At 72.1% G+C, this 114,038-nt stretch carries 95 protein-coding genes, 3 tRNA genes and 1 pseudogene (1 of these 99 cut by a window edge); 38 read left to right on the forward strand and 61 right to left on the reverse strand.

Annotated features, from left to right (window positions below; genetic code table 11):
- The 3 genes from ACIQHQ_RS02665 to ACIQHQ_RS02675 form a co-directional block, all read right to left on the reverse strand.
- Positions 1–486: the 5' portion of a sulfatase-like hydrolase/transferase gene (locus ACIQHQ_RS02665; protein ID WP_402609349.1), read on the reverse strand. The gene continues 1,320 nt to the left of window position 1, outside the view; only the first 486 of its 1,806 coding nucleotides appear in the window; it begins with the start codon at positions 484–486; its stop codon lies beyond the left edge, outside the window.
- A 153-nt stretch (positions 487–639) separates the two neighbouring features.
- On the reverse strand, positions 640–2,577 hold the full coding sequence (locus ACIQHQ_RS02670) for a glycogen debranching N-terminal domain-containing protein (protein WP_402609351.1): 1,938 nt from the start codon (positions 2,575–2,577) through the stop codon (positions 640–642).
- Positions 2,574–4,040, reverse strand: coding sequence for an MGH1-like glycoside hydrolase domain-containing protein (locus tag ACIQHQ_RS02675; protein WP_402609353.1), 1,467 nt, complete (start codon positions 4,038–4,040; stop codon positions 2,574–2,576). Before ACIQHQ_RS02675 ends, ACIQHQ_RS02670 begins: the two co-directional genes overlap by 4 nt.
- A 120-nt stretch (positions 4,041–4,160) precedes the next feature.
- Here ACIQHQ_RS02675 and ACIQHQ_RS02680 point away from each other — a divergent pair, with 120 nt between their 5' ends.
- Positions 4,161–5,363: an ROK family protein gene (locus ACIQHQ_RS02680; protein ID WP_402609355.1), complete on the forward strand. Its 1,203-nt coding sequence runs from the start codon at positions 4,161–4,163 to the stop codon at positions 5,361–5,363.
- A gap of 406 nt (positions 5,364–5,769) precedes the next feature.
- Positions 5,770–8,517 (forward strand): pyruvate, phosphate dikinase, encoded by a 2,748-nt coding sequence (ppdK, locus tag ACIQHQ_RS02685; RefSeq protein ID WP_402609357.1) that lies wholly within the window; start codon positions 5,770–5,772, stop codon positions 8,515–8,517.
- A 143-nt stretch (positions 8,518–8,660) separates the two neighbouring features.
- On the opposite strand, the gene ACIQHQ_RS02690 is transcribed toward ppdK, so the two are convergent.
- The 3 genes from ACIQHQ_RS02690 to ACIQHQ_RS02700 form a co-directional block, all read right to left on the reverse strand.
- Positions 8,661–9,179, reverse strand: coding sequence for an NUDIX hydrolase (locus ACIQHQ_RS02690; protein ID WP_402609359.1), 519 nt, complete (start codon positions 9,177–9,179; stop codon positions 8,661–8,663).
- A gap of 92 nt (positions 9,180–9,271) precedes the next feature.
- On the reverse strand, positions 9,272–9,760 hold the full coding sequence (locus tag ACIQHQ_RS02695) for an excalibur calcium-binding domain-containing protein (RefSeq protein WP_402609361.1): 489 nt from the start codon (positions 9,758–9,760) through the stop codon (positions 9,272–9,274).
- A gap of 108 nt (positions 9,761–9,868) precedes the next feature.
- Positions 9,869–11,026, reverse strand: coding sequence for an alkaline phosphatase PhoX (locus ACIQHQ_RS02700; protein WP_402609363.1), 1,158 nt, complete (start codon positions 11,024–11,026; stop codon positions 9,869–9,871).
- A gap of 620 nt (positions 11,027–11,646) precedes the next feature.
- On the opposite strand from ACIQHQ_RS02700, the gene ACIQHQ_RS02705 reads away from it, so the two are divergent.
- A complete protein-coding gene (locus ACIQHQ_RS02705; RefSeq protein WP_402609365.1) occupies positions 11,647–11,841 on the forward strand; it encodes a hypothetical protein in 195 nt (64 codons plus the stop codon).
- 80 nt (positions 11,842–11,921) lie between these two features.
- Here the strand turns inward: ACIQHQ_RS02705 and ACIQHQ_RS02710 are convergent, their stop codons facing one another.
- Positions 11,922–12,350 (reverse strand): peptidase inhibitor family I36 protein, encoded by a 429-nt coding sequence (locus ACIQHQ_RS02710; RefSeq protein WP_402609367.1) that lies wholly within the window; start codon positions 12,348–12,350, stop codon positions 11,922–11,924.
- 234 nt (positions 12,351–12,584) lie between these two features.
- Between ACIQHQ_RS02710 and ACIQHQ_RS02715 the strand changes: the two genes are divergently transcribed.
- Positions 12,585–13,838 carry a helix-turn-helix domain-containing protein gene (locus tag ACIQHQ_RS02715; RefSeq protein WP_402609369.1) on the forward strand — a complete coding sequence of 418 codons (1,254 nt, stop codon included), beginning with the start codon at positions 12,585–12,587 and terminating at the stop codon, positions 13,836–13,838.
- Positions 13,839–13,904: 66 nt separating this feature from the next.
- On the opposite strand, the gene ACIQHQ_RS02720 is transcribed toward ACIQHQ_RS02715, so the two are convergent.
- The 4 genes from ACIQHQ_RS02720 to ACIQHQ_RS02735 form a co-directional block, all read right to left on the reverse strand.
- Positions 13,905–14,753 carry a maleylpyruvate isomerase family mycothiol-dependent enzyme gene (locus ACIQHQ_RS02720; RefSeq protein WP_402609371.1) on the reverse strand — a complete coding sequence of 283 codons (849 nt, stop codon included), beginning with the start codon at positions 14,751–14,753 and terminating at the stop codon, positions 13,905–13,907.
- A gap of 67 nt (positions 14,754–14,820) precedes the next feature.
- Complete coding sequence (gene nirD, locus ACIQHQ_RS02725; protein WP_402609373.1) at positions 14,821–15,171, reverse strand: nitrite reductase small subunit NirD; 351 nt, start codon at positions 15,169–15,171, stop codon at positions 14,821–14,823.
- Positions 15,168–17,777 carry a nitrite reductase large subunit NirB gene (gene nirB, locus ACIQHQ_RS02730; RefSeq protein WP_402609375.1) on the reverse strand — a complete coding sequence of 870 codons (2,610 nt, stop codon included), beginning with the start codon at positions 17,775–17,777 and terminating at the stop codon, positions 15,168–15,170. The genes nirD and nirB overlap by 4 nt, the downstream gene beginning before the upstream one ends.
- Positions 17,777–18,994, reverse strand: a complete 1,218-nt coding sequence (locus tag ACIQHQ_RS02735; RefSeq protein ID WP_402609377.1) for an NAD(P)/FAD-dependent oxidoreductase — start codon at positions 18,992–18,994, stop codon at positions 17,777–17,779. The genes nirB and ACIQHQ_RS02735 overlap by 1 nt, the downstream gene beginning before the upstream one ends.
- 173 nt (positions 18,995–19,167) lie before the next feature.
- On the opposite strand from ACIQHQ_RS02735, the gene ACIQHQ_RS02740 reads away from it, so the two are divergent.
- Positions 19,168–19,950, forward strand: coding sequence for a sulfite exporter TauE/SafE family protein (locus tag ACIQHQ_RS02740; protein WP_402609379.1), 783 nt, complete (start codon positions 19,168–19,170; stop codon positions 19,948–19,950).
- Here the strand turns inward: ACIQHQ_RS02740 and ACIQHQ_RS02745 are convergent.
- Complete coding sequence (locus ACIQHQ_RS02745) at positions 19,947–20,843, reverse strand: NAD(P)-dependent oxidoreductase (protein ID WP_402609381.1); 897 nt, start codon at positions 20,841–20,843, stop codon at positions 19,947–19,949. The two genes, ACIQHQ_RS02740 and ACIQHQ_RS02745, sit on opposite strands and share 4 nt — an antisense overlap.
- 103 nt (positions 20,844–20,946) lie before the next feature.
- Here ACIQHQ_RS02745 and ACIQHQ_RS02750 point away from each other — a divergent pair, with 103 nt between their 5' ends.
- Positions 20,947–21,339 (forward strand): winged helix-turn-helix transcriptional regulator, encoded by a 393-nt coding sequence (locus ACIQHQ_RS02750; protein ID WP_402609383.1) that lies wholly within the window; start codon positions 20,947–20,949, stop codon positions 21,337–21,339.
- On the opposite strand, the gene ACIQHQ_RS02755 is transcribed toward ACIQHQ_RS02750, so the two are convergent.
- Together ACIQHQ_RS02755 and ACIQHQ_RS02760 are read right to left on the reverse strand one after the other, a co-directional pair.
- The gene (locus ACIQHQ_RS02755; RefSeq protein ID WP_402609385.1) at positions 21,277–21,933 is read right to left on the reverse strand and encodes a class F sortase; all 657 of its coding nucleotides are present in this window, start codon (positions 21,931–21,933) and stop codon (positions 21,277–21,279) included. The genes ACIQHQ_RS02750 and ACIQHQ_RS02755 overlap by 63 nt on opposite strands.
- Before the next feature lie 131 nt (positions 21,934–22,064).
- Positions 22,065–22,586, reverse strand: a complete 522-nt coding sequence (locus tag ACIQHQ_RS02760) for a hypothetical protein (protein WP_402609387.1) — start codon at positions 22,584–22,586, stop codon at positions 22,065–22,067.
- 269 nt (positions 22,587–22,855) lie between these two features.
- Here ACIQHQ_RS02760 and ACIQHQ_RS02765 point away from each other — a divergent pair, with 269 nt between their 5' ends.
- Positions 22,856–23,470: an NADPH-dependent FMN reductase gene (locus ACIQHQ_RS02765; protein WP_402609389.1), complete on the forward strand. Its 615-nt coding sequence runs from the start codon at positions 22,856–22,858 to the stop codon at positions 23,468–23,470.
- Positions 23,471–23,593: 123 nt separating this feature from the next.
- On the opposite strand, the gene ACIQHQ_RS02770 is transcribed toward ACIQHQ_RS02765, so the two are convergent.
- Positions 23,594–24,010, reverse strand: coding sequence for a gamma-glutamylcyclotransferase family protein (locus tag ACIQHQ_RS02770; protein ID WP_402609391.1), 417 nt, complete (start codon positions 24,008–24,010; stop codon positions 23,594–23,596).
- Positions 24,011–24,148: 138 nt separating this feature from the next.
- Between ACIQHQ_RS02770 and ACIQHQ_RS02775 the strand changes: the two are divergent.
- A pseudogene (locus ACIQHQ_RS02775) lies at positions 24,149–24,574 on the forward strand (peptidase M4 family protein); the annotation flags it as partial.
- A 69-nt stretch (positions 24,575–24,643) separates the two neighbouring features.
- Here the strand turns inward: ACIQHQ_RS02775 and ACIQHQ_RS02780 are convergent.
- Complete coding sequence (locus ACIQHQ_RS02780) at positions 24,644–26,767, reverse strand: molybdopterin oxidoreductase family protein (RefSeq protein WP_402609393.1); 2,124 nt, start codon at positions 26,765–26,767, stop codon at positions 24,644–24,646.
- 393 nt (positions 26,768–27,160) lie between these two features.
- On the opposite strand from ACIQHQ_RS02780, the gene ACIQHQ_RS02785 reads away from it, so the two are divergent.
- Genes ACIQHQ_RS02785 through ACIQHQ_RS02795 form a run of 3 tightly spaced genes read left to right on the forward strand, consistent with a single transcriptional unit; the run spans position 27,161 to position 30,714 of the window.
- Positions 27,161–28,681, forward strand: coding sequence for an amino acid adenylation domain-containing protein (locus ACIQHQ_RS02785; protein ID WP_402609395.1), 1,521 nt, complete (start codon positions 27,161–27,163; stop codon positions 28,679–28,681).
- Positions 28,678–29,934 carry a hypothetical protein gene (locus ACIQHQ_RS02790; protein WP_402609397.1) on the forward strand — a complete coding sequence of 419 codons (1,257 nt, stop codon included), beginning with the start codon at positions 28,678–28,680 and terminating at the stop codon, positions 29,932–29,934. The genes ACIQHQ_RS02785 and ACIQHQ_RS02790 overlap by 4 nt, the downstream gene beginning before the upstream one ends.
- A gap of 12 nt (positions 29,935–29,946) precedes the next feature.
- On the forward strand, positions 29,947–30,714 hold the full coding sequence (locus tag ACIQHQ_RS02795; RefSeq protein WP_402609399.1) for an enoyl-CoA hydratase-related protein: 768 nt from the start codon (positions 29,947–29,949) through the stop codon (positions 30,712–30,714).
- Positions 30,715–30,725: 11 nt separating this feature from the next.
- Here ACIQHQ_RS02795 and ACIQHQ_RS02800 read toward each other — a convergent pair whose 3' ends face one another.
- Positions 30,726–31,424, reverse strand: a complete 699-nt coding sequence (locus ACIQHQ_RS02800; RefSeq protein ID WP_402609401.1) for a vancomycin high temperature exclusion protein — start codon at positions 31,422–31,424, stop codon at positions 30,726–30,728.
- 214 nt (positions 31,425–31,638) lie between these two features.
- Between ACIQHQ_RS02800 and ACIQHQ_RS02805 the strand changes: the two genes are divergently transcribed.
- The 5 genes from ACIQHQ_RS02805 to ACIQHQ_RS02825 all read left to right on the forward strand — a co-directional run bounded on the left by ACIQHQ_RS02805 (position 31,639) and on the right by ACIQHQ_RS02825 (position 39,022).
- Complete coding sequence (locus ACIQHQ_RS02805) at positions 31,639–32,409, forward strand: sirohydrochlorin chelatase (protein ID WP_402609403.1); 771 nt, start codon at positions 31,639–31,641, stop codon at positions 32,407–32,409.
- Positions 32,410–32,540: 131 nt separating this feature from the next.
- On the forward strand, positions 32,541–33,824 hold the full coding sequence (locus ACIQHQ_RS02810; RefSeq protein WP_402609405.1) for a deoxyguanosinetriphosphate triphosphohydrolase: 1,284 nt from the start codon (positions 32,541–32,543) through the stop codon (positions 33,822–33,824).
- Positions 33,825–33,983: 159 nt separating this feature from the next.
- Positions 33,984–35,249, forward strand: a complete 1,266-nt coding sequence (locus tag ACIQHQ_RS02815) for an NAD(P)/FAD-dependent oxidoreductase (protein ID WP_402609407.1) — start codon at positions 33,984–33,986, stop codon at positions 35,247–35,249.
- A 114-nt stretch (positions 35,250–35,363) separates the two neighbouring features.
- The gene (dnaG, locus tag ACIQHQ_RS02820) at positions 35,364–37,283 is read left to right on the forward strand and encodes a DNA primase (RefSeq protein ID WP_402609409.1); all 1,920 of its coding nucleotides are present in this window, start codon (positions 35,364–35,366) and stop codon (positions 37,281–37,283) included.
- Between the two features lie 440 nt (positions 37,284–37,723).
- Positions 37,724–39,022 carry an RNA polymerase sigma factor gene (locus tag ACIQHQ_RS02825; protein ID WP_402609412.1) on the forward strand — a complete coding sequence of 433 codons (1,299 nt, stop codon included), beginning with the start codon at positions 37,724–37,726 and terminating at the stop codon, positions 39,020–39,022.
- Positions 39,023–39,103: 81 nt separating this feature from the next.
- Here the strand turns inward: ACIQHQ_RS02825 and ACIQHQ_RS02830 are convergent, their stop codons facing one another.
- From ACIQHQ_RS02830 to ACIQHQ_RS02845, 4 genes are all read right to left on the reverse strand, one after another.
- Positions 39,104–41,032, reverse strand: coding sequence for an ABC transporter ATP-binding protein (locus tag ACIQHQ_RS02830; protein WP_402609414.1), 1,929 nt, complete (start codon positions 41,030–41,032; stop codon positions 39,104–39,106).
- On the reverse strand, positions 41,032–42,765 hold the full coding sequence (locus tag ACIQHQ_RS02835) for an ABC transporter ATP-binding protein (RefSeq protein WP_402609416.1): 1,734 nt from the start codon (positions 42,763–42,765) through the stop codon (positions 41,032–41,034). Before ACIQHQ_RS02835 ends, ACIQHQ_RS02830 begins: the two co-directional genes overlap by 1 nt.
- A gap of 119 nt (positions 42,766–42,884) precedes the next feature.
- Positions 42,885–44,333 carry an FGGY-family carbohydrate kinase gene (locus tag ACIQHQ_RS02840; protein ID WP_402609418.1) on the reverse strand — a complete coding sequence of 483 codons (1,449 nt, stop codon included), beginning with the start codon at positions 44,331–44,333 and terminating at the stop codon, positions 42,885–42,887.
- A gap of 147 nt (positions 44,334–44,480) precedes the next feature.
- Positions 44,481–44,786 (reverse strand): YtxH domain-containing protein, encoded by a 306-nt coding sequence (locus tag ACIQHQ_RS02845; RefSeq protein ID WP_402609420.1) that lies wholly within the window; start codon positions 44,784–44,786, stop codon positions 44,481–44,483.
- Between the two features lie 160 nt (positions 44,787–44,946).
- Between ACIQHQ_RS02845 and ACIQHQ_RS02850 the strand changes: the two genes are divergently transcribed.
- From ACIQHQ_RS02850 to ACIQHQ_RS02860, 3 genes are all read left to right on the forward strand, one after another.
- Positions 44,947–45,019: transfer RNA gene (locus ACIQHQ_RS02850), tRNA-Asn, on the forward strand.
- 5 nt (positions 45,020–45,024) lie between these two features.
- Positions 45,025–45,097 (forward strand) — tRNA-Asn (locus ACIQHQ_RS02855).
- Positions 45,098–45,287: 190 nt separating this feature from the next.
- A tRNA-Ile gene (locus tag ACIQHQ_RS02860) sits at positions 45,288–45,364 on the forward strand.
- 749 nt (positions 45,365–46,113) lie between these two features.
- On the opposite strand, the gene ACIQHQ_RS02865 is transcribed toward ACIQHQ_RS02860, so the two are convergent.
- Positions 46,114–47,583 carry an APC family permease gene (locus ACIQHQ_RS02865; RefSeq protein WP_402609422.1) on the reverse strand — a complete coding sequence of 490 codons (1,470 nt, stop codon included), beginning with the start codon at positions 47,581–47,583 and terminating at the stop codon, positions 46,114–46,116.
- Between the two features lie 76 nt (positions 47,584–47,659).
- Positions 47,660–48,394, reverse strand: a complete 735-nt coding sequence (locus ACIQHQ_RS02870) for a FadR/GntR family transcriptional regulator (RefSeq protein WP_402609424.1) — start codon at positions 48,392–48,394, stop codon at positions 47,660–47,662.
- Positions 48,395–49,079: 685 nt separating this feature from the next.
- Here ACIQHQ_RS02870 and ACIQHQ_RS02875 point away from each other — a divergent pair.
- The gene (locus tag ACIQHQ_RS02875; RefSeq protein WP_402609426.1) at positions 49,080–50,534 is read left to right on the forward strand and encodes an amino acid permease; all 1,455 of its coding nucleotides are present in this window, start codon (positions 49,080–49,082) and stop codon (positions 50,532–50,534) included.
- A gap of 416 nt (positions 50,535–50,950) precedes the next feature.
- Here the strand turns inward: ACIQHQ_RS02875 and ACIQHQ_RS02880 are convergent, their stop codons facing one another.
- The 8 genes from ACIQHQ_RS02880 to ACIQHQ_RS02915 all read right to left on the reverse strand — a co-directional run bounded on the left by ACIQHQ_RS02880 (position 50,951) and on the right by ACIQHQ_RS02915 (position 57,118).
- Positions 50,951–51,205, reverse strand: a complete 255-nt coding sequence (locus ACIQHQ_RS02880) for a Txe/YoeB family addiction module toxin (protein ID WP_402609428.1) — start codon at positions 51,203–51,205, stop codon at positions 50,951–50,953.
- On the reverse strand, positions 51,202–51,465 hold the full coding sequence (locus ACIQHQ_RS02885; RefSeq protein ID WP_402609430.1) for a type II toxin-antitoxin system Phd/YefM family antitoxin: 264 nt from the start codon (positions 51,463–51,465) through the stop codon (positions 51,202–51,204). Before ACIQHQ_RS02885 ends, ACIQHQ_RS02880 begins: the two co-directional genes overlap by 4 nt.
- A gap of 363 nt (positions 51,466–51,828) precedes the next feature.
- On the reverse strand, positions 51,829–53,718 hold the full coding sequence (gene uppS / locus ACIQHQ_RS02890) for a polyprenyl diphosphate synthase (protein ID WP_402609432.1): 1,890 nt from the start codon (positions 53,716–53,718) through the stop codon (positions 51,829–51,831).
- Between the two features lie 100 nt (positions 53,719–53,818).
- On the reverse strand, positions 53,819–54,784 hold the full coding sequence (locus tag ACIQHQ_RS02895) for a YihY/virulence factor BrkB family protein (RefSeq protein WP_402609434.1): 966 nt from the start codon (positions 54,782–54,784) through the stop codon (positions 53,819–53,821).
- 67 nt (positions 54,785–54,851) lie between these two features.
- The gene (locus ACIQHQ_RS02900; RefSeq protein ID WP_402609436.1) at positions 54,852–55,094 is read right to left on the reverse strand and encodes a DUF6411 family protein; all 243 of its coding nucleotides are present in this window, start codon (positions 55,092–55,094) and stop codon (positions 54,852–54,854) included.
- A 64-nt stretch (positions 55,095–55,158) separates the two neighbouring features.
- The gene (locus tag ACIQHQ_RS02905) at positions 55,159–55,308 is read right to left on the reverse strand and encodes a hypothetical protein (RefSeq protein ID WP_402609438.1); all 150 of its coding nucleotides are present in this window, start codon (positions 55,306–55,308) and stop codon (positions 55,159–55,161) included.
- Positions 55,305–56,084: a cytochrome c oxidase assembly protein gene (locus ACIQHQ_RS02910; protein WP_402609440.1), complete on the reverse strand. Its 780-nt coding sequence runs from the start codon at positions 56,082–56,084 to the stop codon at positions 55,305–55,307. Before ACIQHQ_RS02910 ends, ACIQHQ_RS02905 begins: the two co-directional genes overlap by 4 nt.
- Before the next feature lie 344 nt (positions 56,085–56,428).
- Entirely contained in the window at positions 56,429–57,118 is a 690-nt protein-coding gene (locus ACIQHQ_RS02915; RefSeq protein WP_402609442.1) for an ANTAR domain-containing protein, read from the reverse strand.
- A 188-nt stretch (positions 57,119–57,306) separates the two neighbouring features.
- Between ACIQHQ_RS02915 and ACIQHQ_RS02920 the strand changes: the two genes are divergently transcribed.
- Together ACIQHQ_RS02920 and ACIQHQ_RS02925 are read left to right on the forward strand one after the other, a co-directional pair.
- Positions 57,307–57,660, forward strand: coding sequence for an STAS domain-containing protein (locus ACIQHQ_RS02920; RefSeq protein WP_402609444.1), 354 nt, complete (start codon positions 57,307–57,309; stop codon positions 57,658–57,660).
- A 2-nt stretch (positions 57,661–57,662) separates the two neighbouring features.
- On the forward strand, positions 57,663–58,622 hold the full coding sequence (locus ACIQHQ_RS02925) for an anti-sigma factor RsbA family regulatory protein (protein WP_402610606.1): 960 nt from the start codon (positions 57,663–57,665) through the stop codon (positions 58,620–58,622).
- Positions 58,623–58,636: 14 nt separating this feature from the next.
- Here ACIQHQ_RS02925 and ACIQHQ_RS02930 read toward each other — a convergent pair whose 3' ends face one another.
- The 13 genes from ACIQHQ_RS02930 to ACIQHQ_RS02990 form a co-directional block, all read right to left on the reverse strand.
- Complete coding sequence (locus ACIQHQ_RS02930; RefSeq protein ID WP_402609445.1) at positions 58,637–59,674, reverse strand: rod shape-determining protein; 1,038 nt, start codon at positions 59,672–59,674, stop codon at positions 58,637–58,639.
- 1,026 nt (positions 59,675–60,700) lie between these two features.
- Positions 60,701–62,041, reverse strand: coding sequence for a carboxyl transferase domain-containing protein (locus ACIQHQ_RS02935; RefSeq protein WP_402609447.1), 1,341 nt, complete (start codon positions 62,039–62,041; stop codon positions 60,701–60,703).
- Complete coding sequence (locus ACIQHQ_RS02940; RefSeq protein ID WP_402609449.1) at positions 62,034–63,479, reverse strand: acyl-CoA synthetase; 1,446 nt, start codon at positions 63,477–63,479, stop codon at positions 62,034–62,036. The genes ACIQHQ_RS02935 and ACIQHQ_RS02940 overlap by 8 nt, the downstream gene beginning before the upstream one ends.
- 459 nt (positions 63,480–63,938) lie before the next feature.
- Positions 63,939–64,547 (reverse strand): hypothetical protein, encoded by a 609-nt coding sequence (locus tag ACIQHQ_RS02945; RefSeq protein ID WP_402609451.1) that lies wholly within the window; start codon positions 64,545–64,547, stop codon positions 63,939–63,941.
- On the reverse strand, positions 64,513–65,340 hold the full coding sequence (locus ACIQHQ_RS02950; protein ID WP_402609453.1) for an FkbM family methyltransferase: 828 nt from the start codon (positions 65,338–65,340) through the stop codon (positions 64,513–64,515). The genes ACIQHQ_RS02945 and ACIQHQ_RS02950 overlap by 35 nt, the downstream gene beginning before the upstream one ends.
- A complete protein-coding gene (locus ACIQHQ_RS02955; RefSeq protein ID WP_402609455.1) occupies positions 65,337–65,558 on the reverse strand; it encodes a Trm112 family protein in 222 nt (73 codons plus the stop codon). The genes ACIQHQ_RS02950 and ACIQHQ_RS02955 overlap by 4 nt, the downstream gene beginning before the upstream one ends.
- Positions 65,555–66,460, reverse strand: a complete 906-nt coding sequence (locus ACIQHQ_RS02960; RefSeq protein WP_402610607.1) for a hypothetical protein — start codon at positions 66,458–66,460, stop codon at positions 65,555–65,557. Before ACIQHQ_RS02960 ends, ACIQHQ_RS02955 begins: the two co-directional genes overlap by 4 nt.
- A 15-nt stretch (positions 66,461–66,475) precedes the next feature.
- Positions 66,476–67,219 (reverse strand): class I SAM-dependent methyltransferase, encoded by a 744-nt coding sequence (locus tag ACIQHQ_RS02965; RefSeq protein ID WP_402609457.1) that lies wholly within the window; start codon positions 67,217–67,219, stop codon positions 66,476–66,478.
- Positions 67,216–68,463 (reverse strand): condensation protein, encoded by a 1,248-nt coding sequence (locus ACIQHQ_RS02970; RefSeq protein ID WP_402609458.1) that lies wholly within the window; start codon positions 68,461–68,463, stop codon positions 67,216–67,218. Before ACIQHQ_RS02970 ends, ACIQHQ_RS02965 begins: the two co-directional genes overlap by 4 nt.
- A complete protein-coding gene (locus tag ACIQHQ_RS02975; protein WP_402609460.1) occupies positions 68,460–72,632 on the reverse strand; it encodes an alpha-(1->3)-arabinofuranosyltransferase family protein in 4,173 nt (1,390 codons plus the stop codon). The genes ACIQHQ_RS02970 and ACIQHQ_RS02975 overlap by 4 nt, the downstream gene beginning before the upstream one ends.
- The gene (locus tag ACIQHQ_RS02980) at positions 72,629–73,402 is read right to left on the reverse strand and encodes a class I SAM-dependent methyltransferase (RefSeq protein WP_402610608.1); all 774 of its coding nucleotides are present in this window, start codon (positions 73,400–73,402) and stop codon (positions 72,629–72,631) included. Before ACIQHQ_RS02980 ends, ACIQHQ_RS02975 begins: the two co-directional genes overlap by 4 nt.
- Before the next feature lie 8 nt (positions 73,403–73,410).
- Positions 73,411–74,562 (reverse strand): glycosyltransferase family 4 protein, encoded by a 1,152-nt coding sequence (locus tag ACIQHQ_RS02985; RefSeq protein WP_402609462.1) that lies wholly within the window; start codon positions 74,560–74,562, stop codon positions 73,411–73,413.
- Between the two features lie 217 nt (positions 74,563–74,779).
- Positions 74,780–75,775 (reverse strand): DUF3068 domain-containing protein, encoded by a 996-nt coding sequence (locus tag ACIQHQ_RS02990; RefSeq protein ID WP_402609463.1) that lies wholly within the window; start codon positions 75,773–75,775, stop codon positions 74,780–74,782.
- A 215-nt stretch (positions 75,776–75,990) separates the two neighbouring features.
- On the opposite strand from ACIQHQ_RS02990, the gene ACIQHQ_RS02995 reads away from it, so the two are divergent.
- Positions 75,991–76,143: a hypothetical protein gene (locus ACIQHQ_RS02995; protein ID WP_298572590.1), complete on the forward strand. Its 153-nt coding sequence runs from the start codon at positions 75,991–75,993 to the stop codon at positions 76,141–76,143.
- 2 nt (positions 76,144–76,145) lie between these two features.
- Complete coding sequence (locus ACIQHQ_RS03000; RefSeq protein WP_402609465.1) at positions 76,146–77,390, forward strand: helix-turn-helix domain-containing protein; 1,245 nt, start codon at positions 76,146–76,148, stop codon at positions 77,388–77,390.
- Positions 77,391–77,478: 88 nt separating this feature from the next.
- Here the strand turns inward: ACIQHQ_RS03000 and ACIQHQ_RS03005 are convergent, their stop codons facing one another.
- Positions 77,479–79,488, reverse strand: coding sequence for a TerD family protein (locus ACIQHQ_RS03005; protein ID WP_402609467.1), 2,010 nt, complete (start codon positions 79,486–79,488; stop codon positions 77,479–77,481).
- A gap of 225 nt (positions 79,489–79,713) precedes the next feature.
- On the opposite strand from ACIQHQ_RS03005, the gene ACIQHQ_RS03010 reads away from it, so the two are divergent.
- Both ACIQHQ_RS03010 and ACIQHQ_RS03015 read left to right on the forward strand, forming a co-directional pair.
- Entirely contained in the window at positions 79,714–80,487 is a 774-nt protein-coding gene (locus ACIQHQ_RS03010) for an IclR family transcriptional regulator (protein ID WP_402609469.1), read from the forward strand.
- Positions 80,484–81,332, forward strand: coding sequence for an SMP-30/gluconolactonase/LRE family protein (locus ACIQHQ_RS03015; protein WP_402609471.1), 849 nt, complete (start codon positions 80,484–80,486; stop codon positions 81,330–81,332). The genes ACIQHQ_RS03010 and ACIQHQ_RS03015 overlap by 4 nt, the downstream gene beginning before the upstream one ends.
- A gap of 89 nt (positions 81,333–81,421) precedes the next feature.
- Here ACIQHQ_RS03015 and ACIQHQ_RS03020 read toward each other — a convergent pair whose 3' ends face one another.
- The 3 genes from ACIQHQ_RS03020 to ACIQHQ_RS03030 all read right to left on the reverse strand — a co-directional run bounded on the left by ACIQHQ_RS03020 (position 81,422) and on the right by ACIQHQ_RS03030 (position 85,443).
- On the reverse strand, positions 81,422–82,822 hold the full coding sequence (locus ACIQHQ_RS03020) for an NAD(P)/FAD-dependent oxidoreductase (protein ID WP_402609473.1): 1,401 nt from the start codon (positions 82,820–82,822) through the stop codon (positions 81,422–81,424).
- Positions 82,823–83,605: 783 nt separating this feature from the next.
- Complete coding sequence (locus ACIQHQ_RS03025; RefSeq protein ID WP_402610609.1) at positions 83,606–84,820, reverse strand: MAB_1171c family putative transporter; 1,215 nt, start codon at positions 84,818–84,820, stop codon at positions 83,606–83,608.
- 11 nt (positions 84,821–84,831) lie between these two features.
- Positions 84,832–85,443, reverse strand: coding sequence for a toxin-antitoxin system, toxin component family protein (locus ACIQHQ_RS03030; RefSeq protein ID WP_402609475.1), 612 nt, complete (start codon positions 85,441–85,443; stop codon positions 84,832–84,834).
- A gap of 246 nt (positions 85,444–85,689) precedes the next feature.
- On the opposite strand from ACIQHQ_RS03030, the gene ACIQHQ_RS03035 reads away from it, so the two are divergent.
- From ACIQHQ_RS03035 to ACIQHQ_RS03050, 4 genes are all read left to right on the forward strand, one after another.
- A complete protein-coding gene (locus tag ACIQHQ_RS03035) occupies positions 85,690–87,039 on the forward strand; it encodes an extracellular solute-binding protein (protein ID WP_402609477.1) in 1,350 nt (449 codons plus the stop codon).
- Positions 87,036–87,974: a carbohydrate ABC transporter permease gene (locus ACIQHQ_RS03040; RefSeq protein WP_402609479.1), complete on the forward strand. Its 939-nt coding sequence runs from the start codon at positions 87,036–87,038 to the stop codon at positions 87,972–87,974. Before ACIQHQ_RS03035 ends, ACIQHQ_RS03040 begins: the two co-directional genes overlap by 4 nt.
- Positions 87,971–88,828 carry a carbohydrate ABC transporter permease gene (locus ACIQHQ_RS03045; protein WP_402609481.1) on the forward strand — a complete coding sequence of 286 codons (858 nt, stop codon included), beginning with the start codon at positions 87,971–87,973 and terminating at the stop codon, positions 88,826–88,828. Before ACIQHQ_RS03040 ends, ACIQHQ_RS03045 begins: the two co-directional genes overlap by 4 nt.
- A 695-nt stretch (positions 88,829–89,523) precedes the next feature.
- Positions 89,524–91,038: an alpha-N-arabinofuranosidase gene (locus ACIQHQ_RS03050; protein ID WP_402609483.1), complete on the forward strand. Its 1,515-nt coding sequence runs from the start codon at positions 89,524–89,526 to the stop codon at positions 91,036–91,038.
- A gap of 21 nt (positions 91,039–91,059) precedes the next feature.
- On the opposite strand, the gene ACIQHQ_RS03055 is transcribed toward ACIQHQ_RS03050, so the two are convergent.
- Complete coding sequence (locus ACIQHQ_RS03055; protein ID WP_402609485.1) at positions 91,060–94,032, reverse strand: beta-galactosidase; 2,973 nt, start codon at positions 94,030–94,032, stop codon at positions 91,060–91,062.
- 116 nt (positions 94,033–94,148) lie between these two features.
- Here ACIQHQ_RS03055 and ACIQHQ_RS03060 point away from each other — a divergent pair, with 116 nt between their 5' ends.
- The 3 genes from ACIQHQ_RS03060 (at position 94,149) to ACIQHQ_RS03070 (ending at position 96,010) form a co-directional block, all read left to right on the forward strand.
- Positions 94,149–94,607 (forward strand): RrF2 family transcriptional regulator, encoded by a 459-nt coding sequence (locus ACIQHQ_RS03060; protein WP_402609487.1) that lies wholly within the window; start codon positions 94,149–94,151, stop codon positions 94,605–94,607.
- A 295-nt stretch (positions 94,608–94,902) separates the two neighbouring features.
- Entirely contained in the window at positions 94,903–95,559 is a 657-nt protein-coding gene (locus tag ACIQHQ_RS03065) for a DUF4360 domain-containing protein (RefSeq protein ID WP_402609489.1), read from the forward strand.
- 217 nt (positions 95,560–95,776) lie between these two features.
- Positions 95,777–96,010: a hypothetical protein gene (locus tag ACIQHQ_RS03070; protein ID WP_402609491.1), complete on the forward strand. Its 234-nt coding sequence runs from the start codon at positions 95,777–95,779 to the stop codon at positions 96,008–96,010.
- Positions 96,011–96,121: 111 nt separating this feature from the next.
- Here ACIQHQ_RS03070 and ACIQHQ_RS03075 read toward each other — a convergent pair whose 3' ends face one another.
- A complete protein-coding gene (locus ACIQHQ_RS03075) occupies positions 96,122–96,898 on the reverse strand; it encodes an alpha/beta fold hydrolase (RefSeq protein ID WP_402610610.1) in 777 nt (258 codons plus the stop codon).
- 76 nt (positions 96,899–96,974) lie between these two features.
- Here ACIQHQ_RS03075 and ACIQHQ_RS03080 point away from each other — a divergent pair, with 76 nt between their 5' ends.
- Positions 96,975–97,523, forward strand: a complete 549-nt coding sequence (locus ACIQHQ_RS03080; RefSeq protein ID WP_402610611.1) for a YciI family protein — start codon at positions 96,975–96,977, stop codon at positions 97,521–97,523.
- A gap of 73 nt (positions 97,524–97,596) precedes the next feature.
- Positions 97,597–98,055 (forward strand): PPOX class F420-dependent oxidoreductase, encoded by a 459-nt coding sequence (locus ACIQHQ_RS03085; RefSeq protein WP_402609493.1) that lies wholly within the window; start codon positions 97,597–97,599, stop codon positions 98,053–98,055.
- Between the two features lie 25 nt (positions 98,056–98,080).
- Here ACIQHQ_RS03085 and ACIQHQ_RS03090 read toward each other — a convergent pair whose 3' ends face one another.
- A complete protein-coding gene (locus ACIQHQ_RS03090; protein ID WP_402609495.1) occupies positions 98,081–98,329 on the reverse strand; it encodes a hypothetical protein in 249 nt (82 codons plus the stop codon).
- Positions 98,330–98,568: 239 nt separating this feature from the next.
- Between ACIQHQ_RS03090 and ACIQHQ_RS03095 the strand changes: the two genes are divergently transcribed.
- Together ACIQHQ_RS03095 and ACIQHQ_RS03100 are read left to right on the forward strand one after the other, a co-directional pair.
- Positions 98,569–99,555: an arabinan endo-1,5-alpha-L-arabinosidase gene (locus tag ACIQHQ_RS03095; RefSeq protein WP_402609497.1), complete on the forward strand. Its 987-nt coding sequence runs from the start codon at positions 98,569–98,571 to the stop codon at positions 99,553–99,555.
- Entirely contained in the window at positions 99,537–100,973 is a 1,437-nt protein-coding gene (locus ACIQHQ_RS03100) for a family 43 glycosylhydrolase (RefSeq protein ID WP_402609499.1), read from the forward strand. The genes ACIQHQ_RS03095 and ACIQHQ_RS03100 overlap by 19 nt, the downstream gene beginning before the upstream one ends.
- A gap of 89 nt (positions 100,974–101,062) precedes the next feature.
- On the opposite strand, the gene ACIQHQ_RS03105 is transcribed toward ACIQHQ_RS03100, so the two are convergent.
- The 8 genes from ACIQHQ_RS03105 to ACIQHQ_RS03140 all read right to left on the reverse strand — a co-directional run bounded on the left by ACIQHQ_RS03105 (position 101,063) and on the right by ACIQHQ_RS03140 (position 111,634).
- On the reverse strand, positions 101,063–102,907 hold the full coding sequence (locus ACIQHQ_RS03105; RefSeq protein WP_402609501.1) for a pyridoxal phosphate-dependent aminotransferase: 1,845 nt from the start codon (positions 102,905–102,907) through the stop codon (positions 101,063–101,065).
- Positions 102,908–103,077: 170 nt separating this feature from the next.
- Positions 103,078–104,226 (reverse strand): aldose epimerase family protein, encoded by a 1,149-nt coding sequence (locus ACIQHQ_RS03110; protein ID WP_402609503.1) that lies wholly within the window; start codon positions 104,224–104,226, stop codon positions 103,078–103,080.
- Between the two features lie 57 nt (positions 104,227–104,283).
- Positions 104,284–105,528, reverse strand: coding sequence for a multiple monosaccharide ABC transporter permease (mmsB, locus tag ACIQHQ_RS03115; RefSeq protein ID WP_402609505.1), 1,245 nt, complete (start codon positions 105,526–105,528; stop codon positions 104,284–104,286).
- The gene (mmsA, locus tag ACIQHQ_RS03120) at positions 105,525–107,075 is read right to left on the reverse strand and encodes a multiple monosaccharide ABC transporter ATP-binding protein (protein ID WP_402609508.1); all 1,551 of its coding nucleotides are present in this window, start codon (positions 107,073–107,075) and stop codon (positions 105,525–105,527) included. The genes mmsB and mmsA overlap by 4 nt, the downstream gene beginning before the upstream one ends.
- Before the next feature lie 46 nt (positions 107,076–107,121).
- Complete coding sequence (gene chvE, locus ACIQHQ_RS03125) at positions 107,122–108,234, reverse strand: multiple monosaccharide ABC transporter substrate-binding protein (protein WP_402609510.1); 1,113 nt, start codon at positions 108,232–108,234, stop codon at positions 107,122–107,124.
- A gap of 139 nt (positions 108,235–108,373) precedes the next feature.
- A complete protein-coding gene (locus ACIQHQ_RS03130) occupies positions 108,374–109,342 on the reverse strand; it encodes a hypothetical protein (protein ID WP_402609512.1) in 969 nt (322 codons plus the stop codon).
- 127 nt (positions 109,343–109,469) lie between these two features.
- A complete protein-coding gene (locus tag ACIQHQ_RS03135) occupies positions 109,470–110,474 on the reverse strand; it encodes a zinc-binding dehydrogenase (protein ID WP_402609514.1) in 1,005 nt (334 codons plus the stop codon).
- Positions 110,471–111,634, reverse strand: coding sequence for a mandelate racemase/muconate lactonizing enzyme family protein (locus tag ACIQHQ_RS03140; protein ID WP_402609516.1), 1,164 nt, complete (start codon positions 111,632–111,634; stop codon positions 110,471–110,473). Before ACIQHQ_RS03140 ends, ACIQHQ_RS03135 begins: the two co-directional genes overlap by 4 nt.
- 269 nt (positions 111,635–111,903) lie before the next feature.
- Between ACIQHQ_RS03140 and ACIQHQ_RS03145 the strand changes: the two genes are divergently transcribed.
- A complete protein-coding gene (locus ACIQHQ_RS03145; protein ID WP_402609518.1) occupies positions 111,904–112,713 on the forward strand; it encodes a hypothetical protein in 810 nt (269 codons plus the stop codon).
- Positions 112,714–112,782: 69 nt separating this feature from the next.
- On the opposite strand, the gene ACIQHQ_RS03150 is transcribed toward ACIQHQ_RS03145, so the two are convergent.
- Positions 112,783–113,223 carry a DUF6086 family protein gene (locus tag ACIQHQ_RS03150; protein WP_402609520.1) on the reverse strand — a complete coding sequence of 147 codons (441 nt, stop codon included), beginning with the start codon at positions 113,221–113,223 and terminating at the stop codon, positions 112,783–112,785.
- Positions 113,224–113,548: 325 nt separating this feature from the next.
- Entirely contained in the window at positions 113,549–113,998 is a 450-nt protein-coding gene (locus tag ACIQHQ_RS03155) for a MarR family winged helix-turn-helix transcriptional regulator (RefSeq protein ID WP_402609522.1), read from the reverse strand.
- Between the last annotated feature and the right edge of the window lie 40 nt (positions 113,999–114,038).

The following is a 114,038-nucleotide window of genomic DNA, read 5'->3' on the forward strand; positions in this document are numbered from 1 at the left end:
CGCCTGGGCGTCGGGCAGCAGGTCCCAGTCGAGCGCGGCGTTGAAGCCCCGGCCCAGGTACTCGTTGAACCCCATGTCGAGCAGGTTCACCGTGGTCAGCGCGGTGAGGCCGAGCCCGTACAGCACCGCCGCGGCCAGCCGGGGCCGGCGCGGCAGCGCGAGCACGACGACGGCCCCGAGGACCGCCTCCGCCGGGATCCGCGCGAAGCTGACCGCTTCCAGCGCGGGGAGGGTGTTGGGCAGCAGCAGGGCCCCGAGGACCAGGACGGCGGCGAGGGCGGTGGTGGTCAGGCGGAGTGTGCGGGCCGCCCGGGGGTGACGGGTGCGCCAGTCCCGCAGACGGGAGAGGCGGCTCCCGGCGCCGGCGTCACTGCGCTCCACTTCCTCCGCGGCGGTCACGGCCTCCTCGTCGCGCTCCGGCCCGGGCCCGGCCCCGGACGTGCCGTCACCCGGCGACGACTGGTGGAAGCGCGTGAAGACAGGCACCCGGATGTCCTTCCCGTACGAAACCGGTGAGGGGGCGGACCCGGGTGGGGGGGCCGGGTCCGCCACCGTTCCGTACGGGGTGTCCACCGGGTCCGTTCAGCCTGCCGGGCCAGCACTCGGCAAACACCCGGCAAACGGCCGCCCAACCGGCCCTCAGACCACGCCGACCGCCGTGAGCAGCGCCAACGGGGCCGACGCCGACCGCGATTCCCGCACGCACGCGTGCGGGTACGGCACCGGCTCCGGGTGCGTGTCGCGGCCGTAGCCCGCGAGGACCTCCGGGAGCCGGTGGCCGGTCGCGCCCGCCGCGTCGACCAGGCCGTGGGCGATCGCGCGGGCCTTGTCGTGCAGCCCGTAGCGGGCCAGGCCCAGTGCGATCAGCGCGTTGTCGTGCGGCCAGACCGAGCCGCGGTGGTAGGAGAGCGGGTGGTACGCCGGCTGCCCGGCCGCGAGGGTGCGCACGCCCCAGCCGGAGAAGAAGTCCGGTTCGAGGAGCCGTCGGCCCACGAGTTCGCCGTACTCCTTGTCCAGCAGCCCCGACCACAGCAGGTGCCCGGCGTCCGAGGCCAGCGCGTCGACCTGACGGCCCCGGCCGTCCAGCGCGAGGGCCGGGAAGGAGTGCTCGGGCATCCAGAAGTCCCGCCGGAAACGCTCGCGCAGGTCACCGGCCGCCTGTTCCAGCAGGTGCGCGTACGTGGCGTCCTGCCACACCGTGCGGGCGAGCCCCGCCGTGCGCCGCAGGGCGTCGTAGGCGTAGCCCTGGGCGCCGGCGGCCGTCACCGGGCCGTGCGGGCGGGTGCCTTCGGCGGAGCAGATGGCGCCGGGGGAGTCCTTCCAGTTCTGGTTGGCGAGGCCGCCCTGGTCGGCGCGGTAGACGAGGTAGCCGCGCGAGGTGAGGCCGCCGTGGTCGAGCATCCAGGCGATGGCCGCGCGGGCCTGGGATTCGAGGCGCCGGGCCAGGGCGGTGTCCCCGGTGTGCTCGGTGTACGCGCCGAGCAGCACGAGGAAGAGCGGGGTGGCGTCGACCGAGCCGTAGTAGCGGCCGTAGGGGACCTGGCCGAAGTGGGCCAGTTCGCCGTGCCGCACCTCGTGCACGATCTTGCCGGGCTGGGCGATGCCGTCGGCACCGGTCCCGGTGGCCTGGGTCGCGGCGAGCGCGGGCAGGGTGGCGGCGGCCAGGCCCGGCCGGTAGGGCAGGGCGAACAGCGAGGTCAGCAGGGCGTCCCGGCCCAGCAGGGTCAGGAACCAGGGGGCGCCGGCCGCCGGGACGCGCAGGTCCTCGCCGTCCGGGCCGGTCGCCGGGACCAGCAGGGCGGCGAGGTCGGCGAGCCCCCTGGTGCAGGCCGCGGCCAGCTCGGGCCAGCCGCTGGGGACCACCACGTCCCGGACGAACTCACCTTCCCGAAGACGGAGTTGCTCCTGGGCGGCGGAGGGGGAGCGGGGTACGCGCAGGGCGCGCCGGTCGCCGTGCGGGCGGGCGATGATCCGCAGGGTCAGCTCGGTGGTGCCGTGCGGTTCCAGGTCGAGGTTCCACGCCAGGCGCCGCGCGCCGGTACCGGTCTCCTCCACGGCGTCCGGCCGGGGGTCGGCCGTCACGGTCGTGACGGAACACCATTCACCGCGCCGGTAGGTGAACTCCACGCCGTGGCCGAGCACGTGGCGTGAGCGGACGGCGCCGGCCTTCGTGTAGGTGCGGTGGTCGGAGCGCAGCTCGAACTGGTCGGTGAAGTCGGCGTCGGCGGTGACCGCGAGGTGGACCGTCGTCGGCACCGGGCGGTTGCTGGTGACGCGCAGCGACTCCACGAACGAGGAGTCTCCGACGGCCTGTTCGCGAAAGAGCGTGTACGCGGGCGGTTCGTCGCGGCCGCCGCGCGGGACGAGCACACAGCGTGCGGTGTCCCCGTCGGCCACCGGCGACAGTGTGTCGGGCACCGCCCCGTCGACGGTGAGCTGCCATCGGCTCAGATGCCGGGCGTCCCGTACGAACATGCCGTCCGGGGCGCTGCCGCCCCGGTAGCCGCTGATGTCGCCGCGGTCGCCGACGGCGGCGAACGTCCGGCCGTGCACGAGCAGATGATGCCGGTCCGTCATTCCCGGTCCCCTCCCTTGGTCGCCGTGAGGCCGTTCCTGCCCGGTGCGGGCCGGTCGTGCAGCAGGTCGAGCGTGAGCGCGGCGGTCCAGCCGAAGCCGGTGACACCGCAGGCCTGTGCCGTGTACGGGTCGACGTACTCCGCGAAGCCGGAGGCGCCGGCGGTGTGCAGCATGCCGGTGCGCAGGTCGTCGGCCCGGACCCGCTCGCCGTGCAGCCGCAGCCCGCGCTCCAGCAGCCAGTTGGTGTTGAACCAGGCCGGGCCGCGCCAGTAGCGGTGCGGGTCGAAGGCCTCGCCGAGCAGGTCGTAGCTCGGGACCATGCGGGTCGTGCCACCGAGCCCGAAGTGCGGGCCGCAGACCGTGCGGACCAGGGTGGCCACGATCTCGCGCGGCAGGGCCGGCAGCAGCAGGGGGATCAGCCCGGAGACCGAGCGCTCGGGGATCAGTTCCCCGGCGCGCACGTCCCGGCACAGGAACATCCCCGCCGCCGGCTCCCACAGCCGCTCCGTCAGGGCCGCCGTCAGACGCTCCGCGCGGGCCTGCCGGGCCGAGCCGGTGACCCCCAGCTCGTGGGCGATGTGGGCCAGGGCGTACTCGGAAACGACGAGCAGGGCGTTGAACGCCGGGTCCTCCACGGCGAACTCTCCCGCCCGTCTCCCACCACCGCCCTCAACCGTGGCCTTGCGGGCCGCCCCCCTGATTCCACCGTCGGCGTATCCGCGGTCCCGGTAGTCGGCCGCCAGCCGCACATACCGCCCGTAGTCCAGATCCGTCGGCCGGTCCTCGGGGGCGCCGTGGCCGAGGTCGGCACGGCGGAAGGAGCGGGCCGGGGCGGGAGTGACCCGGGACAGCGGACGGTCCCAGCAGGGGCTGTTGTCCATGCCCTGTTCCCAGGGGTGCACGACCGACACCAGTCCGCCTCCGCCGAGGTCGCGCCGGTGCAGGAGGTAACCGTGCCAGGCGGCCAGCCGGGGGTACAGCCGGGTGAGGAAGCCGCGCGCCCGGGACAGGCCCGGGTCGGCGAGGTGCACCAGCCACGCGGCCAGCGCGTGTACCGGTGGCTGCACGATCCCGGAGGTCTGTACGGTGCCCGGGGCGCCCGCGGAGCGCCCGGCGGCCGACGAGCGCCAGAAGTCGGGGCTCGGGAAGTAGGCGTCGTGGGGGACGGAGGGGTTGAAGACGATGTGCGGGACGCGCCCGTCCGCCCACTGGGCCGCCAGCAGCGTCTCCAGCTCCGTCTGGGCCCGTAACGGCGACAGGTGCCGCAGGCCGATCGCGATGAACGCGGAGTCCCACGACCACTGGTGCGGATACAGGCCGCGCGAGGGCACGGTGGACGTGCCCGTCCAGTTGCCCTCCAGGATTTGTGCGGCCCTGACCTGTAGGGAAGGCGGCGCGTCGGTTGGATCGTATGCGGTGTCGCGCCCCGCGGGACGCGTGGTGAGCTGGGCGATGCGATCCACTCGGGGCTCTCCCAAAGACGTACTCCTGACCGGGATCGGCAGGGGCTACCGTAGGGTTACGTCTATTTAACACGCAAAACCCAATATGTAATGCAGGATTGGGAAACACAAGGGGGGCGCATGACGGGACGCGTTCAGGCAAGCGCCGGCGATCTGCTTGAACTGGTGCGCAGTCGCCGCGCCGTGACCCGGGGTGCGCTGCAACAGGCGACCGGACTGTCCCGGGCCACCGTCGGGCAGCGGCTGGACCGGCTCTTCCGCGCGGGCTGGTTGCGCGAGGGCGCCGGCGGACCGGTGGACTCACCGCTGGGCGGGCGGCCTTCCATCACCCTGGAGTTCGATGACGAGCACGCGGTGGTCCTCGCCGCGGACCTCGACACCCGGCACGCGCGCGCGGCCGTGCTGTCCCTGAGCGGCGAGATCCTCGCCGAGCACTCCGGCACCCTGGCCGTCGAGGACGGGCCGGACGCGGTGCTCGGTGAACTCGGCGGCTGGTTCGCGGAGTTGGTGGAGAAGGCCGGGCGCGGGGCCGAGACGGTCTGCGGGGTCGGGCTGGCGGTGCCCGGCCCCGTCGACACCGAGGCCGGCCGGGTCGTCCAGCCGCCGATCATGCCCGGCTGGGACGGCTACGACATCAAGGGCCGACTGGCCCGGGCGCTCACCGAGCACGCGGGCACCGCCGGGGTGCCGGTGCTGGTGGACAACGACGCCAACCTCATGGCCTACGGCGAACAGCGCACCGGCTACCCGGACTGCTCGGCCTTCGTGCTGGTGAAGGTCTCCACCGGTATCGGCGCCGGGGTCGTGGTGGACGGCTCGGTGTTCCGGGGCGTCGACGGCGGTGCCGGCGACATCGGGCACATCCGGGTGCCGGAGGGTGCCGAGGCGCTGTGCCGGTGCGGTGCGTACGGCTGTCTGGCCGCCGTCGCGAGCGGTGGCGCGGTGGCGCGGCGGCTGGCGGAGGCCGGGGTGCCGGCGGCCTCCGGCTCGGACGTGCGGGATCTGCTGGCGTCCGGGCACCCCGACGCGGTCGGACTCGCCCGGGAAGCCGGGCGCCGGGTGGGGGACGTCCTCGCCACCGTCGTGACCCTGCTCAACCCCGGCGTCCTGATGATCGCCGGGGATCTGGCCGGAACTCCCTTCCTGACGGGCGTGCGCGAACTGCTGTACCAGCGGGCGCTGCCCCGCTCCACCGCGCACCTGGACGTCGTGACCGCGCGGCTGGGCGAGCGGGCCGCGCTGGTGGGAGCCGGTGCCATGGTCGTGGAACACCTCTACGCGCCCGAGCGGGCCGAGGAGCGGCTGCGCGCGCTCGGGGTGTGACGGCCGTGTTCCGGTCCGGGGACGCGTCCGCATGGTGAAATTCCGTCGGGTGTGGCAGCGTGATTCTCGCCACCCCTGATAAGGGTTGCGCTCAGATGAGCAGGTCGTGAGCGACTGCACTTCTCCAAAGGGTGGCACTGAGTGCCACCCTTTGATCGTTCATCGAGCGAAATCAAATGGGCGGAAACCCTGCTCACATGAGCGTCATGGAAGGGTCCGGGAGGTTCTTGTGTTCAAGAAGTGAAAGCATGCGCCCCTGATCGCTTGCCGCGCCTTGACTTTCGATCCGCTGGCGGACGAGTGGTTACAGGCGTATGACGCACAAGTGGACGTACCCAGACGCCTTTGATCTGGGTATGTTCCTCGCCGTCAGGGCAGCCACCGCGTCCTCGAGGAGTCGAGACCCGTGTCGGAAAACAAAGATCCCCAGGTAGCTGAGCACGGCACCAGCGTTGAGGGCGTGAAGTTCGTCTACGACTTCACCGAGGGCAACAAGGACCTCAAGGACCTCCTTGGTGGCAAGGGCGCGAACCTCGCGGAGATGACGAACCTGGGCCTTCCGGTCCCTCCCGGCTTCACGATCACCACCGAGGCCTGCAAGGTCTACCTGGAGAGCGGCGAGGAGCCGGCGGCACTGCGTGACGAGGTGAGTGCACACCTCGACGCGCTCGAGGCCCGCATGGGCAAGAAGCTCGGCCAGGCCGACGACCCGCTGCTGGTGTCGGTGCGCTCGGGCGCCAAGTTCTCCATGCCCGGCATGATGGACACCGTCCTCAACATCGGCCTCTCCGACAAGTCGGTGCAGGGCCTGGCCAAGCAGGCCGGCGACGACCGCTTCGCGTGGGACTCCTACCGCCGCCTCATCCAGATGTTCGGCAAGACCGTCCTGGGCGTCGACGGCGAGCTGTTCGAGGACGCGCTGGACGCGGCCAAGGCGGCCAAGAAGGTCACGGTCGACACCGAGCTGGAGGCCGCCGACCTCAAGAAGCTCGTCACCAAGTTCAAGAAGATCGTCAAGACCGAGGCCGGCCGGGACTTCCCGCAGGACCCGCGCGAGCAGATGGACCTCGCCATCCACGCGGTCTTCGACTCCTGGAACACCGACCGGGCCAAGCTCTACCGCCGCCAGGAGCGCATCCCGCACGACCTGGGCACGGCCGTCAACGTCTGCTCCATGGTCTTCGGCAACCTCGGCCCCGACTCCGGCACCGGCGTCGCCTTCACCCGCGACCCCGCCTCCGGCCACCAGGGCGTCTACGGCGACTACCTCCAGAACGCGCAGGGCGAGGACGTCGTCGCGGGCATCCGCAACACCGTGCCGCTCGCCGACCTGGAGTCGATCGACAAGAAGTCGTACGACCAGCTGATGCAGATCATGCAGACGCTGGAGAACCACTACAAGGATCTCTGCGACATCGAGTTCACCATCGAGCGCGGTGTGCTGTGGATGCTCCAGACCCGCGTCGGAAAGCGCACCGCGGGCGCGGCCTTCCGCATCGCCACCCAGCTGGTGGACCAGGGGCTGATCGACGAGGCCGAGGCACTCACCCGCGTCAACGGCGCCCAGCTCGCCCAGCTGATGTTCCCGCGTTTCGACGAGAGCGCGAAGGTCGCGACGGTCGGCCGGGGCATCGCGGCCTCCCCGGGCGCGGCCGTCGGCAAGGCCGTCTTCGACTCCTACACGGCCGTGAAGTGGTCCCGCTCGGGCGAGAAGGTCATCCTGATCCGCCGCGAGACCAACCCCGACGACCTGGACGGCATGATCGCCGCCGAGGGCATCCTGACCTCCCGCGGCGGCAAGACCTCCCACGCGGCCGTCGTGGCCCGCGGCATGGGCAAGACCTGTGTCTGCGGCGCCGAGGAGCTGGAGGTCGACACCAAGCGCCGCCGGATGACCGTGCCGGGCGGGCACGTCGTCGAGGAGGGCGACGTCGTCTCCATCGACGGCTCCTCGGGCAAGGTCTACCTCGGTGAGGTCCCGGTCGTGCCCTCCCCGGTCGTGGAGTACTTCGAGGGCCGGATGCACCCGGGTGCCGACGACGCCGACGAGCTGGTCGAGGCCGTCCACCGGATGATGGCCTTCGCCGACCGCAAGCGCCGCCTGCGGGTGCGCGCCAACGCCGACAACGCCGAGGACGCGCTGCGCGCCCGCCGTTTCGGCGCCCAGGGCATCGGCCTGTGCCGCACCGAGCACATGTTCCTCGGTGACCGGCGCGAGCTGGTGGAACGGCTGATCCTGGCCGACACGGATGCCGAGCGCGAGGAGTCCCTCAAGCAGCTGCTCCCGCTCCAGAAGCAGGACTTCGTCCAGCTCTTCGAGTCGATGGACGGCCTGCCGGTCACCGTCCGCCTCCTTGACCCGCCGCTGCACGAGTTCCTCCCGGACATCACCGAGCTGTCCGTCCGTGTCGCCCTCGCCGAGTCCCGCCAGGAGCCGCACGAGAACGAGCTGCGCCTCCTCCAGGCCGTCCACCGGCTGCACGAGCAGAACCCGATGCTGGGTCTGCGCGGAGTGCGCCTCGGCCTGGTCATCCCCGGCCTGTTCACCATGCAGGTCCGGGCCATCGCGGAGGCCGCGGCCGAGCGCAAGGCCGCCAAGGGTGACCCGCGCGCAGAGATCATGATCCCGCTCGTCGGCACGGTCCAGGAGCTCGAGATCGTGCGCGAGGAGGCCGACCAGGTCATCGCCGAGGTCGAGGCGGCCTCCGGCGCCCAGCTGAACCTGTCCATCGGCACGATGATCGAGCTGCCGCGCGCCGCGCTGACCGCCGGTCAGATCGCCGAGGCCGCGCAGTTCTTCTCCTTCGGCACGAACGACCTGACCCAGACGGTGTGGGGCTTCTCCCGGGACGACGTGGAGGCGAGCTTCTTCACCGCGTACCTGGAGAAGGGCATCTTCGGTGTCTCCCCGTTCGAGACGATCGACAAGGACGGCGTCGGATCCCTCGTGAAGCTGGCCGCCAAGGCCGGGCGCGAGACCCGCCCCGACCTCAAGCTCGGCGTCTGCGGCGAGCACGGCGGCGACCCCGAGTCGGTCCACTTCTTCCACGAGGTCGGACTCGACTACGTCTCCTGCTCCCCGTTCCGCATCCCGGTGGCCCGGCTGGAAGCGGGCCGGGCGGCGGTCCAGTCCCAGGGCAGCGACCACCGCTAGCCCGGACCACGGAACCCGGAGTCGTCGACGGTCCCCGACCCTCACCGATCGCGGCGGCTCCGGCGCACGAAGAAGAGCGGGGCGGCACCTTGTGCGGAGGTGCCGCCCCGCTCTCGCGCGTTCCGGCCAGGGCCTGAGGACCCTTACCGCGGCAGACCGTCGCGCAGGCACACGACGGTGCCGGTCCGGGCCGCGGTCAGCAGGGCGCCGAGGGTGGGCAGCCGGGTCGCCAGCGGGGTGGCTTCCAGGTCGGCGAGGGCGAAGAGGCCGTGGCGGTCGTGCTCCGAGCTGCGCCGGACGGGCTGCCCGGCCGGGAGCCGGCCGCCGTGGAAGTAGAAGTCGATCACCGGCCCGGTGCCCAGCACATCGGCCCGGTGGTCGTAGCCGATGAACCGCAGGTCCCCCCGGAGGGCGATGCCGGTCTCCTCGTGCAGCTCCCGGCGCGCGGCTCCGACGGGGTCCTCCCCGGGGTCGAGCATGCCGCCCGGCAGCCCCCATAGCCCCGCCGCGGGCTGCCCCGCGGCGTAGCGCAGCAGCAGGATCCGGTCCTCGGCGTCGAGCAGCAGGACGCAGGACGCGACGATGGTCTGGGGCAGTGTCTTGACCCACTCGGCGCGGGGCAGCACACGCGGCGCGTTCGGGGCGGGCACGGTCGTGTCCACGGTGGTGTTCCTTCCGTCGGCCGGGCAGCCCGGATCGAGCTGCCCGAACGGTGGAACGGCCGGACCCGCCGATGGTCACCGGCGCATCGGGCTCAGGTGTCGCACGCGACCCCGTCGTCGTCCCGGTCCAGGTGGGAGGCGTACCCGGGCTCGCCCCGGTGGATGGGGGCGGCGCCCGCGGCGCGCACGGCGCTGCAGTTGGCGTAGTACACGTCCCCGCCGCCCTCCGAGCCGCTGTCGTCGGCCCCGCCGCCCGCTGCCGGCTGTGCGGTGACCGTGGTGGTGACCTTGACGGTCTTCGTCGCGGTGACGGTGGGAGCGGGCTCCGGCTCCTTCGCGGGCGGCGTCGCGGTGGTGGTCGCCGTCGCGGTGACGGTGACGGTCGGCCGGGGCGCGGCGGACGCGGGCTTCGCGTCGTTCGTGGTCTGACCGCCGCCGGCGCCCACGCCCATACCGATGAACAGGGCCAGCCCGAGCGCGGGCAGCACGTAGCGCTTCCTGGCCCAGCGGGGCGCCGGTTCGCCGGGCGGGGGCGGTGCGGGGTACGGGGTGTTGTGCGGGCCGGTGTACGGATTGCTCATGGTCATCCCCCCAGGGCTGATGCGTGAGGGGATGACCGTAGAGCCGGGCGGCCCCGCGTGAGGGAGGGGTGACCAACTTGTGATGGTCACGTGAAGTCGGACGGGAGGCTACGAGCGGAACGGGCCCGTCACCTCGTACGTGATGCCGCCCGAGGACGAACCGCTCGTGCCTCGCTGGCTGGAGAAGTAGAGGCGGGTGCCGTCCGGGGAGAAGGCCGGGCCGGTGATCTCCGAGGCGGACTGGCCCTCGACGCGCAGGAAGGGGGCCACGACGTCGGCGGGGGTGATGACGCAGATCTCCATGGTGCCGCCGTCCTCGGCGACGAAGAGGTCGCCGGAGGCGGAGCCGGTGACGTTGTCCACGCCGGTGAGCGGGGCCGTGCCGCCGGTGACCAGGGAGTCGTCGTAGGCGAGTTCGATGGTCTGGGCGGCGGCGTCGTACCGCCAGACGCGGTTGTCGCCCTTGGTGGTGAACCAGCAGGTGTCGTCGGCGTAGTAGCAGCCCTCACCGCCGTTGAACCGCTTGGCGCCGGACACCTGATTGCGGGTGGCCGTCGCGCCGGAGGGGTCGGGGACCCGGGACCAGCTCACCGGGCCGCTGGTGCCGGTGCCCGCCACCATGACCTCCAGTGTGCCGGAGGACAGGTCGCCCCAGGTCGCCGGCCGGAAGCGGTAGAAGCAGCCGTCGGTGACGTCCTCCGTCAGATAGACGACCCGGCGGACCGGGTCGGCCGCGGCCGCCTCGTGCTTGAAGCGGCCCATCGCGTCCCGGCGCACCGCCGCCTTCGCACCCCACGGGTCCGTCTCGTAGACGTAGCCCCGGTCCACCTCCTCGCAGGACAGCCAGGTGTTCCACGGCGTCGTGCCGCCCGCGCAGTTCTGCCGGGTGTTCGACAGGATGCGGTACGCGCCCGTGATCGTCCCGGCCGACGAGAACCTCACCGCGCTCGCGCCGCCCGAGGGGTTGATCTCGGAGTTGGAGACGTAGATCCAGCCCGTGCCGTCGGCGTAACAGGCGCCGCCGTCCGGGGCGTTGTGCCAGGTGTACGACGTGCTCCCGACCCGTTGGCCGGACCGGGCGATGACCCGGCTCGTGAAGCCGCCGGGGAGTCTGATGCCGTTGGCGTCCGGGGAACCCAGCGGCCCGTAGGGGCCGGTGCCGGGCTGGGCCGGGGCCGCGTAGGCGGCCCCGCGCCACAGGGTTCCGCCCAGAGCGGCCGATGTGCCGCCGAGGACGGCCGCACGCAGGAGGCTACGACGTTCCACTCTCACTCCAAGAGATGCCGTACCGCCCCGCCGCCGGTCGACGGCAGGGTCGTGCGCAGGGGGAGGCGGAAAGGACGCTAAGGGGATGGGATTGACGGGACATGGACAACTCGTGGCCGGGGGACGGCATGCTGTGTGCCGCCTGTGCCCCACGGCCGTCACCGCTGCGCGGGCAGCGCCGGAACCCCCCGTCTGGTCCTCCTCGGACGGTCGCCGCCCGGCCCCGGGCCATCCTCGACCGCAGGCCGCGCGGACGGCAGCCGGCCACCACGTCCAGGCCACCGGTGGCCGCCGCGCGCAGGACCGCCTCGCCGCCACCGGCGTGCGCGAGACGCTGCACCAGGGCCAGACCCCCGTACCGCCCTCGGGCGCACCCGGGCGCGCCGGAAACGGTCGAAGGCGCGGGCCCGCCGCTCCTCCGACATGCCCGGGCCCTCGTCGGTGACGTGCAGGTCGACCCAGCGGGGGCGGCTCTGAGGGTCTCGCCGCCGCGCGCCGACCAGACCGTGCACCGGCGGGCTGTCGCGCAACGCCCGCCGGGGCGGGTCCTGCAGCCGCAGCTCGATCGTGACGGTGCTGCCCGCCGGGGACGCCCGCAAGGCGTTGGAGACAGGGGCGCGGTGCGTGCGGCGGGTCACCGCGCGGACCCGGGCGACCAGTTCCCGGAGACGGCGCCCCTGCCCAGGCGTGCGGTCACCGGGCCGACCGAGCAGGCGGGGGAACCGTCACCCTGGCCCGCGGCCGACGCCGAGTGGTTCCACCTCGACACACGGCCCCTCCCCGAGGAGCACGCGCGCTCGCCCCTCGTGGTCTGACCGACGCCCGGTGGGACATGCCGCGGTGGCGTGCGCACCCGAGCGGGCGTGCACGCCACCGCTTTCGTGCGGGGGCCGGATCAGCCGCAGCTGCCCGAGATCCACCGGTGGGAGCGGACCTTGTACGTACCGGCCAGGTTGCCGCCGTGCTGCTGGCGGGTGCAGCCGACCCGGTCGGAGTAGTCGGCGCCCCGGTAGTACGCGACGCCGCTGGAGCTGCTGGTGCCGGCGTTCCACACGGACTTCACGTTGCTCGTGGCGGCCCAGGAGCACCTGATGGCACCGTTCTGCCAGTCGGGGTCGGCCACGTCCCACGAGCACTTGCTGCCGGTGAAGTTGGAGCCGGTCCAGAAACAGACGTGCCCGGACGCGCAGTCCACCGCGGCGGGCGCGGCCGGGGCCGCCGACGCGGAGCTCGGCACGGCCAGGGCGGTGACGGCGGCGGCGCTGACGGTGAGAGCCGCGAGCAGGGAGTTCGTACGAGAGTGCCGGCGTACGGAAAGGCGCATGGGGCTGGTCTCCTCGGAGATCGTGGGACGGTGGAGCGGACGTCCCGACGCTGGCAAGGCACGTCCGGGCCGGGCAAGGACGAAGCGGCCGGCTGGGATGCGGGGACGGCGTCCCGGCGCTCGCCTGGCGCGTTCCGCAACCGTTGGGACGGCCATGGGACGCCTTTGCTGGCACAGTGTCGGCACAAGACGCCCGACCAGCGTCCTGTTGGGGATTCCGAGGGGGGAGAGGCTTTGTCCGCATGCCCAGAAACGGAGCGGTTCGCCGCGCTCCTGCGTTCGCTGAAGAGCCGGTCCGGGCTGAGTTACGAGGCCCTCGCCAGGAAGTCCGGGCTGGCCGGTTCGACGTTGCACCGTTACTGCCGCGGCACATCGGTGCCGCAGGACTACGGGAGCGTGCACCGGCTGGCCACGGTCTGCGGCGCGACCCCGGACGAACTGCGCACCTTGCACCGGCTGTGGGCGCTGGCGGACGCGGCGCGGGCGGCAGCGGCCGGTGCGGGGCAAGACGAGGAACACACGGCGCAGGACGAAACGGCGGTTGAAGACATGGGCCCGGCCACGGGCCTGAACGCCGGTCCGGCCACGGGCCTGAACGCCGGTCCGGCCACGGGCCTGAACGCCGGTCCGGCCACGGGCCTGAACGCCGGTCCGGCCACGGGCCCGAACGCCGGCCCGGCCACGGGCCCGAACGCCGGCCCGGCCGGGGAGCCTGGTGCGGTCCGGGCCGGGGAGCCGGACGCCGCGCCGCACCCCCGCCCCGCCGGATGGTCACGCCGACGCCGGTTGCGCACCTCCGTCGTCACGGCCGCGCTCATCGCCGCCGTCATCGTCTGCGCCTGGGCCCTGTCGAACGGCCGGTCACCCGCCGGCGGCGGACGGAGCACCGGCGAGGACCGGCTGTTGGTCTCGGCCAACTGCCCGCCCGTGATCGCGATGGGCGAGCACGACGGGTGCGTGCGCGAGGTGCAGCGCCTGCTGCACGCCAAGGGCGCGGACATCGACGTGGACGGAAACTTCGGGCCGCAGACCCTGCGCCGCGTCACGGCCTTCCAGGTGCTCGCCGGACTCCAGCCCAACGGAGTCGTCGGGGAGCCGACGAAGAAGGCGCTGTACACCTCGCGCGTCCGGATGGACGTGTGGTCGCCGCGGAAGGTGCGGCAGCGGGTCCGGGAGGTGTTCCCCGAGGTGCCGGACAAGGCGGTGGCCATCGCCGACTGCCAGTCCTTCCTCGACCCGCTGCACATCCTCCCCAACACCAACGGCACCCGGAACTGGGGACTGTTCCAGATCTCCGACGCCCGGCTGCGCGAGCTGGGCGGCACGCCGCGCGAGGCCCTGGACCCGGAGTGGAACATCCAGGCGGCCCGGAAGCTGTGGAGCCGGGACCGCGACTTCGGTGACTGGCCGCACTGCGAACGCGCCGCCGACGCGCCCCGCTCCCCGGCACCGACGCACTCGCCCACGGCGGCACGCACACAGCGCTGAGCGTCGTGCCCGGCGTCTGTGGGCTGGGGGTCGGTGATCGTCCCGGTCAGGAGACCGTGCCCGCGATCAGTACACGACGGACACGATCCGGCACACCGCCTCGGCCAGCCGGTGATCGCCCTCGATACCGGCCCGAGTGAGTGCGGCGGCCGGCTGGATGCCGCGCGTGCACAGCCGCCAGGCGGTCTCCGCGTCCAGCCGTACGGTCGCCGCCGGCCGGTCCTCGGACGCCTCGGCCAGGGACCAGCCGCCCGGCCCGGCGGTCACGGTCCACGCCGCCTCGACCACGCCGCCGACGGCCACCTCCACCTGCGTGCCGTCCGGCGCCTCGGTGTCGCGCAGGGTGTGCGGCAGAGCCCGCATGAAGGTGTCGAGGACCAAGGCCAGGGCCCGCGGTTCCGCGTCGGTGTCCAGCCCGGCCGCGAGGCGGATCTGCTGGCGGTGGGTCCAGTGCTCGGTGAACTCCCGGGCGCAGTCCAGCCACATCGGTGCCGGATCGGCCCCGGCCCAGGACACGCCCAGTGCCGGAGCGTCCAGGTCCACGCGTGCGAAGTGGTGGACCAGTTCGGTGCCGTTCCGTTCCAGGGCCTCGACGAGCGCGGCGGCGCCGACGCCCCGATGGCGCTCGACCCACTCCTGGTTGGCGCGGTGGACGAACGCCTCCAGGGTCTCGCCCGGCGCGAAGGGGGCCGGCGGCTCGCGGAGGCCGAGGCGCGCGCGGTAGTCGCCGAGAAGGTGGGCGGCGACGTCGTGCACGGTCCAGCCCGGGACGGCGATCCGCTCCCACTCCGCGGGGCGCAGCCCGCGCAGCAGACCCAGTAGTGCCTGAAGCTCCGGGCCGAACAACGGGCGGGCGTCGATCGGGGCACCGAGTCGGACAAGGCCGGCCTCGTCGTCGTTCGACTGCGTGACCATGGCCTCAGCCTGCCAGACGGGCACGGAAAACACCCCTCCGCGAGGAGGGGTGCTCTCAGGCGGCCGACTACGCGATCCGCACCTGGTACACCGTCACCCGGACCGTCTCGTCGTCCAGGCACTGGCCGGACGCCAGGTCGAAGCGCTGCTTGAGGAGGGGGGAGGCCACGAAGGGGCGGCCCTGGTGGGTGCCGGTGAGGCCCCGGGAGAGGACCGCCGCGCCGGTGAAGGGGTCGCGGTTGTCGATGGCGAACAGATCGCCGGAGCGGTCACGGAAGATCGCGGCCTGCCGGCCGTCCGGCAGCAGTGCGGCCACCCCGCGGCCCGGCAGCAGCGTGCTCAGGTCGCAAACCGTGAACCAGTCTCCGTCCAGGGCGATTTCGATCTTGAGGTCGGTGGTCTCGGGTGCCAGGGTCATCGCTGGGCGCTTCCTTCCAGTACGTCAGCGGCGGGTCGCATGCCGATGGACAGCAGCGGCAGGTCGGGCTTCATCTGGTCGCGCTCGGGCACGAAGGCGACAACCGGGTCCGGGGTGTCCGGGGCGTTCACGAAGGACACGAACCGGGCGAGCTTCTCGGGGTCGTTGACGGTCTCGGCCCACTCGTCGCGGTAGTGCGCGACATGCGCCCGCATCAGCTGCTCCAGCTCGTCGCAGATGCCGAGCGAGTCGTGCACGACGACGTCCCGCACGTGATCCAGGCCGCCGGGGATCCGCTCCAGCCAGGTGGAGGTGCGCTCCAGGCGGTCGGCCGTGCGGATGTAGAACATCAGGAACCGGTCGATCAGCCGCACCAGCTCGGCGTCCGACAGGTCCTGCGCGAGCAGATCCGCGTGGCGAGGGGTCGCGCCGCCGTTGCCGCCGACGTAGAGGTTCCAGCCGCTCGCGGTGGCGATCACGCCGAAGTCCTTCGACTGGGCCTCGGCGCACTCGCGCTGGCAGCCGGAGACCGCCGACTTCAGCTTGTGCGGGGAGCGCAGGCCCCGGTAGCGCAGCTCCAGGTCGATCGCCATCCGCACGGAGTCCTGGACGCCGTAGCGGCACCAGGTCTGGCCGACGCAGGACTTCACCGTGCGCAGCGACTTGCCGTAGGCGTGGCCGGACTCGAAGCCGGCGTCCACCAGCCTGGCCCAGATCAGCGGCAGCTGCTCGACGCGCGCGCCGAACATGTCGATGCGCTGACCGCCGGTGATCTTCGTGTAGAGGCCGAAGTCGCGGGCGATCTCGCCGATCACGATGAGCTTCTCCGGGGCGATCTCGCCGCCGGGGATCCGCGGCACGACCGAGTACGAGCCGTTCTTCTGCAGGTTGGCCAGGAAGTGGTCGTTGGTGTCCTGCAGCGCCGCCTGCTCGCCGTCCAGGACGTAGCCGCTCGCTCCGATCGTCGGGGCGAGGGAGGCGATGATCGAACCGACGGTCGGCTTGCAGGTCTCGCAGCCGTCACCGCCCCGGGCCTCCTCGCGGCCGTAGCGGTCCAGCAGGTCCTGGTAGCTCGTGATGCGCAGCGCGAGGACGATCTCGTAGAGCTCCTCACGGGTCTGCGAGAAGCAGCCGCACAGGCCCTTGTCGACCTCGACTCCGCTGGCCTCCAGCTCGGCGTTGACGAGCTGGCCGAGGACCTTGACGCAGGAGCCGCAGCCGGTGCCGGCCTTGGTGCACTTCTTCACCTCGGGCACGGTCGTGCACTGGTGGTCGGTGACCGCGCCGCGGATCGTGCCCTTGGAGACGTTGTGGCAGGAGCAGACGATCGCGTCGTCCGGCAGCGCGGACGGGCCGAGCTGGACGGACTCCCCGGCGCCGGCGGGCAGCACCAGCGACTCGGGCGAGACCGGCGGGACCGAGCCGGTGAACGCCTTCAGCGTGCCGTACGCCTCCGCGTCACCGACCAGGATGCCGCCCAGCAGCGTGCCGTCACGGCCGATGACCAGCTTCTTGTACAGGCCCGCCCGGGAGTCGGAGTAGACGACGTCCAGGCAGTCCTCGGCGGTGCCGTGCGCGTCACCGAAGGACGCCACGTCCACGCCGAGCAGCTTCAGCTTGGTGGACAGGTCGGCGCCGGTGAAGGACGCCTCGTCCGAGGCGATCGTGGCCGCCGCCGTCTCGGCCTGCTCGTAGCCGGGAGCGACCAGGCCGTACACCCGGCCGTCCGCCGCCAGCGCGCACTCGCCGATCGCGAAGACGTGCGGGTCGGAGACCGTACGGCACTGCTCGTCGACCGTGATGCCGCCGCGCTCGCCGACCGTCAGTCCGCAGTCGCGGGCCAGCTGGTCGCGGGGGCGCACACCGGCGGAGAACACCACCATGTCGGCGGCCAGTTCGGAGCCGTCGGAGAGCTTCATGCCGGTGACGGCGCCCTCGGAGTCGACCAGGATCTCCTGCGTGCCCACACCCGTGTGGACGCTCAGGCCCATCTCCTCGATGGTGCGCAGCAGCGCGGCACCGCCGCCGTCGTCCACCTGGACGGGCATCAGCCGGGGCGCGAACTCCACGATGTGGGAGGTGAGTCCGAGGCCCTTCAGCGCCCCCGCGGCCTCCAGCCCGAGCAGACCGCCACCGACCACGGCACCCACCCGGGCCTTGCTCTTGGCGTACTCCTCGATCGCGAGCAGGTCCTCGATCGTGCGGTAGACGAAACAGCCCTCGGCGTCCTTGCCCGGGACCGGCGGCACGAACGGGTACGAGCCGGTGGCCAGGACGAGCACGTCGTAGTCCACGACGAGACCGGAGCGCGCGGTGACCCTGCGGGCCTCACGGTCGACGGCGGTCGCCGGGTCGCCGATGTGCAGCTCGATGCCGTGGTCCTCGATGAACGCCAGATCCGTCATGGACAGGTCGTCCGGGGTCTTGCCCGAGAAGTACGAGGTCAGGGCGACGCGGTCGTAGGCCGGGCGCGGCTCCTCGCAGAGTACGACCACGCGGTGCGTGGCGGTCAGGCCGCGCTCGGCGAGCGCTTCGAGGAAGCGCTGGCCGACCATGCCGTGGCCGACGAGCACGATCGTGGGGTTCGCCCCCAGGGTGGCCGTCATCAGGAGCCTCCATCGTTGGTGAGCAGGTGGAGCAGAGGACCGCCGTCGGAGGGGAGCGGCTCTGCTCCCTCCCAGGCGCGGGCGAGCGCGCCGACGGTGCCGAGTTCGCCGACGAGGACCCCGCCGACCAGGCGGTCGTCGCGGACGACGACCTTGCGGTAGGTGCCGCGGGTGGCGTCGGCGAGCTGGACGACGTCGTCGCCCGGGAGCGCCTCGGTCTCGCCGAACGCGGCGAGGTCGAAGGGACTGTCGTGCCCCGTGAGCGTGAGCCGCGTCAGCGACCGCGTGCCGGTGTACCGGGCGGTCGTGTCACCGGCCAGCAGCGCGGCGAGCGCGTCGGCCTGTTCGAGCGCGGGAGTGGCGAGTCCGTAGAGCACGCCGGCGTGCTGGGCACAGTCGCCGACGGCGTGGATGTACGGGTCGGAGGTGCGCAGCTCGTCGTCGACGACCACGCCCTTGCGGACGTCGAGTCCCGCGGCCTGCGCGAGACCGGCCCGGGGGCGGACACCGCAGGCGACGACCACCAGATCGGCGTCGAGCGCGTAGCCGTCGGCCATCTCCACGGAGCGGACCGCGCCGCCGACGCAGCGCACGTCCCGCACGCGGCACTCGGTGTGCACCTCGACGCCCAGGTCGGTCAGGTGCCGCTTGACGAGCTTCGACGCGGACGGGTCGAGCTGGCGCTCCATCAGCCGTTCGGACTGCTGGGCGAGCACCACCTGGGCGCCGCGCAGGGCGAGCGCCCGGGCCGCGGAGACCCCGAGGAGCCCGCCGCCGACCACGACGGCCCTCGCCCCCGGCCGGACCGCCTTCGACAGGCCCAGGCAGTCGTCCATGGTGCGGAAGGCGTGGACACCCTCGGGCAGTTCGTGATTCTCGGTGAACAGCCCGCGCAGCGGCGGCAGTACGGGGTTGGATCCGGTCGCGAGGACGAGCCGGTCGTATGCGATCACCGTCCCGTCCGCGCAGGTGACGGTCCGCTGTGCGCGGTCGACACCGACGACCCGGCCACGCATGATCCGCGCCGGTGCCGGGAGGGCGATCACCTCGGGGCTGTACCGTCCGGCCAGCACCTCGGCGAGCAGCACCCGGTTGTAGGGCCGGTGCTCCTCCTCACCGATCAGCAGCGCGGGCGTGCCGAGCTCGCCGAGCCGCCGGGCGAGCCGTACGCCCGCGAGGCCGGTGCCGATCACCACCACACGCTCATTCGAGGTCATGTCCTCGACCTTGCGGTGCCGGTGTTACCCGGCAGCATCACCTCTGTTTCCCGCGGGGAACGCTGCCCTCAGCGAGGCGGGGCGGTGAGTGTGAGGGTTCCTGAAGTGCGGTGACGGCGGGCTGTGAGGTGCGTCGTACCGGCGTCGCGACGGCCTCGCATAGGGTCGCGATCATGCCCGACATATCGCTGACCGTGATCGTCCTGCTCTGCGTCGCGGCCCTCGCCGCCGGCTGGATCGACGCCGTGGTCGGCGGGGGCGGCCTCCTGCTGCTGCCGGTGCTGCTGCTCGGACTGCCGGCGAACACACCCGCCGCGCACGCGCTGGGCACCAACAAGGCCGTCGCCATCGTCGGAACCACGGGCGCGGCTGTGACATACGCCCGCAAGGCCCCTGTGGACGTCCGCACCGCCGTCCGCATCGGGCTGGCCGCCCTCGCCGGATCCTCCGCCGGGGCGTTCTTCGCGGCCGGCATGAGCACCGACGTCCTCAAGCCGGTGATCATGGTGGTGCTGCTGGGGGTCGCCGCCTTCGTGATCCTGAGGCCCGCCTTCGGCACGGCCCCCGCGACCGGACCGGCCACCCGGCGCCGGATCCTCGCCGCGATCGGCCTCGCCGGCCTCGGCATCGGCTTCTACGACGGTCTGATCGGCCCCGGCACCGGCACCTTCCTGGTCCTCGCGCTCACCGCCGTCCTCCACCTCGACCTCGTCACCGCCTCCGCCACCGCGAAGATCGTCAACTGCTGCACCAACGCGGGAGCGCTGGCCACCTTCGCCTGGCAGGGCGCGGTCCTGTGGCAACTGGCCGCCCTGATGGCCCTCTTCAACCTCGCGGGCGGCACCCTCGGCGCCCACACCGCCCTGAAGCGGGGCAGCGGTTTCGTCCGGATCGTGCTGCTGACGGTCGTCTTCGCCCTGGTGGCGAACATGGCGTACGAGCAGTGGCTGGCCTAGCGCTTACGCAGGTCCAGCAGTTCGACCATGCCCGTTTGGTCCTCGTCCCCGTGCCCCTGCGCGAGCCGGCGCTCCATCAGCTCCATGTACGGCGTCAGCAGTTCCGGGCTGACCCGCTGTTCCTCGGCCGTGCGCAGCAGGGTGGCGTTGCCCGCGACCTGCATCGCGAGGTTGGAGACGACGCCCTCGGTGTAATCGCCGCTCTCCAACCGGTCGGCGCTGTGGTGCGCGGCCGGGGCCATCGCGGTCAGCCAGTCGACGAGCAGCGGTGCGAAGTCCTTCGGGGCGATGTCCTCCTGGCCGATCAGGGCGAAGGCGTGGGTGATGCCCGCGAACATGCCGCTCATCGCGCTCAGCAGCGCCACGTCGTGCAGCGCGGCGAACCCCGGATCGGTCCCGACGTAGCGGGTGCCGGCCGGGACGGCGAGGGTGTCGCGGTGCTCCTCGAACAGCTCGGGGGAGCCGCTGTAGAAGACGTAGCCGCCGGAGTCCGGAACGCCGATCATCGGCGGAATGGCCATGATCCCCGCGTCCAGGAAACGCGCGCCGCGCGCCTCGGCCCAGGCGGCGCGCGCACGGCCCTGGGCCGGGGTGCCGGTGGTGAGGTTCACCAGGTCCCGCCCGGCCAGATCGGCGCCGTCGAGGGCCTCGCCCACGGAGGCGTCGTCGAGCAGGCAGACGATCACGAGGCGGTGCGCGGCCACCGCCTCCGCGGCGGTCCGGGCGACCGTGGCGCCCTCGGCGGCGAGGGGCTCGGCCCGGGCGGCGGTGCGGTTCCAGACGGTCACCTCGTGCCCGGCGGCCAGCCAGACGCGGGCCAGGGCGGTGCCCATGGCCCCGGTGCCGAGAAGAGCGACAGGGGTACGGGAGGAGTCAACTGGGGTGTCAGTCATGGCGTTTAGGCTCGTCGTGGGGAAGCGCCCGCTCAAGTACGTACTTCGAAGTGGGTGGTTACCCCGGGGGAAGGATGCAGGCAGCGGAAGGGGGCGGAGCGGCATGGGGACGACAGGGCGGCGGCCGGGGGCGTACGTGTGCGGGATCGACGCGGCGATGGACGTGATCGGCGGCAAGTGGAAGGTGCTGATCCTCTGGGCGCTGAACGAGCGGCCGTGCCGCTTCGGGGAACTGCGCCGCGAACTGCCGGGCGTCACCGAGAAGGTGCTCGCCTCGCACCTGCGGGAGATGGAGGCCGACGGCCTGGTGCACCGTGAGGCGTACGACGAGGTGCCGCCCCGCGTGGAGTACTCGCTGACACCGCGGGGCGTGTCCCTGAACGAGGCGCTGGAGCCGCTGGGGGCCTGGGGGAGGGCCAACGTCCTGGGAGCGTCACCGGCTGCCGGTCAGGTGCGCGAAGACGACGACGTTCCCCTGGTATCCGGTGCCGTGTGAGTAGCCGCCGCCGCAGGTGATGACCCGCAGCTCGGGACGGGGGGCGGCGCCGTAGACCGTCTCGTCGGGGAAGTCCTCCGCGGTGTACACCTCGACGGCGTCCACGGTGAACACCGCGACGCCGCCGTCCCGCCGGTCCACCTCGATCGTGCTGCCCCTTGCCAGGGCGCCGAGGCGGTAGAAGACGGCGGGCCCGTCGGCGTTGTCGACGTGGCCGGCGACGATCGCGGTGCCCCGCTCGCCGGGGGTGGTGCCGGCCTCGTACCAGCCGGCGAGGTTGTCGTCCGCGGCGGGCGGTACGCCGAGACTGCCGGTCCTCGTCAGGCCGAGGCCGGTCAGCGGGGCGTTCACCCGGATCGCCGGGATGCGGATGCGGCCGGGCGGCGAGGGTGGCAGCGCGGGCGCGGCGGGCCGCTCAGCGGTACGGCCGTCCAGCCCGGTCCGGGCCTGCGCGGCGGACGGCTGCGGCGGGGCGTGTGTCGCGGCGCCGTCGCGCAGCAGCCACGCCCCCGAGCACAGGGCGAACACCGTCACGGCCGCCATGGCGGCGTCGGCCGGGCTGCCGAACCTGATGCCGTGCGGGAACCTGCGCATAGCCGACCCACTTCCTGATCTCCCTCGATGGTCCGGGAGTGCCACCCCGTGCCCCCTCCGGGCCGCGAGGGGCGTCGGACCCGGAGGGGAGGGGACGTGCGGTACCGGCGACGGACAGCGGAGGGTGTCCGTCAGATCCCGTCACCTCTCGCCCGGCGATGCAGGAGCCAGGTACCGCCCGCGGCGGCGACGGCGAGAGCCGCCACACCGGCCGCGGTCCGCACGGGGTCGGGGCCCAGGGCGCCGCCGACCCCCGTCTTCACACTTCCCCGGGGATGCACCTGACCGCGCACCGACGTCAGCGTGACCACCAGGTCCCCGGTGATCCGCCGGCCACTGCCGGAACAGGTCGCGGTGATCTCGTACGTGCCCGGCTGCGCACTCGGCGGCACCCTGAACCGACCGGTCGCGTCCTGCCCGTGCGCGTCCGGCGCCAGGCTGAGGGAACCGGCCCCGACCGCGCCGGCGTCGCCCGTGGCCGGGCCGCCGTCGCCGCAGGCCGACGTGCGCACCGTGACCTGACCGCCGGGCACGACCGAGGCCGGGGACACCTCCAGGTCATCGGCGGACGCGCCGTGCGCGGGGGCCGCGGCGAGAGCCGCGGCGGCGACGGCGAACGCGGTGGCGGTCAGCGGCCGGGCGGTGCGTCGCATCGATGCTCCCTGGGCGGTTCGGTCGTGCGCCTGCCCTTCCGAGGTAACGGGCAGCGGCACGGCCGCGCTTGCTGAGGGAGCGTCAGAATTGGGGTGAATGGGTGTCGGGGGCTGCGGGGCCGGCCCGCGCTGGCGGTCGTTTCGGCAGGTCACGAGGGTTCGGTGGACGGGGTTGCGGAAAAGCGCGGGGAGCGCGTGTGAACGGGTGACACCGGATGCGCACGCCGGTGCTTGACCTCAAGTCTGGTTGAGGTACGAGGCTGAACCGCATGAACACAACCGCTACCGACTCAGCCGCCCGGCAGACCGCGACCGACCCGCTCCGACTGACCCTCGTCGTGGGCAGCAACCGGCACGGCCGCTTCGGCCCCGTCGTCGCCGACTGGCTCCTCGGCCGCATCCGGGACCGGGACGACCTGGTCGCCGAAGTCGTGGACGTCGCCGAGGCCACACTGCCGATGTCCCTCGAACCGACACCGGAGGCGACCGCCGCGCTGTCCCGCATCACCCCGAAACTGGCCCGCGCGGACGCCTTCGTGGTCCTCACCCCCGAGTACAACCACTCCTTCCCGGCGGGCCTGAAAAACCTCGTCGACTGGCACTTCACCGAGTGGCAGGCCAAGCCCGTCGCCCTCGTCTCCTACGGCGGACTGTCCGGCGGCCTGCGTGCCGCCGAGCACCTCCGTCAGGTCTTCGCCGAGCTCCACGCCGTGACCGTCCGCGACACCGTCTCCTTCCACAACGCCGGCGCCTCCTTCGACGACCGTGGCGTCCTGCGTGACCCGTCCGGCCCGAACGCGGCGGCGAAGGCCATGCTGGACCAACTGGTCTGGTGGGGACGGGCGTTGCGAGAGGCCCGAGACAGGCGACCGTACGGCGGCTGAGTCCGCTTCCGGTACGCCGGCCGCCGGCTCGCCTCTCTCGCACCCGAACGCGCGCACCCTCCGGCCCGCGTGCACGCGAAACGCGTGGCTCCACACCCGCGTGCACGCGAAACGCGCGCACCCTCACACCCGCGTCCGCCAGTCCCCGCTCGCGATCGTCTCCCCCCGGGCCCGCAGCCGCGTGGCCACGGCGGGCGCGGCCACGTACACCCAGGCCCGGACGGCCGCTCCGTCGGCCTCCCGTACGGCCCTCCGCTCGACGCGCACGTACAGACTGCGCGGATCGCCCGGCACGTACTCCTCCAGCCGGTCCAGCTCGGCGAGCAGCCCTTGGTACGCCTCGGGCAGCGCGGTGACCAGCTCGCCGCTGACCGGGCCGCCGCCCGGTTCCTCGACCGCGTACGGATAGCCCGGCCCCTGGTACAGCACCGCGTCCGCGAGCCGGGCCGGTTCCTCGGAACGGGTGCGGCCACGCAGCAGGAGGTCGTGATTGACCTCCCCCGGACGGAGGGTGCCGTAGACGAAGAAGGGCAGGGTCACAGGAACGATTCTGCACCCTCACACACCTGCACAGCGGGGCTATGGACATGCCATGCCGCGCCGCCTCGACTCGCGGTCGACATCAACGCCGCCCCCGGTCGACTCCACGCGACCGGGTGCGCCCGTACAAGGAGACCGATGAGTCGGATACGTCATGTCCGCGGTTCCCGTCTCGCCCTCGCCGGTGCGGCCGTCACCGGCACCACCGCCCTGCCGGCCGCCGTCCTCTCCCCGGCCGCCGGCGCGGCGGACCGGCCGACCGGGCCGGGCGCGATCGAGGACGCCGAGGCGGTGCTCGCGGACCGGGCCGGGGCCCTTGGCCTCACGTCCGCCCAGGAGACGCAGATCCGGGACGTCGTCGTCGACGAGGACGGCACCCGGCACGTCCGCCACGACCGCACCCACCACCGACTCCCCGTCCTCGGCGGCGACTTCGTGCTCCACCTGAACCCGGACGGCACCTACCGCGGCACGAGCCGTGCGACGAGGTCCGCCCTCTCCCTGGCGAGCGTCACCCTCAAGGTGACCGCCTCGAAGGCCGCCGACCTCGCGGCGAAGGACCTCTACGGCGGCGACAGCACGGAGCGGAAGGCGGTCGCGGCGGCCTGGAAGGCGGTCGCGGTGCGCTGACCCCTACCTCTCGACGGCCTCCAGCCGCACCGCGCACGCCTTGAACTCCGGCATCCGGGACGTCGGGTCGAGCGCCGGGTTGGTGAGGGTGTTGGCGCGGCCCTCGCCCGGCCAGTGGAAGGGCATGAAGACGGTGTCGGGCCGGATGGCGTTCGTGATCCTCGCGGGCGCCACGGCCCGGCCCCGCCGCGACACGACGGCGACCGGATCCCCCTCGGCCGCCCCCAGCCGCGCCGCCAGCCTCGGGTGCAGTTCCACGAACGGCCCGGGCGCGGCGGCGTTCAACTCCGCCACGCGCCGGGTCTGCGCCCCGGACTGGTACTGCGCCACGACCCGCCCGGTGGTGAGCAGCACGGGGTACTCGTCGTCCGGTTCCTCGGCGATCGGCCGGTGCGAGACGGGCACGAACCGCGCCCGGCCGTCCGGCGTGGCGAAGCGGTCGAGGAAGAGGCGGGGCGTGCCAGGGTGCGCGGCAGGGGTCTCGCGGGCGGGGTCGTCGCCCGCGTCCACCGCCTCCACGGCGGCCGGACACGGCCAGAACACCCCGTCCTCCTCGACCAGCCTCCGGTACGTGATCCCCGAGTAGTCGGCCGCCCCGCCCGCCGAGGCCCGGCGCAGTTCCTCGAAGACCTCCTCCGGATCCGTCGGGAAGCCCTTCTCCACGCCCAGGCGGGCGGCCAGTTCGTGGAGGACCTCCAGGTCACTGCGGACCCCGTCGGGCGGGGTGATCGCCCGCTGCCGCAGCAGGACCCTGCCCTCCAGGTTGGTCGTCGTGCCCGTCTCCTCGGCCCACTGGGTGACCGGCAGGACCACGTCCGCGAGCGCCGCCGTCTCCGACAGCACCACGTCGCAGACCGCCAGGAAGTCCAGCGACCTGATGCGCTCCTCGATGTGCGCGGCCCGCGGCGCCGACACCACCGGGTTGGACGCCATCAGCAGCAGCGACCGGATGTCGCCGCCCAGCGCGTCCAGCAGCTCGTACGCGCTGCGCCCCGGCCCGGGGAGGCTGTCCGGGTCGACACCCCACACCTCGGCGACATGCGCCCGCGCGGCCGGGTCGTCGAGCTTGCGGTAGCCCGGCAACTGGTCGGCCTTCTGCCCGTGTTCGCGCCCGCCCTGCCCGTTGCCCTGCCCGGTCAGGCAGCCGTACCCGGACAGCGGGCGGCCCGCCCGGCCGGTCGCCAGGCACAGGTTGATCCACGCGCCCACGGTGTCCGTGCCCTTGGACTGCTGCTCGGGCCCCCGGGCGGTGAGCACCATCGCCGACTCCGGCTCGCAGAACAGTCTCACCACCTCGCGGAGTTGGGGAACGGACACCCCCGTGATCCGCTCCACGTACTCCGGCCAGTGCGCCATCGCCGCCGCCCGCGCGTCCTCCCAGCCGGCCGTGCGCTCCCGCACGTACTCCTCGTCCACCCGCCCCTCGGCGATCACCAGGTGCAGCAGGCCCAGGGCGAGGGCCAGATCCGTGCCCGGCCGCGGCGCCAGGTGCAGGTCCGCCTGCTCGGCGGTCCTGGTGCGGCGCGGGTCGATCACGATGAGTGTCCCGCCGTTCTCCTTCAGCTCGGTGAGGAACCGCAGCGACGGCGGCATGGTCTCCGCGAGGTTCGACCCGACGAGGATCACGCAGCCGGACTTCGGGATGTCCTCCAGCGGGAAGGGCAGCCCCCGGTCGAGACCGAACGCCTTGATGCCGGCGGCCGCCGCCGACGACATGCAGAAACGCCCGTTGTAGTCGATCTGGGACGTGCCGAGCACGACCCGCGCGAACTTGCCGAGGGTGTACGCCTTCTCGTTCGTCAGCCCGCCCCCGCCGAACACCCCGACCGCGTCCGGCCCGTGCTCCGCGCGCGTGCGCCCCAGCCCCTCGGCGATCCGGTGCAGCGCCTGGTCCCAGGAGGCGGGCACCAGCGTGCCGCCCTCGTCGCGGACCAACGGGGAGGTCAGCCGGACGGTGCGGGCGAGCACCGCCGGAGCCGTACGGCCCTTGCCGCACAGCGCGCCCCGGTTCACCGGGAAATCCGCACGCTCGCTCACCTCGACGGTCCCGTCCGGCGCGGGCGTCAGGTTCATCCCGCACTGCAGGGCGCAGTACGGGCAGTGCGTGGGCGTCGCGGTGTTCTGCATGCCGTTCAGCGTGCGTCGGCCGTGTTACGCCCGGGACGGTTCCCTGTTACGCGGCCGGGACGGCAACCTCCCCGCCACCGCCCCGCCCGCGTGAGGCACGAGCCCGCCGCCCGGCGAGGCACAGGCCCGCCCTCCTTCAGGTCGTCGCCGACCGGCACGGACGTTGCCCGTGGGACGAGAAACAGCACATGTGGCTCATTGCGTTCCTTTCTTGGCCGGTCCGACCTAGTTGAGTGTTGAAGCAGCCGCACTACGCTCTCGCTACGCGCAGCGCTCGCACGACTCCGCACGGCGTTCGACACCCGGGCATGCCCACCGCTCACGGCTGCATCCACCCGCGGCACCGCCGCGGGTGGCAATCCGACCTCGAAACAGCCAGGAGGCCACCCGACCATGCCTCTGCGCCACTTGACCCCCCACGACCAGCGGCTCTTTGGGCAGTACGGCCGCGGTCCCACCGTCCCCGTGCCCGACCCGCTCCTGCACCACGCCGTCGCCCGGCACTCCACGGCCCGCCCGCACGCCGTGGCCGCCGAGCACCAGGGCGCCCGCATCACCTACGGCGAGCTCGACCGGTACGCCGGCGCCCTCGCCGCCCGGCTGGTCCGTGAGGGCGTCCGCCCCGGCGACCACGTCGGCCTGTTCGTCCGCCGCTCGATCCCGATGCTGGTCGGCCTGCTCGGCATCCTGAAGGCCGGCGCCGCCTACGTCCCGCAGGACATCGGCCTCGCGCCCCCGGCCCAGCTCACCCACGTCATCCGCACGGCCCGCACCCGGGTCGTCCTCACGGTCGCCGAACACGCCCCCCGCGTGCCGCTCCCGGACGGTCATCTGCTGCTCGCGCTCGACGAGCCGCTGCCGTACGCCCCGGCCCCGCGCGTCCGCGTCACCGGCGACGACGGCGCTTACGTGCTGTTCACCTCCGGCACCACCGGCCGCCCCAACGGAGTGAAGGTCACCCACCGCAACGTCGCCAACCTCCTGCTCACCGCCCCGGGCGGTCTCGGCGTCCGGCCCGGCGACCGCGTCGCCCAGCTCCTCAACATCGCCTTCGACATGGCCGCCTGGGAGATCCTCGGCTGCCTCACCCAGGGCGGCACGCTCGTCATCCGCGGCAGGGACCTCGCCGCGGCGGCCCGCACGGCGGACGTGCTCGTCGCGACCCCGACCGTGCTGTCCGGCCTCGACCCGGCCGCCTGCCCGCGGGTGCGCACGGTCGCCGTCGCGGGGGAGCCCTGCCCGCGCCCGCTGGCCGACCGGTGGGCCCGGCGGGCCGCCTTCTTCAACGGCTGCGGCCCCACGGAGACGACGATCGTCAACACCATGAGCCGCCACGACCCGTCCGCCCCGGTGCTCACCATCGGCCGCCCCACCCCCAACAACACGGTCTACGTCCTCGACGCCGACCGCCGTCCCCTGCCGATCGGCGAGGTGGGCGAGATGTGGGCCGGCGGCGACTGCGTCTCCGCCGGCTACCTCGGCGACGACACCCTCAACGCCGAGCGCTACGCCCCCGACCCGTTCCTCGGTGGCGGCCGCCGCATGTTCCGCACCCGCGACCTCGGCCGCTGGACCCCCGGCGGCGAGCTGGAGCACCTCGGCCGCACCGACGACCAGGTCAAGGTGCGCGGCTTCCGCGTCGAGCTGGACTCCGTCTCCTCGGTCCTGGAGTCGGCCGCCGGCTGCACCCGGGCCGTCACCCTGAAACGCGACGCCCGCACCCTGGTCTCCTTCGTCTGCCCGGCGGACGTCGACCCGGACGCGGCCCGCCGCGCGGTCGCGGACGCCCTGCCGTACTACTGCGTTCCCGAGCAGGTACTGCCGCTGGCCTTCCTCCCCGAGACCGACCGCGGCAAGGTCGACAAACAGGCGCTGCTGCACATGATCGAGGAGCGCGTGGCGGTGGCACCATGACCACGTCCCCGCCCCGGCCCCACCCGGCCACCGGCGCGCTCCCGCCGCTCCTGCCCGCTCCCCGCCGCCTGCTCAAGCACCCCCGCCTGATGCACTACAACCGCCTGGCGGCCCTGGTCCTGCTCGCCAACGCGCTCTTCGCGGCGACCGCTTGGCCGCTGGCCACGCCCACCCTCGGGCACGCGGCCCTCGCCAACCTCGCCCTGGCCGTCGTCGTACGCCAGCAGTACGTCATCAACCTGCTGTTCCGGCTCGCGACTTCGGCACCCACGAGCTGGCCGCTGCGGGTCCGCTGGACGCTGGGCAAGGTGTACCACTTCGGCGGACTGCACGTCGGCGGGGCACTGGCGGGCACGGCCTGGTTCCTGGCGCTGACGATCACGACGCCGAACGGCCCGCTCCTGGCCGTCGGCTGGACGCTGATCGCCCTCCTCGCACTCGTCATCGCCACCGCCCTGCCGCCCTTCCGCTCCCGCCACCACGACCACTTCGAGAAGATCCACCGTTTCGGCGGCTGGACGGCCCTGGGCCTGTTCTGGGCGCACACACTGCTGTCGTCACCGGGCCCCTGGGAGGTGGGCGTGCTCGCCGTGATCACCTTCAGCGTGGCCCTGCCCTGGCTGCGGCTGCGCAAGGTGGACGTCCACCTCGAACGCCCCTCCTCCCACGTGGTGCTGGCCCGCTTCGACCACGGCGAGACACCCTTCGCCGGTTCCTCCACCGCGATCAGCCGCAACCCGCTGAGGGAATGGCACTCCTTCGCCAACGTCCCCACCCCCGGCGAGTCCGGCTTCCGGCTCACGGTCTCCCGGGCCGGCGACTGGACCGGCTCCTTCATCGACGACCTGCCCGAGCGGGTGTGGGTCAAGGGCATCACCACGGCCGGCGTCGCCAACATCGAGGTCCTCTTCACGAAGGTGGTCTACGTCGCCACCGGCAGCGGCATCGGCCCCTGCCTGCCCCATCTGCTCGCCGCCCAGGTGCCCTCCCGGCTGGTCTGGGCGACCCGCGACCCGCGCGCGACCTACGGCGACGCCCTGGTCGACGAGATCCTCGCCGTCCAGCCGGACGCCCTGATCTGGGACACCTCCCGGCACGGCAAACCCGACATGGTGCGCCTCGCCCACGAGGCCCACCGGGAATTCGGCGCCGAAGCGGTCATCTGCATCTCCAACAAGAAGCTGACCTGGCAGGTGGTCCACGGCCTGGAACGGCGGGGCATCCCGGCGTACGGCGCGATCTGGGACTCGTAGAAAGGGATGTCGATGAACAACCTGAAGCTGGAGCGCGACGGCCGGGTGGTGACCGTACGTCTGCACCGCCCGCACGTACGCAACGCGCTCAGTTCGGAGCTGCTGTCCGAACTCCTCGACATCACACGCCCGCTGGACGCGGACCCCGAGGTCGGCTGCCTCGTCGTCACCGGCTCGGACACCGTCTTCGCGGCGGGCGCCGACATCAAGGAGATGGCCGGAAAGTCGGCCGTCGACATGGCGGCCGAGGACTACTTCGCCGCCTGGGAGGAGTTCGCGGACCTCCGCACCCCGAAGATCGCTGCCGTCAACGGCCATGCGCTCGGCGGCGGTTGCGAGCTGGCGATGATGTGCGATCTCGTCGTCGCGGGGGAGTCGGCCGTCTTCGGGCAGCCCGAGATCAAACTGGGCGTCATCCCCGGCATCGGCGGCACCCAGCGGCTGACCCGACTCGTCGGCCGGGCCAAGGCGATGGACCTGGTCCTCACCGGCCGCACCATGGACGCGCGGGAGGCTGGACGCTGCGGTCTCGTCTCCCGCGTGGTCCCGGACGACCGGGTCCTGCCCGAGGCCCTCGAAGCGGCGGCGGCGATCGCCTCCTACGGCAGCGCGGCGGTCAGGGCGGCCCGAGAGTGTGTCGACCGGGCCCTCGAAACCGGCCTGCGCGACGGTGTCCGCTTCGAACGCCGCGTCTTCCACGCCCTGTTCGCCACCGACGACCAGAAGGAGGGGATGACGGCGTTCCTGGAGAAGCGCCCCCCGCGCTTCCACGGACGCTGACGCCGGCCCGGTCAACCGAGAGGGCCTTCGGCTGTCGCCAAGGCCCTCTCCACCCCCGGCTCCCTGGGGCCGAGGAACCGGGGATCCGGCCGGAACACCGCGTCCACAGCGGCCTTCCCGGCGGCGAGGACCTCCCGGGCGCCCCCGTAGTACCAGGTCGCGTCGTGTACCGCGTCCACCCCGACCCCGTAGGAGGTGACCCCCGCCGCCTCGCACAGCGCCACCGCACGCCGGATGTGGAAGCCCTGGCTGATCAGCACGGCCTCGTCCACCCCGAAGATCTTCTTCGCGCGCACGCAGGAGTCCCAGGTGTCGAACCCGGCGTAGTCGCTGACGATGCGCCCGTCGGGCACCCCGTGCCGCGTCAGGTACACGCGCATCGCGTCCGGCTCGTCGTAGTCCTCACGGCTGTTGTCCCCGGTGACGAGCACCACCTCGACCCGCCCCGCCCGGTACAGCCTCGCCGCCGCGTCCAGCCGGTGCGCGAGATACGGCGAGGGCTCCCCGTCCCACAGTCCGGCGCCGAACACCACGGCCACATCGGTACGCGGCACGTCCGCCGCCGTGCGCAGCCGGTCACCCGCCACGGTGTACATCCACGTCGCCGGAAGCAGCGCGAGCACGCACCCGGCCATCACCGCCTGTACCAGCCTGCGCTGCCCCCGCCGCGTACGCGGCAGCCGCGGTCCCCGGAACGCCACACGACGCATCGGACGGTCCCTCCCCAGGTCGGCCTCTCGACAGTCAGGGACGTCCTCCCGGGCCGCCCGGTTCATCCGCGTCCGCGTGACCAGCTTCACTCGATTCAAGGAAACCGCAGGTGAAGCCACCTCACACACCCCCCGTCCCGCATCGTGAACCGCCGGAAAACACCCGTGACGCCCACGCAACGGGAAGGCAACGTGGCGCCGCGACCATCGGTGCATGCCCCGTCAGCTCAGCCTCGTCCCGCCGCCCGCCACGCGCCGCCCGGCCCCGCCCGCCCTCGTGGTCGTGGCCCACGGCAGCCGCGACCCCCGCGCGCTGAGCACCGTGAGCGCGCTCCTCGACCGCGTCCGGGCGCTGCGCCCCGACGTGCCGGTGCACCTGGGCCACATCGAACTCAACGCCCCCCTGCTCCCCGACACGCTCGCCGCCCTCGGTGACAGGGAGGCGGTCCTCGTCCCCCTCCTCCTCAGCCGCGGCTACCACGTCAAGCAGGACATCCCCGAGATGGCCGCGGCCTCCCCGGCCCGCACCCACCTCGCAGCACCGCTGGGTCCTCACACCCTGCTGGTCGACGCGCTCCAGGCCCGTCTGACGGAGGCCGGCTGGGGCACGACACCCCGCCGCACCAGCGCGGTGGTCCTCGCCGCGGCGGGCTCGCGCGACCCGCACGCGAAGACGGACACCGCCCGCACGGCCCACCTCCTGGCGGCCCGCCTCGGCGTCCCCGTCATCCCGGCCTACGCCTCCGCGGCGACCCCCACGGTCCCCACGGCCGTCCGCACCCTCCTCGCCCGCGGCCGCCACCACATAGCCCTGGCGTCCTACTTCACGGCCCCCGGCCGCTTCGCCACGGAGTGTGCCCGGAAGGCCCCCTGGATAGCGGCGGCCCCCCTGGGCACGCACCCGGCGATGGCCAAGCTCCTCCTCCACCGCTACGACGAGACGCTGGCGAGGCCGGCTGCCATGCCGGAACTGGCGTCGGCCTGAAGCCCGGGCGGCGTGGTTCCCCAGGGGCGCGGGGAACCGCGCGATCAGTCCTGACCGGCCCGCACCTGCCACACCACCGATCCCGGCACACGCTCAGGCGGACAGCACGCCCATGCCCGTACTGTCGACCCATGGCAGGCACCGCGACGAACCCCACGGCCTACGACCCGACGTCAGTCGACCGCTGGGCCCCGGAACCCGACAAACGCCCCGGCCGCACGGCCTTCCAGCGCGACCGGGCCAGGGTCCTGCACAGCGCCGCCCTGAGAAGACTGGCCGGCAAGACGCAAGTGGTGACGCCCGGCACCCTGGGCCCCGCCTGGGACGCCAGCCCCCGCACCCGCCTCACCCACTCCCTCGAATGCGCCCAGGTCGGCCGGGAGCTGGGCGCGGCCCTCGGCTGCGACCCGGACCTCGTGGAAGCCGCCTGCCTCTCGCACGACCTGGGCCACCCTCCCTTCGGGCACAACGGCGAACAGGCCCTCAACGAGTTCGCGGCCGACTGCGGCGGCTTCGAGGGCAACGCCCAGTCGCTCAGACTCCTCACCCGCATCGAGCCCAAACGGTTCACCCCGGAGGGCTCCGTCGGCCTCAACCTCACCCGCGCCGCCCTCGACGCCGCCACCAAGTACCCCTGGCCCCGCGGCGCCCACCCCACCGACCCGGCCTCCGGCAAGTTCGGCGTCTACGAGGACGACCGCCCGGTCTTCGACTGGCTCCGCAAGGACGCCCCCGGCACCCGCACCTGCTTCGAGGCGCAGGTCATGGACTGGTCCGACGACGTGGCCTACTCGGTGCACGACGTGGAGGACGGCCTGCACGCCGGCCACATCGACCCCAACTGCCTGCACGCCGACCCCGAACGCCGGGACGTCATCCAGGTCGCCCGGGGCCGGTACGTCCCCGCCGACACCGACCCCGCGGAACTCGCCGAGGCCCTGGACCGGCTCCTCGCCCAGGAGTGGTGGCCGCACGGCTACGACGGCACCGCCGTCGCCCAGGCCCGCCTCAAGGACGCCACCAGCCAGCTCATCGGCCGCTTCTGCCTCGCCGCCGAGACCGCGACCCGCACCGCGTACGGCGCCGGACGGCTCACCCGGTACGCCGCCGAACTGGTCGTCCCGCGCGAGACCCGCATGGAGTGCGCCGTCCTCAAGGCCGTCGCCGACCTCTACGTCATGCAGCGCGCCGAGCAGGAGCGGCTGCGCGCCGACCAGCGGATCATCGTCGCCGAGCTGGCCGAGGCGCTCACCGCCCGCGCCCCGGACGGCCTGGACCCGCAGTTCCGCTCCCTGTTCGGCCGGGCGGCGGACGACAGGGCGCGCAAGCGGGTGATCGTCGACCAGATCGCCTCCCTCACCGACCCCTCCGCCCGCTCGCTTCACGCCCGCCTGACGGGGCGGGGACGAGACTGACGCGGCGGGCGGGACGCGAGCACCCCCGAATGTGACCCTCCGTGGCCTGATCGGGTCACTCCCTCTTCCCGCATCACGCTCCGTGCGGGAGGCTCGCAAGTGGCGACACCCGCTGTGTTTTCTGGGGAGACACCCCCAGACCCCCGTAGGAGGCATCACGTGGTCGACGCGGATCAGACATTCGTCATCATCGGAGGCGGACTGGCCGGCGCCAAGGCGGCCGAGACGCTCCGCGCGGAGGGTTTCACCGGCCGCGTGATACTGATCTGCGACGAACGCGACCACCCCTACGAGCGCCCGCCCCTGTCCAAGGGCTACCTCCTCGGCAAGGAGGAACGCGACAGCGTCTTCGTGCACGAGCCCGCCTGGTACGCGGCCCACGACATCGAGCTGCACCTCGGCCAGACCGTCGACGCGATCGACCGGACGGCGAAGACGGTCCGCTTCGGCGAGGACGGCACCCTCGTCCGCTACGACAAGCTGCTCCTGGCGACCGGCGCCGAGCCCCGCCGCCTCGACGTCCCGGGCACGGACCTGGCGGGTGTGCACCACCTGCGCCGCCTCGCCCACGCCGAGCGCCTCAAGCACGTCCTGGCCAACCTCGGCCGGGACAACGGCCACCTCGTCATCGCCGGCGCCGGCTGGATCGGCCTGGAGGTCGCGGCGGCGGCCCGCGAGTACGGCGCGGAGGTCACGGTCGTCGAACACGGGCCGACCCCGTTGCACGGCGTGCTGGGCCCGGAGCTCGGCCAGCTCTTCGCCGAGCTGCACCGTGAGCACGGCGTGCGTTTCCACTTCGGCAGGCGGCTGACGGAGATCGTCGGCCAGGACGGCATGGTCCTCGCGGCCCGCACCGACGACGGTGAGGAACACCCGGCGCACGACGTGCTGGCCGCGATCGGCGCCGCCCCGCGGGTCGCTCTCGCGGAGGCGGCCGGGCTGGAGATCGCCGACCGGGCGCGGGGCGGTGGCGTCGTGGTCGACGAGCGGTTGCGCACCTCCGACCCCGACATCTACGCGGCCGGCGACGTGGCCTCCTTCCACCACGCCCTCTTCGGGGCCGGTCTGCGGGTGGAGCACTGGGCCAACGCGCTGAACGGCGGCCCGGCCGCCGCCCGCGCCATGCTGGACCGGGACGTGACGTACGACCGGGTGCCCTATTTCTTCTCCGACCAGTACGACCTGGGCATGGAGTACTCCGGCTGGGCGCCCGCGGGCAGCTACGACCAGGTGGTGATCCGCGGGGACGCCGGCAAGCGGGAGTTCATCGCGTTCTGGGTGAAGGAAGGCCGGGTGCTGGCCGGGATGAACGTGAACGTGTGGGACGTCACAGACAAGATCCAGCGCTTGATCCGTTCGAAAGCCCTGGTCGACGCCGAGGCGCTCGCCGACCCGCGCGTGCCGCTGGACGGCCTCGCCTCATAGCCGTCGGGAGTGCCGGTCCGCCCCGTGCCGCACATCCCGGGGGCAGCCCCCGCACCCCCGGCCGGAGAGCCGTCTCGCCCCAGGAGTGTCAGTTCGGCCCCGTAGAATCACCTCGTGGCAGGACGGATCAACGACGAGGACGTGAAGGCGGTACGGGACGCGGTCCCGATCGACGCCGTGGTGTCCGAGTACCTCCAGCTGCGCAACGCGGGCGGCGGAAACCTCAAGGGTCTGTGCCCGTTCCACGACGAGAAGTCCCCGTCCTTCCAGGTCAGCCCGAGCAAGGGGTTCTTCCACTGCTTCGGCTGCCAGGAGGGCGGCGACACCATCACGTTCGTGATGAAGATCGACCACCTCTCCTTCTCGGAGGCGGTCGAGCGCCTGGCCGGCCAGGCGGGCATCACCCTGCGCTACGAGGAGGGCGGCTACAACCCCTCCCACCAGCGCGGCGAGCGGATCCGACTGGTCGAGGCCCACAAGGTCGCCGCCGACTGGTACATGGAACAGCTCGCGACCAGCCCGGAGGCCGACACCGGCCGTCAGTTCCTCGCCGAGCGCGGCTTCGACCAGGCCGCCGCCCAGCACTTCTCCGTCGGCTACAGCCCCCAGGGCTGGGACCACCTCACCCGCTACCTGCGCGGCAAGGGCTTCACCGACAAGGAACTGATCCTCTCCGGCCTCTCCCAGGAGGGCCGGCGCGGCCCCATCGACCGCTTCCGCGGCCGCCTGATGTGGCCCATCCGCGACATCGGCGGCGACGTCGTCGGCTTCGGCGCCCGCAAGCTCCACGAGGCGGACAACGGCCCCAAGTACCTCAACACGCCCGACACGGCGATCTACAAGAAGTCCCAGGTCCTCTACGGCATCGACCTGGCGAAGAAGGACATCGCCAAGGCGTCCCGCGCGGTCGTCGTCGAGGGCTACACGGACGTCATGGCCTGTCACCTCGCCGGCGTCACGACCGCCATCGCCACCTGCGGCACCGCCTTCGGCGGCGACCACATCAAGATCCTCCGCCGGCTGCTGATGGACAACGGCTCGGCCCGGGTCATCTTCACCTTCGACGGCGACGCCGCCGGCCAGAAGGCGGCCCTGCGCGCCTTCGAGGACGACCAGAAGTTCGCCGCCGAGACGTACATCGCCATCGCCCCGGACGGCATGGACCCCTGCGACCTGCGCCTCGCCAAGGGCGACGAGGCCGTCGCCGACCTCGTCGAACCCCGCACCCCGCTCTTCGAGTTCGCCCTGCGCCAGATCGTCGGCCGCTACGATCTCGACACCCCGGCGGGCCGCGCGGCCGCACTGGACGAGGCCGCCCCGGTCGTCGCCCGCATCAAGAACAGCGGCGCCCAGCACGAGGTCGCCGTCCAGCTCGCCGGCATGCTCGGCATCCTCGACACCCAGTTCGTGGTCAAGCGTGTCGCCCAGCTGGCCCGCTGGGCCCGCGACCGCGGCGGCAAGGGGCCGGCCCCGGAGCGGCAGCACCAAGGGCAGCGGTACGCCGGCCCGCCCCAGCCGGCCGCCTCGCGCGGCCCGGCCCTGAACCTCCGCAACCCGGTCTTCGCCACCGAGCGGGAGCTCCTCAAACTCGCCCTCCAGCGCCCTGAGTTGGTCTCCCCGGCCTTCGACGCGTACGGCGTGGACGAGTTCACCGCCCCGCCCTACGCCGCCGTCCGACAGGCCATCCAGGACGCGGGCGGCGCCGAACCGGGCGTGGCCGACCCCCAGGACTACCTGGTCAAGGTCCGCGAGGCAGCCCCGGACGACACGGTCCGCGCGATGGTGACGGAGCTGGCCGTCGAGGCGATCATGCTGCACAAGGGCGTGAAGGGAGTCGACGAGGTGTACGCGGGCGCCCAGTTGGTGACCGTCCGCCGCCGGGCCGTCGAACGTCGCATCCGCGACATCACGGGCCGGCTCACCCGCCTCGGCGCCCAGGGCGACCCGGCCCAGCTGGCCGCCGTGCAGAACGAACTGTGGGTCCTCCAGCAGTACGACCAGACCCTCCGGGAACACGGCGCCGCCGCGCTCTGACCGCGGTCAGGGCTCGACCAGCTCCGGCGTCGCCGCGCGGACGACCGTGCCGCCGGGCGGTTCGACCGGCTCGGGCTCCTCGGGCAGCCGCTCGTCGAAGACGAAGTCCAACTGGACAGGGCCGAAGGGGCAGTCCGGGCGCGTTCCAGGGGGGGGCACCGTGCGCCGCCCGGGCACCCGTTCGCAGGTCCGGATCTCCTCGGCCACCGCGTCGCGCGCCGAGATCGCGGCCTCCCGCCCCCGGGCATCGGCCGGCTCCTGTGGGCGCCTCCGGGGCCCCGGCCGGCATCCGGTCCGTCCGGCCGTCCTCCATCCGCCGGGTGGAACGCGTGTGGCACCCGGGTTTCCACGAGGGGCGACCGCGCGGTCACGGACCGGAAGCAAAAAGTCATCGCACGCCCCTCGTGGCGACGATGTGTCTTACCCCACACTGGGTTCCGGTGCCTGAGTCCTCGGAGCGCGGCCTGCCCGTCACCGACGGGTCACAGACCCCCGCGGTTCCGCTCATCGCGTACGGGACGGAAAGCGGCGAGGCCGTCGACTCCGCCCCCGAAGTACCGCTGCCGCACTCCTTGGCAGCGATCATCCTGGAGGTCGCCCCCGTGCAGACCCAGACCCTCGCCCAGGCCGACGTCGGTGCCGCCCCCGGCGCCGACGGCACCGCTCCGGACGCGGATCCCGACGCCCTGTCCGCGCTTCCGGCGCAGAGCCGCGTCGCGCACCACCCCGAGTCGGAACCGGAGCCGCAGGAGCCGCCCGCCGAGGCCCTCGAGACGGCAGAGCCCCCCGAAGCCGTCGAATCCCCGCCGGTCCGCGCCGAGACCGGCGGCCCCTCGTCGGACCTGTTCCGCCAGTACCTGCGGGAGATCGGCCGCATCCCCCTGCTCACCGCCGCCGAGGAGGTCGAACTCGCCCGCCGCGTCGAGGCCGGCCTGTTCGCGGAGGAGAAGCTGCGGCTCACCCCCGACCTGGACAGTCAGCTCGCCCTCGATCTGGACCGGCTCGTCGTGATGGGCCGCGTGGCCAAGCGCCGTCTGATCGAGGCGAATCTGCGGCTCGTCGTCTCCGTCGCCAAGCGCTACGTGGGCCGCGGCCTGACCATGCTCGATCTCGTGCAGGAGGGCAACCTCGGACTCATCCGGGCTGTGGAGAAGTTCGACTACGCCCGCGGCTTCAAGTTCTCCACGTACGCGACCTGGTGGATCCGGCAGGCCATGTCCCGCGCCCTGGCCGACCAGGCCCGCACGATACGGGTCCCCGTCCACGTCGTGGAGCTCATCAACCGGGTCGTCCGCGTCCAGCGCCGCATCCTCCAGGAGCGGGGCTACGAGCCGACACCCGAGCAGGTCGCGGCCCACCTGGACCTGCCGCCGGAGCGGGTCAGCGAGGTCCTGCGCCTCGCCCAGGAACCGGTGTCGCTGCACGCGCCCGTCGGCGAGGAGGACGAGGTCGCGCTCGGCGACCTCATCGAGGACGGCGACGCCGCAAGCCCCGTCGAGTCGGCCGCGTTCCTCCTGCTCAGGGAACACCTGGAAGCGGTCCTGTCGACCCTGGGGGAGCGGGAGCGAAAGGTGGTCCAGCTCCGCTACGGCTTGGCGGACGGCCGCCCGCGCACCCTGGAGGAGATAGGCCGCATCTTCGGCGTGACCAGGGAGCGGATACGGCAGATCGAGTCCAAGACCCTGAACAAGCTGCGGGACCACACCTTCGCGGACCAGCTGCGGGGTTACCTGGACTGACGCCGGCTGCGGGCCGGCGTCACCCGCCGCGATGGTGCCGCGCTCGATCGACGGCGTATCGCGGAGCCTCCCGCGGAGCGCTCAGTCGATCTCCGCCACCGCCTGCGCGAACTGCGCCTGATACAGCCGGGCGTAGGCCCCGTCCGCGGCGAGGAGTTCCTCGTGCGCGCCCTGCTCCACGATCGACCCGTTCTCCATGACCAGGATCGTGTCCGCGTCCCGGATCGTCGACAGCCGGTGGGCGATGACGAACGAGGTCCGCCCGTGCGCCAGTTTGGCCATCGCCTTCTGGATCAGCACCTCGGTGCGGGTGTCGACCGAGCTGGTCGCCTCGTCCAGCACCAGGATCACCGGGTCGGACAGGAACGCCCGGGCGATGGTGATCAGCTGTTTCTCACCCGCGCTGACCCCCGTCCCCTCGTCGTCGATCACCGTGTCGTACCCGTCCGGCAGCGTCCGGACGAACCGGTCCGCGTGCGCCGCCCGGGCCGCCTCCTCGATCTCGCCCCGGGTCACCTTCCGGGACGCGCCGTACGCGATGTTCTCCGCGATCGTGCCGCCGAACAGCCAGGTGTCCTGGAGCACCATGCCGATCCCGGCCCGCAGTTCGTCCCGGGACATCCGCGCGATGTCGACCCCGTCGAGGGTGATGCGCCCGCCGGTGACGTCGTAGAACCGCATCAGCAGATTCACCAGCGTCGTCTTTCCCGCGCCCGTCGGGCCGACGATGGCGACCGTCTGCCCCGGCTCGACCTTCAGCGACAGGTCCTCGATCAGCGGCTTGTCCGGGTCGTAGCGGAACGACACGTGCTCCAGCACCACCTGCCCGCGCAGCTCCCCGGGCCGCACGCCCGGCACCGGGTCGGCGTCCTGCTCCTCGGCGTCGAGCAGCTCGAAGACCCGCTCCGCCGAGGCGACACCCGACTGCACCAGGTTCGCCATGGACGCCACCTGCGTCAGCGGCATGGAGAACTGCCGCGAGTACTGGATGAACGCCTGCACATCACCGATCGACAGCGAGCCCGAGGCCACCCGCAGCCCGCCGACGACCGCGACCAGCACATAGTTGAGGTTCGACACGAACATCATCAGCGGCTGCATGACCCCGCTGTTGAACTGCGCCTTGAATCCCGCCTCGTACAGCGCGTCGTTCTGCTCGGCGAACTGCCGCGCCGACTCCTCCTGCCGCCCGAACACCTTCACCAGGGCGTGCCCGGTGTACATCTCCTCGATGTGCGCGTTCAGCGTGCCCGTGGAACGCCACTGCTGCACGAAGTGCGGCTGCGACCGCTTGCCCACACGCGTGGCCACGACGAACGACAGCGGCACCGTCACCAGCGCGACCAGCGCCAGGATCCAGGAGACGTAGAACATCATCGCGAGCACACCGATGATGGTGAGCACCGAGTTGATGAGCTGCCCCATCGACTGCTGGAGCGTCTGCCCGATGTTGTCGATGTCGTTCGTCGCCCGCGACAGCACCTCACCGCGCTGGCGCTGGTCGAAGTACGACAGCGGCAGCCGCGACAGCTTCGTCTGCACGTCCTCGCGCATCCGGAACATGGTCCGGTTCACGGCCCGGTTCACCATCCGCGTGGCGACCGCCATCAGCAGCCCGGCCACCGTGAACACGCCCAGCGCGAGCAGCAGCACATGCCCGACGGCCGTGAAGTCGATGCCCTCGCCCGGGGTGAAGTCGGTGCTGCGCAGCATGTCGGCGACGTCACCGTCCCCGCGCTGCCGCATGGAGTCGAGGACCTGCTCCTTGGTCGCCCCCTCGGGCATGCCCCGTCCGACGATGCCCGCGAAGACCAGGTCGGTGGCCTTGCCGAGGATCTTCGGCCCGACGACGTTGAGGCCGACGCTGAGCACCACGCACAGCAGCAGCACCCAGATGGTCACGCGCTCCGGCCGGAACTGCGCGACGAGCCGTTTGCCCGATCCCTTGAAGTCCAGCGAGCGCTGGTCGGGGCCGCCCCCGGCCATCATCCGCCCCATGGGCCCCGCCATCAGGCAGCCTCCGCTTCCGTCAGCTGGGAGAGCACGATCTCCCGGTAGGTCTCGTTGTCCGCCATCAGCTCGTGGTGCCGTCCGGTGCCGACGACCCGGCCCTCGTCGAGGACCACGATCCGGTCGGCGTCCCGGATGGTCGACACCCGCTGGGCGACGATCACCACGGTCGCCTCGGCGGTCTCCCGCGTGAGCGCGGCCCGCAGGGCGGCGTCCGTGGCGTAGTCGAGCGCGGAGAAGGAGTCGTCGAAGAGATAGATCTCGGGCCGCTGCACCAGTGTCCGGGCGATCGCGAGCCGCTGGCGCTGACCACCGGAGACGTTCGTCCCGCCCTGCGCGATCGGGGAGTCGAGCCCGCCCTCCAGCCGCTCCACGAACTCCTTGGCCTGCGCCACCTCCAGCGCGTGCCACAACTCCTCGTCGGTGGCGTCCGGATTGCCGTAACGCAGGTTGGTCGCCACGGTCCCCGCGAACAGATACGGCTTCTGCGGCACCATGCCGACCGTCTTGGCGAGCAGCTTCGGTTCGATCTGCGCCACCTCGACGCCGTCCACGAGCACCTGCCCGTCGGTCGCGTCGAACAGCCGCGGCACCAGCCCGAGCAGCGTGGACTTGCCGCTGCCGGTCGAGCCGATGACGGCGGTCGTCTCGCCCGGCCGGGCCACCAGGTCGACGGCACGCAGCACCGGCTCCTCGGCACCCGGGTAGCAAAAGCCCGCCCCGCGCAGCTCCAGATGCCCGTGCCGGCGCAGATCCCGCACCGGCGCCGTCGGCGGCACGACGCTGGAGGAGGTGTCCAGCACCTCCTGGATGCGCTCGGCGCACACCTCCGCGCGCGGCACCATCATGAACATGAAGGTGGCCATCATCACGGACATGACGATCTGCATCAGATAGGCCAGGAACGCCGTCAGGTCACCGATCTGCATCCCACCGCTGTCGATCCGGTGCGCGCCGAACCAGACCACGGCGATCGACGACAGGTTCACCACCGTCATGACGATCGGGAACATCAGCGCGAGCAGGTTGCCGGTGCCCAGCGCGACGTCGGTGAGATCGGTGTTGGCCTTCCGGAAGCGCTGCTGCTCGTACTCGTCCCGGACGAAGGCGCGGATCACGCGGTTGCCGGTGATCTGCTCGCGCAGCACCCGGTTCACCGAGTCCAGCCGCTCCTGCATCGCGCGGAACAGCGGCCGCAGCCGCCGCACGATCAGCGTCACGCAGACGCCCAGCACCGGCACGACCGCCACCAGCACCCCGGACAGCGGCACGTCCAGGCCGAGCGCCAGCACGATGCCGCCCACGCACATGATCGGCGCCGACACCACCAGCGTGAACGTCATCAGCGCCAGCATCTGCACCTGCTGGACGTCGTTCGTCGTCCGGGTGATCAGCGAGGGAGCCCCGAAGTGCCCGACCTCACGCGCGGAGAACGACTGCACCCGGTCGAACACGGCACCGCGCACGTCCCGCCCGAGTGCCGAGGCCGTGCGGGCGCCGTAGTACACGGCGCCGATGTTGCACACGACCTGGACCAGCGAGATGCCGATCATCAGGCCGCCGTAGCCCAGGATGTAGCCGGTGTCGCCGTTCACGACACCCTGGTCGATGATGTCCGCGTTCAGCGTGGGCAGATAGAGCGTGGCGCAGGTCTGCAGGAACTGCAGCAGCACCAGCAGGGCGATGGGTCTCTGGTAGGGCCTGAGGTAGGTTCGCAGAAGTCGTATGAGCACGCTGCTTCTCTCGGAGTGGGTGACGGGGCCGGGTGGTTGCCCCTGGCCCCTATCGTCGAACACTCCACCCGCGTTACCCCAACCGAATTAACCCAGCAGGCCCTCGAGCCGGTCACCGGTCAGAGGGCCCCGGGATGCGTCTGCTCCCGCACCGCCACGTACTGCTGCCGCACCGCCTGTCCCACGGCCAGCTCGTCCCCGGGCTCCAGCACCTGCGCCACCGCGCCCTGCCAGGCCGGCGGATTGCGCACGTCGAGCGTGCCCTGCGACGCCCCGAGCGCCCAGGCCGCCTGGCGGGCGGCGCCGATCGCCGCGTAGTCCGCGGGCTGCGGCACCACGACCTGCGTCCCGAACAGCATGGGTGCCGCCGCCTGCACGGCGGGCAGTTCGGCGGCCGGCCCGAGCAGGAACACCCGCCGCACCTCCACACCCCGGCCGCGCAGTACGTCCAGCGCGTCCGCGAGCCCGCAGAGCATGCCCTCGAACGCGGCCCGCGCCAGATGCTCCGCCCTCATCGACTCGCGCCTGAGCCCGGCCAGGGTCCCGGCGGTGTGCGGCAGATTCGGCGTCCGCTCACCCTCCAGATAGGGCAGCAGCACCAGCCCGTGCGACCCGGGGGTCGATTTCATCGCCAGATCGGACAGACTCTCCAGATCGGGCAGCCCCAGCAACTCCGCGGCCCCGCGCAGCGCCCGCACGGCGTTCAGCGTGGTGACGACGGGCAGGTGCATGCCGGTCGCGTCCGCGAGCGCGGTGATCATCCCGGACCCGTCGACCAGCGCCTCGGGGTGCACGGCCATCACGGACCCGGACGCGCCCAGCGACACCACCGCGTCCCCGAGGCCGATGCCGAGCCCGAACGCCGCCGCCATGGTCTCCCCGGTCCCCACGGAGATCAGCAGCCCTTCCGGCGTCGTACCGGCCGCGTCCGCCGGGCCGATGACCTCCGGCAGCATCACCTGGTGCCCGAGCGCCAGCTCGACCAGATCGGGCCGGTAGGCGCCCGTCGCCGCCGACCAGTAGCCGGTGCCGGACGCCCCGCCGCGGTCGGTGGTCCGGCGGACCGGCCGGCCCAGCAGCTGCCACACCAGCCAGTCGTGCGCCTGGAGGAGGATCGCCGTGCGCCGCGCGTTCTCCGGCTCGGTCCGGGCCATCCAGCGCAGCTTCGTGATCGGCTGCGCGGCCTGCGGCACACAACCCACCGCCTGTGCCCACGCCTCGCGCCCGCCCAGCGCGTCGACCAGATCGGCCGCGGCGACCTGCGTCCGCTTGTCACCCCCGACCATCGCCGGCCGCACGGTGTTGCCCTGCGCGTCCAGCGGCACGACGGCGTTCTGCTGCGCGGAGACGCCGATCGCCTGGACGCCCTCCAGCAGCCCGCCGCCCGCGGCCTCGCCCAGGGAGAGCAGCCAGGCCTGTGGATCGACGTCCGACGGCCGGCCGCCGCTCTCGGGAACCTCCACCGGATGCTGCGCATATCCCTGCCTGAGCACGGCTCCTGAGTCCGTGTCACAGACGACGATACGAGTGAAATCGGGTGAACTGTCCAACCCGGCGACTATCCCCATGGCCAAAATTCTGCCGTACCGCTGCGCCGGCTGGAGCCGTGGGCGCCGTGGGGGCTGGTGCCGGGTTGCGAGTGCAGGACTCGTGGTGACCGGTCGCGCCGTTCCCCGCGCCCCTTTCGGGGCGCTGACCTGCTCGGCATCAAACGATCACGTGTTGCTCGTGCCCCAGTCGTCCCCGCCACCGTTGTGGGTGGCCCGGTCGCGGAGCTGGCGGACCCGGTCCGCCACCGACTCGGGGACTCGGTCGCCCACCTTGTCGCTCACCACGTGGTACGCCTTGCCCGCGAATTCACGGCCCTGGTGGGCCGCCGTCTCCGCGGTGTTGCGGACGGCGGGGTTCTGAGCGAACTGCCGGGCTGACTTCTTCAGCTGCTCGTAGCGCTCGCGCCCGGCCCTCGTGCCCAGCACGTAACCCAGGACGACTCCGGCGACGAACGTGAGCCGGTAACGCATGGCTGCCACCCTTTCCTTGCATAGGTCTCCAGTGCGACGTCGGCGCCGGGGGGTACCGATTGGCGGAGCACCCCCCTGCTTGCGCTAATGTATGTGTCGCAGCGAACGCGCGCCCCCTGGCGAATACCCAGGTAGGTGCGTTCGATGCACAACGAGACCTTCCTCGGTAGCTCAATTGGCAGAGCAGCCGGCTGTTAACCGGCAGGTTACTGGTTCGAGTCCAGTCCGGGGAGCTCGGTCCTCCGTAGCTCAATTGGCAGAGCAGCCGGCTGTTAACCGGCAGGTTACTGGTTCGAGTCCAGTCGGGGGAGCAGGTTGAACGAGGGCCCCTCTCAGGGGTCCTTTTTCATGTCCGATCCGCTGTTCCGGGAACCGCGCGGCGCCCGGCGCAGTCCTCAAGGTCACGTAGGCCGTGCGCAGCCGCCCAGCCGAAGCAGGAGATCGTATGAGCGGCTATGCTGCGGCAGACGGCGCGCACACATGTACGCGACACGCCGCTATGGGGCGGTAGCTCAGCCGGTTAGAGCAGCGGACTCATAATCCGTCGGCCGTGGGTTCGAGTCCCACCCGCCCCACCAAGCAGGTCTGCGACCTGCGGAAACGTCTCAGCGGGCGGGCGGATTCGGGCCAACGGATTGAATCCGCTGCTCGCGAGTTCGACGCCGTTACGCTCGCCGTTCGTTCGGATTGCTCCGACCTGTACAAACGTGGTGGCCCACCATCGGGGCGAGTTGCCGCTGACGGCCTGTGCGAGCGGGTGGACACCGAATTCGGGACACTGGCAGGACGCAGGTAATCGGAAGTGGCTGCGCGGCGACCTTCGCCTATGCGGCCTCTGCTGTGAGTGGCAAGGGCTGACGCGGTGCGGCGGCCGGGCACCCGGGGACTGTGCAACGTCCGTGGCCTCGGCTGCCTCGAACCGGAAGACCTCCCGATGAGTCAGGACCGCCCCGCTGACGAGGCGACGGACGCCGTCCGACAACGGTTGGCGTCCCCAGGGCCAAGGCGTGCACGTCGTACAGGTCCGGCCCGTTGGCCGGACAGCGCGTGCCGTTGTCCACCAAGGGGGCGTCTTCCGCCTTCGCCCCGTGGGGAAGGACCACGACAAGCTGCTGGGGACGGCGTTCACGGCCGACAGGGTGCAGCCCTGGCCGACGGCGTACACGACTCCGCCGGTCACCGTCTGGTCCGCCCCACAGGGTGTCTCCGACCGGGAACGTCCAGCGCCTCTTGCCGGTCGCAGTGTCCTCCGGCTTCAGCCCCTTGTCCTCGCTGCTCACAGCACCTGGGCCGGCCCGACACCGGGGTCGATCGGATCCGTGTGGGCTCAGTCCGCGTCGGCGACGATGGAGCCGACGCGTTCGGCCAGGGTCGGGTCGCGGCGGACCAGGAGGGCCGCGTAGGCGACGGCGGCGAGCAGGGCGGCGATGGCCGCGTAGGGGAACCAGCTGTACGGCGCCGGCTGGCCGGGCTTGGTGAGGTAGTACAGCGGGACCAGGATGGCGACCGTGCCGAGTGCGGGCAGAAAGAGGTGCCGGACCGGCCGGAACTCCTGCGGGCGGTATCTGCGGTAGTACAGGGGCAGGGCGATGTTGGAGGCGAGGTAGACCAGCAGGATCAGAATGGCGCCGAGCGTCGAGGCCTCGGTGAAGAACACCACCGGGTTCATCGAGCGGCCGTCGGATCCCAGCAGGTGGCCCAGGCCCCAGCCGCCGATGATCAGCAGGGCGGTGGCGGTGAAGGTGACGATCGCCTTGTTCGGCGTACGGCGGATGGGGTGGACGTAGCCGAAGAAGGACGGCAGCAGCCCCTCGCGTCCGGCGTTGAAAACCAGGCGGGCCTGGGAGTTGATGCCGGCGATCAGCACGCCGAGGGTGGACGTCAGACCGCCGAGGTAGGCGAGGAGCGCCAGCACGCCGAGGGTGTCGTGGGCGACCTCGACGAAGGGGATCCGGGAGTCCCCGAGTCTGTCCACGTCGTAGCCGAAGCCGGTCACCGTGGCGTAGGCGAAGAGGACGTAACTCACCGTCATGATCGCAACGGAGGAGAACACCGCGCGGCCGACGTTGCGCCGCGGATTCTCCGTCTCCTCGGCGAGTGCCGCCGAGTTCTCCCAGCCGATGAGCATGTACACCCCCAGAGGGAATCCCGCCGCCAGGCCCTTGAAGCCGTCGTTGATATGGCCGGGCAGGAACGGATCCAAGGACAGCTGGCCCCGGTGTTCCACCAGTGCCGCGATCGAGACCGCGACCAGTACCAGCATCTCCGCGCCGAAGAAGTAGCCGGCCCACTTGGTGGAGACCACGACCCCGCGCAGCATCAGGGCCACGGCCAGCCCGGTGAGCAGCAGCGTCCAGATGATCCACGGCAGGTCCACGCCGGTGTAGTGGTGCAGAGTGATCTGCACGAACCCGCCGGAGATCGAGATGACGCCGGCCATGGCGATGATGTAGCCCAGTGCCGCGAGCAGCGCCGTGGTCACCGCGCTGACCGGTCCGAAGGTCTTGCCCACGAAGGTGATGAAGCTGCCCGCCGAGGGGTGCGCCCGGGAGAACTCCGCCAGCGTGTTGCCGAGGAGCGCGACCGCGAAACCGGCGGCGACGATGGTCAGAGGTGACGCCACGCCCGCGGTGGCGGCCAGGAAGGGGAAGCCGAAGAAGAAGCTCATGGCCGGGCCGACGTTGGCCATGGTGGCGGCGGCGATGTCCGCCATGCCGAGGACGCCGCCGCGCAGCCGCTGCGGAGCGCCGCCGACGGGATCCGGCGGGGACGGCGCTCCGGCTCCGGGGGTGGGCATGGGGCAACTCCTCGTGCGGTGTGGTGGCGTTACGGGTCCGCGTGTGCTCGCGGGTCGGGCCGGTACGGACCGGGTGTCAGCGGTGCCGGGAACGCTGGTGTGCCTTCACTGCCTGCACGGCCGGATCGGTCGCACCCCGACCGAGTTCGCGGAGCAGTTCGGCGTGGCAGCTGTTCTGTGCCCGTACCACCTCGGACTGCGGTGCCGGCGTCAGCAGGCACAGACGGCCGAGCAGATCGGCCGCGAACTCACGGATCCCCGGGCCGCCGAGGGCCTCCGCGAGGTCCAGATGGAAGCGGGTTTCCAGCTCGGCCATGCGTGCCGGGTCCTCGGGACGTTCCATCTCCTCGACCAGCGCGCGAAGTCCGTCCAGCCGCTCGGCCGGGACCTCTCCCGAGCCGTGCGCCACGAGGCCGCACTCCAGCAGCAGATGGAAAGCGTCCAGTGCGGCCGCCTCCTCGGCATCGTGCATCAGGGCCACGACGGTGTCCCAGTCCTGCGCGACGAAGGTTCCGCCCGTCCGTCCGCGCCGGCGGTCGAGCAGGCCGTCCTGACACATGCCCTCCAGCGCACGGCGCACGGTGATCTCACCGATCCTCAGTTCCTCCGCGAGAACCCCGGCATCGGGCAGCCGCTCCCCGGGCCGCACGGATCCCAGGCGTACCCGCAGCGCGATCCGTGACCGGACGAGATCGGATCCGCTCTGGCCCCCGAAAGGCAGCGCGCGGACCTGTCCCACGCCGGTGACCGAGGTCGTAGGAGCCGGGCCCGGCAGGTTGTACGGCCCGAACTTGCCCGCTGCATTCACCACGACGTCACCCTAACGGCCTGCTGATCGCGGTCGGGCCCGCGACGCCCGCGTGTGCCTGGCTGGGCTCGGGCCGGCCCTGGGCGAGGGCGGATGGGTTGCCGGAGGTTCCCGCGACGACGCCACGGTGCGGTGCATAGGGGCTCCCAGGGTGAGAGGAACCTCGGGAGGAGGTTCTGAATCAGCCCGGGACAGCCGGGGGACGGCACGGCACGGGCGTCGCGACGGCAGGAGCGGATCGCGATGCAGAAAAAATTAGAGCAAGGTGAACAGTTAAACAAGCCCTCGTTGTGACCGTCCGCCGACGAGGGGAGCGGGGCGGGGCGGCGGGTGGGCGTCGTAGGCATGAGCAGGGCTTTCGTACCTCGACGGGACCCGTCGGCAGGGCGTGAGGGGTGCGTGTGCGAGGCCTGGCGGGCCCGGGAGATGGCGCACGGATGCGGCGGGGTGGGCGAACGGACCCCTTGTTTTATTCGATCGCTCTGAACTATTTTCCTGAGCGCCGCCGGTACGACCGGTCCAGTAGGCACCGGGCCCGGAGGCCGCGGTCCACCATGCCCGGACCGCCACCATGATCGCCACCCGCTGGCCCGGCGCCCCGCAACCCGACGGAATTCACGCGGTCACCCCGTCCGATCCCGCCGGAACCTTTCCTCCCCTCCACCTGTGCCCTGGATGTGATGTTGAGATGGCAACACGAGCACCTGTTCCCGCCTCCGATTCGGTGACTGCCGACCCAAGCGCCCCAGGAGGATCCGGCCTGCAGGCCGGGCTGAAGAACCGGCACTTGTCGATGATCGCGATCGGTGGCGTCATCGGCGCCGGCCTGTTCGTCGGCTCCGGTTCCGGCATCGCCGCCGCCGGTCCCGGCATCCTGATCTCCTATCTGCTCGTCGGTGCACTGGTCGTCCTCGTCATGCGGATGCTCGGTGAGATGGCCGCGGCCAACCCCACCTCCGGATCGTTCTCCGCCTACGCCGACCGTGCGCTGGGCCGCTGGGCCGGGTTTTCCATCGGCTGGCTGTACTGGTTCTTCTGGGTCGTGGTGCTCGCCGTCGAGGCGACCGCCGGCGCCAAGATCCTGGCCGGGTGGATCCCCGGAGTCCCGCAGTGGGGCTGGGCCCTGATCGTCATGGTGGTCCTCACCGCCACCAACCTCGCCTCGGTCAGCTCCTACGGCGAGTTCGAGTTCTGGTTCGCGGGCATCAAGGTCGTCGCCATCGCCGTGTTCATCCTGATCGGCGGACTCGCGATCTTCGGACTGCTGCCCGGCTCGGATCACCCGGCATCCGGTTTCTCCAACCTGACCGCGCACGGCGGGTTCCTGCCCAACGGCCCAGGGGCGATCCTCACCGGCATCCTGATGGTCGTCTTCTCCTTCATGGGCAGCGAGATCGTCACCCTGGCGGCCGGCGAGACCGCCGACCCGCAGGCCGCGGTCACCAAGGCCACCAACAGCGTGATCTGGCGGATCGCCGTCTTCTACCTCGGCTCGATCCTGGTCGTGGCGTCGCTACTGCGCTGGGACGACCCGGCCATCCTGAAGGACGGCTCCTACGTCGCCGCACTGAACTCCATCGGCATCCCGCACGCCGGCCAGATCATGAACGCCATCGTGCTCACCTCCGTGCTGTCCTGTCTCAACTCCGGCCTGTACACCGCGTCCCGCATGGCCTTCTCGCTGGGCCGCCGCAACGACGCCCCGGCCGCCTTCGCCCGCACCACCGGGCGCGGAGTTCCGCAGTCGGCCATCCTGGCCTCGGTCGTCTTCGGCTTCGTCGCCGTCGTCTTCAACTATCTGTGGCCGGACACGGTCTTCCAGTTCCTGCTGAACTCCTCCGGCGCGATCGCCCTGTTCGTCTGGCTGGTGATCTGCTTTTCCCAGCTGCGCATGCGCAAGACCCTGCAGCGGGAGTCGCCGGAGAAGCTGGTCGTCAGGATGTGGCTCTACCCGTACCTGACCTGGGTCACCATCGCGGTGATCATCTTCGTGCTGGGCTACATGCTCACCGACACAGCCGAGGGCGGCGGCCGGGACCAGGTGGTCCTGTCCACCCTGGTGGCCGTGGGCGTGGTCGTCGTCGCACTGGTCCGCGACCGCCTGGGCCTCAACCGGTCGCACGACACCGCCACCCCGTCCTAGGGACGGGGCCCTGCCAGGCGGCAGCCCGCCCTCGACCGGCGGCGGCGGTGCGCCCCCCAGCATCGCCGTCGCCTTCTTGGGGAGGCCGCTGCTCGCACCAGACGCCGCAGGTCATGGCCACCGGGAGCCGGCCCTGTGGACGCCTGGCCGGAGCAAGTCCGGCTCGCAACCGCTGACTGATCAAGCCGGGAACAGCGACCGGGAGGCCCGGCTGAGGGTGTCCCGGATGTCGGCGAACCGCTGGCGGTGAGCGTTGGCTCCGGACGGTCGGCAGGCCCTGGCCTCCAAGGGCCCAGGCGGCGCCCGATGCAGGCTCGACCCGCGACAAGTCCGCGTTCTGCGGTGCTGCAATCCTGGGGTGGCGTCGCCTCAGCGTCATGCGCGCTTCGGGACCGGTGCAGGTTCTTCGGGCCGTGTCAGTAGTGGTATCGAGCCTGGACGATGATCAGCTCATCGTCGGTCGGCTTGTACACGAGTCGGTGCGTGTCGTCGATCCTCCGGGACCAGTAGCCCGACGGGGCACCCTTCAGGGGCTCCGGCTTGCCGATGCCTTTGAAGGGATCGCGCATGGTGTCGTCGATCAGTTTGTTGATGCGCTTGACCATCTTGCGGTCGTTCTCGGCCCAGTAGGTGTAGTCCTCCCAGGCGTGGGTCGTGAACGAGATCTTCACGCACGCTCCGCACCGGGGTCGATCAGCTCGCGATGCCGGGCTTTGCCGGCCTCCGCCTCGGCGATGGAGTCGAGCAGGCGACGGGCGTTCTTGGGAGAGCGCAGGAGGTGCACTGTCTCGGTCCACGAACTGAAGTCCTCTTCGGACATGAGGACGGCGTTCCCCTTGCGGGAAGTGATGTGAACCGGAGCGTGGTCCTCGTTGACCTGCTCGATCAGCGGGAACAGGTTCTGGCGCGCCTCGCTGGCGGTGATGGACATGCTGGCCGCCTCTCTTCTCGACTTGTACAAGATATAGTACGAGTCTTGTCGTGTCCACAAGGCAGCCCCCTGCCGAGCCCGGCACGCGTCAGCTCGGGATGGGGCGCCGAGGACATCGCTTTGCGGCCTCTCGCGGGGGATGGCTGAGATCTTCGGGTCTCCCCGCCCCGCCTTCCGCGGTCGAATACCGGTGGCACCGAATCACCTGATCGGAGGCCGGCTCGAAGAAGCTCGTCGCGAAGGACTCGTCGTCCGTCGGCCGTGGGTTCGAGTCCCACCCGTCCACCACGCCTTGTACGCGCGGAACCGTTTCTGGCCGCGAGTGCGCGAGAACGGCACCGCCGCTCCCCGGCCGCACCCGGTTCACTCGCCCGGGCCCGCTGCGGGAGCTGCCGAACGACGGGCTGCTGACGGTTTGTCGGCAGGGGGGACCGGAGTGCCGGAGGCCGTTCCCGACGCGGCCGGTGTCGCGCCGTGGTGGCGTTGGCGGTGGGTGTAGGCGGTGATCGCCTGCCACAGGTCGCGGCGGTCGGCGTCGGGCCAGAGCCCCGGAGTGAAGTGCAGCTCGGCGTAGGCCGTGTGCCAGGGCAGGAAGTTCGAGACACGCTGTTCGCCGCCGGTGCGCCAGAGCAGGTCCACGTCCGGCATGTCCCCGAGGGGCAGATGGCGTGCGAAGTCCTCCTCGGCGATCAGACCGGGCTCCAGATGACCGGCGCGGGCCCGCTGGGCCAGGGCGGCGGCCGTGCGGGTGAGCTCGTCCCGGCCGCCGTAGTCGATGCACATCGTCACAGTCAGTCCGGACCGGGCGCGGGTGGTGCGCTCCCGCAGATGCAGGAGATCGACCAGATCCGGAGGCAGACGCCCGGCGCGGCCGTGCCAGCGCAGCCGGACGTCGAGGTCGCGGAAGGGGTTCTCCGCCAGCTCGCCGCGCAGGAGGTCGAGGATCGCCTCGACCTCCTCGGGGTCGCGGCGCCAGTTCTCGGTGGAGAACGTATAGAGCGTCAGATGGCGCAGGCCGATCTCCAGCGCCCCGTGGACCATCTCGCGGACGGTGGTGGCACCGGCGCGGTGGCCCTCGTGCCGGGGCAGGCCGCGCTGCTGGGCCCAGCGGCCGTTGCCGTCCATGATCACGGCGACATGGGCGGGCAGCCGGCCCGGCGGGATCCGGGGCGGCTGCTCTCCACTGGGATGGGACGGCGGCTGCCGGAAGCCGCCGGTGGATGCCGGCCGGGCGGGTGCCGTTGACCGGTGCGGGCCGGGGCGGTGCCGTGGCGGCACCGTCAGCGGGGTCAGGCTCCAGGCCAGGGCCGCGCGGGTCCGGGCGGGGGCGAGGATACGGACCCGGACACGCAGCGCGGGCCGGGGCGGGGAGTGGAGGAGGGCCGGGCCGGCGGCGTCGACGGCGTCGAGCTGGGCGCGCAGCAGGGCGGCCATGGTGTCCAGGACCGTGGCGGGGCCGGGGTGCATGCCGCGGGTGAGGGCCTCCTGGGTCACCCACTGGCGGGCCAGGCCGGTCAGGTGCGTGACCAGGGCGGCGACGGCGGGGCTCCAGCGGCGCCGCACCAGGTCGGCGGCGGAGCCGGGGTGGCGGTCGAGGACCTCGGCGGGCAGCAGCAGGTCGCCCTGGGCGAGGTCGGCGGACAGGTCGGTGAGGATGTCGGTGAGCCGGACGCCGTCGAGGAACTCCTCATAGGCCTCCCGGGTGTCCAGACGCAGCGCCACCGGGACACCGGCCCGGTCGAAGACGGTGCGGACCAGTCCGAACCAGGGCAGGAGGTTGTCCCGGCCCCAGGTACGCCACTGCGTCCAGTCGGCGAAGCGCCTGCCGCGGGTGTCGTCCTGGACCTGGGCCATGGCGTCCCGCAGCTCGGACAGGTCCAGACGCCAGCGGCCGGCGGTGTCCACCAGGGCGTGGCGGATCGGGTCGGGGCTGGAGCCGGTGGGCAGTTCGCGGTGCAGGGCGGTGATCCAGGCCTCGACCCGGGCGGCCCGTTCGGCGGCGGGCGCGGTGCGGTCGTCGCCCAGATCGTCGAGCGCATTGGCGGCCGCCCACAGGGCGTGGAGCGCCGGGCGCAGGGCCGCCGGCACCAGCTGGATCAGCGCGTACTCCGCCGGGTCCTGGTCCTTCGTCCGGCGTCGGCACAGCCGGTAGGCCGCCCGCAGGGCCGGATCGGCGCCGGTCGGCCGTCCGGCGGTTTCGGGGGTCACCTGTCGGTCTGCCGGTGTGGTGGTCGCGGGAGACACATCGCTCACACCGAGGACGATACGTCCTGGTTGTGCGCGGTGATCACAGGGACCGGGCGCGCGTCAGCGATCCACCCCGCCCGGGGCCGCGCGGTGTCGGCCGGGTGCGTCACGGTCCCGGCCCCGGGTCCGGCCGCACCGCCTCGGTGATGCCGGCCCGGGCCGCCTCCAGCTGAGCGGCGAACGCGATGCCGAGGAACAGGGCCACACCCGTCAGGTTGGCCCACAGCAGCAGGGCGACGAAGGCCGTCAGCGGCCCGTACACGGCGCCGAAGGACCCGCTCTTGGCGACGTAGAGCGCCAGCAGCCAGGTGGCCGTGATCCACAGCACCAGATGGACCGCCGAACCGAAGGCCAGCCAGGTGTAACCCGGTTGGTCCCGGCGCGGCGCCCAGCGGAAGATCACCGCCGAGGCGACCCAGGCGAGCACCACGCCCAGCGGCACGTCGAGAGCGCGCCACCAGCCCAGCCAGGCGCGGGACCAGCCGAGGGCCTGCACCACCGCCCCGCCGACGGCGTCACCGGCCACGAGCAGCAGGAACCCCAGGACCATCGGCATGCCCGCGGCGACGGCGAGCAGCAGGGACCGGCCGTACTTGAACAGGAAGGGACGGTCGCGCTCGATGCCGTAGATGCGGTTGGCGCCCCGCTCGACCTGGGCCATCGCCGAGGCCAGGTTGAGGACGGCGAAGCCCAGGCCCAGCCACATGGCGACCGCACCCCAGACACCGGAACCGGCGCTGCGCTCGGTGCTGCCGAAAGCGTCCTCGATCAGCTTCGCGCTGGCGCCCGGGACGATCTGGCCGAGCGTGAGTTCGATGATCCGCCCCACGCTCTCCGTGTGCACGGTGGTGGCCACTCCGACCAGGGCGATGGTGAACGGCACCATGCCGAGGACCACCTGGAAGGCGAGGGAGCGCGAGTTGCTGAATCCGTCCGCGTAACGGAACCGGGTGAACGCGTCGATGAGCAGCCGACGGCCGCCGTAGCGCCGCAGCGCGGTGAACGCCTCGTCTCCGGAGAGTTCCTCCCCGATCATGTCCCGCGTCTGCGGGACATGCACAGCGGTACCCATCGAGAAGGTCTCCTTCTGCCGGCCCTGTGTACGGGACCAGAATGCCGGGCGATCCGGCCGCGGTGGGTCAGAAGGGCATGCGACCGCGCGTGCGGCGCCCGGCCGAGCCGCTGCGGCTCACGGCGCGGGAACTCGTGTGGAAGGGCTTGCTGAAGAGCCTGCCCAGGACACCGGGGGCCTTGCCGCCGGCGCGGGCGCCGGCGCCGAGGGAACGCTGGGTGCCGCGTTCGGGGTGGCGCGAGAGACGGGGGACGAGGAAGGCCAGGACGGCCAGGAGCACGCATCCGGCGATGACGGCGGCGATGATCACGAAGCAACTCCCTTGAGTGGTGGGGAGATACGGGTGCCCCGTCGCGTCACCTCCATGTGGCCTGCTAGGTGCCGGTGTCGTCCGTTCCGTCGTCTTCGCCCTCGGTGCCCGCCTCGTCGCGGTCGCCCTCCGCCTGGGACGGGGTGGGACGCGGGGTCGTGTCCCGCTCGTCGTCGCGGTCGCCCTCGGCCTGGGACGGGGTGTGGTCGCTCATCGTGTTCCTCCTTGCGCGGTTGCCGGCTGCCGGGTACCCCGGTGGGGCCGTGAGCACCGGCCTCGCGCGCGGTACCACTGGGCGGCCAGCAGCACGGCCAGGACGAGTTCCACCGCGTCACCGCCGTAGTACATGAGCTGTGAGGCGAGGTGCAGGTCGGCGGGGGTGTGGGTGGTGCCGGGCGGGCCGGTGGCCCACAGGCTCTTCGCGAGGATCGCGTGGGCCGCGGAGGCGGCCAGGAGGGTGCCGCCCCGCACGTACCGGCCGGGCCGGTGACGGATCGGGTCCACGGCGAGGAGCGCGAAGGTGAAGAGGGTGCCGACGGCGAAGAGGTGGAGGTACACCAGGGGGTTGTGGTGGACGGCGGGCGGGAGCGGGGCCCGGTGGAGGAGCCACAGGCCGCCGATGTCGAGGACCGCGGCGACGGGCGGGAAGACGAGCGCCGTGACGAGGCGTGAGCGGGTCAGCGAGACCAGGGCCCGGCGGCCGGGCGGCGGGAGGGTGCGCAGGGCCAGCGTGACCGGCCGGGACAGGACGATCGGCAGCGGGGCCGCCATGCCGGCCGTCAGATGGGCGGCCGTGTGCGCGGTGAACGGCGCCAGCCACGCCCCCCACGGCACGGCGAACGCGGCCACGAGCAGCGCCCCGCCCAGCCAGAATCCGGCGTCGCGGCGCACCGGCCAGCGGTCCCCGCGGCGCCGCAGCCGGGCGGCGCAGGCCGTGTAGAGCAGACCGCCCACGAGGACGAGCACCGGCAGGGGAGCCGGGGTCGTCACCGTGCCCTCCCTCGCCGGGCGCCGCGCCCGGCGAGCGGGCCGGCCGGCGGGAACGGGGCGGAGATCACGTTCCGCGTCCCGTCGCGCGGCCGGGTACCGGCCCCGCAGCGGATCCGGTGCGGGCGCGGCAGACCGCGTTCGCGGCGCGGGCCGGCGCGGAGGAACGGGCCCGCCACCCCGGCCGGCCGGCCGCCGGCAGAGTCTCACCGGCCGGGGAACGGTGGCACCTCACCCGTTCCCGGTCACGGGGGTCGAAGCCCATGGGGTTCTCCTCGGCGGAGGCGGGCCGGAGCGGGCCGCCGGGTACCCGGGCCCTCCGGCGCGAAACCGGGAGCCTTCGGCCCTCAGGCCCCGCGACGCTTCGCGACAGCCCTCTGCAACGCCGTGCGCAGCTCGGCCGACGGCGGCGGGCCGTCCGCTTCCGCACTCGCCGTCACCGCCGCGGCGACATCCCGCAGCTTGGTGTTCGACAGCTGCGACGCCTCCCGCAGGATGTGCCACGCCTCGTCGGACGTACAGCCGTGGGTGGCCATGAGAATGCCCCGGGCCTGGTCGATGACCGGGCGCGAGGCGATGGCCTGGCGGAGCTGCTCGACCTCCTCCTGGAGCACGTGCAGGCATTCGGCGCGTTCCAGGGCGACCGCCGAGGCGGCCGGCGCCGATGCGGAGACCGGGCCGGTGGCGTCCAGGCCGGTCAGCGGGTCGGTCGTGTCCAGGCCCGCCAGCTCCAGGATCCGGCGCGGCTGGCCGTTCCAGTTCGTCGCCGTCACCGTCCGCGACCGCTGCCAGCCGTGGTCGGCCAGCACATCCAGGAACTGCAGGCCGGCGGTGTCCATGAAGTGCACGCTCCCCATGTCCAGGTCGACCCGGGTGACGGTGGCCGGCAGGTCGGCCAGGGTTCTGCCCAGGGTTTCCGCGCAGCCGTGGACGAGCTCGCCCCGCGGGGTGAGCTCGGCGCGGTCCGCGTCGACGCGGCCCCGAATGACCAGGGTGTCCAGCCCTCCTGTGAGTTGTGGTGATGCCGCTGAGGTCATGTCACCGCCTTGTCGGTCCTCGTCGGTCGTGTCCGTCTCGCCGGACTGCACGACGTCACTCGCCCCCGTGGACGTCGGTGTGACGTGCGCCTGCCCGCCGTGCGGCGTACTACACACGTCCCGGGGGAATGAGCTTGTCCGGCGCGGGTACGAGCGCTGTGGCCCGGAAGAAGCGTGGGGAGAGGGGCTTGAACACTCGGCAGCAGGTGTCGGCGACCGGCCCGCGCGGACCTGTGCCGGGCTTGGCGGTGTTTCCGCTGGCCGGGCAGCAGGGCGTCAGAGCAGCCGGTGAGATCGGCCTGACGACGCGTGCGATCTGGGAAGGCGTACTCGAGCAGGCTGTTCGCGAGGATGAGGACGTGTATTACTTGGAGCTGTCCGAGGTGACGTTCGTCGACGTCGCGGGCGCCGGTGCGCTCGCGGCCGCCGCCGGGCAGCTCCGGGACGGCCGGAGGTTCGTGGTGCGCCGGCCGCCGGCGGCGCTGCGGCGCACGCTCGACCTGCTGTGGCCCGGCCAGACAGGGATCGAGGTGTCGACGTGACGATCACGGCGGTGACCGAGGCGACCGAGCCCTTCGGGCCCCTGGAGCCCTTCGCCCACCCCGCGCTCTTCTACCGGGACGAGCAGGAATACCTCGACGGCACCCTGCCCTTCGTGCACGCCGGCTTGGAGGCGGGCGAGCCGGTCGCCGTCGCCGTGCCCGACAAGAACCTCACCCTGATCAGGGACGCGCTGGGGGACGCCGCCGAGTCCGTGCGGCTCCTGGACATGCGCGAGGCGGGACGCAACCCCGGACGGATCATCCCCGGCGTGCTGCGCGCCTTCGCCGACGCCCAGCCCGACGGCCGCCGGGTGCGGATCATCGGCGAGCCCGTCTGGCCGGGGCGCTCCGACACCGAGTACCCGGCCTGCGCCCAGCACGAGGCGCTCATCAACGCCGCCTTCCGGGGCCGTACGGCGACCATCCTGTGCCCGTACGACATCGCCCGGCTGCCCGAGCACTGCGTCACCGACGCCTACGCCACCCACCCCACCGTCATACACCCCGGCTCCGACGTCGCCCGGCAAAGCGAGGCGTACGCCCCCGGTGAGGTCGTCAGCCGCTACAACGAGCCGCTGGAGCCCGTGCAGGAGGCGCTGACGTTCGCCTTCGACTCCGACTCGCTCTCCCAGGCCCGGCACCTGGCCGTCGGGGAGGGCGCGCGCCTCGGCCTCGTCGGCGTGAAGCGGGAGGACCTGGCCCTCGCCGCGGCCGAGCTCACCACCAACAGCGTGGTGCACGGCGGCGGTTCGGGCGTGCTGCGGCTGTGGGCCGAGGAGGGGTACGTGGTGTGCGAGGTCCGCGACGAGGGGCGGCTCGCCGACATCCTGGCCGGACGCAGGCCCGTGCCCCGCGACCAGCGCGGCGGGCGCGGGATGCTGCTGGTCAATCTGATCGCCGACCTGGTGCGGGTGCACCGGAGCGACAGCGGGACGACCGTGCGCTGCTGGTTCGCCCGCTGACCGGCGGCTGACGCTCAGGAGCCCAGCGGGGCCAGGGCCAGCGGCGCGATCCTGCCCTCCAGCATCGCGCCGAGACCCTGCACGGCGCACACGTCCGGGCGCTCGGCGATGTGCACCGGCATCCCGGTCGCCTGCCGCAGCATCTGATCCAGGCCCGGCAGCAGCGCGCTGCCGCCGACCATCATGATCCCCCGGTCGGCGAGGTCGGCGACCAGGTCGGGCGGGCAGCCCCGCAGCACCTTGCCGATGCCGTCGAGGACCGCCGTGAGCGGTGTCTGGATGGCGTCCCGGACGGCCGCGGTGTCGACCTGGACGGAACGGGCCAGTCCCGTGGCGACGTCCCGGCCGTGGATCTCCGTGGAGGCCGGGCCCTGCGGGGTGAGGCCGTTGCCGGACAGGGCGAGTTGCAGCGGCCGGACCGACTGGCTCGGCAGCATCAGCTCGTGCTCGTGACGCAGGTGCTGCACGATCGCCTGATCGACGGCCTCGCCGCCCACCGGGATGCGTTCGGCGGTGACGATCGAGCCGAGTGACAGCACGGCCACCTGCGTGGCCGCCGCCCCGCACACCATGATCATGGTCGCCTCGGGCTGCTCCACGGGCAGTCCGCAGCCGACGGCGGCGGCGATGAGGGTGTCGACCAGTTCCACCCGGCGGGCGCCCATGCCGACGAGTGTCTCGATCGCCGCGCGCTGGGCCAGCGGGTCGGCGCCGTGCGGGGTGCAGGCCGCGGCCCGCAGGATCGGCTTGCGGCGCAGCGCGCGGCGCATCTTGTCGCCCAGCAGATGCCGGAGCATGCGCTGCGCCATCTCGATGTCGACGACGGTGCCGCCGGATACCGGCCGGACCACCCGGATGTAGTCGGGGGTGCGGCCCGTCATCTTCTCCGCGAGTTCGCCGACCGCGATCAGCGCCCCGGTGCGGGTGTTCACGGCGGCGGTGGACGGCTGGTCGACGACGAGACCTGCGCCCTTGACGTAGACGCGGGTGCGGGCAGCCCCCAGGTCGACGGCGAAGTGACAGCGGCGCAACTGCTCCAGACTGGCGGTCATGGCAGGTCCTCCCGAGAGCACAGACCGTGGGGGGCCGCCAGGTGGCGGGCCTCGCGGGCGTGGGTCCGCCGGGTGGCGGGCCTCCTTCGCATCGTGCGCGGGAGGGGGCCCGGCCGCCTTTCCTGGGGGGCCGGGCGGGGCGCCGCCGAACGGGGGTATCGGCCTCCGGTCACGGGGAGTGCGTGGCCTCCGGCAGGGGCGCGAGGGACGGCACCGTGGTCTCGCAGCCGGCCTCGCGCATCTGCCGGTCGGTGGTGGTGTTCCGGGGGAGGGCGACGAAGCGCAGCCCGGCCCGCCGGCGGCGGCGAGTTCGGCGACCGTGGAACCGATGAGCAGGCCGTTGGCGGTGGACCCGTCGTGGCAGTGGAGGGGGCGCAGCGTGGGGTCCGGGTGCGGGGTGAGGAGGTCCGGGTCTCCGGCATGCCCGTGATGCCGGCCAGGGGCAGTGGGCTTGGCTGGTGGCGGTGGACCCGTCGGGGCGGTCGAGGGGGCGCAGCGTGGGGTCCGGGTGCGGGGTGAGGAGGTCCGGGTCTCCGGCATGCCCGTGATGCCGGCCAGGGGCTGTGGGCCTGGCTGGTGGCGGTGGACCCGTCGGGGCGGTCGAGGGGGCGCAGCGTGGAGGCCGGGTGCGGGGTGAGGAGGTCCGGGTCCCCGGCATGCCCGTGATGCCGGCCAGGGGCAGTGGGCCTGGCTGGTGGCGGTGGACCCGTCGGGGCGGTCGAGGGGGCGCAGCGTGGAGGCCGGGTGCGAGGTGAGGAGGTCCGGGTCTCCGGCATGCCCGTGATGCCGGCCAGGGGCAGCGCGCCGCGGGGACGCAGGCAGCGGGGCACGGCCCCGGCGCAGACGTCCGTGATGGGGCCCCGCGCCCGGCCGCGCGCCTCAGGCTCCGGCGCCGCTTCGGGGGACAGCGGGCGGGACCAGGCGCGGGCGGGGTGTCGGTGGCGCCGTCCCGGTAGAGCGGCTGGAAGCGCTAGGTCCCGGCTCCACGGCCGGGATGTGCGGCGACGCAGGGGGCATGCACCGACCTCACCCACCGACGGTCCCCCGGATCACCCCCAGCTCCACCAGGTCCTGCGGACGGATGCGGAGCTGGTCCGCGGTCGCCTCCACCTCGCGCGGCGGTCGTTTCAGGATGGCCGCCGCGAGCTCCGGGGCGATCACCGAGAAGTAACTGTCGTGTGTGGCCCAGGTGTTGCCGGGTGCGGCCAGGGCCAGTGCACCGCCGGAGCCGCCCTCACCGATCACCAGCGTGGTCACCGGGGTGCCGGCGCTCGCGACCGCGCCGAACAGGTCGGCGATCGCCGCCCCCGCCCCCTGCCGCTCCGCCTCCGCGTCGTTGGCCGCGCCCGGCGTGTCCACCAGGGTCAGCACCGGGATGCCGAGCCGGTCCGCGAGACGGATCAGCCGGGCGGCGGTGCGGTATCCGGCCGGCCGGGTCGCGCTCCCCGTCTGCGCGGCGTACGCGACCGTACGGCCCCCGTGCGTGCCGAACCCGCACAGCATGCCGTCCGGGTCGGTGCCGCCGCAGCGGTCGCCGCTGATCGCGACCCGCTCGGTGAAGTAGGCGTCCAAGTAGGCCGTGGCACGCGGCCGCCGAGAGGAGCGGGCCCGCCGGACGGCGTCCCAGCCCGTGACGGGCAGGACCCCTGACTCGCCGAGCGGCTCGGGCGGCGGGGCGGGCGTGACCGACGGGCACGTCAGCAGCCGCAGCCACCGCCCCAGCGTCTCGCGCAGCTCCTGCGGCCGTACGACCGCGTCCGCCGCGCCCGCCGCGACCTGCGCCTCGGCCGTGTACGCCGCCGGGTCCGCGTCCGCCGGCCGCACCCGGGAACCGGCGAAGCCGACCTGGGCACCGGGCAGCGCGAGCACCACGTCGGCGCCCGCGCCCAGGGTGGCCCACCCGCCCCCGGTGGTCGGGTCGCGCAGGACCGCGACCTGCGCGAGACCGGCCTCCCGGGTGAGCGCCGACTGGCGGGCCACCCGCTGGAGTTGGGTCAGCGCGAGCATGCCCTCCTGCATACGGCTGCCGCCCGTCGCCACCAGCGGCACCACCGGGAGGCGGCGCTCACGGGCGTACGCGTACGCCGCCTCCAGCCGGTCTCCGGTGCGCTCACCGAGGGAACCGCCGAGGAAACCGAACTCGAACGCGATCAACACGGCCCGGGTGCCGCCGACCCGGGCGGTGCCGCACACCACGGACTCCTGCTCGCCGGTGCGTTCGGCGGCCCGCGCGCGGGAGTCGTCGTAGCCCGGCCACGCGAGCGGGCCGTCGGGCCTCGACGGCCTTACGGGAACGGGAATTTCGGCGAAGGTGGCGTCGTCGGCGAGGGCGGTGACGACCGCGCGGGCGGAGAGGCGCTCAGCCATGGGGCAGCGCCCGCTTCAGGATCTTCCCCATGTCGTTGCGGGGCAACGCGTCCAGGTGGTGGACGACCCGTGGCCGCTTGTGCGGGGCGAGCCGCTGCGCCACATGGTCCGCCAACTCCTCCAGCCCGGGCGGCGACATGAGATCGGCCGGCACGATCCATGCCACGATCCGCTCGCCCAGGTCGGCGTCCGGCTCCCCCGTGACGGCCGCCTCCCGCACCCCGGGGTGTTCCAGAAGCGCGTTCTCGATCTCACCGGCACCGATCTTGTAACCGCCGCTCTTGATCAGGTCGGTGGCCTTGCGGCCCACGATCCGGACGTAGCCGTCGGGGTCGCGCACCGCCATGTCGCCGGTACGGAACCAGCCGTCGGCGGTGAAGGCGGCGGTGGTGGCGTCGGGGCGGTTGAGGTACTCGGTGAACAGGTTCGGCCCGCGCACCTGGATCTCGCCGACCGTCTCCCCGTCGTACGCGGTGACCTCCGAGCCGTCCTCCTCGACCAGCCGCAGCTCCACGCCCGGCAGCGGCACACCGACCGTGCCCGGGCGGGCCTCGCCGTCGGCACGGACGCTGGTGTTCATCAGCGTCTCCGTCATGCCGTACCGCTCGATCACTCTGCGCCCGGTCGCGGTCGCGATCCGGCCGTGGTCGTGCACGGGCAGCGCGGCGGAACCGGAGACCAGCAGCCGCGCCCCGGTCAGCGCCTTCACCAGATCCGGGTCGCTCGTCACGGCCTCCGCGATGCGGTGGTACATCGTCGGCACGCCGAACAGCATCGTCGCCCCGCCGTTCAGCTCCCGGGCGACGCCCTGGGTGCTGAAACGGCCCAGGTGCCGCACCGAACCGCCGCGCCGTAGCGGGCCGAGCGTACCCAGGACCAGCCCGTGCACATGGAACAGCGGCAGCCCGTGGACGAGGACGTCGTCGCCGGTCCACTGCCAGGCGTCGGCCAGCGCGTCCAGGGTGCTTGCGACGGCCCGGCGCGGGATGACGGCACCCTTGGGCGGGCCGGTGGTGCCGGAGGTGTAGACGATCAGGGCCGGGTCCTCCGCTCCCGCACGCTCCTCGGGGGCGGCACCGGTGGCGTGCACGTCGACGTCCACACGGGTGAGGTCCCGCACGGGGGCGGGGAGTTGGTCGTCCGGGGCGGTCAGCACGAGGCCGGGGGCACTGTCGGACAGGATGTGCCCGAGCTCCTTCTCACCCGACCTGGGGTTGAGCGGCACGGCGGGCACTCCGGCCAGCAGGGCGGCGACGACCGCGACGGCCGTCTCCATGGTTGGCGTCGCCCAGACGGCGACCCGGCGGGCCTCCCCGATGCGTTCCGCCGTCGCACCGGCCGCGGCGGCGAGCTCGCCGTACGTCAAGGAGCGCTCACCGAACCGCAGGGCGGGCCGGTCGGCCGAGCCGCTGGTCAGGGCCGGGAAAAGAGAGGTCACGCGTCACATCTCCTTAGCTGTTCGCCTGTCACGGGTCACCGGCGGTACGTCCCCCGCCGGGGGACGTACCGCCGGTGAGCCGTCATGCCGCCGCCGGTACGACCGCCACCCTCCCTCCGTACACCATCAGCCGCCGGAAGAAACGCTCACGGCCGACGTCCGGGAGGCCGTCCTGCCGACAGCGCCGGTCTCCGTCCCCCGTCTTCCATCCGGTGCCGGATCCACACGGGCGGGGCGCAGCAGGTCCAGCTCGTCGTACAGGCGCCGTGCCGTCGGCGAGAGCCGGGCACGCCTTCGCGAACGCGCCGATCATGAGCAGGGCCATGCGTCCCCTCGTGGCCCTCGGGCTCGTCCGCGCCGCCACCGGTGCCGGGGCTTCACCGACCGAGGGCGGGCCCCGCACCTCAAGACCGCCTCCCACGACCAGTTCCGGCCGGCCGCGGGCCGGGGCGGGGCCCCTCAGTCCTGCCGGCCGGTGACGGACACCCGCTGCAGCAGCCCCCAGGTGAACTCCGCGACGGCCTCCCGCCGCACCCCCCGCGCGTCGGACGCGGTGAACGCCAGGCCCCACCGGGTCGGTGCCGTGCCCTCCAGGGGGCGGGCCGGGGCGAAGGCGCGGGCCGCCTCGTCGACCGTGCAGGACCAGGGGGTGAGATCGTCGAGCGTGCGCAGCTCGGGGCCCGGGACGCCGGGGGCGCGGACCAGCCATTCGTTCCACACCGCGCCGGTCGGTGCGGTCAGCACCTCGAAGCGCAGGCCGGGCCAGAGGGGCATCGGCCAGAGCCATGCCTCGCAGTCGAGATCGCCGATCCGGCGGGGCGTACAGGACTCGGGTTCGCCCAGCACGTGGCAATACCTGGACAGGGGCGCGCGGGAGCGCGGGGAGCGGACCATGGCCTGCCAGCGCTTGTTCGCCTCGCGCATGTCCGCGATCGACACCCCGAGCTCGTGCCGGGCGTCCTCCACCAGGCCGGGGTTGTGGTCGGCCATGCGGCGCAGCAGCACCAGCTGGAAGTCGAGCGGGGCGAAGGGGCTAGCGGGGTGCTTTCCGGAGGGCATGGGATCCATCGTCGCCCACCGGGGTCCTGCCGGGGCGGCGGCCGTCGGGCAGGAACAGCACGGAGTTGACGTAACGCGGGCCCCTGAGGGCGGAGGAGGGCAGAACCCTGCGGAGCAGCCCGTGCGAGACGACGTAGGAGGCGTCCGCCTGGTGGCGCTCCAGGGGGAACCCGGCCAGCGGCACCCAGGTGTCGCCGGGCAGCACCCAGCCGTCATAGCCCAGCAGGGCCAGATAGGTCACCACCGGCGCGATCGGCTGGATGCGGGACTCCAGTTCCACGAACAGGGCCGGCCGGTCGCGGGCCAGCAGACCCGTCGCGCCGCGCAGCACCGCCGGCTCGTTGCCGTCCACGTCGATCTTGATGAAGCCGACGTCGCGCAGGCCCAGCTCGTCCAGCGTGACACAGGAGACGTCCAGCGCGCGGCCGTGGATGTCGCGCCGCACCAGCGAGGACACGCCCCGGTCGCCGGAGTCGTCCGGCGGCAGCCACAGACGGGCGATGCCCGGCCGGTCCGAGGCCGCCGCCCGGATCACGCGGACGTTCGGCGGCGCGGCGGCGGCCAGCAGCCGGGCCAGATGGGGCACCGGCTCGACCGTCACGACCTGCTGGGCGAGGCCGGCCAGGCGGTGCGTCCAGGGCCCGTACCAGCCGCCGACGTCCACCGCCGTGCCGCAGTCCGGCGGGCACAGCTCGGCGAGCCGGGCCAGCTCCGGTTCGAACCGGGGATAGAGCGCCCGGGCCGTCGCGGCCACCAGACGGGTGGGCAGGAGAGGGGCGAGGCGCGCTGCCAGGCTGGTCACGGCGCCATCCTCTTCAGGAGTTCCTCGTGCACGTCGTCCGGCACCTGCTCGCCCGAGGACGGCAGCAGCTGCGGAATGCCGTCGGTGATCGGGTAACGGCGGTGCAGGCGCGGGTTGTACAGCGCCTCCTCCTGCCCGGCCTCCTCGGCCAGCAGGTGCAGCGGGCCCTTGTCGATCGGACACGCCAGGATCTTCAGCAGCGGGTCGTCGGGTTTCACGGGGATGTCAGCTCCTCGGCAGGTGGGGAGGGTTGGGGAGCGGTGTCGTGCTTCGGCATGGTCAGCAGCACGGCCACCGCCAGGGCCGTGCCCGCCACCCGCAGCGCGAGCCGCAGCGGCTCGTCCGGCAGGGCCTCGCCGAACGACATCGTGCCGAGCACCGCCGTGAACAGACTGGTCACGGTCGTGCACACCGGCACGATCAGCGACGCCCGGCAGCGCTGGAGCGCCGCCTGCGACATCACCAGGCCGAACACGCCGGTGAACAGCAGCAGATACGGATACGGGGAGCTCAGCAGGTCCAGGGCCGCGCCGCCCATCCCGCTGGTCGTCAGGTGGCTGGAGACACCCTTGATGGCAAGGGAGCTGACCCCGTAGAGCAGGCCCACGGCCACGCCGTACTCGACGCCGGTCGTCGGGCGCCGGTGCCGGTTGCGGGTGCGCCGCTCGGCGGAGGCGTACAGCCACACCCCGGCCGCCAGCGAGGGCACGCACACCAGCAGGATGAGCTGGTAGGGCGCGTCCTGGCTGACGGTGTCGGAGCCCTCCCGCAGCGACAGCACCACCATCAGCAGCGCCAGCAGGATCGCGCCCAGCGCGTACCGCTCCCGGCCGGAGGTCTCCTCCCCGAGCAGCCGCGCCGACAGCAGCACGAGCAGCACCAGGCCGGAGACGAAGATGCCCTGCGCGGCGGCGATCGGCAGGGTGCGGTAGACGACGAGCTGGGCGGCGAAACCGGCGGCGAGGGCGAGGGAGCCGCCGATCCACAGGGGGCTGCCGAGGACGAGGCGCAGCAGCCGGGCCGGCTGCCGGATCGACACCTCGGGCAGGGAGGTGAGCGCCCGCTTCTCCAGCACGAAGCCCAGGCTGTACAGGGTGTTCGCCAGCAGGGCCGCGGCCACTCCCCACCACATGGGTTACGTCCTTCGGGCGTGCAGCAGCAGAATCGACGCGAGCTGCGGCCGGGCGCAGGCCAGCCGGTCCAGTGGCCGCAGCGGGCGCGGCACGCCGTGGAAGGGGGCTCCTTCGAGCCGTACGACCGTGAATCCGGACGCGGCGACGAACTCCCTGAGCGCGCGGGCGGTGTAGAGCCGCAGATGCCCCACGACCTCCTTGCCCGGGCGGCCGTGGATGCCGCGCAGGCTGACCTCCGAGAACACCGGCTGCACCCCGGCCAGCAGCAGGCCCCGGTTGTACCAGGCGGCCAGATTCGGCGTGGACAGCATCAGATGCCCGCCCGGGCGCAGGATCCGCCGGATCTCGTCGAGGGCCGCGTCCGGGTCGACGAGGTGCTCGATCACCTCGCTGAACAGCACGGCGTCGGCCGAGGCGGACGCGAAGGGCAGCCCCCCGCCGGTGAGTTCGCCGCGCACCGCGTACGGGATGCGGGTGCGGGCGCGGCGCAGGGCGTCCTGGGACCAGTCGACGCCGATGACGCGGTGGCCGGGCAGGAGCGGGGCGGCGGTGGCGGCGGCGGTGCCGTCCCCGCAGCCGATGTCGAGGACCGTGCGGGGGGTCCGGGTCGCCGGTCCCAGGGCGCGGGCCAGCATGCGGGCCTGGCGGAGGCTGCGCGGCGTGCCGGAGGCGACCGGGACGGCCGGGTTCTCATAGAAGTCGCGCAGGTCCCGGGGCGGGCGTCCGGTGGTGGCCGGGGTGGTCACGCGGTCACCTCCGTGGTGTGCAGATAGTGCTCGAAGAGGTCGCGGAGGTGGGCGCCGTCGCCGTGGCTGAGCAGGGCCTTCGACCAGCGCAGGGCCAGATGGAGACGGCCGGCCGTGGAGGCCGTGGTCACGGTCAGACCGCGGGGCATCCGGGCCGGCGCGGAGAACCAGACGGCGTGCGCACGGCCCGCCTCCTCCCCGAAGTCCAGCGGGTAGGGGATACGGCCGATGTTGCTGAGCAGGGTCGTCGACGTCCAGGGCGCGGCGGCCCGGCGCAGGGCGCGGGTGAGGGCGGCGCGGGCGGTGACGGGCGCCCACGGCGTGGTCAGGAGGGCCGCGCCGTGGCCGAGTTGGGGGCGGGGCAGGGACTTCAGGGCACGGGTCCGCTCCGCGGTGCGGCGCAGGAGGGCCGGCATGTCGGTGACGTCCAGCTCCTGCGGCCCGTACGGGACCTCCACCAGACGCGTGCCGTTGCCGATGGGCATCGTCGTGTCGCGGGGGCGGTCGTCCACGGGCATGGTGATGCGCAGAGGGCGGGGCCGGGCGCCGTGCTCCCTGTTCCAGTGGGCGATGGTCAGGGCGGTGGTGACCATGAGCTGGTCGTTGACGGTGTAGGGGGAGCCCTTGGGGCGGTGCGGGAGGGGGAGTTCGGTGACGAGCATGCCGTTGCCCGGCGAGGGGTCGGGCGTGCCCCGCGCCACCCGCGCCGGGGGTGACCAGCCGGCCGGGGTGTCCGCGGCTTCCTGGAGGGCCTGAGGCGCACGGACCGGGGGTGCCGCGGGGGCGTTGTCCCTGCCCCCGTACAACTCCGCGGCCGTGGCCAGGACGCGAAGGCAGGCCGGGCCGTCGAGGGCGGTGTGGTTGATGGTGAGCAGGAGGACCGAGTCCACCACCTCGAGCCGTATCGGCGGGGACGCCGACAACGGCGGCGCGTCCGCGAGGGCCCGGGTCCTGGCGTCCCGCAGGGCTCGGGGGCCCGGCGGAGCGAAGGTCACCACCTCCACATCCGGCTCCGGCGTCAGCTCCCACTCGTAGCGCCGCCGGTACAAGGGCCCCCGCGCCTCCCGCATCAGGATCCGCGGATGCCGGTGCAGGGCCTCCAGGAACGCCTTGCGCAGACGCGCCTGGTCGAGGGTGCCCGGGAGGTGCACCTCGATGTGAACCGTTTCCGGTTCCGCCTCCTGGAGGCAGTGGCGGGACACCTCGTCCACCACCGGGAACGGAATGCGTGCCGGTGCCGTCATGCGGGCTTGCCCTCCCCCGGGTCCGTCCTCGGCAGCTGTTGCGTCGGCGCCTGCGTGGACGGCTCCCCGCGCAGGCTCACCAGTCCCGCGAACAGGCCGATCAGGGCGAGTGGTTGGGCGAGGTGCCCGAACGCGCCCGCGCCCGCGCCCACCGGTTCCCCGGCCCCGAACACGGCGGTGATCCCCGCACCGGCCAGGGCGGCGAACGCGATCGGAACCAGCAGTGCGTGCCGTCGCGAGGCCAGCAGCGCCAGCGCCGGGACCAGCAGCGCGAACCAGCCCGCGATCACCACGCCGACCAGCGTCAGCGCCACCGCGCCGAGCCACAGGCCGGGCGGCGGCGGGACCGGCTGGGGCGCGTCGGGGTTGGCGGCGCGGCGCCGCCACAGCGCCAGGCCCAGCAGCACCGCGATGCCGACGCCACTGCCGATCAGGGCGGCGTCGTACGTCGTGGCCGGCTCGTAGGACAGCTTGACGTCGCCACCCGCCCCGGCCGGGACCCGCCAGCCCTGCTGCCAGCCGTCCAGCCGCACCGGGGTCAGCTCCTTGCCGTCCAGGGTGGCCTTCCAGCCGTCGTTGAAGTTCTCGTAGGTCGTGAGGTACGAGGCGGCGCCCGAGCCGAGCGTCACCTGGCGGCGGTCACCCAGCCAGTCCCGGATCCGCAGGTCACGCCCGGCCGCCGCGGCCTCGGGGACCGTGCCGCGGGTGAGGGTCACGTCCGTGAGCGTGAGCGGCCCGGCGTCCCCGCCCTCCAGCCGGTGGTCTCCGGCGGGAAGCCGCACCTCGGTGTCGTCCCGGCCGTCCTGGCAGAGCGTCACCTCCACGCCCCGCCGCTCCACCAGGTCCCGTACGGTGCCCTTCACGCTCGACTGGTACAGCTGACCGTCCAGCGCGACGTCCGGGCCCTTGCCGCACGGCAGGGAGAACTTCCGAGTGCCGTCCGGCTGCGGCGTGCGGTACTGGTCGAGGGAGGGGAGGTACGCCTCCGTGAGGCCCACCGGGAGGCGCAGGTCCTCGTCGGCGACCGGGTTGTGCAGGGTCAGCGGGGCCGTCTCGGTGATCGTGATGTCGAGGCGGTCGGTGGTGATGGCCGGGAAGCGGACCCAGCCGTTCTTGTCGACACCGGCGATGGCGGCGCCGTCCGGGGAGCTGATGTGCACCTCAAAGGCGCGGGCGGACAGGCCGCCCGCGGGGGCCAGGACCAGTTCGCCGACCGGCTGCTTGCCCTGCCAGCGCAGATGGATCGTCGGCCGGTCGCCCGCGATCCACGCCGTCGTCAGGTCGCCGTCGGTGAGGTTGCGTGCCGCGAGGCCGGCGCCGAGGCGCGCCGTGGAGTCGGCGGTGGCGACGATCCGGGCCTGCTGCTCGGGCGCGACCTCGTAGAGCAGCTCGTCGAGTTCCCCGCCCGGCACGGGCACCGCGCTCGCCTTCACCTCGTACGTCCCCGCGGCCGGAGTCGTGAAGCGGCGGTGCAGGCCCGCCTCGGTGCCGGTCGCGGAGAGACCGGTCGGGTCGGAGGCGCGGTGCAGGGAGACGACGGTCGCGGCCGAGGTGGCGTCCTCGGCGTCCGCCGGGAGCCGCAGCAGCCGCGTCACCCGCACGTCCGGCAGGTCGATCTCGGAGAAACCCGCCCCGGTCAGACCGGCCCTGCGCGCCACGGAGTCCACGATCGTCAGCTTCATCCACCGCGTCGCGCCCTCGGGCGCCTCGATCCGCTGGGTCGTGCCGTCGGGCTGGAGGAAACTCGTCTTCGAACCCTTCTCGGTCTCCACCCGCACCTTCGTCGCCGCCGCCCGCACGCTCTCCTGCGGCAGCGGCGTGACCTTGAAGGAGGACGGCATGTCGTAGGAGCCGGTGAAGCCGATGCGCAGCCACTGTCCGTCCGGCGTGTCCGGCGCCCCCTCCGCCCAGGCGGTGTCCGGGTTGCCGTCGAAGGCGTTCACCGGGTCGTACTGCGGGAGGTGGAAGAGCCAGTTGCCGTAGGAGGACGCCGACACCGAGCGGGCGCCGCGCAGTTCGGCCACCGTCTGGTGATCGGTGCCCTCGGAGGGCAGGATCTGGCGCGGTTTCTCGCCCGGGTCCTGCAGCGCGTCCGGCGCGTTGCGCTCGTCGCGCGTGTACGTGTAGGAGGTACCGGAGTTGACCAGCCCGAACCGGGTGTCCGCCCGCCGCAGCCCGTCACCCACCACCTGCACGGCAGGGGTGCCGAGCCCGGGATGGTGGTCGCCGGTCAGGACGGCCGCCCGCCCGCGCAGACGCGACGCCAGCGGCAGCAGCGCCTCCGGCCCGCCGGAGACCACGGCCGTGTCGGCGACCGGGGTGAGCCCGGCCTGCCCGGGCCGGATCACGTCGTCCCCCGCCGGCCGGTAGATCTCCACGGCACGCTGCCGCGGATACAGCCCCTCCACCTGGAGCGGCGCGTCCTGCGCGATCCGGCCGCCGGTCATCACCGGCCCGAGCCCCGTCACCCGCTCGTACCCCGACTGTTCGAGGGTGCGCTTGACGGTCGTGGTGGGCACATGGCCGATCTGGTCGGGATCGAGATCGTTGCGTACGACGACGTAGTACAGCCCCGCCCGGCTCAAGTAGTCCGCCAGCCCCGGGACTTCGGCGCCGGACATCAGTGCCTGCTCGACGGCGTCCATCGCCCGCCGGTTGCCGGGCGTGCCGAACGGCACGTAGTCGCGCTGCGCCCACCGCGACTCGGCGAGCACGTCGAGCGGCTGGTCGATGGGGGAGCCCCAGGTGTAGACGCCGTGCGCGGTCGCCGGGACGACCAGGGCCCGCGAGTCGGGCGAGTACTTCTCCAGCCAGTCGGCCGTGGCCTGCCAGTAGGCCGGGAGCTTCGGGAACGAACCGGGGTTCAGGATCGAGCCGTTGAGGTACGGCCACAGCAGGCCGGGCAGGATCAGCACCGCCGCGACCAGCGGGGCGAAGCGCCGGCCGCGCACCTGCCGGGCCCCGCGCGGCTCGGCCGCCACTCCCACCAGATGGGCCAGCCCCAGCACCAGCGCCAGTGCCAGGCCCGTCTGGAACTTGTAGATGTTCCGGAACGGCGACAGCCACCCGTCCAGCCAGTCCTGCACCACCCCATGGAACGGCGCCCCGAACGCCCCGCCGTACCCGGCGAGCAGCACCAGCACGGTCACCAGCACCGTCAGCACCAGCCACCGCCGCTCGGGCATGTCCCGCCGGGCCAGGCCGGCGAGCCCGAGTCCGGCCGCGAGCGCCGAGCACAGGATCACGACGACGGAGGAGGCCACGGCCCAGCCCGCCGGCAGCCACGCGTCACCGAGGTGCAGATAGGCGACCCAGTTCCCGGCGCCGCGCAGCGCCTCGGTCGCCGACATGGTGTCCGTGGTCGTCCGCGCCGTCTCGATATAGGGGAGGAAGTTCTCGCCGTAGACCCCGAGCAGCAGCAGCGGCACCCACCACCAGGCCGTCACCACGATCACGGCCGGTGTCCACCAGGCGATCAGCTTGCGCTGCCGCGGCCCCGGGGGCCGGGACAGCAGATACAGCCCGACCGGCAGCAGGGACGCGAGTGTCGCCGACGCGTTGACCCCGCCCATGAACGGCACGAGCAGCGCCGAGCGCAGGGCCGCGACCCGGGCGGTGTACCGCTCGCTGGTCAGCGGCAGCAGCACCCACGGCAGGAACGCGCCCGGCAGCGCCGCGGCCGACGTCGATCCGATGACGGTCGTGAACACCGGCCACAGCGCGTACGCCACCGCGCCCAGCAGCCGGGACGCCCCGCTCCCCACCCGCAGCCGCTCCGCCAGCCGCAACGCGCCCCAGAAGGCGACGGACACGATCAGCGACAGCCACAGCCGCTCCGCCAGCCACACCGGCAGGCGTACGAGGTCGCACAGCCAGTAGAACGGCAGCATCGGCCACAGATAGCCGACGTACTGGTCCTGGATCCCGCCGAACCCGGCCCGGTCGTGCCACAGCTGGCCGAGATCGGCGAGGAACTGCCCCGGGTCGACCGTGACTCCGAGCTTGGTGTCGAAGGTCTGCCGCCCCGGCCGCACCGCGAGGAACAGCACGAACACCACAGCCCAGAAAGCCGGCAGCCAGCGCCGCGACCGCGGGCCGTCGGGCGGGCCCGAGGTGGTCGCGGTGGTGGGGACGGCTGCCGGGGGAGGAGCCTGGACCGTGGTTGTCATGGGGGACACCGCCGCAGAATGAGGAGGAGGTTCCAGGTGGCGAACTCGCGGATGCCGGGCGCCTTGACGACGGTCTCCGCGAGGAACGGCCAGTAGCGGGAGCGCGCCGAGACGACCGTGACGTCGTCCCGGGCGCGCACCTGCCTGAGGGTGGAGCCGATGTGCACCGCGAACAGGTTCTCGCCGAGCGTGTGCTTGGCGGGCCGGCCGGTCCGCCGCAGGTAGCGGGCCCGGGCCCGCTCGGCGCCGAAGTAGTGCCACGGGGCCCATTCGTGCCCGCCCCACGGTGACAGCCAGTTGGTGAACGACACGTAGATCAGCCCGCCGGGCCGCGTCACCCGGGCCAGTTCGCTGAGGAACGTCTCCGGATCCGCCACGTGCTCCAGCACGTTGGAGGAGAAGGTGACGTCCGCGACGCCGTCCCGCAGCGGCAGCAGATACCCGTCGGCGACCACGGCCGAGTCGGGCGGTCTCCCGCCGAGTTCGGCCAGGTCGGGCTCGAAGAGGAACGCGTGTGCCCCGCGCCGCCGGAACTCGCGCGTGAAGTACCCGCTGCCGCCCCCGACATCGAGGACCGTACGCCCTGCGACGGACCCGTCGTAGGCCTCGACCTGGTCGACGGCGTCGCGCGCCAGCAGCGTGTAGCAGGCCTCGGGATCGTCCTGTTCGCGGAGGAAGGCGCGGAACAGGGCGACCGAGCGCCGAAGGGACGGATCCCTCCAGCCGGGACGCCGGGAGGTGTCTTCCCGGGGGCGCGACGCATTGCGCAGGGGTGATGTCACGGGGCCCAGCCCTTCACCGCCTCCGCGGTGACCGCCCTGAACTGCCGGACCGTACGGTCCCACCGGAACTGCGCCGCCCGCTCCCGGGCCGCCTTGCCCATCAGCTCCCGTTGACGGCCGGACAGGGCCAGCGCACACCAGGCCGCGGCGAACGAGGACTCACCGCGCGCGAGGATCCCGGTCTCACCGTCCACCACGGAGTCCTTGAGACCCGGCACGTCGAAGGCCACACTCGGCGTCTCCCGCGCCGCCGCCTCCGTCACGACGAGACCCCACCCCTCGACGGCGGAGGGATGCAGCAACAGCCAGGCGGCGCACAGCAGTCGGTGCTTCTCGGCCTCCGTCACGTATCCGGTGAACTCCACACCGGGACCGGCGAGCCGCTCCAGGCGTTCCCGCTCGGGCCCGTCACCGACGATCACCAGCCGGCCACCGGTCACGGGCCGGACCCGCTCCCACAGCCGCAGCAGCAGATCGATCCGCTTGTACTCGACCAGCCGCCCGACGGCGACGAAGAGCGGCTCGGCCGAGCGATCGGCTCTCGGGCCCGGCTCCTCGACCCCGTTGTGCACGACTCTGATCCGGTCCCGTTCGACCCCGATCGCCCGTAGCGCGTGTGCGGTCGAGGAGGACACGGCGACGAGCAGGTTGCGCTGCTGCGCCCCGGTCAGCGCCCAGTGTTCGAGTCTTCGGCCGATGCGGGCCGCCGGCGCCAGCGGACCGCCGAAGCGCATCTTCCACAGATCCGTGTGGACGTGGTTGACCAGGCACAGCGTGGGTCCCTGGTGCCACAGCGGCGCCAGATACGGCATGCCGTTGCACACTTCGACCAGCAGATCGCAGTCGCCGACCCGGCGGGTGAAGGCCGATCGTGCGCGCAGGTAGTGCCCGTAGGGGCCGCCCGCGGACACGACCCGGTAGTCGCGGAGGGACGCGGGCCCCCCGCACAGCAGGGTCACCTGGTGGCCCAGGCGGGTCAGGCCGTCGGCGAGCTTGTCGACCAGTAGTTCGGAACCACCGGCGGACGGGTTGTCCAGATCGCGGTGGGCGAGGAAGACGATCCGACGCGGAGGTGGGGGGAGCGCCGGGAGGTGCTGCGGCGCGTTGGGGGACGCGGTGCGCAGCGTGGACGGCACGTGCTGGGGCATGCGTGCTCCAACTCGTCTCGGGGTGCGGAACTCAGCGTGGGGAAAACGTGGGGGTGGGTTCGTCTCGGAGGGGTCGGCCGGTGGGGAGCCTGAGCTCTTCTGGGAGGGGGGTGTGGACGGGATGTGCTCGGGTGGGGTTGGACAGTTTTCGCCCGGACGTTCGCCACGGCTACTCACCGACGTGACAATTTCCGGCTTTGTTGGAGCTGACGTCACATCACTTCGTGAGGGTGGGCTGGGGCATATCGGCCGTATCGGTCGGAACGGGGTGCTCCGGCTCCTTCCGCCCACGTGCCACGAGAACGCCGCCCACCACCGCGAGCACGAAGCCGCCGATCGCCGCCCCGATCGGCAGCGTCGTGCCCACCATGCGCAGCTGCCCGCTGTCCCGCTTCGCCTGCCGCACCGCCTCCTTCTGGGTCGCGGTCGTGAACGCGACCTTCCGGCTGTCCAGCAGCACCGCGGCGTCCTTCTTCCCGCCCGGCGCCCGCAAGGTCCGCCTCGGGCCGGTCCGCGCGTAGATCACACGGCCCGTCGCCTGGTCCACGACCAGCTCGAAGCCGTGGTTGGAGTACCACTCCTCGGCAAGCACCTGCGGCCGGTCCGGCTGGTCGACGAGAGTGCCGGGCACCATGCGCGTGCCGGTCCTCGTCGGCGGCACCGAGCCGGTGAACCTGTAGCCGGTGTGACCCTGGACCTTCGCGGTGCCCCGGTAGCGCAGCACGACCGTGTCGCCGAGGGTGTTGTCCCACCACTGGTAGGAGCGTTTCTGCACGTCGAAGGGGAACTTCAGATACGCCTCGCCCTCGATGTACGGCTTCTCGCCGCAGCAGTGCACCGGCCGCGTCGTCTTCCGGTCCATCACCCAGCGATGCGGCACGAAGTCCAGCGCGTCGTGCGGGTCGGCGGCCGGCAGCGACTTGTCGGTGTCGACCGTGGTCGTCACGTCCCAGACGGCGTTGCCGCTGCGTTCGCTGTCCTCGACGTTGCCCCGCACCCGCTGGGTCACGGTGATCTTCCGGCCGGGCACCGTCTCGATTCGGTCAGTGTCGAAGACGCTGCCCCGGCCGGTGTAGACGGCGGTGGTGTCGATGTCGATCGGGTTCACCGCGGCACGCGGCTCCACGTACCAGGCGAGCAGGGGTGCCAGCACCAGCAGGAATGTGCCGAGACCCAGCAGGACCAGGGAAAAGGGAGAAGTTGTACGGCGCATCCGGGCACTCCAGTGGCTTGGGACGGCTCGACGTACGAGAGGGCCGGCACGGCGGAGGAATCAGCGCGTGCGGTTGGGCCGGGAACCGTAGGCCGCTCTTGACGGGGTGTCAATGCTTGTCGAGACTGGGGCGCGACAGGCAGGGACGGGACGCCGGGGTGGGGAAACCTCCGGACGATCTCCGGACGAATCCGGACAGAGAGGCTGACCCTGCGATGTCCCGACTGCTCGCTGCCGCGCTGACCGTCGCGCTCGCCGCCGCCCTCGCCGTGGGCGCCGCGCTGGGCGTGGTGGCGCTGCTCGAAGCCACACCCGACCAGCCGAACACCCCCCTGATCACGTACGAGCGAGCCGGTCAGGGGAGTTGACCGTGACGGCCGCCCGCACCGCAGCTCTCACGGCCCGCTCGGCATGGCACGACGTACCGCGCTTCCAGGTGCGCCGGTTCGCCGCCATCGCCATGGCCGAGGCGCCCGCCCTCGCCGAGGAGATCCTCTGCGAGATCCAGCGCGAGTACCCGCATCTGCCCGTCGTCCTCGACGACTCCGGCGAGCCGATGGCCCTGGTCGGCATCCGCCGTGCCATCGAGGTCTTCGTGCAGCACCTGGAGCACTCGGAGGGACGCCCGACCGTCCCGCCCGGCGTCTTCCAGGAGTTCGGCCGCGGCGAGGGTCTGAACGGCCGCTCGCTCGACTCCCTCCAGGCCATCTACCGCATGGGCGTACGCCTGGCCTGGCGCCGCTTCGCCGACATCGGCCAGCGCGTGGAGATCCCGCCCCCGGCGATGTACGAACTCGTCGACGCGGGCTACGAGTACCTCGACGGCCTGGTCGACCAGTCCGTACGCGGCTACGCCGAGGCCGCCGCCCGCCAGGCCGGTGAACGCCTGCGCCTGCAACGCCGCCTCATGGAACTGCTCCTCGCCGAGCACCACCGCGGCGACCCCGCCGAGGCGCTGACCGAACGGGCCGCCCGCATCGGCTGGCCCTTACCGGCGAAGGTCGCGGTCGGCGTCCTGCTCCGCCCGGCCCGCGAAGCCATGGCGCCCGCGGTCGGCCAGGGCGTCCTGCTCGACATGGAGTACGAGCAGCCCCGCATGGTGGTGCCCGAGCCGGACGCGGCGGGCCGCTCCGAGCTCATGCACCGGGCCCTGGCCGGCTGGTCCGGCGCGATCGGCCCACCGGTCCCGCTCACCGACGCGGCGAAGTCCCTGCGCTGGGCGGAGGCGGCGGTCCGTCTGATGGAACGCGATCTCCTCCCCGCCGGCGAGGTCCTCTACTGCACCGAGCACACCGAGGCCCTCGTCCTCCTCCAGCCCGAGGAACTCATCGACGACCTGGCCCTGAGATGCCTGGCCCCCCTGACCCACTGCGGCCCCACCCACGGCCGCCGCCTCGCCGAAACCCTCCTGGCCTGGCTGGAGACCCGCGGCGGCGCCCCGGAGGTCGCCACCCGCCTCGGCGTCCACCCCCAGACGGTCCGCTACCGCCTGCGCCAGATCCGCGAACTGTGGGGCGACGAGATCGACGACCCCGACCGCCGCTTCGAACTGGAACTGGTGCTGCGGGCGCAGCGGCTGCGCGGGCAGCTGGGGGTGACGCCGGGGCGGCGGTGAGCCGGGCGGCACACCCTGGTCGTCAGCGAGAGCCCGAAGCCACCGCGCGTGGCGCTCCACCCGGGCGACGACCGCCGCCGCCCCGGTGTCACACCGCGGCCCGCTCCTTCGCCGCCGCGCGCCCGGGGGCGGGAGCGTCCAGGTGTGCCACCACCGAGGTGTGGAAGCGGTGCACGGCGTCGTCGACGCTGCGGATGAAACCGGACTCGGCGCTGCCGCGGCCGCTCCCCATGCCCTTGAAAAGGGACAGCCGGAAACCGGTGATGCGAGTCGAGCCGTCCTTGGGGAGCAGATCCGCCGGTTCGGGGCGCAGCCGCTCCAGCGTGCCCCGCGGGCCACCCGTCTCACCCTCCACCAGGGTCTCCACGTGCAGGTCCGCCGGCGCCTCGGCGAGGCGGCGGACCAGGCGCTTGGCCCAGGTCAGGGGATAGCCCTGCTCGGGTGCCGGGATCTCCACGGACGTGCGCAGCCTGGCGGTCCGCAGATCGGCGCTGATGGTGAGCAGACCGGGTGCCCCCTCGACTCGCAACTCCGCCTGCAGCCGGCCGTCCAGGCACAGCTGGTCGGCCAGGCGGGCGCGCCGGGCCCCGGGATCGGTGCCACGTCGGGTGCGCTGGGCGGGCAGCACCTTCTGCCCGAGTTCACCCCCGAGCCGCAGGCACACCTGGCGGATGAGCCGCTCCCAGCTCTCCACGACCTCCAGGGCTCGCGGGTCGCCCTGGCAGAGGGTCTCGTCGTTGATGCCGTTGCGTACGGGCACCCAGGCCGCGCCCATGTTCTGGAAGCCGTGGCAGCCGGAGTTGTCGTGCTGGAGGTAGTGCAGCAGATCCTGGAGCAGCCAGGTACGCGCCGCGTTGCCGACGCCCTCGTGCCGGATCAGCATCTGGGCCTGGTGGGCCACTTCCGCCCACGACAGGTGCCAGAGCGCCACCTGGTGCTTGCGCCGCCGGTCGATCTTGACGTCGACCAGCGGACTGCCCTCCAGCGCCACGTCGTTCGACAGGGTGATCACGGCCTCGTAGCCACGCCGGGCCGCGATGTCCATGTAGGCCTGCACCTGGTCGGACTTCAGGGGGTTGCCGTTGGTCTTGGTCTCGACCAGAGCGGTCCACAGCTTGCCGGCGCGCTCGACGCGGATCACCCCGTCCGGGCGCCGGGGCGTGTCCCCGTGCGGCAGCGAGACCTCGGTGAAGGTCTCCATGCGGCCGGACGGCGCGCCGAAGGGAGCGGTGATGCGTCTGCCGAACCGGGGCACCTGGGCCATCACGGACAGCAGCACCGACGTGGCCCGCGTCTCCCGGTCCCGGTCGTTCTTCAGTGCTGACACCGGAAAGAGCCGGGCCTGCCTCCAGGACTCGTTCTCCGCGAGGCTCTTCGCGGGTGCCCTGGGCGGTGTGGCTTTCTTCTTCGCGGTCCGGGGCCGGGTCGTCCGCTTCTTCGGTGCGGCATCCTCCTCGGCCGGTGGGCGCGGTGCCGGTACCGCCGCCAGCGTCGGCTCCGGCGGAGCGTCGGCGGGGCCGGCGGCGGGCTCCTCGGTCCCCTCGGTCCCGGACTCCGCTTCGTCGTCCTCGATGTCGACGCCGAAGTCCGTCGCCAGCCCCGCCAGACCGCTCTCGTAGCCCTGACCGACGGCCCGGAACTTCCACTCCTCGCCCCGCCGGTACAGCTCTCCGAAGATGATCGCGCTCACCTGGCCGGCGTCCTCGATGACGAAGCGGAGGAGGTTCTCACCGCCCGCGTCGGCCAGCGTGACCTGCAGATCGTCCAGTTCGCCGAAGCGGGCCCCCTCGTAGCGGCTCGCGGCCACGACGATCCGCTCCACCTCTGCCGGGACCGCGGTCAGGTCGAAGCTGATCCGGTCCTCGCTGCCGCCCCCCGTCGGCTCCTTGCCGAGCAGCTGCACGCTGCCGTCGGCCGCCACCGGGTTGTTGTAGAAGTAGAAGTCCGCGTCGTTGCGTACCTTGCCGTGTCCGTCCAGCAGCAGGACGGACACATCGGCGTCGCCCTCCCCGGTCGGGCTCGACCATCCCAGACTGACGATCGCGGAGCCGACGTTCTCGCTCAGGTCCGTCAGGGACACATTCGAGCCCATGGTCATGTCACGCACAGAAATCCCCCCACCCCTGCGACACCTGTGACGTGTCGCACACCGGGCACTTTAGTGTGCACGCCACGCGTTCGGGGTGTGCTCGGGGGTTTCCGCTCGTAAGCCCTCTGCCCATTGCCCGGGCATACCTCTATGGCTAGCCTGTGTTCGTCATGCCGATCGCCTGTTGAAATCTCGAACGCAGGCGCCTGAGACATATTAGGGAGGGGGCCGGTCGTGGGACGCCTCGTACCAGCCGTGACCCGGGCTCTCGACATTCTCGAGCTCTTTCTCGACGGGGACGGGACGCTCTCCGCCCCCGACATCGTGCGCAAGCTCCAGCTGCCGCGCACCACCGTGCACGAACTGGTGACCACGCTCGCCGCCCGGAAGTACATCGTCCCGATGCCGGGCCAGCCCGGACGCTACCGGCTCGGTGTGCGCCCGTACCAGCTCGGCGCCCGCTACGCCGAGCAGCTCGACCTCGCGGCCGAGGGACAGCTGGTCGCCCGGTCCGTCGCCGAGACCTGCGACGAGACCGTGCACGTGGCGATCCTCGAGGACACGGACGTCATCTACATCGCCAAGGTCGACTCCACGCACGCCGTGCGGATGGTGTCGGCGGCCGGGCGCAGGCTGCCCGCCCACTGCACCTCCGTCGGCAAGATGCTGCTGGCCTCCCTTCCCGAGCCGGAGCTCACCGCGCGCATCCCCGACGACGCCGAGCTGGTCGGGATGACCCCCAACAGCATCACCGACCCGGGCGCGCTACGCGAGGCCCTGGCCGAGATCCGGGAGCGCGGCCTCGCCGTGGAGAACCGCGAGTCCAACCCGGACGTCTCCTGCGTGGCCGCACCGGTCCGCGACCGGACCGGGCAGGTCGTCGCCGCCCTGTCGATCTCCGTGCCCATGATCCGCTGGAGCGAGGAGCGCCGCGCCGAGCTGGAGCAGCTCGCCGCCAAGGGCGCCGCCGAGTTGTCCGAGCACCTCGGTCACCGGAGCCTGGCATGACGAGGCCGTACGAGGTCGCGGTGCGGGCCGAGGCCGAGCTCGGCGAGGGTCCGACCTGGGACGCGGCGGCCGGCCGGCTGTTGTGGATCGACATCCTCGGCGCGCGCGTGCACACCTACGACCCGGGCACCGGGCGTCGCACCGTCCGCCGCACGGAGCAGCACATCGGCGCCGTCAAGCCGCGCGCCGGTGGCGGGCTCGTGCTGAACCTGCGCGACGGGATCGGCCTCCTCGACCCGGACGGCGGCTTCGGCTGGCTCCACCACGAGCCGGTCCCCGGCCGCCGTGCCAACGACGCCGTCGTCGCTCCTGACGGCGCGCTGTGGGCGGGCACCATGCGCTACGACGAGGCCCCGGGGGGCGGGACGCTGTCCCGTGTCACCGGCGACGGCTCGGTCAGGGTCGTGCTTGACGACGTGGCCGTCAGCAACGGCACGGGCTGGAGCCCCGACGGGCGGCTGATGTACTACATCGACACCCCGACCAGGCGGGTCGACGTCTTCGACTACGCGGACGGCCGGATCTCCGGGCGGCGGACCCTCGTCGAGATCGAGGAGGGCGCGGGCTTCCCCGACGGGTTGACCGTGGATGCCGAGGGGTGCGTGTGGGTCGCCGTGTGGCAGGGCTCGGCGGTGCGGCGGTACACACCCGGCGGCGAGCTGGACCGGGTGATCGAGCTGCCGGTTCCGCTGGTGACGGCGTGTGCGTTCGGCGGGGCCGGGCTGACCGACCTGTACGTGACGACGGCTCGTGTGGGCCTGACCGAGCCGTCCGCGCTGGCGGGCTCCCTGTTCGTGGTGCCGGGGGCGGGCAAGGGACTGGTCCAGCCCGCGTTCGCCGGCTGACGGGGGACGCGGAACGAAGGCGGCCGGGCACCCGGGACGTCCGCACGTGAGGACGCCGACGGGCGCGGACCGGACCGGTCGCCCCTGTCTCAGCGTCCCGTCCGGTCCAGCCGCCGCAGGACCGCCCGCTCCTCCTCCGTCAGCGGCGCCCCCACCGCCGCCGGCAACGGCGGCCCGCTCAGCGTCGCCAGCACCGTCGAGGGCCGCAGCAGCCGCGTCGGCCGCGCCGTCATGCTCATCACGTCCCAGACCGCCGACGCCGCCGGGTACGAGCCGGTGGCCGCGCGGATCATGCGGCGGGTGTAGGCGGTGACCAGACGGTCGGCGACCCCGGGCGAGCCCCCGCGCGTCCCGGGGTACCAGAGGTCCTGGCTCACCGCCATCGTCCACGCGGCCTCCACCGGCCTGGCCGCCCGCCGCTGCACACGCCGGGCGAGCCCGGGCTCGCCGAGGCCGGACCTTCGCAGCTCCCGGTCCAGCTCCCGGGCACCCAGCGCGGCCACCGACATGCCCTGCCCGTAGGCGGGGTTGAAGGTGGCCAGCGCGTCACCGAGGACGACGAGGCGCTCGGGCCAGGAGCGCACCTTCTCCAGGTACCGGCGGTGATTGCTGGTGCTGCGGCTGACATGGACCTCGGTGAGCGGTTCCGCGCCGGAGATCAGCCGGCCCACGATGGGGTCGGGCAGGTCCAGGGTGTAGCGGAGGAACGCGTCCGGGTCGGACGGCGGTTCACCGCCGCCCCGCGTGCCGGCGAGGCTGACCATCCAGCGGTCGCCCTCGATCGGCAGCACCATGCCGCTGCGCCCGGGCCGTCCCTGATACGGATCGGCCTGCACCATGGTCAGGGGGAAACGCCCGGCCCCCTCGGGAGTGCGGTAGAGACGGGTGGCGTTCACCAGGCCGGCGTCCACCGTCTTCTCGCGCACGTCGTCGACGCCCAGCCGCGCCAGCCACGTCACGATCCGCGAGCCGCGTCCGCTCGCGTCCACCACGAAGTCGGCGGCGAGTTCCTCGTCCCCGGCGGCGGTCGAGAGGCGAACCCCGGTCACCCGCTGCCGCGACCCTGTCAGCTCCAGCACCCGCGCTTTGCGGATGACCACCCCGGTGTTGTCCAGCACGGCGCCCCGCACCGCCCAGTCGAGCAGGGCCCGGGTGCAGGTCAGCATCCGCGGTCCGGGGTGACGCCAGCGCCGGAACCAGCCCTCGGGCGTGAGAGCGACCATGCCCGAGCCGAGCGGGATCTCGTGCGCACCGGCGGCGAGCAGATGCTTGCGCATGCTCACGCCCGGCACCAGCTCCTCCATCGGGGCCAGGCCGCCGGCCATGAGGAGATGCGCGTGACGTCCCTGTGGCAGGCCCCTGCGGTGCTCCGGCCCCTCGGGCAGATCGTCCCGGTCGAGCACGACCACCTCGTCCGCGACGGCGGACAGGGCCGCCGCGGCCAGCATGCCGGCCAGACCCGCACCGATGACGACAGCTCTACGCGACATGCGACTCCTCGCACTCAGCCATGAAGGCTCCCCCGCCCTGAGGGCATTCCCCGACGTCCGGCCACGGCCGTGCGGCGGACAACACCGGCCGCCGGCACCGGTTTCGAGCCATGCGGGCCCCGTTCCGGACGGCTCTCACCGTACCTTCACGTACCGTGCGTGCGGCCCCCTGTACGGGTCTCGTCCTTGAATTCGACCGTCCGCGACGGACCCGGGGGACCTGCGGGACCTGTCGGACCCGGCGGACTCGGCGGGACCGGTGGGCTCGGCGGACCTGGCGGACTGGGCGGAACCGGGGGGCCTGGCCGGGCTCGGCGGGCCTGGCGGACTCGGCGGACCTGGCGGACTCGGCGGGACCGGTGGGCTCGGCGGACCTGGCGGACTGGGCGGAACCGGGGGGCCTGGCCGGGCTCGGCGGGCCTGGCGGACTGGGCGGAACCGGGGGGCCTGGCGGGCTCGGCGGACCTGGCGGACTCGGCGGAACCGGCGGACTCGGCGGGCCTGCCGGACCTGGCGGACTGGGCGGGACCGGGGGCCTGGCGGGCTCGGCGGACCTGGCGGACTGGGCGGAACCGGGGGGCCTGGCGGGCTCGGCGGACCTGGCGGACTGGGCGGAACCGGCGGACTCGGCGGGCCTGCCGGACCTGGCGGACTGGGCGGGACCGGCGGGCTCGGCGGACCTGCCGGACCCGGCGGACTCGGCGGGCTCGGCGGACCCGACGGGCGCCGTTCGCGGCCGGACTCCGCACCCGTAACCGCCGGAGGCAGTTTCGGGGGACCTGGTCAGCCGGTGAGCGACCTGCCGTCCGTGTGGTCATGCGCCAGGGCGCGGATCGCCCGGAGGTCCTCCGTGCGGCGCAGCGCCCGGGACACGGCGCCGATCTCGCGCAGCAGGTCCGTGGTGTCACGGGCACCGGTTCCGTCGCCCTCCCGGGTCCGGTTCCCGGCGTCGGCCGCGTCGAGGATCGCCGCGGTGGCGCCGAGTGCCTTCGCCAGGTCGGGCGGATGGCCGAGGGCGAGGGCGGCCTCGTGGAACCGTTCGCGCCGGTCCTCGTCGATGTGCCGGGCGAGCGGCAGCAGCACGTCGCGGATGAACGTCTCCCGGCGCACCAGTCGCAGCTCCGGCGCAGCCCGCAGCAGGAACGGGACCCCTTCGCCGTTGACCGTCTTCATCAACTGGTACAGCGGCCGCAGTTCGTGATGGGCGAGCCGGACGTGCCAGCGCCCGTGCAGGTACTGACCGGCGTGCGGGAGGATGAAGCCGACCGCGATGAGCACGGCGGACAGGCAGGCGAGCGGCGGGGCGACGGCCGTGCTCAGCCAGTCCACGTTCCGCCCGGACCAACGGGCCACCACGGCGCTGATCTTGGCGGCGTCGAAGAACAACTGCGCCGCGTAGCCGACGCCGAGGAATTTCAGCCCCCAGCGCAGCAGCGAGTCGAGCCCGTCCGTGCGCACCCAGTTCCAGATCAGCCCGTTGGTGACCAGCGCCGCCACGGTGTGCGCGAGCAGGTAGAGCACGATCACTTCGCGCATGTACGGAGTGTTCGCGTAGTACGTGTCGAGATCCCGCAGCCGCTCCACCGGCACGTCCGCGAGGGCGAACAGCACCCACATCGCGACGATCACACCCGAATAGACCGCCACGACCCCGCGCATCGCGCGCCGGGTGCGCTCCGACCGGTCGGACAGGCCGTTGCGCCAGGAGATGATCAGCAGCAGGCAGAAGGCGCAGAACGCGGTGAGCAGCGAGTAGACCCAGGGCCCGGAGATGTTCGCCACCCCGGTGAGCCGGTTGACCCGGGCGATCGTCGACGGTGCCACGAACACGAACACCGCGCAGGCGAGCAGCAGCAGCCCGCCGACCGCGCGCAGCATCGGGTCCTTCCACAGCCGGATGATGCTCGGCAGCTTGATGGCCAGGGCGGCGGCCAGCACCCCCGTGGGGATCCACCAGAAGTTCGGGTAGAACTGGTTGACGAACTCGACCGGGGTCATCGCCACCGTCCTCACGGTGCCGCACCTCCTCGCGGCCCCCGGTAGCCCAGCGACCGCTGCACGGGTTCGAGGGGGACGTCCGGCCCGCGCCCACCCGGCAGCAGCGCCCGGCACCCCGCCGCCAGCCGCAGTCCGAAGGTGTCGGCATCGGCCTCGTCCCGTTCCCGGGAACCGTTGCGGGCGGACACCGCCAGCGCGCCGTCCTCCCACCCCGGCCCGTCGGCGAACGCATGGGCCGCCGCCGCGCCCGCCCCCCGGTGATGCCCGTGCCCCGCGTGCAGATGCCACAGTTCGTGACCCAGGATGACCAACTGCTGCACCGCCTCCGCCCGTTCCTCGACGATGACCAGGTCGAAGTCCTGGAACTCCACCCACAGACCGGTCACTTCGATCTCGTCGGGGAAGCACTCGAACCGCAGCTGGATGGGCCGTCCGCCGCGCCGCCTGCTCATCTCCTCGCACAGCGCCCGGCACAACGACCGTACGTCGGTGGGGTGCTCCGGTCTCTTCCGGACCGCGGTGGCGAGCTCGGCGGCCAGGCCGCGCATCGCGGAGCCACTGCGTGAGCGTCTGAGCGCGGCGGTGACTCGGGCGGCTCTCATCCGCGCGCCCGCGATGTCCATCGCTCCCCCTTCTCGCCGCCGGCCGGCCTGTCGGCGGGTCCGAGACTACGCGCCCGAAAGTGTGCGCGTCATGCGATCCGGTGCCCGATGTTCAACGCGGAACGACCGTTCCCGACCTGAATGTCCGGGACCGAAAGGGAACCGGACCATTGACGCGCAAGCGCTTCGAACTTACGGTCCCGTTCGAAGTAACGAGCGGCATCCGAAATACCGGACGGTACTGGTCATCAATCGTAAGGGCAGGGCATGGGACGACCTGACCTGAACCGCAGACAACTTCTCGGCGGGCTCGGCGGACTCTTCGTCGCCGGCGGCTTCGGCTTCGCCGCGCTCGGCACCGGAGCCGACGCGCTCGCCTCCAGCGCCGACACACGCGTGCGCTACTGGAACCTCTTCAGCGGCGGCGACGGCGCCAACATGATCGCGATGCTGGACGCCTTCCGTGAGGCGAACCCCCGCATCGACGTGAAGGACTCCACGCTCCAGTGGGGCAACCCCTTCTACACCAAACTCGCCATGGCGGCCGCGGGCAACCGCGCCCCCGACCTCGGCGTCATGCACCTGGGCCGGGTACCCGGCTTCTCGCCCGGCCGCCTCCTCGACCCCTGGGACGTCGGCCTGCTCGCCAAGTACGGCGTACGGGAACAGGACTACAACCCCACCCTGTGGAAGCGCGGCGTCATCGACGGCAAGCTCTACGCCCTCCCACTCGACATCCACGTCCAGCTCTGCTTCTACCGCAAGGACGTGCTGAGGAAGGCGGGGCTGCTCGGCGACGACGGCCGGATGATCCCGGTCACCTCCACCACCGAGTGGTTCGACGTCCTGAAGAAGGCCGGACAGGCGCAGAAGAAGGGCCTCCAGACCATCGGCCTGTGGACCAACGACCAGAACTTCCAGTGGTGGTTCTTCGTCGCCTTCTACACCCAGCTCGGCGGCACCTGGTTCGACGAGGCCCACACCGAGGTCACCTTCGACACCGACAAGGCCACCCAGGTCCTGGAGTTCCTGCGCCGGCACGTCACCGACGGCTATGTCGTGCCGGGCGCCCCCACCGGCGAACAGTTCGTCAACGGCGCCCCCTTCACCTGGGAGGGCAACTGGTCGGTGCCGGTCTTCTCCGGCGCGAAGCTGGATTACGGCGCCACCCCGCTGCCGCCGGTCTTCGGCACACAGGCCACTCACGCCGAGTCGCACGCCTTCGTCCTGCCCCACCAGGCGGACCGCGGTGGCTCCGCCAACGAGGGCGCCCACGAACTCGCCGCCTACGTCGTCAAGCACGCCCTCCAGTGGGCGGCCGGCGGCCACATCCCCGCCTACACGCCCACGCTCTCCACGGCCGCGTACAAGAAGCTCACCCCGCAGAACGAGTACGTCAGCGCCATGGACCACCAGGCCGCCGAGCCGAAGGTGTGGTTCGCGGGCTCCACCGGCGTCCTCGCCCAGGACCTCGGCCCGGTCGTCGTCTCCTCGACCATGGGCTCCGCCAAGCCGGCCGCGGTCGCGCAGCGGATGAAGAGCCGGCTCACCAGGCTCCTCGCCTCGAAGAACCCGATGGACGGCAGGACCGCCGCGCAGGGAGGTGCGGTCGCATGACGACCAGCGCTCAGACCGTCGTCGCACCGGCCCGGGCGAGGACCGCCACCGTCACCGCGACCGTCCGCCGCAAGCAACGGTTCCAGCACGGAGGCTGGTTCGTCGCCCCGTTCCTGGTGCTCTTCGCGCTGTTCGTGATCTGGCCGCTGCTGCGCGGCCTCTACCTCAGCTTCACGGACGCCAACATCACGGGCGAGCAAGCGAGCTTCGTCGGCCTCGACAACTACCGCGAGGCGCTGAAGGACTCGGCGATGTGGGACGCGCTCGGCCACAGCGCGTACTTCACGCTCCTCGTCGTCCCCTGCATCACCCTCCTAGCCTTCCTGCTCGCGATGCTCGCCCACACCATCGAGCGCGGGAAGTGGCTGTGGCGGCTGTGCTTCTTCACGCCGTTCCTGCTCCCGTCGACGGTCGCGGCCAACATGTGGCAGTGGCTGTTCACCCAGGGCATCGGCCTGTTCAACGAGACCTTCGGGCTCGACACGCCCTGGCTCACCGACAAGTCGTACGCCATGCTCGCCATCGTCATCACCACCCTGTGGTGGACGGTCGGCTTCAGCTTCCTGCTCTACCTCGCCGCCCTCCAGGGCATCCCCGCCCACCTGTACGAGGCCGCGAAGCTGGACGGCGCCAACGCCTGGCACCGCATGGTCCACATCACCCTGCCGATGCTGCGCAACATCACCGGCCTGGTGATCGCGCTCCAGATCCTCGCCTCGCTCCAGCTGTTCGACCAGGCCGTCGTGATGATGGACTTCGGCCCCGGACCGGAGCTCAGCACGCGCTCCTTCGTCCAGTACACCCTCGAACAGGGCTTCACCAGCTACCGCGTGGGCTACGCCTCCGCGATGTCCGTCATCTTCTTCGTGATCATCGCAGCCGTCGCCCTGGCGCGGATGTGGCTGCTGCGCAACCGAGCGGAGGTCACCCGATGAGCAGCACCCGGATACGGCTCAAACCCCGCAGTTCCTGGACGCCCGGCCAGATCGTCCTGACCGCGCTCGGCGTGGCCGTCTCCGCCGCCTTCATGGCGCCGATCGCCGCGGCCCTGCTCACCTCGCTCAAGTCCGAGGCCGAGGCGGCCGAGATCCCGCCGCACTGGCTTCCGAAGGACTGGACGGGCCAGGCCTGGAAGGCCCTGTTCGAGACCGGCAACATCACCAACTGGTTCGTGAACTCCCTCGTCGTCTCCGTCTGTGTGACGTCCGTCGTGCTGTTCGTGAGCGCCCTCGCCGGCTACGGCTTCGCCCGCACCGAGTTCCGCGGCAAGAACGTCCTGTTGGGCGGGGTCATGGCGGGCCTGATGGTCTCCCCGGCGGTCCTCGGCGTCCCTCTCTTCACCACCGTCCAGCAGATGGGGATGGTCGACACCTACTGGGGCATGATCCTTCCGCAGTGCGCGCCGGCCGCGATGGTCTACATCCTCTACAAGTTCTTCCAGGGCGTCCCCCGGGAGCTGGAGGAGGCCGCGTTCATCGACGGCGCCGGCCGCTGGCGGGTGTTCTTCACCATCGTCCTGCCGCTCTCGCGCCCCTCCCTCGCCGCGGTCGGCATCTTCACCTTCATCGCCTCGTGGAACAACTTCCTCTGGCCGTACATGGTGACCAACAACCCCGACCTGATGACCATGCCGAACGGCATCGCGACCGTCATGAACTCCTACGGCATCCAGTGGGCCCAGCTGATGGCCGGCGGGCTGATGGCGGGCCTGCCGCTGATCATCGTGTTCGTCTTCTTCCAGCGCCAGATCGTGGCGGGCGTCGCCCACACGGGCCTGGCGGGGCAGTGACCGTGCGCGGCACGCTGTCCGCAGTCGCCGCGGCCACGCTCTGGCCCTGCCGCCCTCCACGGCACAGACGGCCGGGACCTACCCCGGCCCGCGCACCGGGCCGGCAGATCATCCACGGCCCGACGGTCTCCCGGCTGACGTCCGGCGGCCACGCCGCCTACTCCACCGGCGGCGTCATCGGCGCCCGTCCGTCGAAGGACGGCCGGCACCGGACCGACGCCGGCAACGCCTTCGCCGGGCCCCCGGCCCGGTGGCGGGAGTGCAACGACAAGGCCGGCCCCTGGGCCCCGACCTCTCCCGGCGCGACGGCCGCCACTCCTGCCTCGTGGCGTCCTACGACGCCTGCCGCCAGGGCATGCGCTCCACGTACCGGATCAGGCCGGCAGGCCGGAATCGATCACCGGCCCGTACGTCGACGGCACGGACAAGCCGATGCCGGAGGGCGGCGGCGACCTGGTGCCGGAGGGCCACGGCCGTTGCATCGGCACGGGCGGTGCGTCGGTCTTCAGGAGCAAAGGTAAAGATGTCCTGGCATACCACTACCGCGACGCGGAGGACGAAGGGACCCCGAAGCCGGGCCTGAATCCCCTGCGCTGGACGAGAACCGGCCGGCCAGTCGCCCTCTGAGGGGCGCGGGGAACCGAGCGAGCACCCACCGACCACCCGCAGACCGATCCGAACCCCGAAAGGCGAACATGCACACCGCCCGCTTCACCCTGGACCCCGCTTTCACCGTCGGCGAGGTCAACCCCCGTCTCTTCGGCAGCTTCGTGGAACACCTCGGCCGCTGCGTCTACACCGGCGTCTTCGAACCGGGCCACCCCACCGCCGACGACAAGGGACTGCGCCAGGACGTCCTGGACCTCGTCCGGGAACTCGGCGTCACCGCCGTGCGCTACCCCGGCGGCAACTTCGTCTCCGGATACAAGTGGGAGGACTCCGTCGGCCCCGCCGAGGACCGCCCCCGCCGCCTCGACCTCGCCTGGCACTCGACGGAATCCAACCGCTTCGGCCTCTCCGAGTACATCGACTTCCTGCGCAAGATCGGCCCCCAGGCCGAGCCGATGATGGCCGTCAACCTCGGCACGCGCGGGGTCGCCGAGGCCCTCGAACTCCAGGAGTACGCCAACCACACCTCGGGCACCGCCCTGTCCGACCTGCGCGTCTCCCACGGCGACAAGGACCCCTTCGGCATCCGGCTGTGGTGCCTCGGCAACGAGATGGACGGACCCTGGCAGACCGGCCACAAGACGGCCGAGGAGTACGGCCGCCTCGCCGCGGAGACGGCCCGGGCCATGCGCCAGCTGGACCCCGGTGTCGAGCTGGTCGCCTGCGGCTCCTCCAGCCAGTCCATGCCGACCTTCGCCGAGTGGGAGGCGACGGTCCTGAAGGAGACGTACGACCTCGTCGACTACATCTCGCTGCACGCCTACTACTGGCCCGAGAACGGCGACCTCGACTCCTTCCTCGCCTCCGCCGTCGACATGGAGTCCTTCATCGACAACGTCGTCGCGACCGCCGACCACGTGGGCGCCCGGCTCAAGTCGAAGAAGCGGATCAACCTCTCCTTCGACGAGTGGAACGTCTGGTACCTGCCCGAGTGGGAGGCCCGCGCCAAGACCTTCGAGCAGGACGACTGGCCCGAGGCCCCCCGCCTGCTGGAGGACAACTACAGCGTGATGGACGCGGTCGTGTTCGGCTCGCTGCTCATCGCCCTGCTCCGGCACGCCGACCGCGTCACGGTCGCCTGCCTCGCCCAGCTCGTCAACGTCATCGCGCCGATCATGACCGAGCCCGGCGGCCCGGCCTGGCGGCAGACCACGTTCTTCCCGTTCGCTCAGGCCTCACGGTACGGCCGCGGCCAGGTCCTGGACGTCCGCGTGGACTCCCCGAAGCACGAGACGAAGAAGTACGGCGAGACCGACCTGCTGCACGCCACCGCCGTGCGCGCCGAGGACGGCACCGTCACCGTCTTCGCCGTCAACCGCAGCCGCACCGACGCCCTGCCGCTCGAAGTCGCCCTAAGCGGCCTCGACCTGGCGCGGGTCGTCGAGCACAGCGCCCTCGCGGACGCCGACCCCGACGCCCGCAACACCCTCGACGACCCCGAGCGGGTCGCCCCCCACCAGGTCGACGGCACGGCCCTCCAGGACGGCACCCTGAACGCCGTACTGGAGCCGCTGTCCTGGAACGTGATCCGGCTGGCGTGACGGGCGGACCGGTCGATCCGGTCAGACCGGTTTCACGGGCACCCCTCCGGCCGCGGCACCCAGCAGCGTCAGCCGCACGTCCCCCGGCCCGGAGGGTGTGGTCCCGTCGGACAACACCGCCAACGCCAGTGTGTTGGCGCCACGTGTGCGCAGGATCCCGTTCGGCAGCACGAAGGTGTGCTGCGGGCCCACGTCGTTGATGTACTGGCCCATGTTCCAGCCGTTGAGGAAGATCTGGACGCGGTAGGCCCGGCCCGGGTCGTCGTCGAGGACGAGTCCGACCGAGGCGTCGACGCCCGGGTCGACGTCCAGCCGGAAGTCCGTCCGGTACCAGGTGACGCCCTGCCGCCGCTCGGCCCGGGGCAGTTGGGCGTCCTCCCAGTCCTTGTCGTCGTACTCCGGCAGGTGCCAGCCCTCGCGCTCCCCGTGCAGCCCGCCGGTGTTCAGCGGCCCGCGCACGGGGTCGGGCGTGGCGGTGCCCTGGATCCGCCAGGTGACCTCGGGGGAGGCGCCCTCGAAGGTGACGGCGGTCAGTCCCCGCGCGGCCTTGTGCGTGTCGAGCGCCTTGCCGTCCATGTCGTGCTGCATCCGTCGCACGAGCACGGACAGCACGTGCCGCTGCCCCTTCTCCTCCGCACGGAACCTCGTGCGCAGTTCCTTCGGCAGGCCGAAGCCGGCCTTCGCGGTCCACGTCCCCTGCCGCGCCCGGGCCTTGTCCGGCACCGGCATCCGGTGCGTTCCCAGCGGCTCGCCGTCCAGCCAGGCCATCAGCAGCCCCTGGGTGCCCGTGCTGTAGGCGAGGGACACGGTGTCGATGCCGCTCGCGCCGGTCCACTCGCCCCGGTACCAGACGTCGCCGTAGTGGAAGCCGTAGTCGTCGGCGAACAGGACGGGCTGCCCGTCGGGCACGGGGGTGGTGCTGAAGGTCGTCTGCTTGTCGGCCGTCGTCCAGTCCGAGTCGTCGAAGTCCGGCTCGGCCTCGGGGTTCCCGGCCCGCCGCCGCCAGCCGTCGAGGGCGGGCAGGGCCGGCCGGGTCACGCCGGGCAGCGACCCCAGCGCCCGCAGGCTGCCGGAGACGCTGACCCGGGTGGGGACCGGGCGGCCGTTCCAGGTGACGTGGGTGATCCCGCGCGGCACCCACACCTCCAGGCCGGACTCCCCGGTGGTGTCGCCGGTGAGATGGACCGTGGAGCCGCGCAGCTCGGCCGAGCGCAGCAGGGCGGGGCCGTAGACCAGGAGCGGACCGGACGGGGTCTCGTAGGGCCACAGCTGAAGGGCGGTGGCGTCGTCGGCGAACAGCACCAGCATCGGCGTGTCCACACCGTCGCCCTCGACCCGCACCCGGCTCAGCCCGCCGGCGCCGAGCGGAGCCGTGATGTTCAGCTTGCCCAGGTTGTACGCCCAGGCGGGCTCCGGGTCCAGCCGCATGGGCGTCGGTTCGTCCGCGCACTCCAGGACGACCTGCGCCATCTCGCCCCGGCGGCCCGCGAACAGGGCGATGTCCTGCCGCCCGATGGTCAGGCTCACCATGGGCTGCACGGTGGAGTGCACCAGTGTCCGCTTCCCGAGCCTCAGACCGGCGGCGATCAGCTTGGCGTCCCGGGCCGGGACGGTGACGGGCACGTCGATCCCGGCGTCCGGCAGCGTCGAGGAGACCGCTTCGCCGGTGTCGTTGCGCAGGACGTAGAAGTGGGCCCCGGTGTCGGGGTTGGTCAGGTGGTAGACCTTGATCCGCTCGTCGGTGGCCCGCACCGTCCTCGCCCGGTTCAGCTTGGCGAGGTCGGGCACGGACCGCAGCAACTGCCCCATCTGGTGCATCGGGGCGAGCTTCACGGTGGCGTTGCGGGCCTCGTCGAAGGCGGCGCCGTAGTCGTACGAGGTGTAGACGGCCGGCGCGGGCAGCCAGCCCCAGGAGGTGCCGCCGTAGGTCATGTAGACGTTGTGCAGCGTGATGCCGTTGGCGACGTTCGTGAGGTGGAAGCGCCGCTCGTACGCCGCGTCCCGGGTCCGGCGCGCCTCGGCGTACCCCTTGCCGTCGAACCAGGACCCGCCCCACGGGTCGAACCAGCCCCCGCCGAACTCGGGCATGAACCCGGGCGTCCGCGGACTGGCGCTCGCCCCGCCCTGCGCGCCGCCGGTCCCGAAGAGTCCCCAGTCCGGCGGCACCCGGTCCGGCTCCGGATACCCGTCGAACCCGTACAGCCAGCGCCCCTTCTCCCCGCCGGTGCCGAACGACCCCGGAGTCCAGTGGCCGTTGCGGCCCTTGTCGTTGTGGAACAGGGGTACGTCGATGCCGTCGGCGCGGACCTTCTCGTAGAGGTAGGACATGTAGGCGCGCCCGGACGGCTCGTCGACATGGGCGTCGTACTCGTTCTCGATCTGGTAGAGCAGGACGGTGCCCGTGCCCCGGGTGAACAGCCGTTTGGCGACGACGGCGTTGACCGCGGTCAGCCACTCGTCGACGTAGCGCAGATACGTCGGGTCGGAGGTCCGGGCCCGGCCCTCGGTCGCGGTCAGCCAGCCGGGGAAGCCGCCTGCGTCGACCTCCGCGTTGATGTACGGCCCCGGCCGCAGGATGACGTACATCCCCGCCTCGGCGGCCGTCCGCAGGAACAGGTCGAGGTCGCGCACGCCGGTGAAGTCGTACCGGCCGGGCGCGGGGGAGTGGTAGTTCCAGGCGACGTACACGCTGACGGCGTTGAAGCCGTGCGCGCGCATCTTCTCCAGCACGTCCCGCCACAGCGACGGGCTCGGCAGCCGGAAGGGGTGCATCTCGCCGGACCAGAGCACCAGCCGGCGGCCGTCGACCAGCAGTGAGTAGGGGTCGAAGCCCACCTCGTGCCGTCTGCCGTCCGCGCTCGGCACGGGTGGCGGCGGGCCGGTGGGGGCGGTGCGTGCCGGGTTGGCGGAGGTCGGCGACCCGCTGCCGGTCAGCGCGAAGCCGAGCGCCGCCGTGCCGGCCAGAGCGTGGAAGGTACGCCTGCTGAGCTCCAAGGGAGCGCCTCCTGTTGTGCCTTGCGGTGCGTGGTGCGTGGTGCGTGGTGCGTGTGCACGATGTGTTGCGCGGTGCGTGTGCTCAATGTCTACAGGGTGACGGCGACGATGGTCCTGTGAGGATCTCGGCACGTGCGGACTGCGCGGTACGAGCGGCCGTGGAACCGGCCGTCCGGCAGGGGGACGGGCCGGTCAAGGCGGAGGCCGTCGCCACCGCGCAGGGCATCCCCCACACGTTCCTGGAGGGGATCCTCGGCGATCTGCGGCGCGGCGGTGTCGTCGACAGCCGGCGCGGCGGGGACGGCGGCTATCGGCCGGCCCGGGCGGCCGCGGAGATCACGGTCGCGGACGTGATCCGGGCCGTGGACGGGCCGGTCGTCCCGGTGGGCGGCGACCGGCGGACCGGTCTCGCCTGCTCGGGCACGGCCGAGCCGTCGCTGCCGCTGTGGATCGCCCTGCGGGCCGATGTGCGCCAGATCCCGGAGGGGGTGACGATCGCCGACCTCGCGACCGGGACGCTGCCCGAGCCGGTGGAGCGGCGGGCGGCGGAACCGGCGGCCTGGGAGAACCCCTGAGGGGTGGCGGCCGGGTGCCGCGCGGTGCGTGGTCCTCATTCCGTCCTCGGTCCTCGCTCTGACGCACTGGTGCAACGCACCCTATGCGCCTGCCGGTGCCCGGGTGAATTCCCGCCAGTGTGAATGGCCGGACTGCGACCTGGCCCGCCCCTGCCGCCCTGCGTACGATGCGACCGCCCCCGCTCTTCACATCTCCTTCATGGAATGCTCACAGGTCGGGGGTGCGTCCGCCTGTCGCTTTGACATGCGCATGCCTACCTTCGCGATCCACCCCCCACGAACGGATGGGAGAACCATGGCCGGTGGCCTGCTCCTGAGCGGCGCGATCGCCGCACTGCTCACCAGCGCACTTCCCGCGCAATCCCCGTCCTCCGGGTTCGACGACCCGCCCCCGGACAAGATCGTCATCAAGGTCGCCACGGTGAACGGCTCCGGCTGCCCGCAGGGCACGGCGGCGGTCGCCGTCTCCGAGGACAACACGGCCTTCACGGTGACCTACAGCGACTACCTCGCCCAGGCCGGCGGGAACTCCGACCCGACCGCGTTCCGCAGGAACTGCCAGCTCAGCCTGGTCGTCCACGTCCCCGGCGGTTTCACCTACGCCATCGCGAGCGCGGACTACCGGGGCTTCGCCTCCCTCCAGCGCGGCGCGAGCGCCTCCCAGCGGGCCTCCTACTACTTCCAGGGCTCGCCCAGCACGGTGCACAAGAACCACCCCTTCAGCGGCCCCCTCAACGACAACTGGCAGGCCACCGACGAGACGGACTGGGCCCAACTGGTCTACGCGCCCTGCGGAGTCCAGCGCAACTTCAACATCAACACCGAACTCCGGGTCAACGCCGGCACCCAGTCGGCCGACAAGGTCAGCTTCATGACCATGGACTCCACGGACGGGGACATCAGCACGGTGTACCACCTGGCGTGGAAGCAGTGCCCCCCGAAGAAGTCGTGACGGGGTGAGGGGCGGCCCGCTGACCGGCGGGCCGCTCCTCACAGCGTGTTTCTCGACGTCCCGCGCAGCACCCACGGCGCCGGCCACGCGCTCTCGCCGCACCGGACACCGCGGGCACCGCACAGGACCTGCCCACACCCCCTGGCCGCGGCGAACCGTACCGGCCCCGGCCAGTCCCGTCCCGGTCAGTACGTAGACGGCGAGGGCGGGCAGCGGCATGTACCCACCCGGGCCGTCGATCTCGTCGACGAAGGACAGCGAGAGCAGCGCCCAGAGCAGTCCGCCGCCGACCATCAGCGCGGTGTTGCCGTTCTCCCGCATGGCGCGCATCCCCGCCCCCAGCAGGAGGGGCATGAGAGCCCAGGAACCGGCCGTGGTCACCAGCCACTCGAAGGCGCCGGCGAACACCGTCGCCTCGCCCGTCGCCGCTTTGCCGCGGGCCCACGCGTAGCCGGTGGTCATCAGGGTGTGACAGGCGGCGGTGGCGGCGGTGACGGTGACGGCGCCTTTGACTAATCGTACGAATCGCATGGCGGGAACCTCGCTCTTCGATGAGGGGCGGTCAGTCCCGGGGCGTGAGCGCCGCCGCGGTGGCCGTCACGAAGGCCTCGGGGTTGTCCAGCATGATGTTGTGGCCGCACTCGGGGATCGCGACGACGGACACACCGGCCGCGGTGAGGGCCTCGGCGCCCGGGAGCGGGCCTTCGGACTCCGGGAGCAGGAAGGTGCGGGGGACCGTCAGCTCCAGCAGGAGCTCGCGCATGGTGGGGTCGGTGCCGCGCGTGAGGTGGAACGCGCTGCGGTGCAGGGCCTCCCGGCCGGCCAGGCGCATCGTGGACCACCAGTGGGGGCCGACCCGGTCGCGGACCTCCTCCCAGCCGCCGCCCCTCACGAACTCCTCCTCCGGATAGGCGGCGATACCGCTGCTGCCCGACGAACCGGGCGCGCGCGGGATCGGGTCCAGGTTGGCGTCGATCAGGACCAGCCGGGAGACCAGGTGGGGATGGCGGGCCGCCAGGACGATCGCCACCGAGCCGCCCATGCTGTGGGCGATCAGCTCGGCGGCGGAGGCACCCGCCGAGGTCAGGGCGCCGGCGAGCGCGTCGGCGTGTGATTCCAGCGTGTAGTCGAAGTGCGTCGGGCGGTCGCTGATGCCGTGGCCCAGGAGGTCCAGCAGCAGTGAGCGGCGCCCGGCCAGCCTCGGATCGGCCGCGACCTTGGTGAAGTACGCCGGTGATGTGGCGCCCAGGCCGTGCACGTAGACGCGAGGCGGTTCCTGCCCCGGAAGTTCGACCCAGCGGATTCGATCGCCCTCGGGGGTCACGGCGGCGCTGTGCACTGTCTGCATCTCCTGCGGTCACGAGTTGGTGGAGGAACGAGAGTAGCCAGCGGTGGACATGACAGGGTCTCGCACCATGGAGTTCTTCTGCTATCACCGTGACCGGTCCGGCTCTCTGCGGTTGCGGGAGGAACTGGGGGAGGCGCACTGGGCCTACATGGACCGGTACGAGGCGGAACTGATCGCCCGCGGGCCGACGTTCGCCGCCGACGGGCAGACGCCCACCGGCAGCGTCCACATCGTCGATCTGCCGGACCCCTCGACCGCCCGCGCGTTCGCCTTCGACGAGCCCAACCAGCAGGCCGGCGTGTACCGGGACGTCCTGCTGCGGCGGTGGCGCAACGTGCTGGGGCGCACCATGTGGGACTTCCCCGGGAGCCGTACGGAGGGTCACCACTACCTGGTCCTCGGCCTCGGCGAGGGTCCGGCCGCCGACCTCGACGTACCGCCCGGCCGCGACGACCTGATCGCGTACGGGCCGCTGCTGTCCGACGACGGCGACGTCTGGGTCGGTACGGCTGCGCTGGTCCGGGCCCCGGACGCGGAGTCGGCACGCGCCGTCGTGACCCGGGAGCGGTACGCCGTCGTCGAGGTGCACGACTGGGAGTTCGGCGGACGGCGGTGACGACCCGTCAAGTGTTTCGTGTGTGGCGGGGCGGGTGTGAAATGTTGTGGCCGTCCTGGGTGTTGAGCACGACATGACCCACAGACCGGCACCCCGCCCCCTGTCCGACGAAGCGCTCTCCGACCTGCTCGGCAGGCAGCAGTTCGGCACGCTCGCCACCGTCAAGCGCAGTGGCCACCCGCACCTGACCACCATGGTGTACAGCTGGGACCCCGAGGCCCGCGTCGTGCGGTTCTCCACGACGGCCGACCGCGTCAAACTCGCGCACCTGCGCCGCGACCCGCGTGCGGCGCTGCACGTCCAGGGCGGGGACGTGTGGTCGTTCGCCGTCGCCGAGGGCGAGGCCGAGATCTCCGACATCACGACCGCTCCCGGGGACCCGGTGGGCCGCGAACTCCTCGCCATGCTCCCGCAGTCCGCCAGGCCGGAGGACGAGGAGACCTTCCTGCGGCACCTGGTCGACGAACGCCGCGTGGTCATCCGGCTGAAGGTCGACCGGCTGTACGGAACGGCACTCGACATCGACGGCTGAGTCGTCGTCCTCCGCCGATCACCGGTCAGGCGGGACCGCGGGTCCGGCGTCGCGCGGCGATGAGGGGGGCCGGCATGTCGGGAACGGGGTGCCGGTTCCGCCGGCCGCCCTGCGCCGCGAACGGCCCGCCCCGGCTGCCGATCACCGCCACCGCTTCCTCCCGCCCCGCCCCGACCGCCCGGTGGCCGCTCGGGCTCACCACGCCGAGCCGGCGGCCCTGCGCGTACTCGTCCTGGTCCTTCCGGTCCCATCGCGAAAGGCCGGGTGCGATCACCGGGTCCAGGAAGAGGCCGAAGGTGTCGAACCCCGGGGCCGGTCACGACGTACCGTGCCGGCGCGGGGTTGCGCCGCGCTCGCCGGCCTGTCGGCGTACTCGCCCGGGAGAGTCGCTCGCGGATGTTGCTGCGCGGACCATTGACGCGCAAGGTGTTCGATTCTACGGTCCGTTCGAACTTGCGATCGCTGTTCGAGGTATCGATCAGCCTTTCCTCCCACCGCAAGGAGAGGACCCGCATGAGCCGCAGTCCCCGCACCTTCCGCAGGCGAACCGCTCTCTTCGCCCTCCCCGCCGCCGCCCTCCTGGCGCTGATTCCGGGCACGGCGTCCGCCTACCCCAACCCGGGCCGCGTCACCGGTGACGTCGTCACCCACGACCCGTCGATGATCCGCACCTCGTCCGGCCAGTACCTGCTCTACGCCACCGGCGGCGGCATCTCCCACAAGACCAGCAGTGACCGCACCGCCTTCCGCAACGGTGCCGACGCCTTCTCCAGCAGGCCGGGCTGGTGGCGGAACTACTCGTCCGTCCCGGAGGCCTGGGCGCCGGACATCTCGTACCACGGCGGCAAGTACCTGATGTACTACTCCGTCTCGAAGTTCGGCTCGAACACGTCCGCCATCGGCCTCGCGACCTCCAGCACCGGCCGGCCGGGCAGCTGGACCGACCAGGGCACCGTCCACACCTCGAACTCCTCCAGCGACTACAACGCCATCGACCCGAACCTCTTCGTGGACGACGACGGCAAGTGGTGGATGTCCTTCGGGAGTTGGTGGACCGGGATCAAGATGGTCCAGATCAACCCGTCCACCGGGAAGCAGCTGGCCTCCCACACCACCCGGTACTCGCTCGCCTCCCGCCCCACCGGGACCAAGGCCGTCGAGGCGCCCTTCATCGTCAAACGGGGCGGTTACTACTACCTCTTCGCCTCGTACGACACCTGCTGCAACGGGACGAGCTCGACGTACAAGGTGAAGGTCGGGCGAGCTTCCAGCGTCACCGGGCCGTACCGCGACAAGAACGGCGTCGACCTGATGAACAACGGCGGCACGCCCGTCCTCGAGTCGCACGGCAACGTCATCGGCCCGGGCGGACAGTCGATCATGAACGACGGCGACGGTGACCTGATCGTCTACCACTACTACGACGGCAACGCCGGCGGCACACCCAAGCTCGGCATCAACCTTCTGAACTGGAGCAGCGGATGGCCCGTCGCATACTGACCCTCCTGGCCGCGCTGCTGCTGGCCCTGTCCGTCGGCCAGTCCTCCGCGAGCGCCGCCTCGTTCGCCAACCCGGTCAAGTCCGTCAAGGGCGCCGACCCCTGGATCTCGTATCACGACGGCAACTACTACCTGGTGACGACCAGTTGGACCGACGTCATCACCATCCGCAAGTCCACCACCCTCGCCGGGCTCTCCACCGCGCCCAGTGTGCAGGTGTGGAAGGGCGACGCCGCCTCCCGCTGCTGCAACATCTGGGCGCCGGAGCTGCACTTCCTCAACGGCCGCTGGTACCTGTACTACGTCGCCGGGCAGAACGTCTCCGACTACAACCCGACGCAGCGCAGCCACGTGCTGGAGAGCGCCGGGTCCGACCCCATGGGGCCGTACACCTACAAGGGGCAGCTCAACAGCGCGTGGATGCTGGACCCGAGCGTGCTGAACGTCGGGGGCAGGCTGTACATGCTCGGCAGCGCGAACACGGGCGGGACGCAGAACGTCGTCATCGCCCCGATGTCCAACCCGTACACCGTCAGCGGCTCGTACTCGACGATCTCGACCCCGACGTACGCCTGGGAGCGGCAGGGCGGCACGGTCAACGAGGGCGCGGAGATCCTGCAACGCAACGGCCGGACCTTCCTGATCTACTCGGCGAGCGGCTGCTGGACGCCCGACTACAAACTCGGGCAGCTGGAGCTGACCGGCTCCAACCCGCTGTCCGCCTCCTCCTGGACCAAGAAGTCCACGCCCGTCTTCCAGCGCAGCGACGCGGGCGGCGTCTACGGTCCCGGCCACAACGGCTTCTTCACCTCGCCCGACGGCCGCGAGAACTGGATCGTCCACCACGCCAACGACTCCGCCTCCGAAGGCTGCGACAACGGCCGTACGACCCGGGCGCAGAAGTTCACCTGGAACTCCGACGGCACGCCGAACCTCGGCATCCCGGTACGGCTGGGTGCCTCGCTCGCCGGGCCCTCCGGCGAACCCGCCTCCGCCGCGACGACCTACACGGTCACCAACCGCAACAGCGGCAAGTGCATGGCGGTGGCGGGTGGTTCGTCGGCCGACGGAGCCGACGTCGCGCAGTACACCTGCAACGGCGGCACCAGTCAGCGCTGGCGCCTGGAGGACCTCGGCGACGACACGCACCGGCTGGTGAACGTCGCCACCGGCAAGGTCCTCGACACCGCCGACTGCTCGGCCGCCGACGGCGCCGACCTGCGCCAGTGGTCCTGGCTGAACAACACCTGCCAGCGGTTCCGGTTCGTCGCCACGGACGGTGGCCACGTCCGCATCGTCAACCAGGCCACGGGCAAGGTGGCCGACGTCGCCGACTGCTCCACGGCGGACAGCGCCGACGTACGCCAGTGGACATGGCGCAACAACAACTGCCAGCAGTGGAAGCTGACGGCGGTGTAGTCACCTCAGGGGGCGCGGGGAACCGTGCGACAAGCCACGAGGGATCCCACGCCCCTGCGGTCACAGAATCCGCCTGTGGCGAGAAGGCGCTATCCGGCCTGCCCCATCCCCGCCGCGTTGGGCCAGTTCTGCGCGGCGGGCCACCCCGTGGCCGGCGCCGGTGTCAGCCCGTTGGTACCCCGCACCTGCGCGGCCGTCAGGCCGCCACGGGCCGGGACACCGGGCGGCGTGGGCCCGGTGAACGGGGCGGCCATCGGTGTCGGCGCGGGCGCGGCGGCCGGGACCGGCGCCGGGGCAGGCACCGGCGCCGGGACCTGGGCGGCGGGCGCCAGGGGCGGCGCCGGGGCGGCCATCGGCTGGGGAGCGGGCTGCGGCATCTGGGGCTGGGGCTGTGGCTGGGGCTGCGGCATCTGCGGCTGGGGCATCTGCGCCGCAGCCGGCATCGGCATCCCACCGGTCGTGCCCGCCGGTACGGCGGACGCGGCGGCGGGGAGCGGCATGCCGATGCCGGTGGTCGGAGCGGGTACCGGGGCCGGGGCGAGCCCCGGTCCACCGCCGACGCCGGTACTCGCGGCCGCAGGCGCGGGTACCGGCGCGGGGGAGAACCCCGGGCCGCCCGCCCCGGCGCTCGCGGCAGCCGGAGCCGCGGCGAGCCCCGGCCCCCCGGCGGCGGCCGGAACCGCGGCCATCCCCACGGCCTGCGCCGCGAGCCCTCGCATGCCCGACCCGTTCGTCTCGCTCACCAGACGGTCCACGGCCGCCGTACCCGAGCTGTAGCTGGTCCCGTTGCCCAGCTCGGGTACGGCGGCTCCCCTCCTGGACGTCCCGTAGAGCACCTGTTCCAGGCCGGACACCAGGCGACGCACGTCCACCTGGGGGCGCACCACGAGACGCAGGAAGCGACTGGACGAACCGATCTTGTTGCCGCACTCGCGGACCAGGATCCGGTGCTCGGTGAGCATCCGGTCCCGGACCACGGTGCCCTCGGCGCCCACGGGGAGGCGCACGAAGAGGAAGTTGCCCTGCGACGGGTAGACCGTCAGCCCGGGCAGGGAGGAGAGCTGGCCGGCCATGTCGAGGCGGTCGCGCCGCACCTGCTGCAGGCTCTGCGCGTACTCGGCGCCATGCTCCTTCAGCATGAAGACGACGTGCTCGGCGAAGGAGTTGAGATTCCACTTCGGGAGCATCGAGCGGACCCGGCCCGCGAGCGCCGGGTTGGCGACGAGATAGCCGAAGCGGATGCCGTGCAGGCCGAAGTTCTTGCCGAGGCTGCGCAGCACGACGACGTTGGGCCGCAGCATCGCCTCCTGGACGACGGACGGCTCGGCCTCGGCGTCCGCGAACTCCAGGAACGACTCGTCCACGACGATCAGGTCGAGGTCGGCCATGGCGTCCATGAACTGCACGACGGCGTGCTTGTGGAGGAAGCCGCCGTCGGGGTTGTTCGGGTTGCAGATCACCGCGACGCGGGTGCCGCGGGCCCGGATGAACTCGGCGTACTGCGCGAGGTCCAGGGCGAAGCCGCTGGACTCCTGGAGCGGGAACATGTCGACCCGCTTGCCGGTCTCCATGGGCTGGTCGGTCCAGCGGCCGAAGGTGGGGACGGGGACGGCGAGGGACTCGCGCACCAGCAGGTGGTCGATCCAGGTGATGAGCTCGGTCGAGCCGTTGCCCATGGCCACGCACTGCGGGGGCAGCTGGAGCAGGCTGCACAGCTCGGCGGTGATCGTGTCTGCGCTGCTCGGGTAGTACGTGATGATGTCGCGCAGCCGGCCCGCCATGTCCTCGAACATGGCCGGGGTCGGGAAGTACGGGTTGCAGGGGATACAGAAGTCCACGGGGCCGGCTCCCTCGCCGCCCTCACGTGTCAGAGCCGCCATCGACGGGCTGTGTGCCGCGGTACTGCGGAACAGCGACGTGACGTTGTCGGCCATGGAACCTCCGTATGAGGCGGGCCCGTTGGGGACGGCCGGGCCCGATGTGCAAGGGCGGCCCGCGCGGGGGAGCGCGGGCCGCCCTCTCATACGGAGACCACAGGGGCACTGTTCAACCGTCGGGAAATCGGTGGAACCTGTGCTCCTTCTGTGAAGGCCTGTCGGCGGCCTCAGCAGCCGAACGTGTGGATCGTGGTCGTCCGGTAGGTCTGCCCCGGTCGCAGCACCGTCGACGGGAACTTCGGCTTGTTCGGCGAGTCCGGGAAGTGCTGCGTCTCCAGGCACAGGGCGTCGCCCTGCCGGTAGGTGCGGCCCGACGGGCCGGTCAGCGTGCCGTCGAGGAAGTTGCCGGAGTAGAACTGCAGGCCCGGCTCGTTCGTGGCGATCTTCAGGCTGCGGCCGGAAGCCGGGTCGCGCAGGGTCGCGACGTGCTCGGGCCGGGCGGTGATGCCCTTGTCGAGGACCCAGTTGTGGTCGAAGCCCTTGGCGGTCACCAGCTGCGGGTGCGAGGCGCGGATGTCCCGGCCGATCGGCTTGGCCCGGGTGAAGTCGAACGGCGTGCCCGCGACCTTGACCAGCTCGCCCGTGGGGATCAGGCCCGCGTCGGTGGGCGTGTAGCGGGAGGCCGCGATGTGCAGCTCGTGGTCCTCGATCGTGCCGCTGCCCTCGCCGGCCAGGTTCCAGTACACGTGGCTGGTGAGGTTGACGACGGTGGCCTTGTCCGTGGTGGCCTCGTAGTCGATGCGCCAGTCGCCGTGCCGGGTGAGCGTGTACGTCACCTTCGTCCTGAGCGTGCCCGGGTAGCCCATCTCGCCGTCGACGCTCGTGTAGTGCAGGCGCAGACCGACGTCGGAGCCCTTGGTGAACGGCTCGACGTCCCACACGCGCTTGTCGAATCCCTGGGCGCCGCCGTGCAGGCTCTGCTCGCCGTCGTTCACGGACAGCTGGTAGGTCTTGCCGTCGAGGGTGAACTTGCCCTTGCCGATGCGGTTGCCGTAACGGCCGATCAGCGCACCGAAGTACGGGGTCTTCGCGACATAGTCCTCGAGGTTGTCGAAGCCCGCGGAGACGTTGGCGTACCGGCCGCGACGGTCGGGGATCTCCAGGGACTGGACGACACCGCCCCAGGAAAGGACCTTCAGGCGGGTGCCGCCGTTCTCCAGCGACCAGCTGTGGACCTTGGTGCCGTCGGCCAGCTTGCCGAAGAGCGTCTTCACCGGCTTCCTTCCTCCCGTGGCCTGTGCCGTGCCGCCGAGCGTGGTGGCGGCTAAGCCCGCCGCCGCGGCCCCCGCGATGACCGTGCGTCTGTTCAGTTCCATGTGTGCGGCTCCCGATGAGGAGAGGGCCCCGCCTCCCCGGCGGGGCCCCCATCTGGCTTACGAACCGACCTTGCGCTTGTTCCACACGTCGAACCCGACCGCCGCCAGGAGCACCATGCCCTTGATGACCTGCTGCCAGTCGGTACCGATGCCGACGAGGTTCATACCGTTGTTCAGCACGCCCAGGACCAGGCCACCGATGATCGCGCCGAGCACGGTGCCGACACCGCCGCTCATCGACGCACCGCCGATGAACGAGGCCGCGATCGCCTCCAGCTCGAAGTTGAGGCCGGCCTTGGGGGAGGCCGCGTTGAAGCGGGCGGCGAAGACCAGACCCGCCAGGGCCGCGAGCATGCCCATGTTCAGGAAGACCAGGAAGGTGACCTTCTTGTCCTTCACACCCGACAGCTTGGCCGCCGGGAGGTTGCCGCCGATGGCGTAGATGTGGCGGCCGATGATCGCGTTGCGCATGACGTAGCCGAAGCCGACGAGCAGCACGCCCAGGATGAGCAGCACGATCGGGGCGCCCTTGTAGCTGGCCAGCAGCATGGTGAGCGTCAGCACCGCGGCGCCGATCGCGACCAGCTTCAGCAGGAACAGCTTGGTGGGCGGGACCTCCAGGTCGAACTCCTGCTGCCGCTTGCGGTCACGGACCTCCTGGAAGATCACGAAGGCGATCATCGCGAAGCCCAGCAGCAGGGTGAGGTTGTGGTAGTTCGTGTTCGGGCCGACCTCGGGCAGGAACCCGTTGGCGACCTTCTGCAGTCCGTCCGGGAACGGGCCGAGGGTCTGGCCCTCCAGGAAGATCTCCGTCAGACCGCGGAAGATCAGCATGCCCGCCAGGGTCACGATGAACGACGGTATGCCGCCGTACGCGATGAAGAACCCCTGTACGGCACCCGCGACCGCGCCCACCGCCAGGCACAGCACCACGGCGAGTGGCCACGGCAGGTCCTGCTTGACCATGAACACGGCGGCCATCGACCCGACGAAGGCCGTCAGTGAGCCGACCGACAGGTCGATGTGGCCGGCGATGATGACCAGCATCATGCCGATCGCGAGGATCAGGATGTAGCTGTTCTGCAGCACCAGGTTGGAGACGTTGCGCGGCAGCAGCAGGTCACCGTCGGTCCAGACGGCGAACAGGACCACGATCAGGCCCAGGGCGATCAGCATGCCGTACTGCCGCATGTTGCGGCGCATGCCGTCGATCACCAGCTGCAGCAGGCCGTCGGCCGCGGCCCCTCCGCTCTTGCCCGGCGGCGCGGGGGCCGGGCTCTTGGCGGTCACGTCCGTGCTCATCGGGTTACCTCTTTGTCCTTCGTCATCTGACGCATCAGCGATTCCTGGGAGGCCTCGGCCCGCGAGAACTCACCCGTCAGCCGTCCCGCGGCCATCGTGTAGATGCGGTCGCACATGCCGAGCAGCTCGGGCAGCTCGGAGGAGATGAAGACGACCGCCTTGCCCTGGGCGGCCAGCTGGTCGATGACCGTGTAGATCTCGTACTTGGCGCCGACGTCGATACCGCGTGTCGGTTCGTCAAGGATCAGCACGTCCGGACCCGAGAAGATCCACTTGCTGAGGACGACCTTCTGCTGGTTGCCGCCGGACAGCTTGCCCACCGGCTCGAACACCGTCGGCGCCTTGATGTTCATGGACTTGCGAAAGCCCTCGGCGACCTGCCGCTCCTCGTGCTCGTCGACCACACCGCGCTTGGCGACCTTGCCCAGGGCGCTCAGCGAGATGTTCCGGTTGATGGTGTCGATGAGGTTGAGGCCGTAGTGCTTGCGGTCCTCGGTGACGTACGCGATGCCGTGCTTGACCGCCTCGGGGACGGACTTCGTACGGATCTCCTTGCCGTCCTTGAGGACGGTGCCGCCCGCGTACCGGCCGTAGGTCCGCCCGAAGACGCTCATCGCGAGTTCGGTGCGGCCGGCGCCCATCAGACCGGCGATCCCGACGATCTCCCCGCGCCGCACGTGGATCGACACGTCGTCGCACACCTTGCGCTGCTGGTCGATCGGGTGGTGCACGGTCCAGCCCCGGATCTCCAGGGCGGGTGCCGCGCCTTCCTCGGGCTCGTGCGGAGACCGCTCGGGGAAGCGGTTCTCCAGGTCGCGGCCGACCATGCCGCTGATGATCCGGTCCTCGGTGGTCTCCGGGGCCTTCACATCGAGGGTCTCGATGGTCTGGCCGTCGCGGAGGATCGTCACCGAGTCGGCGACCTTGCGGATCTCGTTGAGCTTGTGGGAGATGATGATCGAGGTGATGCCCTGCCTCTTCAACTCCAGGATGAGGTCCAGGAGTTTCCCGCTGTCCTCGTCGTTCAGGGCGGCGGTCGGCTCATCCAGGATGAGCAGCTTCACCTTCTTCGACAGGGCCTTCGCGATCTCCACGAGCTGCTGCTTGCCCACGCCGATGTCGGCGACGCGGGTGTCGGGGTGGTCGGCGAGACCCACCCGGCGCAGCAGCTCGGTGGCGTGCCGCAGCGTCTCGGTCCAGCTGATGATGCCCCGGGTGGCGTGCTCGTTGCCGAGGAAGATGTTCTCCGCGAGGGAGAGGTAGGGCACCAGCGCCAGCTCCTGGTGGATGATCACGATGCCGCGCTCTTCGCTGGCCCGGATGTCCTTGAACTGGCAGACCTCACCCTCGAAGAGGATGTCGCCCTCGTACGTGCCGTGCGGGTGGACGCCGGAGAGGACCTTCATGAGCGTCGACTTGCCGGCGCCGTTCTCCCCGCAGATGGCGTGGACCTCGCCCTGCTGGACGGTCAGTGTGACGTCCGACAGCGCCTTGACGCCGGGAAAGGTCTTGACGATCGAGCGCATTTCCAGGACGGGTCCCGCCATGGTCGTGCCTTCCAATCAGTGGTGAATCGTCGGTCGGTGGCGGGGACTACTTGAGGTCGCTCTCCTTGATGTACCCGGAGTCGACGACCTCCTTCTGGTAGTTCGACTTGTCGACCGCGACCGGCTCCAGCAGGTAGGCGGGAACGACCTTCACGCCGTTGTCGTAGGTCTTGGTGTCGTTGACCTCGGGCTTCTTCTTGTTGAGCAGCGCGTCGACCATGTTCGAGGACACCTTGGCGAGCTGGCGGGTGTCCTTGTAGACGGTCATCGACTGCTGCCCGGCGATGATCGACTTCACCGAGGCGACCTCGGCGTCCTGGCCCGTGACGACCGGCAGCGGCTTGCTCTTGGAGCCGTAGTCGTCGGACTTCAGCGCCGACAGGATGCCGATGGAGATGCCGTCGTAGGGGGAGAGGACGGCGTCGACCCGCTGGCTCTTGTAGGCCGAGGTCAGGATGTCGTCCATGCGCTTCTGGGCGGTGCCGCCGTCCCAGCGCAGGGTGGTGACCTGGTTGAGCTTGGTCTGGCCGGAGCGGACGACGAGCTGCTTCTTGTCGATGTAGGGCTGCAGGACGTTCATCGCGCCCTGGAAGAAGTAGCGGGTGTTGTTGTCGTCGTTGGAGCCGGCGAACAGCTCGATGTTGAAGGGGCCCTTCTTGGAGCCGTCCTTCAGGCCGAGCTTCTCGACGATGTAGCTGCCCTGGAGCTCGCCGACCTTCTCGTTGTCGAAGGAGGCGTAGTAGTCGACGTTCTGCGTACCGAGGATCAGGCGGTCGTAGGAGATGACCGGGATGTTCGCGTCCTTGGCCTGCTGGAGCACGTTGTTCATCGACTTGTTGTCGATCGCGGCGATGATCAGCGCCTTGACGCCCTGCGTGATCAGGTTCTCGACCTGCGAGACCTGCTGGTCGGGGTCGTCCTCGCCGAAGACCAGCTTGGTCTTGTAGCCCTTGGACTCCAGGTCCGCGACGACGTTCTTGCCGTCGGCGATCCAGCGCTCGGAGGACTTGGTCGGCATCGCGATGCCGATGGTGGCGCCCTTGGTGTCGCCTTCGGCCTCCTTGCCGCCACCCTCGCTGCTCTGACCGCAGGCGGACAGGGTGAGGGCGAGGGACGCGGCTCCGGCTATGGCGGTGAGGGCGGCTCGGCGGTTACGCATGATCGTCATCCTTGATCTGTGGCAGGGCTCGGTCTGAGGGGCGCGAAGGCTCCGGGTGGTCGTGCCGGAAAGACCGAGAAGAGATGTGTCGGATTGTGGTCGGCTGTGTCTTCTTTTGTGAAGCCGAGTTTCCGGAACGTTATGCCGAGATTTCGAACCGTTGCAGATCACCGGGCAGCCGGGACCCGAGCGGTGCCATGTCGCCGTCCGCGCCGTGGCGGGCGAGCAGGTCCAGGGCGAGCCGGCCGCGGCGCACCCGCTCCTTGGCGGTGGCCAGCGTCAACTCCCGCATGTGGTGCCCGTACGGGTAGATCCCGGGGGCCTTGGACAGGCCGAACTTCAGGTACAACGGCGCCCCGCGTCTGATGAGTTCGGCCACCTCGTACATCCGGACGTAGCCGCCGAGGTCGTCGGGAGCCTCGATGTACATGTCCATCGGAGCGCTCGACACCCGGCGGATCTCGGTGAGGTGATCGAGCGTCAGGTCGCTGGGCACATTGACCGAGTCGGCGCCGAGACGCTCGTAGACCGCGTACGCGGCCGGGTTGACGGGGCCGATGAGCGCGGAGACCTTCAGCGTCGTGTCGGCCGGGATGATCCCGGCGGCCCGGGCCCGGTGCAGCGTCCACAGCACGCCCTCGTCGGCGACGAGCAGGCACTGGACGCCCAGCTCCGTCGCCCTGACGGCGTCTTCGACACAGCCGGCGACGGCGTCGTGGCCGCGGGCACGCAGTCCGGCGCCCCGCGAGTCGGTACGCGTGGACCCGCCGATGTCCCAGGTGCCGCGCGGCCCGGTGAACAGGCACAGCTCGATGTCGCGTTCGGCCGTCGCCTCGACCATCTCGGTGATCTCGGCGTCGGACAGCATCCACACGCCGCTGCCCTGGCTGATCCGGTGGATCGGAACGTCCAGCCGCGAGGCCTCCTTCAGGACCACTGCCAGGGCCTCGGGACCCTCGCAGGAGGGGATCTCGGTGCGCCAGCGGCCACCGCCGGGGAAGGAGTGCGGAGAGGCGTCGGCGGGATCGGGGGCGGGCGCGTTCAGGCCCAGGGCGGTGAGCGCCTGCTCACCGGGCCTGCGTGCTGCCGGGGCGGAAGCGTCGGTCACGGGAATGTCCTTCGGTTCGATATGTCGGACGATGTTCGCGGCTCTGGGGCGCCGGGGCAAGGGGTACGGCAAAACTGGGTGTACGCCGGTACGGGCGCCGTCAGGTCGCACCCGTACCGGCGTACGTCTAGGGGCGGAGCAGGACCTTGCCCACCTTCGGATCGCCGGCCCCGACCAGCTCGATGGCCTGCGAGAACTCGGCGAGCGGCAGCTCGTGCGTCACCAGCGGCAGCGGGTCGAGCAGACCGGCGGCGAACACCCGCACCGTGTGCGCCCAGGCGTCCGGCGGCGCACCGAAGACGGTGTGCACCTCCAGCTGCCGTACGACGAGGTCGGTCGGGTCGAGGCCGTCGGCGTCCGGCGCCGGGATGCCGGTCAGGACCAGTCGGCCGCCGCGCCTGAGCAGACCGGCCGAGATCCGGGCGGCGTCCGCGGACCCGGCCGTCTCGATCACCACGTCGAAGTCGTCGGGGAGCTCCTGGTCCTTGGTCCGGAAGTCCGTCGCGCCGTACTGTCGCGACAGCGCCTCGCGGTCCCGGCGGGTGCCGACGACCAGCAGCTCGGCCGGCGAGTTCGCCTTCAGGAACTGCACGGCGAACATCCCGAGGGTGCCGGTGCCGACCACGGCGACGCGCTCGCCGGGCTGCGCGTTGCCCTTCAGCGCGGCGGCCGCGATGCAGGCGGCGGGCTCCAGGAGGGCCGCGGCCGTGAGGTCGCAGTCGTCCGGGAGGGCGTGCAGGAGGCGGGCCGGGAGGGTCAGCGTCGCTGCCATCGCGCCCGGCTGGGTGAACCCGGTCTCCTCGTACCCGGCCGTGCACAGGGTCGTGTCGCCCGCGTGGCAGCGGTCGCAGACCTGACAGTTTCGAAAGCCCTCACCGACGACCTTGCGGCCGACGAGGGACGCCGGAACACCGGCGCCCACGGCCTCCACCGTCCCGGACCACTCGTGGCCCGGGGTCAGCGGGTAGCGCACATAGCCCTCGGGGCGGTTGCCCTGGTAGACCTCGCGGTCGCTGCCGCAGATCCCGGAGGCGTGGACCCGCACCAGGGCCTCGCCCGCCTCGGGCACCCGGGGCTCGTGCGGGACGAGCCGGTGCTCGCCCGGGGCGTCGATGACGACAGCGGTGCTCACTGCGAGCCCTTCGGCTTTCGCTGTTCCCAGCCTTCCGCCCACAGGTCGAAACGGGCCTGCTGCTGGGGGAACTCGGCGGCGGCGTCGACGTCCAGCTCCACACCGAGGCCCGGGGCGTCGGAGAGGTGGAAGCAGCCGTCCTCCGGGTTCACCTGCGGCGCGCCCTTGACCACCTTCTTGATCTCCGCGTCGGCGAAGTCGTTGAAGTGCTCCAGGATCTTGAAGTTCGGCGAGGTGAAGCCGACCTGGAGGGACGCGGCGGTCAGGACCGACCCGCCCACGTTGTGGGGGGCCACGAGCATGTAGTGCGTCTCGGCGGTCGCCGCGAGCTTCCGGGTCTCCCAGATGCCACCGATGTGGCCGACGTCCGGCTGGATGATGTCGACGGCCTGGCTCTCGAACAGCTCCCGGAACTCGATCCGGTCGTGGATGCGCTCACCGGTGGCGACCGGCATGTCGACCTTGGCGGCGACCTTCTCCAGCGCCTTCAGGTTCTCCGGCGGGACCGGCTCCTCCAGCCACGCCGGCTTGAACGGCGCCAGCTCCTTGGCCAGGCGCACGGCCGTGGCGGGGGAGAAGCGGCCGTGCATCTCCAGCATCAGCTCCGCCTCGGGGCCGATGGCGTCGCGGACCGCCTCGATCAGGGAGACGGCGTACAGGGTCTGCTGGTGGTCCAGCTCGAAGTGGCCGGTGCCGAAGGGGTCGATCTTGAGCGCCCGGTAGCCGCGCTCCATGACCCCCTGGGCGGCCTTGTGGTAGGCCTCCGGGGTCCGCTCGGTGGTGTACCAGCCGTTGGCGTACGCCTTGACCTTGTCGGTGACCTTGCCGCCCAGCAGCTGCCAGACGGGGACGCCCAGGGCCTTGCCCTTGATGTCCCAGCAGGCCATCTCGATCACGGCGATACCGGACATGACGATCTCGCCCGCACGGCCGTAGTCGCCGTACTTCATACGCTTGACGAGGTCCTCGAGAGCGAAGGGGTCGGAGCCGAGGATGTGATTGGCCTCGGCCTCCTTCAGATAACCGAGAAGGGCGTCGGTGTGTCCCAGCATCCGGGTCTCGCCGACTCCAGTGATGCCCTCGTCGGTGTGCACCTGGACGTAGGTCAGGTTGCGCCACGGCGTCCCGACCACGTGTGTGCTGATTCCGGTGATGCGCACGGCGGTTTTCCCTCGCAGCTTCGTCGGCTCGGTTCTGTCAGTGTGTTGCGTCAGCATCCCGTTCGCGCTCCGGCGACCCAGTCTGTTCGAGATTTCGGCACACGTTCGAAATGCTGGCGTGACAGTAAGGATCTCGCGGCGGGGGTGTCAATGGGTCGCGCACATAACGCTTTCGACAGTTTCGACCCCATGGAGGGACCGTGTCCCTACAGAACCTTCACAGATGGATCTAGGAACGTGACCGGCGCGGAACTTAATCTTCCCGCGTCATGGACTACTGCGACCCGTGCCGTCGGCACCTCAACGGCGCCCTTGCCTGCCCGGGGTGCGGCACCTCGGCCGAAGCGCTGCGCCGGCCCGAGCCGGAGTACGACGGCTACGGCGTCACCGCGTCCGGGAGCGCGGACGGCGCCCCGGAAGGGCCTGCGGAGTCGTATGCGCCGGACGGCGTACGCGGTGGCGACGATGAAGAGGACGAAGACGGCGGCGACGGCGAGCAGCTGGGTCGTGCCGTGCGGCGTCGTGGGCGGGGTCGAGGGCCGGCCGCCGACGGCCCGGGCGCGGCGAGCCGGCGGGACCGCAAGGCCGCCGCACACCGCCGGCGCCGGCGCCGGGCCCTCTTCGTGGCAGCCGGGTTCGTGCTGGCCGCGGGGGGCCTGAGCCTGGCAGAGCTCGGCATGGACGCCCCGGCCTCCGCGCCCAGGCCGGCCGCGGCCGGAGGCGAGTCCCCGGACGGAGATGCGTCGGCCGAGGTGGCGGAGCCGGGTGGCGCCCCGGGCGGCGAGGCGGGAGCTGGCGGCGCGTCGGATTCCCCGTCCCCGGACGCATCCGGGTCACCCTCCACGTCGGCGTCCCCGAAGGACGGCGCCTCGGAGTCCCCGACGGGCGACGAGCCGAGCGAGGACGCCGAGTCGGCCACGGCGGCTGATTCCCCCGGCCGCCCGACCGCCGCACCCACGGCCGCTCCGCCGGCCCCGGCCCCGGCCCCGACGCCGACCTCGGACCCGACCACCCCGGCTCCCGAACCGGAACCGAGCCCGTCCCAGACGTGCAACCGGTTCCTGTGGTGGTGCACCTGAACGACGTTCCTCATGGTGAACTCTCGGGTGGCGGACGGGCAATCGGTTCGTCGGGCGCGGTTGCCCCGGTCAGCGGGGCATGCGGCGACCCAGCTCGCGTGCCTTCTCGCGCAGGCCCGCCGCCCAAGATCCGCCTTCCGGCGGGGCGGACATCCCTGTGACGGCCGAGACCTGCGCGTCTTCGAGCGGGCCGTCCGGGGCGGCGCCGAGCTCTGCCCAGTCCACCTCGATTCCGGCGCGCTCTGCGAGGGCCAGCACAGTGGCGGTGAAGCCGTCGGAGAGTGTCAGCACGATGGCGTGGCTCGTTGCTCGATGGTGCGCCAGCAGGGCGTTGACGAAGGTCTCGAAGGTGACCAAGTCGATCTGGCACTCGTCGTTCTCCATGGGGCCGATACCCGACGAGAGTTCCAGTTCCGCCTCGAACACCGCTACGTGCCGCCGGAACATGCGGGAGGCCCCATGGGACGGGTTCCACAGGGTCTCGTCGCCCATGTCGAAGTACTGGCTCATCGTGGCCCCTTCAGCCGGTACGGGCAGGCCGGCGTATCCAGTCGGATCATCACCGTCGTCAGTGTGACGCCCTGTCCGGACGGCGGTCGAGGATGTGGGCTGTGGCGATGCCGACGAAGGCGAGGAAGTGCTCGCTCTCGTTCGGCGGCGCAGGCGCTGGCGGCCTGCCGGCCACGTCACCGGTCGCTCTACGACCCGGCGGTGACGGCCCAACCGCTTCGAGGACTCGGTCTCCTTGCGGCGATGCGGTGGGCGATACCGTGCTGGCGGAGCCATCGGGGCAGGCGGTCGTATGCCGCCGCAAGCTGACGGCACCGCCCCCGACTCAGCCCAGCATCCGCCGCAACGCGTCCCGCAACGCCACCCGCTCATCCTCGGAAAGCCCGGCCAGGGGCTCCCGGGCGAACCGCAGTGACTCCCGCAGGCTCCGGGCCACCCGCCGCCCCTCCGGCGTGGCCGCCGCCACCTTCACCCGCCGGTCGGCGGGAGCCGGCTGCCGCTCGACCAGCCCCCGCGCCTCCAGCCGGTCGACGATGCCCGTCACATTGGACGGCTCGCACTTCAGCTGCTGGGCCAGCCTCCGCATGGGCAGTGGCTCGAGACACAGCAGGCTGAGCAGCCGTGCCTGTGCGCCGGTCAGGGCATGCTCCGCCGCCGCCGACTCGTAGTCCTCGTGGAACCGCGCCACGACCTCCCCGATCAGCTCGACGACCTCGAGGGTCAACGGATCCGGGCGGCTGGTCGTGTCGCGGGGAGTCGGTGTGGTGGAGGCCATGCGTCCAGGGTACCCGTTTATTTGACAACCTGAAATTTTC

This window comes from Streptomyces sp. NPDC092370 (assembly GCF_044755265.1).
Classification (GTDB): Bacteria; Actinomycetota; Actinomycetes; order Streptomycetales; family Streptomycetaceae; genus Streptomyces.

Bases quoted from the DNA above. Each gene is read 5' to 3' on its own strand.
- mmsA (WP_402609508.1), bottom strand. From the start codon at position 107,075: ATGGCGGGACCCGTCCTGGAAATGCGCTCGATCGTCAAGACCTTTCCC.
- ACIQHQ_RS02710 (WP_402609367.1), bottom strand. From the start codon at position 12,350: ATGCGCCTTTCCGTACGCCGGCACTCTCGTACGAACTCCCTGCTCGCG.
- ACIQHQ_RS02885 (WP_402609430.1), bottom strand. From the start codon at position 51,465: ATGTCCATCACCGCCAGCGAGGCGCGCCAGAACCTGTTCCCGCTGATC.
- ACIQHQ_RS02800 (WP_402609401.1), bottom strand. From the start codon at position 31,424: ATGCGTCGTGTGGCGTTCCGGGGACCGCGGCTGCCGCGTACGCGGCGG.
- ACIQHQ_RS02695 (WP_402609361.1), bottom strand. From the start codon at position 9,760: ATGAGCAATCCGTACACCGGCCCGCACAACACCCCGTACCCCGCACCG.
- ACIQHQ_RS02745 (WP_402609381.1), bottom strand. From the start codon at position 20,843: ATGACTGACACCCCAGTTGACTCCTCCCGTACCCCTGTCGCTCTTCTC.
- ACIQHQ_RS03085 (WP_402609493.1), top strand. From the start codon at position 97,597: ATGACCCACAGACCGGCACCCCGCCCCCTGTCCGACGAAGCGCTCTCC.
- ACIQHQ_RS02945 (WP_402609451.1), bottom strand. From the start codon at position 64,547: ATGGATCCCATGCCCTCCGGAAAGCACCCCGCTAGCCCCTTCGCCCCG.
- ACIQHQ_RS03095 (WP_402609497.1), top strand. From the start codon at position 98,569: ATGAGCCGCAGTCCCCGCACCTTCCGCAGGCGAACCGCTCTCTTCGCC.
- ACIQHQ_RS02720 (WP_402609371.1), bottom strand. From the start codon at position 14,753: ATGGTCACGCAGTCGAACGACGACGAGGCCGGCCTTGTCCGACTCGGT.
- ACIQHQ_RS02990 (WP_402609463.1), bottom strand. From the start codon at position 75,775: ATGCGCCGTACAACTTCTCCCTTTTCCCTGGTCCTGCTGGGTCTCGGC.
- ACIQHQ_RS02975 (WP_402609460.1), bottom strand. From the start codon at position 72,632: ATGACAACCACGGTCCAGGCTCCTCCCCCGGCAGCCGTCCCCACCACC.
- ACIQHQ_RS02785 (WP_402609395.1), top strand. From the start codon at position 27,161: ATGCCTCTGCGCCACTTGACCCCCCACGACCAGCGGCTCTTTGGGCAG.
- ACIQHQ_RS02915 (WP_402609442.1), bottom strand. From the start codon at position 57,118: ATGACCTCAGCGGCATCACCACAACTCACAGGAGGGCTGGACACCCTG.
- ACIQHQ_RS02875 (WP_402609426.1), top strand. From the start codon at position 49,080: ATGGCAACACGAGCACCTGTTCCCGCCTCCGATTCGGTGACTGCCGAC.
- ACIQHQ_RS03025 (WP_402610609.1), bottom strand. From the start codon at position 84,820: ATGACCCCGGTCGAGTTCGTCAACCAGTTCTACCCGAACTTCTGGTGG.
- ACIQHQ_RS03005 (WP_402609467.1), bottom strand. From the start codon at position 79,488: ATGACCATGGGCTCGAATGTGTCCCTGACGGACCTGAGCGAGAACGTC.
- ACIQHQ_RS03030 (WP_402609475.1), bottom strand. From the start codon at position 85,443: ATGGACATCGCGGGCGCGCGGATGAGAGCCGCCCGAGTCACCGCCGCG.
- ACIQHQ_RS02985 (WP_402609462.1), bottom strand. From the start codon at position 74,562: ATGCCCCAGCACGTGCCGTCCACGCTGCGCACCGCGTCCCCCAACGCG.
- nirB (WP_402609375.1), bottom strand. From the start codon at position 17,777: ATGACGGCCACCCTGGGGGCGAACCCCACGATCGTGCTCGTCGGCCAC.
- ACIQHQ_RS02995 (WP_298572590.1), top strand. From the start codon at position 75,991: ATGTCCCGACTGCTCGCTGCCGCGCTGACCGTCGCGCTCGCCGCCGCC.
- ACIQHQ_RS03100 (WP_402609499.1), top strand. From the start codon at position 99,537: ATGGCCCGTCGCATACTGACCCTCCTGGCCGCGCTGCTGCTGGCCCTG.
- ACIQHQ_RS03105 (WP_402609501.1), bottom strand. From the start codon at position 102,907: ATGGCCGACAACGTCACGTCGCTGTTCCGCAGTACCGCGGCACACAGC.
- ACIQHQ_RS03070 (WP_402609491.1), top strand. From the start codon at position 95,777: ATGTACCCACCCGGGCCGTCGATCTCGTCGACGAAGGACAGCGAGAGC.
- ACIQHQ_RS03015 (WP_402609471.1), top strand. From the start codon at position 80,484: ATGACGAGGCCGTACGAGGTCGCGGTGCGGGCCGAGGCCGAGCTCGGC.
- ACIQHQ_RS02765 (WP_402609389.1), top strand. From the start codon at position 22,856: ATGAACACAACCGCTACCGACTCAGCCGCCCGGCAGACCGCGACCGAC.
- ACIQHQ_RS02845 (WP_402609420.1), bottom strand. From the start codon at position 44,786: ATGCGTTACCGGCTCACGTTCGTCGCCGGAGTCGTCCTGGGTTACGTG.
- ACIQHQ_RS02865 (WP_402609422.1), bottom strand. From the start codon at position 47,583: ATGCCCACCCCCGGAGCCGGAGCGCCGTCCCCGCCGGATCCCGTCGGC.
- ACIQHQ_RS02905 (WP_402609438.1), bottom strand. From the start codon at position 55,308: ATGAGCGACCACACCCCGTCCCAGGCCGAGGGCGACCGCGACGACGAG.
- chvE (WP_402609510.1), bottom strand. From the start codon at position 108,234: ATGCGTAACCGCCGAGCCGCCCTCACCGCCATAGCCGGAGCCGCGTCC.
- ACIQHQ_RS02740 (WP_402609379.1), top strand. From the start codon at position 19,168: ATGCCCGACATATCGCTGACCGTGATCGTCCTGCTCTGCGTCGCGGCC.
- ACIQHQ_RS02810 (WP_402609405.1), top strand. From the start codon at position 32,541: ATGGCAGGCACCGCGACGAACCCCACGGCCTACGACCCGACGTCAGTC.
- ACIQHQ_RS03045 (WP_402609481.1), top strand. From the start codon at position 87,971: ATGAGCAGCACCCGGATACGGCTCAAACCCCGCAGTTCCTGGACGCCC.
- ACIQHQ_RS02935 (WP_402609447.1), bottom strand. From the start codon at position 62,041: ATGGCTGAGCGCCTCTCCGCCCGCGCGGTCGTCACCGCCCTCGCCGAC.
- ACIQHQ_RS02760 (WP_402609387.1), bottom strand. From the start codon at position 22,586: ATGCGACGCACCGCCCGGCCGCTGACCGCCACCGCGTTCGCCGTCGCC.
- ACIQHQ_RS03020 (WP_402609473.1), bottom strand. From the start codon at position 82,822: ATGTCGCGTAGAGCTGTCGTCATCGGTGCGGGTCTGGCCGGCATGCTG.
- ACIQHQ_RS02795 (WP_402609399.1), top strand. From the start codon at position 29,947: ATGAACAACCTGAAGCTGGAGCGCGACGGCCGGGTGGTGACCGTACGT.
- ACIQHQ_RS02805 (WP_402609403.1), top strand. From the start codon at position 31,639: ATGCCCCGTCAGCTCAGCCTCGTCCCGCCGCCCGCCACGCGCCGCCCG.
- ACIQHQ_RS03150 (WP_402609520.1), bottom strand. From the start codon at position 113,223: ATGAGCCAGTACTTCGACATGGGCGACGAGACCCTGTGGAACCCGTCC.
- ACIQHQ_RS03050 (WP_402609483.1), top strand. From the start codon at position 89,524: ATGCACACCGCCCGCTTCACCCTGGACCCCGCTTTCACCGTCGGCGAG.
- ACIQHQ_RS02735 (WP_402609377.1), bottom strand. From the start codon at position 18,994: ATGACCTCGAATGAGCGTGTGGTGGTGATCGGCACCGGCCTCGCGGGC.
- ACIQHQ_RS02970 (WP_402609458.1), bottom strand. From the start codon at position 68,463: ATGACGGCACCGGCACGCATTCCGTTCCCGGTGGTGGACGAGGTGTCC.
- ACIQHQ_RS02930 (WP_402609445.1), bottom strand. From the start codon at position 59,674: ATGACCGCCAGTCTGGAGCAGTTGCGCCGCTGTCACTTCGCCGTCGAC.
- mmsB (WP_402609505.1), bottom strand. From the start codon at position 105,528: ATGAGCACGGACGTGACCGCCAAGAGCCCGGCCCCCGCGCCGCCGGGC.
- ACIQHQ_RS03155 (WP_402609522.1), bottom strand. From the start codon at position 113,998: ATGGCCTCCACCACACCGACTCCCCGCGACACGACCAGCCGCCCGGAT.
- ACIQHQ_RS02830 (WP_402609414.1), bottom strand. From the start codon at position 41,032: ATGGCGGGGCCCATGGGGCGGATGATGGCCGGGGGCGGCCCCGACCAG.
- ACIQHQ_RS02750 (WP_402609383.1), top strand. From the start codon at position 20,947: ATGGGGACGACAGGGCGGCGGCCGGGGGCGTACGTGTGCGGGATCGAC.
- ACIQHQ_RS02680 (WP_402609355.1), top strand. From the start codon at position 4,161: ATGACGGGACGCGTTCAGGCAAGCGCCGGCGATCTGCTTGAACTGGTG.
- ACIQHQ_RS02840 (WP_402609418.1), bottom strand. From the start codon at position 44,333: ATGGGGATAGTCGCCGGGTTGGACAGTTCACCCGATTTCACTCGTATC.
- ACIQHQ_RS02780 (WP_402609393.1), bottom strand. From the start codon at position 26,767: ATGCAGAACACCGCGACGCCCACGCACTGCCCGTACTGCGCCCTGCAG.
- ACIQHQ_RS03080 (WP_402610611.1), top strand. From the start codon at position 96,975: ATGGAGTTCTTCTGCTATCACCGTGACCGGTCCGGCTCTCTGCGGTTG.
- ACIQHQ_RS03040 (WP_402609479.1), top strand. From the start codon at position 87,036: ATGACGACCAGCGCTCAGACCGTCGTCGCACCGGCCCGGGCGAGGACC.
- ACIQHQ_RS02895 (WP_402609434.1), bottom strand. From the start codon at position 54,784: ATGGGTACCGCTGTGCATGTCCCGCAGACGCGGGACATGATCGGGGAG.
- ACIQHQ_RS03110 (WP_402609503.1), bottom strand. From the start codon at position 104,226: ATGGAACTGAACAGACGCACGGTCATCGCGGGGGCCGCGGCGGCGGGC.
- ACIQHQ_RS02670 (WP_402609351.1), bottom strand. From the start codon at position 2,577: ATGACGGACCGGCATCATCTGCTCGTGCACGGCCGGACGTTCGCCGCC.
- nirD (WP_402609373.1), bottom strand. From the start codon at position 15,171: ATGACCCTGGCACCCGAGACCACCGACCTCAAGATCGAAATCGCCCTG.
- ACIQHQ_RS03065 (WP_402609489.1), top strand. From the start codon at position 94,903: ATGGCCGGTGGCCTGCTCCTGAGCGGCGCGATCGCCGCACTGCTCACC.
- ACIQHQ_RS03145 (WP_402609518.1), top strand. From the start codon at position 111,904: ATGGACTACTGCGACCCGTGCCGTCGGCACCTCAACGGCGCCCTTGCC.
- ACIQHQ_RS03035 (WP_402609477.1), top strand. From the start codon at position 85,690: ATGGGACGACCTGACCTGAACCGCAGACAACTTCTCGGCGGGCTCGGC.
- ACIQHQ_RS02790 (WP_402609397.1), top strand. From the start codon at position 28,678: ATGACCACGTCCCCGCCCCGGCCCCACCCGGCCACCGGCGCGCTCCCG.
- ACIQHQ_RS02755 (WP_402609385.1), bottom strand. From the start codon at position 21,933: ATGCGCAGGTTCCCGCACGGCATCAGGTTCGGCAGCCCGGCCGACGCC.